The organism is Mycobacterium sp. MS1601 (assembly GCF_001984215.1).
Lineage (GTDB): Bacteria > Actinomycetota > Actinomycetes > Mycobacteriales > Mycobacteriaceae > Mycobacterium.
On record NZ_CP019420.1, the window covers coordinates 2271546 to 2384373 of the forward strand.

Below are 112828 nucleotides of genomic sequence, written 5' to 3' on the forward strand. Positions count from 1 at the left end.
ACACCGGGATCAGACAGACCGGCCAGCCGCTCCTCGATCTCGGCAGCCGTGGTGGCGCCACCCAGCAGCTCGGCCTGCGCGGCGGCTACTTCCTCTTCGCTTGCGGTGCTCTGGAATTCGTGCAGCTGGGCCACCTCGTCGCGGTGCTCGATCGCGTAGGCGATCAGCTTCTCGACGTTGTAGAGATTGGCGTCGCGCACCGCGGTCAGCTGGATGGGCGGCAGATCGAAGTCGTACTCGACACGGTTCTTGATACGCACCGCCATCAACGAATCGAGACCCAGTTCGATCAGCGGCACCTCCCAGGGCAGGTCCTCGGGTTCGTAGCCCATGGCGCCGCCGACGATGGCGCCCAGGCGATCACCGATGCTCTCCCCGGAGTCCGGTGACCACTTGGCGAAGCTCGCAGCCAGACCGGCACCCGCGGTCAGGTTGTCGGAAAGGATCTCGGCGTCGTCCTCCACCACTTCGGTTTCGGTCACGATCTCGGTGGTGGCGACACCGACGGCAGAGGCCACGGGCAAGGCGCCGCCCTGCCCCGCGCGGGTGACGATGGCGTCGTACACCAGGGTGAACGACTCTTCCATGCGGGCATGCACCTGCACCGACGCCCCACCGGGATGGCGAGTCAGGGTGGTCACCAACCGGGCGCCCTCACCGGCGATGGCCCGCTGCTCGGATGCGGTGAGCGTGGCGTCCGGAAGTACCTGCTTGGCAGCCGCTTTCACCAGCGCACCCAGATCGGTGTTGCCGCGCGGCGCGTACTCCCAGACGTGCTTGCCGTCCGGCAGCGACACGTGGGCGCCGGGCATGATGCCGGAGTTGTCGCCGGAGAAGTGGACGTCGAGCCAGTACGGCTTGCGCCGGAACCGGGTGGGCGGGATGTGGGCGTAGCCGCCCTCGAAGTCGTCGGTCGGTTCGAACAGCGTCCGGATGTCGAGATCGTGGCCGTGGACGAAGAGATGCGCCATGGCGGTGGTCATCGAGTCGACCTCGTCCTGCTTGCGCGCGAGCGTCGGGATCAGCTGGCCATCATGCAGACCTGCGCTGGCCGTCGTCAGCCCGACCTGCATCAGCGCCACCGGATTGGGCGCCAGTTCCAGGAACGTGGTGTGGCCGTTGTCGACCGCGTTGCGGATGCCCTGGGTGAAGTAGACGCTGTGGCGCAGCCCCTTCTTCCAGTACTCCACGTCGTGGATGGGCTCGGCTCCGGCGCGGATCAGCCGGCCTTCGTGCACCGTGGAGAAGTACGCCGTCTCCAGCGGACGCGCCTGGATGCCCTGGATCTCCGCGGCCAGTTCACCGAGCAGCGGGTCCATCTGCTGAGTGTGGCTGGCGCCCTTGGTCTGGAACTTACGGGCGAAACGGCCCTCGGCCTCGGCACGAGCGATGATCGCATCGACCTGCTCCGGCGGTCCGCCGATCACCGTCTGCGTCGGCGCGGCGTACACGCACACCTCGAGATCGGGGAAGTCGGAGAACACCGTTTTGATCTCGTCGACGGAGTATTCGACCAACGCCATCAACCGGATGTACTCGCCGAACAGCATGGCCTCGCCCTCACCCATCAGGTGCGAGCGCGAGCAGATGGTGCGGGTGGCGTCCTCGAGCGACAGCCCACCGGAGAAGTAGGCCGCAGCGGCCTCGCCGAGCGACTGCCCCACCACCGCACCGGGTTTGGCGCCGTGATGCTTGAGCAGCTCACCGAGGGCCACCTGGATGGCGAAGATGACCACCTGGGTGGTCTCGATGCCGTAGTCCTGCGAATCGTCGAGGATCAGTTCGACGATCGAATACCCGAGCTCGTCCTGGATCAGGGCGTCGACGGTGTTGATCCACTGCGCGAACACCTCGTTGCGCAGGTACAGGCTCTTGCCCATCTTGCGGTGCTGGGCGCCGAAGCCGGCGAGCACCCACACCGGTCCGTTGGTGACCGGTCCGTCGGTGGACAGCACCAGTGGGCTCTGCTTGCCCTCGGCCACCGCACGCAGGCCCTTGACGGCCTCGTCATGGTCGTGGGCCAGGATCACCGCACGCGAGCGGCCGTGGTTTCGCTTGGACAGGGAGCGCCCGATGGCCTCCAGGGAGGTGGCCCGGCCTTCCTCGCTGTCGATCCAGTCGGCGAGCTCGGCGGCGGCCAGCTTCTTGCGGGAAGTCAGGAACGCCGAAATAGCCAGCGGCACAATGGGTGTCACCGGTTCGGAAGCATCCAGTTCTTCGCGTGCGACCGCGAGCAGGCGCAGCGCCTCGTCGGTGAGGCCCGGCAACTCGTGCTCGTCCTCGACACGAGAGGATTCATTGCCGTAGAAGTCGAGGGTTTCCTCGGGCTCGTCGATGAACTCGCCGTACTCGTCCATCCGCACGCCACCGACGTAGACCGCGTTCGCCTCGGACTTCTCAGGTGCCACAACAGGTTTCGGCGCGACCTCGGGCTCCACCAGATCACTGGGCAGCACCTGGCGCACCACCACGTGGGCGTTGGCGCCACCGAAACCGAAGCCCGAGACACCGGCGATGGCGTGGCCGCTGTAGCGGGGCCAGTCGGTGACCGTGTCGTTGACCTTGAGGTGCTCGCGGTCGAAGTCGATGTATGGGTTGGGTCCGGCGTAGTTGATCGACGGCGGGATCTTGTCGTGGTGCAGCGCCAGGGTCACCTTCGCCAGGCTGGCGGCGCCGGCAGCCGACTCCAGGTGTCCCACGTTGGATTTCACCGCACCCAGCAGAGCCGGCTGATCGCTGGCGCGGCCCTTGCCGACCACGCGGCCCAGCGCGTCGGCCTCGATGGGGTCACCGAGGATGGTGCCGGTGCCGTGCGCCTCGATGTAGTCGACGGTGCGCGGGTTGATCCCGGCGTTCTTGTACGCCTTGCGCAGCACCTCGGCCTGAGCGTCCGGGTTGGGGGCCAACATGCCGTTGGAGCGGCCGTCGTGGTTGACGGCGCTGCCCGCGATCACCGCCAGGATCTGGTCACCGTCGCGGCGTGCGTCGGCGACCCGCTTGAGCACCAGCATGCCCGCGCCCTCCGCGCGGGAGTAGCCGTCGGCGTCCGAGGAGAAGGACTTGATCCGCCCGTCCGGCGCCAACACGCCGCCCACCTCGTCGAAACCGATGGTGACCAGCGGGGTGATCATGGCGTTGACACCGCCGGCAACCACCACGTCGGCCTCACCGGAACGCAGCGCCTGCACACCCTCGTGCACGGCCACCAGCGACGACGAACACGCGGTGTCGATGGCCATCGATGGGCCGCGGAAGTCGTAGAAGTACGACACCCGGTTGGCGATGATCGAACTGCTGGTGCCGGTGATGGCGTACGGGTGCGCCGTCGCCGGGTCCGCGACCGCCATGAAGCTGTAGTCGTTGTTGGAGGCGCCGATGAAAACACCCACCGCGCCACCGCGCAGCGAAGACGCCGGGATGCGCGCGTGTTCCAGTGCCTCCCAGGTCAATTCGAGCGCCATCCGCTGCTGCGGATCGATGTTGTCGGCTTCCATCTTCGACAGCGCGAAGAACTCGGCGTCGAATCCCTTGATATCGGAGAGGTAGCCGCCGCGGGTATGGGCCTTGGCGACCCGCTCCGCGATGCGCGGTTCGGCCAGGAACTCCTCCCAGCGGCCCTCGGGCAGATCGGTGATGGCGTCGCGGCCCTCCAGCAGCGCCTGCCACGTCTCGCCCGGGGTGTTCATGTCGCCGGGGAAGCGGGTCCCCAGACCGACAATCGCGATGTCGGCCAGATCTTCAGAGCGGGACCAGTCCTCACCCTCGAGATCGCTGAGGTCCTCTTCGGGTTCACCCTCGACGATCACCTGGGCCAGCAGCTCGATCGTCGGATGCTTGAACGCCGTGGTGGCGCTGACGGTGACGCCGGTGAAGTCCTCGATGTCCGAGGCCATGGCGACGGCGTCGCGCGACGACAGACCGAGCTCGACCATGGGCGCGGACTCGTTGACCGAATCCGGTGACTGACCGGTGGCATTGGCCACCCAGTCGCGCAGCCACGTCCGCATCTCCGGGACGCTCAAGTCAGGCTTGCCGGGAGTGTTTTCGCTCATATCGCTAGGCCTCACTCAGCTTGTGAAGAAAAGAATGTCAGTCCGTCTCGTCGGGGAAGGCATTGGCCACCTTCCCGCTGCGCAGACTGCCGTCCAGGTACGCCGCCCGGCACGCTCGCCGGCCGATCTTGCCGCTCGACGTGCGTGGGATGGCTCCCGCGGCGGTCAACACCACGTCGCGCACCGTGACACCGTGGCGCACCGCGATGGCGGCACGGATGTCGTCGTGAATGGGCGCCTGGTCGAGCTTGTGGGCACCCGGTGCGCGCTCTGCGACGATCACCAACTGCTCGGACGTGTCGTCCGGGTCTCGCTTGAGGCCGGCATGGGCATTGGCGAAGACCTCATCGGGCAGCTGGTTGGCCGGCACCGAGAACGCCGCCACATAACCGGTGCGCAGCGCCTTGTTGGACTCCTGCGCCGAGTACTCCAGGTCCTGCGGGTAGTGGTTGCGGCCGTCGACGATGACCAGGTCCTTCACGCGGCCCGTGATGTACAGATCGCCGTCGTAGAACGCGCCGTAGTCGCCGGTGCGCACCCAGAAGCTGTCGTCGTCGGCGCCGTCGGCATGCGAAGGGGTGGTGCGTGACTTCAGCAGGTTCCGGAAGGTCTCCTGGGTCTCTGCCTCCTTGCCCCAGTAGCCGGTACCCATGTTCTGGCCGCTGATCCAGATCTCGCCGATCTGGCCGTCAGGGAGTTCGGTGGCGGTGTCCGCGTCGACGATGACCGCCCACTCCGCGACACCGACCTTGCCCGCAGAGGCCTGCGCGACCGCCTTCGGGAATCGGCGGACACCTCGACGAACCGGTGGTTGTTCAGTTCGTCGCGATCGACGTTGACGATCTTCGGGTGCTCACCGGACGGGGTGGTGGACACGAACAGCGTCGCCTCGGCCAGACCGTAGGACGGCTTGATGGCCTGGGGCGGGAAACCGTACGGGCCGAACGCCTCGTTGAAGCGGCGCACCGTGGCCGCGGAGATGGGCTCGCTGCCGTTGAGCACGGCTTTGCACAACGACAGATCGAGCTCCGGGTCGCCCTCCTTCGGGACACCGCGAGCCGCGGCGTGGTCGAAGGCGAAGTTGGGGGCCACCGAGATGATGCCGCCGGTATCGTCCGGCTTGCGCGACATCTCGTTGATCCAGCGCTGCGGCCTGCGGACGAACGCCGCCGGGGTCATGAAGGTGAAGTAGTGGCCGATCATCGGCGCGATCAGCGCGGTGATGAGGCCCATGTCGTGGAAGAAGGGCAGCCAGGAGACACCGCGGTCACCCTCCTCGCCCTCGAGTGCCTCGATCACCTGAACGACGTTGGTCGCCAGGTTGACGTGGGTGATCTGCACGCCGGTGGGGATCCGCGTCGAACCCGAGGTGTACTGCAGGTAGGCGATGGTCTCGCGGTCGATCTCCACCGGCTCCCAGGTGGATCCGACCTCGTTGGGAATGGCATCGACGGCGATCACCCGGGGACGATCCTTGGCCGGCCTGCTGCGGAAGAACTTGCGCACCCCCTCTGCTGACTCCGTGGTGGTCAGAATCGCCGTGGGCGAGCAGTTGTCCAGCACCGCGTGCAACCGTCCGACGTGGCCGGGCTCGGACGGGTCGAACAGTGGCACCGCGATGCGCCCGGAGTACAGCGTGCCGAAGAAGGCCACCACGTAGTCGAGGTTCTGCGGGCAGAGGATGGCGACACGATCACCGGGCTGGGTGACCTGCTGCAGTCGGGCGCCGAGCGCCTTGTTGCGGGCACTGAACTCGGCCCAGTTCAGGTCACGGGCGATGCCGTCGCGCTCGGTGGAGTAGTCGAGGAATCGATAGGCGAGTTTGTCGCCGCGCACCTTCGCCCAGCGCTCGACGTGACGGACCAAGTTGCCGTTGTCCGGAAAGGTGATGCGCCCGTTCTTGATGAATGGGTTGTGGAACGGCATACAGCTCTCCTTATAGAACGTCTCAGGCCGGGGTTGGCGGCGGCTTTCACAGCCGGTCTCGGCCCCACCCTCAAACCTCACAGATCGTACAGATCCGCGAATGCAAGTCGACGGACCGCAACGCATGCAGGTCTTATTTTTTCCTTAATGTTACGGTCCGCCGTCGCGAGCCGCCAAATCTGAGTGCGCCCGGCCTTCCGTCGCCTTCGGGCTCCTCAGCCGTGAGGTGGCTGCGGAGCGTTCTCGATCAGACCACGCGCCCAGTTCTGCGTCCACACCGTGGCGGGCTGACCGTCGAGCTGCCAGAACTGCGTCGTGGCATACAGCGCGTGCACGGGCTGGCCCGCCCCGCCCAGCAGCACGTCGATGGTGGCAGGCAGATTGACGATGCTGAAGGCCTGTTCCGGAGCTGCGCAGATCAAGTCACCGGCCGCGCAGATCTGATTGGTGCGGTCGTTGAGCGCACCAAAACCACCCGGGCGCGGGCCCGTCATGGCCAACCCGAGCGTCGACAGCGTCGGCACCTCCTGCAACGTGATCTCCGCGCCCTGCCCCGGCGGGTTGGGTCCGATGTCCTTGCCGACACCGGTCTGCCTACGACCGTCGGCGATCAACGTCACACCCAGCACCAGGTCCTCGTCCACCGGACCGCGCCCGTTGCCGATGTCACTGGCAATGTCACCGGCGATCACCGCGCCCTGAGAGAACCCCGCGATCACGTAACTGGTCAGCGGGCACCTGGTGTTCATGTCCGTGATCGCCTTGATGGCTGTCCGGGTGCCCTCGGCACGGCTGTCGTTGTAGGACATCTGCCCGTCGGCGGAGAACGGATTGTGGAACTGCGCGGTGTACGGGACGGTGTACACCTGCACCCGTTGGCCGGGGAACGAGCCGGCGATGGGACCGCTGACGCCCAGCATCAACGATCGCGGGAACTGCGTCGGATTCAGCGGGTCATCGGTGGGTGAAGACTCCCAGGTACCCGGGATGGAGATCATCTGCACGTCCGGGCAGCTGGCGTCCTGGAACTCCGGGCGCGGCTTCTTGCCGGGGGTGGTCGACGTCGGCGGCACCGCCGTCGGGGGAACGGCCGTGGGCGGGGATTCGGGCTGCCGCACCACGATCACCACGATGGCGACCACGAGCGCGACGGCAATGGTGACCGCTATGGCAGCCACGACCGCCAGGACGCGATGACGCCGTTGCCGGGACCGACGGGGGCTACGGGACTTCTTGGCCATGTATGGAGAGGGGTTCTTCCGTTAGCAGAGGCGGGCGGTCGCGATGCGGATGTACTGCGCGGTGGTCTCGTCCACCTGCGCAGCGATCGCGGTCACCGCGGTGTTGGGGTTCATGTCGTGGATCTCGCCTCGCACCAGCGGGAAGACGAAGTCCCAGACACCCTGGTCACTCTGGCCCGCATTGCGGGCCTGGCAGACGTAGCTGCCGATCGACAGCGCCATCAGGTCGCTGGACCGCCGTACCCCGGAGGCGTTCAGCGTGTCCAGGTACTCGCGCTGCGCAGGTGTGATGGACAGGTCGCGGGTGTCCGGCGCGCTGGGCAGCGTGGCATCGGATCCGTTGTGACCGGCTGCGGGCGCATTCGATCGAGGCGGAGCGACGCTGGTCATCAGGTCCTCACCCGACGCGCATCCGGCCACGAGAACCGCGGCAATCGCACCCATCAACGCTGCCGACAGGACCGCTACGGGCACACCCCGTCGACACGATCCGGCGCTCGGTTGCATGTCTCCAAGGTACCGGCTCGATCAGGCGATAGCTGCGGCGATGTCTCCTGACATGGCACCCAGCTGCGGCGCCCAGGAACCCCACCCGTGATCGCCGCTGGTGGGGAAGTCGAAGTGACCGTTGGCACCACCGATGCTGCGGTAATGCGCGTAGAACGTGCGGTTGCTGCCTTGGGCCTGATCGCAGTAGCCGATCATCGCCGCCGGATCGACACACGTCAACGTCTGCGGGCTGAACACCCACAACCGGGTGTTGTTGTCCACCAGCAGCTGCGCGTGCACGTCCGGGTCATGCCACTTCCACCGGCCGAACTGCGCAGGGCCCCACATCAGGTTGGTGTCCGCACCACCGAAACGCATCATGCCGTCGTGCAGCGCACCGTTGAGGAACGTGTTCGACGGGGTCAGGAAACCCGACAGCGAGCCCGCGTACCGAAAGCGGTTCGGGTAGAACTCCGCCAGCGTCACCGCCGCCGTGCCCCCCTGGGCCGCGCCGACGATGGCGTGACCGTCCGGCGACAGACCCTTGTTGGCCGCCAGCCAGTTGGGCAGCTCGGTGGCCAGGAATGTCTCCCACTGCTTGCCGCCGTCCTGCTCCCAGTTGGTGTACAGGCTCCAGGCACCACCGGCCGGCGCCACCACCGACACCCCCTTGCCCGCGAAGGTGTTCATGGCATTGCCCGCGGTCACCCAGTTGCTGACCTCGGGAGCGGCGTTGAACGCGTCCAGCAGGATCACCGCGTGCGGGCCACCACCTTGGAACGCCACCGGAATGGACCGCCCCATCGCAGCCGAGGGCACCTGCAGGTACTCCACCGTGTCGGCCTGCGCCGCCGATGTGCCCGCCCCCCACATCGTGGCCGTCAGAATCAACACGCCCAGCAACCGCAGCAGGTTCGACACGTTAGGAAGTGTTGCACATCACCCCGGCGCCGGAGACGACAACGGCGGCGACCCCGTGGGGTCACCGCCGTTGCTGAGTGTGTGCTCTAGCCGCCCGCGCTCACGGAAGCGGCCTCGGCAGGAACTGCAGCCGGGTCGAACGGAACCGCACCCAGGACCCGCTCGATGTCGGGCTTCATCTGCTGCAGCTGCTGTCCCCAGTAGGGCCAGTCGTGCGTGCCACCGTCGGGAAGTTGAAGACGCCGTTGTTGCCGCCGGCAGCGATGTACTCGTCGCGGAACGTCTTGTTGGTGCGCAGAGTCAGGCTCTCCAGGAACTTGGCGGGCAGGTTGTTGCCCGCGACGTTGCCGTTGACCTCGGCGGGCACACCGTCACCGCAGTACACCCAGATGCGGGTGTTGTTGGCAACCAGCTTGCCGATGTTGACCATCGGGTCGTTGCGCTTCCATGCGCTGCTCTCGTCCTCGGTGCGACCCCACATGTCGTTGGCGTCGTAACCGCCGGCGTCACCCATCGAGATGTTGATCAGGAAGGGCCACCAGCCCTCGGACGGGTTCAGGTAACCCGACAGCGAGGCGGCGTACTGGAACTGCTGCGGGTGCCAGATGGCCAGCGTCAGCGCCGACGATCCGGCCATCGACAGGCCGACGGCCGCGGTGCGGCTGGCGTCGACACCCTTCTGCGACGCGAGGTAGGCGGGGAGCTCCTGGGTCAGGAAGGTCTCCCACTTGTAGGTCTGGCAGCCGTTCTTGCCGCACGCCGGGGAGTACCAGTCCGAGTAGAAGCTGGACTGGCCGCCGACGGGCATGACGACCGACAGACCCGAGCCGTAGTACCACTCGAACGCCGCGGTGTTGATGTCCCAGCCGTTGAAGTCGTCCTGCGCACGCAGACCGTCGAGCAGGTACACCGCGGGCGAGTTCGGGCCGCCACTTTGGAACTGCACCTTGATATCGCGGCCCATCCCGGCCGACGGCACCATCAGGTACTCCACGGGCAGTCCCGGCCGGGAGAACGCACCGGCGGTGGCCGTACCTCCGACTGCACTGACCAACCCGGGCAACACTGCCGCGGCGGCGACAGCCGCCATCAGCTTCCGGCCCCAGGTGCCGCGCACCTTTTCGACCAACTTCATAGACACGTTCCGTCCCATCGCATTTCCATCTTCTGTTCTGCCGCACGCCATCGGTGGCTTCACGACTGGGCGACATTGCCCGGTCAGTCAACCACACCTTCGGTGATGCTTCTGCTTTCAGTTGTGGTCAAACCGTGTTCCAACAGCGCATTTCAGCTGTTCAGAGTGGCCAGCAAGTCCGGTTTCATGGCCTGGAGCTGCCCGCCCCAATAGCCCCACGAGTGGTTGCCCGCGGGTGGGAAGTCGAAAGTGGCGTTGCGTCCGCCTGCCTCGGTGTAGACCCGCTGGAAGCGCAGATTGCTCGGCATCGCCAGCGCCTCCAAGCCGGTGGCGCTCAGCGCCTGTCCGGGGTCGCCGTTCACGTCGTCGATGGGGGTGGACCCGCCGGGTGCGCAGTAGATCCAGAGCCTGGTGTTGTTGGCCACCAGCCGCTGCACCTGCGCCGTGGGATCGTTGCGCTTCCACGCCGGGTCCCACGGCGCGCCCCACATGTTGTCGACGTTGTAGCCACCGGCGTCGAGCATGGCGACGCGGATGGCCTGCTGCATGAACGGCGTCGACGGGTTCAGGAATCCCGACAGCGACGCCGCGTACCGGAACTGGCCGGGGTGGAAAGCGGCCAGGATCAGCGCCGAGCCGCCGGACATCGACAGCCCCACCACGGCGTTGCCGGTTCGTGAGACGCCTCTGGTCTCCAGGAAGGCGGGTAGTTCCTGGGTCAGGAACGTCTCCCACTTGTAGGTGTAGGGCTGGTTGTTGAACGTCGACCGCCCGTACCAGTCGGTGTAGAAGCTGGACTGCCCACCGACGGGCATGACGGTGGCGACGCCGGTGTCGAGGAACCACTCGAAGGCGGCGGTGTTGATGTCCCAGCCGTTGTAGTCGTCCTGCGCACGCAGACCGTCGAGCAGGTACACCGCCTTCGCGTTGGCAACATTGCCCGGCTGGAACTGCACCCGGACGTTGCGGCTCATCGCGGCGGAGTAGACGTCGAGGTATTCCACCGGCAGGCCGGGGCGGGAAAAGGCCTGAGCCCCAGGGACCCCGAAGGGGGACAAGCCGGCGGCCATCAGCGCCGCCAGAAGGGCAACGGCAAGGCGCACAAAAGCCTTCACGAGTTCACACCAATCCGTTCGTTGTTCAGGTGGCACGGCTCGCGGTGATCACCACACATGACTTAGGTATCGCTGCGACAACACGTCTGCGTTACCCAGGTGCATCAGCGACCGGACGGCAAACAGCTCACGCGCTTGCGGTTCGGCGCTGCCCCCGGGCTCCTTCGTCGCGCATAGGCGACCGAACTACGGACCAGTTGCCGGTAGCCCAGTGTAGGGGGTCTCGTCCAGAGGGGGCTCCTCCAGGCCGCACCGCACCAGCTCGTACTCGGGCACACGATCGATGCGGTACTGCGTGTACCAGTAGGAATTGAGCACGTTGGAGGCGAACCTGCGCGGCCCCAGCGGGCCCCGGATCGACGACATCACCGACTCCGTGGCCGGGCACTTCAGGGCCGCCTCCGCCAGCACGATCCAGTTCTCGTCGAAGTTCCGCGGAATCCACTCCTCGGTTTTGAGGAACGGCCCCTCCGCGATGGCCCAGTCCGCGTACAGATTCTTGTCATGCCCGATCCGGCCGTTCTCCAGACGCTGGGTGTGCGCAGCCAGCGGATTGGCCAGCCCGATCTGGTCGATGACACGGACATCGAGACCGACGTTCATCGACGTCATCCCCATGTTGGTGAAGAACACGGTGTGCGGCCCGACGTACTGGCGCCGCTGCTCGGGGGTGAGGTCCGCAGGAGGTGGCACCGCGGGCACCACATCCCACATGTCGTAGTTGCCCGCGGGCAGCAGCAGCGCCCCGTCGGGAGTGTTGTTGATGGCCTCCAGCATCGCCCGCATCCGCGGGTAGTCCAGATAGTCGGCGGCGGTCAACGGATGCGCGTGGCCGGTGGCCTGGGCATAGAACCGCCGTTCGTCGACGATTCCGGAGTAGGTGACCTTGGTGGCGTCCTTGCCCATTCCCGGCGAGGTCGCCGCCCAGACCGACCAGCCGACGAGTCCCACCCAGAGCACCGTGGTGGCTCCGGCCAGCACGTACCCGGCCTGACGTAACACCACCGGGATGACGGCGACCGGCGCCAGCAGGCAGAAGACGGGCGTCAACAGCACTCGGCCATGCATGAAGTCACCGCCCTGGCGCACCCAGTAGACGCCCTGCAGCAGGCCGCTGACCACGAAGAAGACGACGATCATCGTCGGGCTCTGGACGGTGCGGGCCAGCCTTGTGTACCCCTGGGGCGCCGTCCGGTCCTGCGGGGTGCGTCCGGCCACCAGCACCGCCGCCAGGATCAGTAGCACCACCGCGGGAATCCACAGCAGATACGGCGCATTGAAGTTCGTCAGGTAGGTCCACCCCTGACCCCATTTGGCACCGGAGGCATCCTTGGCCACAGCGGTTCCTGGCACGATCAACGCGTAGTAGCCCATTCGGAAAATCTGGTAGCCCACCGGCAACAGGCCGCCCGCCACCAAGATCAGCACGCGGGTGCGCCAGCTGCGGGCGGCGATGAGCATCAGCACCAGTGCCAGCCCACCGATCAGGGCCAGCTCCGGGCGCACCAGGACCGACAGTCCGGCGACGACTGCCAGGGCGGCGGTGAACCAACTGCCGGTGGCGTCACCGCTGACCCGGCCGCGGGCCGCGGCACAACGCGGCGCCTGCGCCCAACAGACCAGCATCCACCACAGCAGGCCGAGATAGCTGATCACCAGCCCGTTCTCCAGCCCCGAGGTGGCAAAATCACGGGCCGGCGGGATCGCGATGTACACCAGCACTCCGGCGGGCAGCAACAGCGCGTGCCTGCCTCGCAGGCCGGGGGCATACAGGCGCGCCGTGCCGAGCATCACCAGCACGACACCGATGATGCTGAGACCGTAAGCCAACGTGAGAGCGACGTACTCCAGCCGCACCGGACCGCCCACCAGGGCACCCAGATAGTTCACATACGTCCACAGCGTGGACGTGTTGGACTCGACCCGTTCCCCGGCATTGAACACCGGGCCGTTGCCCGCCAACAGGTTCCGTACGGTGCGCAACACGATCAGGCCGTCGTCGGCGATCCAGCGTCGCTGCCAGCCCCCCCAGGCGAACAGGCCGGCGGCGGTGAGGACGCTCAGAGCCAGGCTGATCCGCACCGTCCAGGTCAGCCGAGACGGCTCACCCGAGAACGACGGCCGCACTGATGGTTCCGATCCATGCCACCGCCAGGAGTTGCAGGACGCGGTCGCGCAGTGCGATCTCCTCGGGTTCACCCGCCATCCCGCCGTCGACGTCCACGGCGTACCGCAGCACCGCGACCGTCAACGGGACGATGGTGACGGCAAACCACCCTGCATTGGAACCGTCGCGTTCGAACGCCCACAGGCTGTAACACACCACCATCGCGGTGGCCGACAGCGTCCACACGAACCGCAGGTAGCTGGTGGTGTAGCTCTCCAACGACTTACGGATCTTGGCGCCGGTGCGCTCGGCCAATTGTAGTTCGGCATAACGCTTTCCCGCGGCCATGAACAATGAACCGAACGCCATCACCAACAGGAACCACTGGGACAGGTCCACACCCGCGGCGACGCCGCCCGCGATGGCGCGGATCAAAAAGCCCGACGACACGATGCAGATGTCGAGCACGGCCTGGTGTTTGAGACCGAAGCAGTACGCCAGCTGGATCGCGATGTACACCGCCATCACCAATGCCAGGTCCGGGGTGATCAACAATGAAACCCCAAGCGAGACAACGATCAGAACCGAAGCCAACGCGTAGGCCACGCCTTCTGGCACCACCCCGGCGGCGATGGGCCGAAACCGCTTGGTGGGGTGCTGGCGGTCGGCCTCGACGTCGCGGGCGTCGTTGATCAGATAGATCGACGACGCCGCAAGACAGAAGACCACGAAGGCCACCAGCACGTTGACCAGCACGGTCCGGTAGTCGTAGCTGACCCGCTCGTCACCGAGAGCCAACACCACCGGCAGGAACACCAGGACGTTCTTGACCCACTGCCGGGGGCGCAACGCCTTGACGATGCCGGCGGGCAGATTCTTCGGCGGGGCCCCAACCGGTGCAGCTTCTTCACTCACGACCGCGACTCCTTGAGAACGTGATCAACACCTGTTGCCACCAGGGCGCCCACCACCGCGCCGGTGGCCACGTCACTGGGATAGTGCACGCCGAGAACCATGCGGGACAGGGCCATCGGCGTTACCAGTACCGCTGTCAGCGGCAGGCCGGTGACCCGGCTGAGCAGGATCGCCGCGGCTGTTGTGGAAGTCGCGTGTGCCGAGGGGAAGCTCAGCTTGCTCGGGGTACCGACGTTGATCGCCACCGCCGGGTGGTGCGGTCGCGGTCTGCGCACCACGCGCTTGATGACGACGGCCGCCGCGTGGGCGGTGAAGGCTCCCGCGCCAACGGCCAGCCACTGTCGCCGGCGCTGCGGTTGCGCCAACGCACCGGCTGCGGAGACGGCCAGCCAGCCCAGGCTGTGTTCACCGAAATGCGACATGGCCCTGGCCACCGGCAGCACGCCGGGTTTGTCGGCCAGGGCGGCCTGAATTGTCACCAGCACGGCGTCCTCGCCGCGTGGCGTCTCAGCCATTGGCGGGATCCAGCAGCACCGTTTCCCACTTCTGGGTGCTGGTCAGCGTCGGCACCGCCTCGCGGTACACGCGGCGCATGCGGTTGAACTTGCGGGCCAACAACACCTGACGCTTCAGGGATTCCCGTAGCAGCGCGAACATCTTCTCGCGGTCGCGCTGCCGAAAGACCACGCCGCGGCCGTCGGCGGTGGTGACCGTCACGCCGTCGACGTTGCACAGCGAGAACCACCGGGCGTCCTGGGTGGCGACGTTGATCTGCGGACGCTGATGATGTTGCGGGTCATGGGCTTTGAGCTGGTGCAGCAGACCGCGACCCAGCCGCCACCCGATGGCCACCGGACCCGCCGGGATGGTGACCTTCTTACGCCAGCGCTTGTCCGACGGGGTGGGCAGCGCGGTGGCACTCGGCAACACCACCGCGTCCGGGAACTCCTGGCGCATGGCGCGCACCTCGGGCAGCGCCGACTCCAGGATGGAGAAGATGTGCTCGGGCCCGGCCAGGAAGTCGTCCATGGCCTTGTTCTGGATGGCCACCGTCGAATACTCAAGGCACAGAAGGTGTTTGCACGTCGCCTTGAAGTGGCTGGCGATCAGGCCCTTGATGTTGCCGTCCCAGTGGATGGCCGCGACCACCAGGCGATTGCGCAGGTGGAAGTACGCCTGCCAGTCGATGGCATCGTCCTTGTCGCTCCACGCCATGTGCCAGATGGCCGCCCCCGGAAGTGTGACGGTCGGGTAGCCGTGCTCGCCGGCGCGCAGGCCGTAGTCGGCGTCGTCCCACTTGATGAACAGCGGCAGCGGCTGGCCCAACTCTTCGGCAACCCGGCGCGGGATCATGCACATCCACCAACCGTTGTAGTCGACGTCGACGCGGCGGTGCAGCAGTCGGCTGCGTTCGGATTCCTCGTCATTGAGCGGGTATTTGGCGAAGTTGTGGTCGTACTCGGTGTTGACGGCGTTGGTCCACATGAAGTTCTGCGCGGCCACCATCTCGCCCATCACGTGCAGGTGGCTCGGCTCCTGCAGGTTGAGCATCTGCCCGCCGATCAGCGTCGGGGTCTTGGCGAACCGGCTCAGCGCCAGCGCTCGCAGGATGGAATCGGGCTCGACGCGGATGTCGTCGTCCATGAACAGGATCTGTTCGCAGTCGGTGTTCTTCAGAGCCTCGTACATCACCCGGCTGTATCCGCCGGACCCGCCCAGGTTCGGTTGGTTGTGGATGCTCAACCGATCTCCCAGACCGGCTGCGGCTGCCGCGAAATCGGGATGGTCCTTGGCTTTCCTGGTGCCCTGGTCGGAGACGATGACCGCACTGATCACCTTGTCCACCAACGGATCCAATGTCAGCGCCGCCAGGGCGCCCACACAGTCCTCGGGCCGGTTGAAGGTCGGGATGCCCACCGCCACGCGAGCGCGGCCCGGCGCTTCGACCGGGGCGTACCAGCCGGCGTGGTGCAATGTCGAGGTGGCATCGGTGGTGATGTCGAACCAGATCCAGCCGCCGTCCTCGAACGGCGTCAGGTCCACGTCGAACTCCACCACCGCGGGTGCGTCCGCAGTGCCGCCGGAGATGGGCGCGCCACCGACGGTGATGCGGGCACCGGTGGCCTTGGAGCGGTAGACGTCGACGCGGGCACTGCCGGTCAGTTCGACGCGCAGCACCACCGAGTCCAGCGTCGACCAGCGCCGCCAGTAGCTGGCCGGGAAGGCGTTGAAGTAGGTCGCGAACGAGACCTCGGATTCGGCGCCGATCTCCAGGGTGGTGCGGCTGGGCGCATGCGCACGCCTGGCATTGGTGTCGGACTCTTCGATGTAGAGCTTGCGGACGTCCAATGGCTCGCCGGGGCGCGGCAGGATGACGCGCGAGAGCAGGCTCACGGCGCGCGACTCGTCGGCGGCCAGTGCGCCGGATGGGATGTCACTCATGAGTTTCCTGTGCCTGTCTCACGCAGCGGCGCACCGTCGACCAGGTGCGGCGCCAAGGTGTTGTCGTACATGTTGAGCGCACTGGCGATCGCCATGTGCATGTCGAGATACTGGTAGGTGCCCAACCGGCCACCGAAGAGCACCTTGGCCTGCGACGTCTCCGCCCTGGCCCGGTCGCGGTAAGCCGCCAGCAGCGTCCGGTCGGCTTCGGTGTTGATCGGGTAGTAGGGCTCGTCGTCGTTCTCGGCGAACCGGGAGAACTCCCGCATGATCACCGTCTTGTCGCTGGGGTAGGCCCGTTCCGGGTGGAAGTGCCGGAACTCGTGGATGCGCGTGTAGGGCACGTCGGCGTCGTTGTAGTTCATCACGGGAGTGCCTTGGAAATCCCCGCAGTCGCCCAGTACCTCGACCTCGAAATCCAGTGTGCGCCAACCGAGTCGGCCATCGGCGTAGTCGAAGTACCGGTCCAGCGGACCGGTGTAGACCACCGGCGCGTCCGGGTTGTCGGCACGCAGCTGGTCCCGCACGTCGAACCAGTCGGTGTCCAGGCGGACCTCGATGCGCTCGTCGGCGGCCATGTTCTGCAGCCAGGCGGTGTAGCCGTCGACCGGCAGGCCCTCGTAAGTGTCGTTGAAGTAGCGGTTGTCGAAGTTGTAGCGCACCGGCAGCCGCGCGATGTTGGCTGCGGGCAGGTCTTTCGGGTCGGTCTGCCACTGCTTGGCCGTATAGGCCTTGACGAAGGCTTCGTAGAGTGGGCGGCCGATCAGTGAGATGGCCTTTTCTTCGAGGTTCTGCGCCTCGGCGGTGTCGATCTCGCTGGCCTGCTCCTTGATCAGGGCGCGGGCCTCATCGGGGGTGAAGTAGCGGCCGAAGAACTGGCTCACCAAGCCCAGCCCCATCGGGAACTGGTAGGCCTGCCCGTTGTGCATGGCGAAGACGCGGTGCTGGTAGCCGGTGAATTCGGTGAACTGCCGGACGTAATCCCAGACCCTCTTGTTGGAGGTGTGGAAGAGATGTGCTCCGTAGCGGTGGATCTCGATTCCGGTCTGCGGTTCGGCTTCGGAGTAGGCATTGCCGCCGATGTGCGGACGTCGCTCGACAACGAGGACACGCTTGTCCAGCTGCGTCGCGACACGCTCGGCGATGGTCAGGCCGAAGAATCCGGACCCGACTACATACAGGTCGTAGGTCATCGGCAGTCAGGGTATCCGACCGGGGCGCGGGCGCCGATCGGGCGCGGCGGGAGCTCCGGCCGGCAAACCCGTCGTTACCGGACCGTTAGGTCCCAGTGGTGCGCCGTTGGGGTGTGCGGCGCCATGACCAGCCCGGGGCGTGTGTTGCGCGTGTGCAACGGCATGACCGCGCCAGGTCGCGATTCGTTCACAGTTCGGTCTCGCCACTCTGGTCACGCCAGTCACGCCCCTACCATCGAAACCGTTGCTTATCCGCAAGCACTCGTAGTCCAGATATTGAGGAGACTTCCGTGCCGAACCGACGTCGACGCAAGCTCTCGACAGCCATGAGCGCAGTCGCCGCCCTGGCAGTCGCGAGTCCATTTGCCGTTGTTGCCGTTACCGAGCTTTCGACACCCGAGGGGCCCCAGACGCGTGAGTTCACGCAGGCCGCCTTGATCACCGACCTGCCGAACGAACTGATCTCTGCACTGTCGCAGGGGCTGTCCCAGTTCGGCGTCACGCTGCCGACCAGCCTGAGCCCCACCGGCGCTGGCCTGACCAGCCCGGCTCTGGCTTCACCCGGGCTCACCACGCCGGGCCTCACCACCCCCGGTCTCACCACGCCCGGCCTCACCACCCCCGGTCTCACCACGCCGGCTCTGAGCACTCCCGGCCTGACCACTCCCGCGCTCAGCACTCCGGGCCTCGACGTCCCCGGCCTGAGCACCCCGGGCCTGACGGCACCGAGCGCCACCGTCCCTGGGGTGAGCGTGCCCGGCGCGTCACTGACCGACGCCAGTCTGACCAACCCGGCACTGACCAACCCGTCGCTGAGCACCCCCGGTCTCGGACTGCCGGATCCCAGCCTGACGGCGCCCGGCGCACTGCCGGTCTCGTCACCCGGACTGGGCCTCGGCGTGCCCGGCGAGGTGCCGATCAGCGCCCCGATCGGCCTGGACCCGATGGCTGGCACGTACCCGATCCTCGGCGATCCGTCGCTGGGCCTGGGCGTGCCCGCCGCCTCCACCGGCGGCGGCGGCCTCATCAGCGACCTGAGCAGCGCCGCCAACTCGCTGGGCGCGGGCCAGGCCATCGATCTGCTCAAAGGCGTGGTGATGCCCGGCATCATGGGCGCCATCAAGTCGGCTCAGCCGGCAGCCGCGGCGGCACCACTGCCGGTTCCGCCACCGCCGGCATAACTGAACAGGCCTGATACCAAACGGCACCGCTGGGGTGGGCTCACCCCGTCCCCCTCCCCGAGCCCACAACACCCAGCGGTGCCGTTGCGGGTACGTCCGGAAAGAAAGTCACACAGTTCCCACTAGTGCCGTGTCGAAACACTGGTAACAGGGGACACATACGTAACATCGGGCCGTGCCGCGTCGCCGTCCCGCACCATTGCTGCTCCTGTCCGCAATAGCGGCCTCGGTGGTTCTCGTCCCGTGGGCCATCGACGGCGTGCCCCCCGGCGCCGACGTGCCGCAAGCCGCCGACACCAAACTCGTCGAAGAACCGCTGGCCGGGCTCGGCGGCGGCGAAACCATCCGCGAGCTCACCCAAGCCACCCCGTTCTCGATGGTCGCGCTCACCGGCGACGACCTCAGCGGCACCGAGGTGAAGGTCCGCGCCAAACACGGTGACGGCCAGTGGGGACCCTGGTACGACGCCGAGGCCCTGCAGACCAATCCGGACGACACCGGCATCCGTGGAACCGATCCCGTATTCGTCGGCCTGACCAACGCCGTACAGATCTCGGTGACCCGCCCACCCGGCGCACCCGTCACCACCGCCCCGCCCGCCGACACCAGTGGCGAGCTCGGCTACCGGCCCGCCAGCACCGAACGCTCGCTGGCCCAGAACATGTCGGCCATCCTGATCACTCCGCCGCAGGCACCCGTGGACCTGCAGTTCACCCCGCCGACCGGTGTGCTGGCCCCAGGGCAGCCGCCCAGTGTCATCAGCCGCGCGCAGTGGGGCGCCGACGAGTCGATGAAGTGCGGAGACCCCCGCTACGACAAGGGCGTGCGCGCTGCCATCGTCCACCACACCGCAGGTTCCAACGACTACGCGCCGCAGGACTCGGCAGCCATCGTGCGGGCCGCCTACGCGTACCACACCCGCACACTCGGCTGGTGCGACATCGCCTACAACGCCCTGGTGGACAAGTACGGCCAGGTGTTCGAAGGCCGGGCGGGCGGCATGGACCGACCCGTCGAAGGCGGCCACACCGGCGGCTTCAACACCGACACCTGGGGTGTGGCCATGATCGGCGACTTCCAGGTGACTCCGCCCACCGACATCCAGCTGCGCACCACCGGCCGGTTGCTGGGCTGGCGCCTGGGCCTCGACCACGTGGACCCCAAGGGCTTCGTGCAACTGACCTCGGCGGGCGGGCGCTACACCCACTTCCCGCGCGGCTCCACCCCCACGCTGCCGACCATCTTCACCCACCGCGACGTCGGCAACACCGAATGCCCGGGTGACGCCGCCTACGCCGCGATGGACCTGATCCGCGACATCGCCGCCCGATTCAACGAGCCCGTCGGTCCCATCACGCTCGAGGACCGGCTGCGCGGCGGCGCCATCCACACCAAGTGGAAGAACATGGGCGGCGAGACCAGCCTGCTGGGCGCACCCCGGGGTCCCGAGGCCACTGCCACCGGCAATGCCCGCTACGTGGCCTTCACCCGCGGCGCCATCTACTGGTCCCCGAGAGCGGCGCACAGCCGATCGGCGGCGCCATCTACGACGCCTGGGCCAGCCTCGGCTACGAGCGCGGTCTGCTCGGACTACCCACCAGCGGCGAGATCCAGGAACCGCAGTGGATCAAGCAGAACTTCCAGCACGGCACGCTCAACTTCGACCGGGAGACCGGCCTGGTGACCCGTGTGGTGGACGGGGTGGCGCAGGAACTGCCGCCGCTGGGCCCGGACGGCCCGCCGATCCAGCTGGAGCGGTTCACACCGATCCTGCTGGACAGCTGAGGGACCAGGCGGTCAGGGCCGGGCTGAATTCAGCCCCAAAAGCGTTCGAGCACCCGTGCCAGACCGTCCTCGGAGTTGCGCGCGGTCACCTCGTCGGCAGCGGCTACCGCCTCTGGATGCGCATTGCCCATCGCCACACCGAGTCCGGACCAGCGCAGCATCGGCACGTCGTTGGGCATGTCGCCGAACGCCACGATCCCGTCCGCGCCGATCCCCAGCGGCTTGGCCACCTCTTCGACACCGGTGGCCTTGCTGATACCCAACGGCACCACTTCGATGAGCCCGTTGTTGGTGCTGTAGGTGATGTCGCCCTCGGTGCCGATGTGCTTTTCCAGCTCGGCCGCCATGTCGGCACTGCTGGCACCGGCCTTACGGATCAGCAGCTTGACCGCCGGCGCCGACAACAGGTCCTCGATCGACACCTCGGTGTTGTCCGGGTTCAGCCAAGCGTGCTCGTAACCAGGGGAGCTGACGAACTGAGGGGTGGCGGCATCGTGTGCGCTGCGACCCACCCGCTCGACAGCCAGGCCGGCCCCGGGAATCACGTGTGTGGCGATATCGGCAAGAGCGGCAAGCGCATCCGCGGACAGTGTGCGCGCCGACAGTATCCGGTCCGTCGCGGAATCGTACACCACGGCGCCGTTGGCACAGACCGCGATCGGGGCGAACCCCAGACCCTCCACCACCGGCGGTATCCAGCGTGGCGGCCGCCCGGTGGCAAGGATGAACGTCGTCCCCGCGTCGACGGCGGCGCGGACCGCCGCTCGGGTCCGCGGGGTGACCAACTCGTCGTCGTCGAGCAGGGTGCCGTCGACATCGGTGGCGATCAGAGCGGGTGGTCTGATGTCGGTCAACCTCGTTCCGCCTGCCTGCGTGCGCGCTCGGCGAGCTCGGCTTGGTCGAGCAACATCGCTTCCTCCAGTGTCGGGGCTGTTCCGCCGAGTCGTCTCGGCAGCCAGTAGGCGCCCTCGGGGTGTGGGTAGTGCTGCTGCACGTCGGTCAGCACGGCAGTCATGGCGGCCCGGATGGCGCCGTCGAACTCCTCCGGGGTTCCGGCCGGGGCCAGTGCCGGCCCCGCCTTGACCGTGACCGGGAACTTGTTGCGGCCCACATGTTTCGGATGATCCTTGGTCCAGATGCGCTGGGCGCCCCAGACGATCAGCGGAACCACGGGGACGCCGGCCTCCAGCGCCATGCGCGCGGCACCGGATTTGAAACCCTTCAGCTCGAAGCTGCGGCTGATCGTCGCCTCCGGGTACACCCCCACCAGCTCACCGTCTCTGAGCCGCTGCACCGCCACGCTGTAGGCCCCGGCGCCGTGGGTGCGGTCCACCGGGATGGTCTTGGTGTGGTGGATCAGGAAGTTCACCACTTTCACCTGCTGCATCTCGGCTTTGATCATGAACCGCATGCGACGGCCGCGACGCCTGGCGGCCAGAGCGGCAGGCAGGAAGTCGATGTAACTCGTGTGGTTGATGGCCATCACCGCCCCACCCGAGGCCGGAATGTGCTCGAGCTCAAGGAAGGTGATCGCGGTTCCGGTAACGCTGACGACAGTCTCGGCCGCGATCTCCAGGGCTCGGAAAACCGGCTCCATTCGCGGCTATCCAGAGCCCGGCCGCTGCGCTTTGGCCTGCGCCCGCCGTGCGGCTTCCTCAGCGTCGAGGCGAGCGGCATCGGCCAACGAGGGCGCTCCCCCACCGAGGCGATGCGGTACCCAGAACGCGCCCGGCGGGTGGGGACCGTAGTGCTCCTGCACCCGTTCGAGCAGATGCTGCATCCGATGCCGCAGCAACTCGGTGAGTTCCTGGGCGGGCAGGGTGGGCATGATCGGTTCACCGACGGCGATGCTGATCGGCACCTTGGGCCGCAGCATCTTCTTCGGATGATCCTTGGTCCAGATGCGCTGAGCACCCCACACGATGTGCGGGATGATCGGCACATCGGCCGCGATCGCCATCCGGGCGGCCCCGGACTTGAAGTCCTTGATCTCGAAGCTGCGGCTGATGGTGGCCTCGGGGTACACCCCGACCAGCTCGCCGTCCTTGAGCCGCTGGCAGGCCTCGTCGAAGGATTCCGCACCCGCTGACCGATCAACCGCGATGTGGCGCAGGCTGCGCATGATCGGGCCGGTGATCGTGTGGTCGAAGACTTCCTTCTTCGCCATGAACCTGACCTTGCGACCGAGGCCCTGCTGGTAGGCGGGCAGGCCTGCGAAGGTGAAGTCGAAGTAGCTGGTGTGGTTGACGGCCACCACGGCACCGCCGGTGCGCGGCAGATTCTCGACACCCGTCACGGTGAACTTCAGCCCCTGCAGCTTCCAGGTCAGCCTGGCGAGCTGGATGACCGTGCCGTATACCGGTTCCACAACTGTGGAGCCTAACGCTCTGCGGCGTTTGCGCGCGGCCGCGGGCCGCTGCGGCCGCTAAGCTCGAACCGGCGCCTCACTGCTGCTCGAGCGGGGCCCGAGTTCCACGAGAGGTGTTTGTGCAGGTCACCAGCGTCGGCCACGCCGGCTTTCTGATCGAAACGAGTGCGGGCGACATTCTGTGCGACCCGTGGGTGAACCCGGCGTACTTCGGGTCGTGGTTTCCCTTCCCTGACAACAGTCAGTTGGACTGGGACCGGCTCGGCGATTGCGACTACCTCTACGTCTCACATCTGCACAAGGATCATTTCGACCCCGAGAACCTGCGCCGCCACGTCAACAAGGACGCCGTGGTGCTGCTGCCGGACTACCCGGTGCCCGATCTGCGCCGGGAGCTCGAAGCCCTGGGGTTCCACCGCTTCGTCGAGACAACCGATTCGGTCAAGCACCGCGTCAGCGGGCCCAAGGGCGACCTCGACGTCATGATCATCGCGCTGCGCGCCCCCGCCGACGGACCCATCGGTGACTCCGGGCTGGTGGTCTCCGACGGCGAGACCGTCGCGTTCAACATGAACGACGCCCGCCCGGTGGACCTCGACGTGCTGGCGACGGAGTTCGGCCACGTCGACGTCCACATGCTGCAGTTCTCGGGTGCCATCTGGTACCCGATGGTCTACGACATGCCCGAGCGCGCCAAAGCGGCTTTCGGCACCCAGAAGCGGCAGCGCCAGATGGACCGCTGCCGCCAGTACATCGCCCAGGTCGGCGCGACCTGGGTCATTCCCTCGGCGGGGCCACCGTGCTTCCTCGACGACGACCTTCGGTTCCTCAACGACGACCACGGCGATCCGGCGAACATCTTCCCCGACCAGATGGTGTTCCTGGAGCAGATGCGCGCGGCAGGCCACGACCGCGGGTTGTTGATGATGCCCGGCACCCGTGCGGATTTCACCGGCTCTGAGTTGAACTCGCTGGAACATCCCCTGCCGGTCGAGGAGGTGGAAGCCATCTTCACCACCGGCAAAGCGGCCTACATCGCCGATTACGCCGAGCGGATGGCGCCCGTGCTGGCTGACCTGAAGGCCGGTTGGGCACCCGCTGCGGGAGAATCGCTGCTCGAGCCGCTACGCGAGCTGTTCGAACCGATCATGATCCAGTCCGATCAGATCTGCGACGGCATCGGCTATCCGGTGCAACTACTGCTGGGCGCCGAGACCGTGGTTCTGGATTTCCCGAAACGGGCTGTACGCGAGCCGATTTCCGATGAGAAGTTCCGCTACGGATTCGAGATCGCACCGGAGTTGGTGCGCACGGTGCTACGCGACCGCGAGCCCGACTGGGTGAACACCATCTTCCTGTCCACCCGGTTCAAGGCGTGGCGGGTCGGCGGCTACAACGAGTACCTGTACACCTTCTTCAAATGCCTGACCAATGAGCGCATCGCCTACGCAGACGGCTGGTTCGCCGAAGCACACGACGACTCAGCCTCCATCACCGTCGACGGTTGGGAGATCCAGCGCCGGTGCCCGCACCTGAAAGCCGATCTGTCGAAATTCGGTGTGGTGGAAGGTGAGACGCTGACCTGCAATCTGCACGGTTGGCAGTGGAACCTCACCAACGGCCGATGCCTGACCACCAAGGGACACCAACTGCGGAGCCGCGCATTGTGAGTGCACCCCCGAGGCAGTACTACGACGACGGCATGGTCGCGCTGGACCGGTCGGCGATCACGCTGCGGCGCTACCACTTTCCGTCGGGAACCTCGAAAGTGATTCCGCTGCACGATATCCGGAGCTACCAGGTCGACGAGCTGGGCATGTTCATGCAGCGCTTCCGGATCTGGGGTAGCTCGGACCTGCGCCGGTGGCTGCCGCTGGACATCCGGCGACCGCTGAAGTCCACCCTGGTCACCCTCGACGTGCCGGGACTGAAACTGCGCCCTGCCTTCACACCGGCGCGGCCCAAGGAGTTCGTGGCCGTGCTGAAAGAGCTGTTGAACTGAGCGGGCTCAGCTCTCGCGCAGAACCGTCTTTTCCAGCACCCACTGCGCGCGCCGCAGCACCGATTTTCCCGCGGCGGCGGCCGCGGCCCGCAGCGCGCCCGGTGGTTCCGGTCGCCGGACGCGCACGGTGTCGCCCACTCGGATCAGCCCGGGCCCGCTCACGTCGGCGTACACCCCGAGGAAGCGGTTGGTGCGTTCGGCGAGCCTGCGGGTGATGGCTTTGTCCAACTCGACGCCCGGCTGCGGGCGGGTGGGCACCACACACCGGATGGTGGGCACCGTGACATACATACGTGCCGTGCCGATCTCGAGATCAGCTCCCACCCAGGCAGATTCGGGGAACTCGGCCTCCTGGTCGTCGACGGTCACCAGCACATTGGGACGGAACCTGCGCACGTCGTACCCGACGCCGTCCGGCGACAGTGACGCCAGGCTGGTCTCGCTCATCAGGTGAAGCGCACTCAGATCCACAAAAGTTCCGGGCGGCGTGGAGTACCGGGCCAATGTCAGGATCTGTCTGGTGGTGAACACCGACGTGTCCGGCAGGGCCTCGGAGTCGCTCAGCCCGAAATCGCGGCGCACCTCGGCTGCGGCGAAGTTGGCTTTGCTCTGCTTGACCGACAGCCGGTGCTGGCTGGTGTCGGCCGTCGGCGGCAGCGATGTCAGGCGCACCTCACGGCCCACCAGTTCCGATAGTCGTTCGTGGACAAGGGGATCGCTGCTGGACACCACCTGCTGGTCGGGGAACGTGATGAGCACCTCGGGAACGTTGCCCGGACCGGCGTCGGCACCCGGTTCAGCGGCATAGGCGGCCGTGCACCCCAGTAGGGCAGGCACCCGCCTCGCGGAGGCGGTGACGTCGTTCTCCAGGTCCCGCACCGCCCACAACCGGTCGGCGTGGCCACCTCGTCTGTCCACGCGCAGTTGCGGCACCTGATGGCCGCCCATCGACTTCACCGGGAAGCGCCACAGCTGCGACACGGTCGTCATGGGAGCAGTCTAGAGACGGCACCGGGGCAGCCGGTGGCGGTTGCGCATCACCTTCTCGTCAGCAACATCCGTCTTGTGAAGCTGCCGATTGCCGGCCGCGCCACGTTGGCCTCAATTTCGTTTGGCTAAGCAACGGTTGACCTGCTATTCATCAGCTCATAGATTCATTGCGCCACCCAGCACGTGGCATCTCAGCGCCGTCTCCGCACCCGAGGAAAACTCTGCTATGGCAAACGCCCGTACGTTCCCGATTCCCGCCGTCACCACGGGCATTGCCGGCGCCGCACTGGTTGGCATGGGCGCATTCGCCCTTGCCGCCACGGCCGAGTCACCCCAGCACACCGCCGACATCCGGCTGACCACCACGGAGTCGACACTGAACTACCTGCTGGACGGCCACAGCCCGGCGATCGGCACCGCGGCCTACACTCTGCGCCCGGCGATCGGCGACGGCGGCTGGTTGATCGGCAACGGCCTCAGCGCTGCGACCGACTGCACCGGCTCTGCCTGCAACGGCGGCAACGGTGGCCTGCTGTGGGGTAACGGCGGCAACGGCGCCAATGGCGGAGACGGCGGCCACGGTGGCTTCCTGTTCGGCAATGGCGGCGACGGCGGAGCGGGTGTCGCGGCGGTGGTCGACGCCGACGGCATCGTGGTGTCCGCGGCCACCGCCGGTGGCCGCGGTGGCAACGGCGGCTGGGTGATCGGCAACGGCGGTGACGGCGGGGTGGGCGCGGAGTCCTGGTACGACGTCACCCATGAGGCCCGGTTCTCCCGGGCCACCAATGGCGGCGACGGCGGCCGCGGCGGTCTGCTGTCCGGTGACGGCGGCAACGGCGGCGACGGCGGCCTCGACGTGAATTCGCCCACGGATGCCCTCGGCGGCAAGGGCGGTAACGGCGGCCGCGGCGGCTGGGTGTTCGGCGACGGCGGGGCCGGTGGCACCGGTGGTCGCGCAGTGGCAGAGGACGGCAACGGCACCGGCGGCGCGGGCGGAGACGGCGGCGACACGACCTTCGGCGAAGCCGGTGCGGGCGGCAAGGGCGGCTTCGGTGCCGCCAACAACCCGGGCGTGGTCGCCACCGGCGGTGCGGGGGGTAGCGGTGGCTACGCCGTCGTCGGCGACGGCGGTCGCGGGGGTGACGGCGGCAACTCCAACAACTGGGACGGCGTGGACGGTGACGGTTCCGCCTCGATCGGCGGTGCAGGTGGCCGCGGCGGTAACTCCGCATTCGGCGGCACCGGCGGTAAGGGTGGCCGCGGCGGGGACACGGTCACCAACAATGCGCCCAGCATCGGCGGCGAAGGCGGCGGCGGTGGACGCGGCGGTGCCCTGGCCGGCAATGGCGGACAGGGTGGCAACGGCGGTGACGCAACCAGTCTCGCCGGCGGTCCGGCCTCGGGCGGTCAGGGCGGCACCGGCGGAACAGGTGGCGCAGTCGGTGGTGACGCCGGCGGCAACGGAACCAACGGCACCGCCAACGGCGGTGCCGGCTGAGCAATCAGCTGGACGAAACCGTTTGGCGCAGTTCGGAACAGGCGTCGGACTCGGTGTCGTACACGCGCACGATGGCCTGGTCGCCCACCTTCAGGAACGTCGACTCGCCGAGTTCGGTGTATCGGGTGGCGCCGATGCCGATCAGCACGTTCTCGGGATGACCGGCGGCCACCATCAGCGCACCGACGTCCTCCAACGGCGTCTCCGGTGAGCCCTTCTGGTTCGCCAGCCGCTCGACGATCCAGTCCAGCAGCACTTCGCCGTAGTAGGAGTAGCCCAGCAGCGGGCTGTCCACCCCGTAGGCGTGCTCCTCACCGGCGCCGTCACGCAGGTGACACATCAGCCGCAGAGTCGACGTCGGCCCGTCCGGGGTCAGATCGCTGATGTCGAAGAACGTCGCGGCAACACCTTTTGATGCCGGACCCCAGTTCTTCTTGTGGCTGATCTTGGGAGCACCGGGTCGCCGGATGGAGCAGTCGTTGAAGGCGCCCAGCGCGAACGGCTGCAGCGTCACCACGGTGTCGCCGTCCCAGACCACCCGGCAGGCCAACCCGACCTCGGGCTCGATCTGCAGGTTCAGCGGCTCGTCGCTGGCGGGCAGCACAATCGCGTCGTTGGACAGTGGGAACTCCGACAGGAAGCCGTCGACCCCGGGTGCGTACCAGGGGAAGATGCCCTTGGGCGCTTCACCGGATTCGCCCGTCGTGGGCCTGACATTCACGAAATCCGCTGCCTCACCGGCCTGTTCGAGATGACCGGCGAAGTTACCCGCCACTCCGAAACCGAACCAGGAACGCAGGTCGTCGAGAGCCAGATCGATCATGGTGTCAGTACCTCCGTGCCGACGTAGGGGACCAAGGCCGCCGGCACCCGCACACTGCCGTCGGGCTGTTGGTGGTTCTCCAGGATCGCCACCAGCCAGCGGGTGGTGGCCAGAGTGCCGTTGAGGGTGGCCGCGATCTGCGGCTTGCCGTTCTGGTCGCGGTAGCGGGTCGACAGCCGGCGCGCCTGAAATGTCGAGCAGTTCGACGTGGACGTCAGCTCACGGTAGGTCTGCTGGGTGGGCACCCATGCTTCACAGTCGAACTTGCGTGCTGCCGACGAACCGAGATCGCCTGCGGCCACGTCGATCACGCGGTAGGGCACCTCGATCAGCGCAAGCATCTCGCGCTGCCATCCGAGCAGGCGCTGGTGCTCGGCCTCGGCCTCGGCCGGTTCGCAGTAGACGAAGGCCTCCACCTTGTCGAACTGGTGCACCCGGATGATGCCGCGGGTGTCCTTGCCGTAGCTGCCCGCCTCGCGGCGGAAGCACGAGGACCACCCGGCGTAGCGCAGCGGTCCGTTGGACAGGTCCAGGATCTCGTCGGAGTGGTAACCCGCCAGCGGCACCTCCGAGGTCCCCACGAGGTAGAGGTCGTCGTCCGGGAGGTGGTAGATCTCGTCGGCGTGGGCGCCCAGGAAACCGGTGCCGCGCATCACCTCGGGCCGTACGAGCACCGGAGGGATCATCAGGGTGAACCCGGCGTTGGTGGCCAGTCGCACGGCCAACTGCAACAGCCCCAACTGCAGAAGAGCGCCCTGGCCGGTCAGGAAGTAGAACCGCGAGCCCGAGACCTTCGCGCCGCGCTCCATGTCGAGCAACCCGAGAGTTTCGCCGAGTTCCAGATGATCCTTCGGGTTCTCGATGCTCGGCGGTGTGCCGACGGTGTCGAGCACCACGAAGTCGTCCTCGCCGCCGGCGGGCACCCCGTCGATCACGACATTGGAGATGGCCATGTGGGCGGCAACAAAAGCCTTTTCGGCCTCGCCCTGCTCCGCTTCGGCCGATTTCACCTGCGCCGCCAGTTCCTTGGCACGCGCCAGCACGGCCGGCCGATCCTCGGGCGAGGCAGCGCCGACCTGTTTGCTCACGGACTTCTGCTCGGCTCGCAGACTGTCGGCGGCAGAGATGGCGGAGCGCCGCGAGGCATCCGCGGCCAGTAGCGCATCGACCAGCGCGGGATCCTCACCGCGGCTGGTCTGGGAACGGCGAACGCGATCCGGGTCGTCGCGCAGCAGCTTCAGGTCGATCACGCCCGCCAACCCTACTTTTGTCTCGGAGGCGCAGTCATGGCGAGGGGGGCCTACGGTCCCGTTCGCTGCGACACAACCACATAACGTTACATTCGCATCACTTGTCACAGCACCCGACACGCCTGTCACAATGGAGCGGATGTCCGAACTCCCCGAGGCGCAGGAAACGGCGCCTGAGCAGCCCAAAGGCAAGCGGTTCGACTGGTTGCGCACGTTCCAGGCCAGAGCCACCCGGCGTGCCCTGCTGCTGACCGCGCTCGGTGGGCTGCTCATCGCCGGCCTGATCACCGTGCTGCCCCTGACCGGGTCCAACAACGGCCTGGTGGGCTACCTGAACACCGACATCATCCCGATCGCCGGCTCCAAGGGGTCCGAGACGTTCAGCGAGGCCACCCCGGGTAACTGCCTGAACTGGCCGAACGCCACTCCCGACGACGCGGAGGTGGTCGACTGCGCCGACGAGCACCGCTTCGAGGTTGCCGAGTCGGTGGACATGAGCACCTTCCCCGGCACCGAGTACGGCCCGGATGCCGCCCCGCCGTCACCCGCCCGCATCCAGCAGATCAGCCAGGAACAGTGCCAGGTCGCGGTGCGCCGCTACCTCGGTCCGCGGTTCGATCCCAACAGCCGGTTCACCATCGGCATGCTGTGGTCCGGCGACAAGGCCTGGCGCCAGTCCGGCGAGCGGCGGATGCTGTGCGGTCTGCAGTTGCCGGGCCCCGACAACCAGCAGCTGGCCTTCCAGGGCAAGGTCGCCGAAGTGGACCAGTCCAAGGTGTGGCCGGCGGGCACGTGCCTTGGCATCGACCCGGCCAGCAACCAGCCCACCGACATCCCGGTGGATTGCGCGGCACCGCATGCCATGGAGATCACCGGATCGGTGAACCTGGCCGAGAGGTTCCCGGGGCCCGAACTACCGCCGGAAGCCGATCAGGACGCGTTCATCAAGGAAACGTGCACGGCCTTGACCGACGCCTACCTGGCGCCGATCGAGCTGCGCACCACCACGCTGACGCTGATCTACAGCACCATCTCGCTGCCGAGCTGGACCGCGGGCAGCCACCAGGTGTCCTGCAGCGTCGGGGCCACCCTGGGCAACGGCGGCTGGGCCACCTTGCTCAACAGCGCCAAGGGTCCGTTGATGATCAACGGACAGCCGCCGGTGCCCCCGCCGGACATTCCGGCGGAGCGGCTGAACCTGCCGCCCATCGAATACAGCGAGCCGACGCAGGAGTACTACCCGGACACCTCCGGCTCCTACTCGGGTTCCGATTCGAGCACGACGACCACCGAACGTGACCCCAACCAGCACATGCCGGGTCAGACCACCGAGACCGTCGCCCCGCCGCCCACGACGGGCAACGTGTTCAACCCGCCTCCGCCGGATGCCCCCGCACCCGCACCGGAAGCGGTGCCGCCTCCGGCCGCCCCGGTGCCCGCGCCCGCGCCCGCGCCGGATCCGTTCGCACCGCCGCCCCCGGCTGCTCCGGTGGAACCCGTTCCGGCTCCGGTACTGCCGCCCCCGGCCTGACCCGTGCCAGTCCGGATGAGCCGGAAGAGGTTCGAAGAGTTGGTCTCCGACGCACTCGACCTCATTCCGGCGGAACTGGCCGCAGCCTTCGACAACGTCGTGGTGCTGGTGGAGGACCGCAACCTGGAGGAGCCCGACCTGCTGGGCCTCTACGAAGGCGTCGCGCTGACCGAGCGGGACTCGTTCTACGCCGGGTCGCTGCCCGACACCATCACCATCTACCGGGGTGCCCTGCTGCAGATGTGCGACAGCGAGCAGCAGGTGGTCGACGAGGTGGCCATCACCGTGATTCACGAAATCGCGCACCACTTCGGCATCGACGACGAGCGGTTGCACCAACTCGGCTGGGCCTGAAGGCGCGCCGCACCCGCAATGTCGGGCCACGGTGGTAGGAACGGGGGATGGAAGCAGACTGCACCGGCACGTTGATCGTGCACGCACTGCTTCGCGCGGACTGCACCGACGAGCACTGCACCACACCCGAACTGATGGCCCACGTGTTCGTCGTCGACTGCGAAGCGGTGGGGTGTGAGTGCGCTCAGCCCATCGGGTCGACGGACGTGCGCGCTTCCTGAACCGCATCCACCTCTGGTTCGGGATAGAACGGCGGGGTCAACGCTCCCCACTGCAAGCAGCTCCACCGGCCGTCGGTGATGGGGGCCAGTACCACTGATTCGGTATTGGCCAGGTGGTTGTCCAGGGCGAAGCCGCCGTCGACGCCGGACAGCACGGCACCCACCAGCCGGATCGCGGCACCGTGGCTGACCACCACGATGTCGTCGGTCCAGTCATGGTCATCGAGGTAACGCAATCGCAGATCCGTCACCACCGGCAAGTATCGGGCCAGGACGTCGTTGCCGCTCTCGCCGCCCGGCATCGCGGCGTCCAAATCACCTTCATGCCAGCGCTGGTAGATCTGGCCGAACTCCTTGATGGCCTCGTCATCGTTGCGGTTCTCCAGCTCACCCACCTGCACCTCGTGCAGGCCGTCGAACTCCTGCGGTGCCACGCGCAACAGCTCGCCGGCCTCCCCCGCGGTCTGGCGTGCCCGGATGGCAACGGAGTGGGCCAGCAGGCCCGGCGGGTCCTGCCTGCCTCGGGCGAAAGCCCGCGCCTGGTCGCGCCCCAGCGGGGTCAGTTCAGCTCCGGGAGGCCGGGTGTCCAGGCGCTTCTCGACGTTGCCGTAGGTCTGGCCGTGCCGAAGCAGGATCAGCCGTCCACTCATGACTTTCCCTCCCGGAGCTGTTCGAGCCAGGTGCTGGCTTCGTCGAGTTGGGGCGGAAGGGCTCCTGCAGCCGAGCCGGTCGGCCAAGATCCGAGATATCGCACATCGGCACAACGTCGGTGCAGCGCTGTGAGTGCCTCGGCGACGGCGGAATCTTCGATGTGCCCCACACAGTCGAGGAAGAAGACGTAGGTCCCGAGTTCGACGCGGGTGGGCCGAGACTCGATCCGGGTGAGGTCGATATCGCGGATGCCGAACTCCAACAGCGCGCTCACCAGCGCTCCTGGCACGTTCTCCAGTCTCAGCACCACCGAGGTGCGGTCGGCGCCGGTGCGAGCCGGCGGGCGCCCGGGTCTACCGACGAGCACAAATCGGGTGCGGGCGTTGGCCTCGTCCACCACTGCGTCGGCCAGGGTGTGCAATTCGTAGAGCTCGGCCGCCAGCGCGGTGCTGACACCCGCATCCACCCGACCCTGCGAAACATCTTCTGCGGCACCGGCATTGGAGATTGCGGGCACCACTGTGGCCTGCGGGAGATGTTCGGCAAGCCAGCGTCGCACCTGGGCGGCCGCCACCGGGAACGCGGCCACGGTGCGCACCGCCGCGGCGTCCGTGCCGGGGGGCACGACAATGCTGAACGCCACGTCGAGGGTGAGTTCGGCGTACACCTGCAGCGGTGAGCCGATGGCCAGTGCGTCGAGGGTGGGCAACACCGAGCCCTCGATGGAGTTCTCGATGGGAACGCAGGCGTAGGTCGCATCCCCGCGGCGCACCGCCTCGAGGGCGGCGGGAGTGCTGTCTGTGGGCAGAGCCGCGACCGCGTGACCTTCGGGGACCAGCCCCGAGGCTGTCATCTGGTTGAGCGCCGCCTGGGAGAACGTCCCCTGCGGACCCAGGTAAGCGATGCCGACCACCCCGCAACCCTAACCGGAGTCCGAGGCCGCCAGAGCCGAGCACGCGAAGGACCTCCGGTACGCGTGGGCAGTCGGGTAGGACTTGCGACGCTCCCAGATCGCTAGTTAAGTTAGGCTTACCTCAGTTCGAGATCAGCACCGAAAGGCGCCCGATGACCGCAGCAACAATTCCTGGCCCCAGCACCGCCGAACGCATCAGAAGCGCTTGCGTGCGGGCCGGAAGTGCGCTGCTGGCCCTCGAAGGCATCGAGCCCGAGTCCACCCCGGTGCACCACCTGATGGCCGACGGCTCGTTCGCCACCATCGTTCCCACCACGAGCATGGCCGCTGCCAAGATCCTCAACGCCGGCATCGGCGGGGTGCAAGCAGTCCTGGAACTCACCGACTACGCCCCGCTGCCGCTGCGCGAACCCGTCCGGTCACTGGTGTGGATCCGTGGGCGTCTGGTGCGCGTCCCCGACGTGGCCGTGCGCGCGACCCTCGATCTGATCGCCTCCGAGGATCCCAATCCGGTGCTGCTGCAGGTGGGCACCGATTTCACCCTGCTACGCCTCGAAGTCGAGTCCGTGGTGGTCGCCGATTCCACGGGCGCCGAGTCCGTCGGGGTGGGCACCCTGCTCGAGGCCGAGCCCGACCCGTTCTGCGTCATGGAGACATGCTGGCTGCGCCACATCGACAACGATCACCGTGACGTGGTGGCACGGCTGGCCACCAGGCTGCCCGGACCGATGCGCCGCGGCCGGGTCCGCCCCCTAGGACTGGACCGCTACGGCGTCCGTCTGCGGGTCGAGGGCGACGACGGCGACCACGACGTGCGCTTGCCGTTCCCCAAGCCGGTCGACGACGTGAACGCACTCAGCCAGGCCATCCGGGTGCTGATGGGCTGCCCCTTCGTCAACGGCCTGCGCGCCCGCCAGTTCTGACATAACCGCGGTTACCGTGACGGGGTGACCGAACCCGGCCAACTGCCCGCGCCTGAACGGCGGGCCATCAAGATCGAGATCGTCGTCGTCCTGGCCGTCACATTCGGTCTCAGCGCCATCACCGCGACCCTGCGACTCACCGATTTTGTGCTGCGCGGCCTGGCCGACCAGTCCGTGGCCCTCAACCCCCGGCGCTCATACTTCGACCTGATCGACCTGGCCTTGAACCTGGCGTCGGTCACCCAGCTGGTGGCCTGGGGCGCGTTGGCGGTGTACCTGTTGTGGCGCAGTGGTTTCACCCTGACCCGCATCGGCATCGGCCGGTTCCGGCTGCGCCCCGACCTGCTGGGCGGCCTCGGACTGGCGGCCCTGATCGGCATCCCCGGCCTGGGGCTGTACGTCGCTGCCCGCGCCCTGGGGTTCAGCGCCGAGGTGGTGCCGACGGAACTGTCGGACACCTGGTGGCGGATTCCGGTGTTGATCGCCGCCGCCTTCGCCAATGGCTGGGCCGAAGAGGTGATCGTGGTCGGATACCTGCTCAACCGCTTCGATCAGCTGGGCATCAACCCCGTCAAGGCCGTGGTCGCCACGAGTCTGCTCCGCGGCGCCTACCACCTCTACCAGGGGTTCGGCGCAGGCGTCGGCAACTTCATCATGGGCCTGGTGTTCGGGACGGCGTACCGTCGCTGGGGCCGGCTGTGGCCGCTGATCATCGCGCACGGCGTGATCGACGTCGTCGCGTTCGTCGGCTACGCGCTGCTGGCTCAGCATCTGGGATGGCTGGCCCCCGAGCGCGTAAATTGATCGAGTGAACGACGACCGGCGGCCGCCACCCCCGATGCCGCCGCGCCGGCCGCATCCACAGCAGTTGCCGCCAGTGCGGGAGCCGTCGCAGGTGATCCGCCGTGACCCGGCCTACCGACCGGCTGCCCAACCTCCACCGCCGCAGCGGCGACGACCTCCGCCGCCCCCACCACCCCGGCGCCCGCCTCCCCCACCGCCGAGGGTCGCCGCCCCGCCGCCGCAACCACCCCCGACCAAGAAGAAGCGCAGACGCATCCCGGTGCTGCGGCTGCTGCTCGCCCTGATCCTGGTGGCTGTCGTCGCGGTGGTGGGTATCGGCTTCTGGGCGGAGACCTCGTTGCACCGCATCACAGCGCTGACCGACTACCCGGAACGACCCGCCTCCGGTCGCGGCACCAATTGGCTGCTCGTGGGCTCCGACAGCCGCGCCGATCTGTCACCGGAACAGCAGGCCACCCTCGCCACCGGCGGCGACGTCGGCAACGGCCGCACGGACACCATCATGCTGGTGCACATTCCCGGCCTGGGATCCAGCGCGCCGACCACCATGGTGTCCCTTCCCCGCGACTCCTACGTCGACATTCCTGGGTACGGCAGCGACAAGATCAACGCGGCGTTCGCGGTCGGCGGTCCCCAGTTGCTGGCGCAGACCGTCGAGCAGGCCACCGGTCTGCACGTCGACCACTACGCCGAGGTGGGGTTCAACGGTTTCGCCGACGTGGTGGACGCACTCGGCGACGTGACGGTGTGCCCCACGGATCCGATCAACGACCCGCTGGCCGGCATCGACCTCCCCGCGGGTTGTCAGTCTCTCGACGGCGCCCAGGCGCTGGGGTACGTCCGCAGCCGCGCCACACCACGCGCGGACCTGGACCGGATGACCAATCAGCGGGAGTTCATGTCCGCCCTGCTCCACCGGGCCGCCGCACCCGCGGTGTGGCTCAACCCGTGGCGTTGGTACGCCGTGCCCAACGCCGCGGTGGACGCGTTGACCGTCGACGACGGGGACCACGTGTGGGACCTGGCCCGGCTCGGGTGGGCGCTGCGCGGTCAGACCACCGCCTTGACGGTGCCCATCGGCGAGTACACCTCCAACGGCTCGGGCGACGTGGTGATCTGGGACCAGACGGCTGCTCCCGAACTGTTCGATGCGTTGGCCTCCGATGCTGCGCTACCACAGTCCGCACTGGACGCACAGCCTTGACACACGTCTTGGAGCAAACATTTCTGGAGAGTGAAACCCGTCACGGACTTAGGTCCGGATAACTTAGGAAAGCCTTGCATCGGTAAGGTGAACCTTGGATGAATATCGCGCTGACCTGCACTATTGTGGGCGCCATGACTTCAACTGACGCGCAGCACACGAAATTCAACGGACTGCTTTCCGACCAGATCCGTAACGAATTCACCGCTTCGCAGCAATACATCGCCGTGGCGGTGTACTTCGATGACTCCGACCTCCCGCAGCTGGCCAAGCACTTCTACCGCCAGGCCGTCGAGGAGCGCAACCACGCCATGATGCTGGTGCGCTACCTGCTGGACCGCGGTATCCACGCCGAGATCCCCGGCATCGACGCCGTCCGCAATGACTTCGCCACTCCCCGCGCCGCGCTGGAGATGGCGCTGGGTCAGGAGCGCACAGTCACCGAGCAGATCACCACTCTGGCGGCCGTCGCGCGTGATGAAGGCGACTACCTGGGAGAGCAGTTCATGCAGTGGTTCCTCAAAGAGCAGGTCGAAGAGGTGGCGTCCATGTCGACGTTGCTGCGGATCGCCGACCGCGCCGGTGACAACCTGTTCCACCTCGAGGACTTCGTGGCCCGGGAGATGTCCGTCGAGGGCGCCGACGCCACCGCTCCCGCCGCAGCCGGCGGATCTCTCTAACTAGCTGTCGCGACCCGCCCCGGTCAGCCCGTCCTGCAGCCAGGACTTGGTGCGGCCGGGGTGGTTGGTCGCAACCCAGGCCACCCCGACGTCGCGGCAGAATTCCACGTCCTCGTAGTGGTCAACGGTCCAGCAGTACAGCGCCCGCCCCTGCGCGGCCGCCCGGTCCACCAGTTCGGGATGCTCACGCAAGGTGGTGATGGACGGCCCCACGGCGGTCGCACCCACCGTCGTGGCCGCGCTGCCACCCAGATACCTCGACGTCTCGCCCAGCAGGACTGTGGGCAACAGGGGCGCGGCGCGTCGGATCCGCCACACCGCGGCCGCCGAGAACGACATCACCACCGCGCGTGACCGGTCAGCGGAGGCCGGCGACGCGATGCCGTAGCGGTGCAACAACGCCAGCACCTTGCTCTCCACCAGCGCCCCGTACCGCACCGGGTGTTTGGTCTCGATGAAGAGCTTCACCGGCCGGTTCCAGTCGAGCACCAACGAGACCAGATCGTCGAGCGTCAACAGCCCGGTGTCGCCGAGGCTGCCGTCAGGACGCCAACTGCCGTGCCACGCGCCGTAGTCGAGGTCGCGCAGCTGGGCCAACGTCATCTCGCTGACCAACCCGGTGCCACTGGAGGTGCGGTCGATCCGGCGGTCGTGCACACACACCAGATGCCCGTCCTGGGTCAGGCGGACGTCACACTCGACGCCGTCGGCCCCTTCCTGCAGAGCCAGCTCGTATGCAGCCAACGTGTGCTCCGGCCGGTCGGCGGATGCCCCTCGGTGAGCCACGACGAACGGGTGCCCCTCATGGCCTTCCCGGTGCGCATCGTCGCCCGACCTCATATCGCTATGCTGCAGGCTCCTGCCCGCTCGGCTCAACCGCAGTGTCCGATTCGTCGCGACGGCCCTGGTCAGCGGGTTGCGATTCGGCGGCGACCATCACCCAGCGATGCGCGGGGCGCTCCACCGGCTTGCGTTCGAACCCGAAGTACACCCGCGCCAGTGCGGCCACGGTGGCCGCGCCCAGCAGATAGGCGATGGTGGCTGTCACCGTGTTGTCCGCGATCCCCTGCGCATCGCTGGTGAAGCTGGTGGCGATGGCGAACGTCGACACCCCGGTGGACAACACCCACAGCACCCACCAGACCAGGATGGGCTTGCGCATCCTGGGATAGACGTCCTCGGCAGTGGCCATTTCGATCACGAACACCGGAGCCCACACCAGGTTCACCACCGGCGTCAGGCAGCCCAACCACAGCGCCCTGGACGAGCGCGGATCCTCGTGGCCGTGGTGGGCGTACACGGCGGCGCGCCGTCGGATCAACCATCCCGTCATCACGACGGCACTGCCGATCACGGCGAACAGCACAGCCGTGCTGAGCAACACACCCAGCCACACCGCCGTCCAGGCCACCGGAGGCGGGAGCAGGGCGGTGCGGTTGATAATCAGCAGAAGGTAACGAATGGCGTGCACCAATGCCGCGGCCAGCATCACGCCGACTGTGGTGTACAGGGTGACTCGGGCGAACCGGGCCGAGGGTCCGCTACGGGCAGTTTCGGTGGGGGCGCTCACCTGGGCGATCGGATCCAGCAGTCCCCACCGCGGGATCATCTCGTAACGCGGGGTGGGACCCAACTGCCTGCGCTGTCGCGGCGCCGTGGGCGCGGCCCCGGGGCGGACGGCGATCCAGCGGTATCCCGACGGCAGCCGATGCCCCGAATTGGGGGCATCGGGTGGTCGGTGCCAACCCGACTGCTGCGGTGCACCCGGTTGCGCCATGGCTGCCGGCGGCAGCAGCGCACCCTGGCATCTCGGGCACCACTGGCGTTGCTTGTCGCGCACGTTCCAGCGGGTGCCGCACATGGAACACACCTGGATCACCCGTCCAGCCTAACCGCGCTGATCGGCGACCGGCCGGGCTGATCGGCGACCAGCCGGGCCAGCAGGATCAGACGCTGCCGGGGCCACCGTCGTCGGTGACCACGGGTCGACCCGCTCCGGTCCACGCGAGCATGCCGCCGCTGACGTTCCTCGGCTCGTAGCCTTCGCGCAGCAGATACTGGGCCACCCGCTGTGATCGCCCACCGGCATGGCAGATGACGTAGAGCTCTTTGTCCACGTCGATCTCATGAATTCGAGCCGGGACGTCGCCCATCGGGATGTGTTGGGCACCGGGGGCGTGTCCGCGTTGCCACTCGTCGTCTTCGCGGACGTCGAGCAGGATCGCGTCAGCACCGAATTCGGCGGGAAGCCCGGGGACGTCCACCTGAGGAACCGAGTCGTCCATCCCGCCATCCTGTCATGCGTCGGACGTCCACAGCCATCTCCGGAACGGTGACGCTGAAACAGCAATCGCTGACTATCCACAGTTTCCACAGCTTTATCCACAGCCTGCCGACCGCTGTCCAAGCGGCTGTGCTCGGCATTCGGTGGCCACACCGTCACCGGCTGTGGATAGCGCCGGCTGCACCCGGAAGATGATCAACAGCCCGCGGCGAACACCCACCATTTGTGCGGACAAATATCGCGGCGGCTTGCGCATAAACGCACGTTTTCGCAGCGCACACATCAGGGGCTATGCTCAGTTTTCCTCGTGGTACGAGGCGAGCTATGATCGCCGTCACAGGAAGGTTTCTGTGATTCATCTCACTGGGGCAGTATCGATGGTGCAGGTCAGGTGTCTGTGATGGCGGCTCAACCTATCGGGTCCCAGTCGGCGGGTCAGCCGAAGCACTGGTACGCGCCGTCGTCGACCTGCAACCGCTCGTATCTTCTGGCCGCCATGCGCGCCGGCGTCATCGCCCTGGTTCTGCTCGCCGTCCTGGTCCTGGTTGTCCTGACCTGACCGTCCACACCACCCGGTAGGACCCGGCCACCTCAACCGGACCGAACTGCCTGGAATCGACCACTCCCGGTGCGCGGGCATTGTCCGACACCGCTTCGAATGCTGCCCGGCGCCCGGATCCGTAAACAGTCCCGACACGTTTGACCAACCAGCGCGACGGCACCCGGGGATCCGGGAAGACCCTCACCTGGCCCGTCCGCGCGGCCCCGCCCCGAAGCGCCAGTACACCGTCACCCGGCGCCAACGACGGCTGCATCGAGTTCTCGACGATGAGGAACCGGCGTACCGGCCAGCGCCGCTGCGCTTTCCGCCGGGTCACAGGGGACAGCCTAGGTTTTCGGGTCGGGGTGCCGGGGGTAGGTTTGAGTGCATGCTGCTTCGACTTTTCACCAACGCCACCCCTGCCCACGCTCACTGCGACCTGTACTGCGGTGTCTACGATCCCGCCCAGGCGAAGATCGAGGCGCTGTCGTGCCTCAAGACCCTGCAGAAGTACCACGATTCCGATGACGAGCACTTCAAGACCCGCGCCATCCTGATCAAGGAGCAGCGCGCCGAAGAGGTCAAGCATCACCTGATGGTGCTGTGGGCCGACTTCTTCACCAAGGACCACTTCGAGCAGTTCCCCAACCTGCACCAGCTGTTCTGGGACGGCGTGCACGGTGCAGGCGACGTCAAGAAGTCGCTCGACGTGGCCGTTGCCGAGAAGCTCCTGGCCACCATCGACGAGATCGCCGACATCTTCTGGCAGACCGAGAAGGCCAAGGGCATGGGCGTGTACCCGCCCGCCTGATCTCGTACTGCTGAGTTCACCCAACGGGGCGTCACGCACTGCGTGGCGCCCCGTTGTTCATCCGATGCTCGTTTGCCGTTAGCACTCGTGTCCTCTTGCCTGCCAACGGGTAAGTGGCTCATCCTGTTCGGACCGACCCGCAGTCGTGTCGCGCGGCACTGTCCGAACCGAGTAGTTGCGGAGGGCACATGGAACCAGGGTCCGGACGAGCCATCGAACTCGCCCCCTTTCATTCCGGTGGCGCCCTGAAGGGTTTTGTGGTCTCCGGCCGGTGGCCAGATTCCACAAAAGAATGGGCGCAACTGCTGATGGTCGCCGTCCGCGTTGCCTCCTGGCCCGGATTACTCTCCACCACAACCATTTTCGGCGTGCGCGAAGAGCTTCCCGACGCACCCGCCCCCGGCACGGTCGGCCTGGTGTTGGCCGAGGGCACCGTGGTGGGCGAGTCCGCCATTGCCCCTGGGTACTTCGCGGACCAGAATCCGCCGGCCCTGATGATGCTGCACCCCCCGTCGGAGACCACGCCGTCGCTGCCGGAGTGCAGTGGGGCCGCCTCGGGCTGCGTCCTCCTGCCCGGCCTGCCCCACCTCGGCCTCGAGCATCGTGCCGCCTGGGTGGAGGCCGAGTCCGACGGCACTGTCACCTCCATGGTGAGTCGAGTGGGCGTCGACCCGATCAGTCATCCCGACACTGCGATTCTGGCAATGCTGCTCGCCGCCTGAATCAGCAGCACGCATCGAGACTCAGTCTTGTGGCAATGATCACGTTGCCGACCCGGGGGAGTGTCCCACGCACCTCTGGCTATCTCGCCCCGGCGGCTGCGCAACCACCCTGCGCCTCACGCTGAGAACTGTCGACGGCCGGGGGTGTCGGCCACTCGCCGATGACGGAATCCGGGGTGGCGACTGGAGATCATTACCGCCGGTAAACGACATGCCAGAGCCCCAAAGCGAACGCCAACATGCCAGGATGATGCGGATCGCGTAGTGGCTTTTCGCGGCAGCAAATCTGCATTCAGCTCAGCTCACGCTCAGGAACGGTTGCCCAGTAACGCACAGGTTTCATCTGCCACCCTCCGATGGCAGCGTTTCCGCGGTGGGCGAACCCAGCTGGGATTTTTCGGCCGCTGCACTATTGTCCTGCGCTTCAAATCACTAACGATGCCCTGATCAGCGCTTCGGAAGCCCTCCTACCGCGCTAACCTGTCAGTACACGCGTTAATTTGTCAGGCGTTTGCACTTGGTTGTTGTCAGAACTCTCGCTACGATGATCAGCAAATACGGCCACGGATATAACGCGATGTCCACCTGTGGAGGTCCTAAAGATGAGCACGACGTTCGCTGCGCGATTGAATCGCCTGTTTGACACGGTGTACCCGCCGGGTCGCGGACCGCATACGTCGGCGGAAGTGATCGGCGCGCTCAAGGCGGAGGGTGTCACCATGTCGGCGCCCTACCTGTCTCAGCTGCGCTCCGGCAACCGCACCAACCCTTCCGCCGCAACGATGACGGCCCTTGCCAATTTCTTCCGCATCAAGCCCGCCTACTTCACCGACGACGAGTACTACGAGAAGCTCGACAAGGAGCTCACGTGGTTGGCGAACATGCGTGACGAGGGCGTCCGCCGGATCGCCGCTCGCACGGTGGGCCTGTCGGCGGAAGCCCAGCAGGATCTCGTCCTCAAGGCCGAGGAACTGCGCCGCAAAGAGCACCTGGACGACTAGCTCCAGGTCGCCGATGCGGCGACGAAGGAGTCGGCTTAGGAGCTAGGCGCGCACTTCCGTCTGACGCTTCATGTCGCGGTACTGGCGTGCGATCTCGATGATCCACTCACGGTCGGAGTAACTCTCCGGCTGCCGGAGCGTGCCCAGGCCGGGAAATGCGTCGGGACCTCCGTGGATCCACCGTGCAATGGCCTGTGCCTGCTGCGTCGGCGACATGTCTTCGGGTGCCGTCGCGTGGTCGTTCCGGTCACCACGACGGGCGAGCTGTGCGGCCGTCGCTTCGAGGAACAGCGCGTCGGAGATCAACGACAGCTGCTCGGCCACCCGGAACACCAGTGGCCCACGCGGTCGCTCCCCGATGCCGACGTCGGGTTGCCTGTGCTCCAACTCAGCCAGCAGCGGCCCGATCAGCCTCAGCTCACGTCGGCTCGCGACCCAGTCCTCGACGGTGGGAAGCAGCGAACCCGCCGCCACCACCGCCATGGCGGTGGCCAGCAGCGTCACCGCGGAGCCGATGCCGACCAGCTGCGTGTTGCCGAATGCCTGCATCATGAAGAACGCGCTGGCCAGCAGGATCAGCACGATTCCGACGGTGAAGACGAACAAGGCCCGGCCCCTGCGGCTGCGGCTGGAGTTGCGCATCCCCGCCCACGACACCAGCGTCAGCGCCAACAGTATGTACAGCAGGGGCAGCAGCCACGAGGTCGACAGGTTCGGTGTGCCGAGGTTACGTGCCAGGTACTCCTCGGGAGACATCTCCGGCTGCTGACCACGGGTGAAGAACAGCACCAGTGTCACCACCGCGATGACGCCGGCCACCCCGTACTGGACCATCGCGATGCGCCGCGTCACCGCCGGATGCCTGGTGGACGCGGCCGTGGTGATCATCACGCAACTACCCGCCGCGCACCCGATCAGAGCCACCTGGCTCAGGCCCATAGAGACGTTGGGCCAGTGCAGAACAGTGTCCAGAAGGAGCGTCAGTGGCGACCAATTGAGGGCAGCCACCAACGCAAGGCTGCCCAGCGCGACGATCATGGCTGTGCTGACCAGAGACTGTTTGTTGACCAGGGCCCAACCGATGCGCACTCCGGTCGCGAGGCTGAGCAGGCCGGCGATCACCCAGACGGTCAACCAAACGCCTCTCCGAGCCGCACCTGGACAATCGAGGACCTGTCCGAGGGCATCCGGCCCAACCGGTAGATCAGCAACGCTGCGAAGTCCTCGGCCTCCTGTTCGGCGTCGGCGCCGTTGGGGCCCATGCAGCCGGTGCGCTGGTTCAGCATGTAGCCGATGAGGTCATCGCTGGCCGCTTCGGTGACCTGGCGGGCCGCTTCCGCCACGGGCATGCCTTGATGGCCGAGTACAAGGTGACCGAGTTCGTGGGCCAAGGTGCGCTGCCATGTCGGTAGCCCGTGCTGGATGAGGAAGACATCGTGATCGACGTATTGCCGCCACTGCCCGCAGACGCCCGCCGGCAGGTCGGCCAGTTCGATTTCGATGGGGCGGCCACGGTCGCTGCTCACCGCGGCGATCAGCCTGGCCAATGACACCTCCCCACGCCGAGGAGCCAGCGCAAGCACGTCATTGACCGCTTTGGTCACGCGTCTGTCCGCCGACATGTCACCCCCTCCCCGACATGGTTATTGCAGGAAGCGCGCTGTCCCCGCCGCGCGGATGGTGTGGCCGGCTTTCGCCTGGCGATATCCGACCAATCCCCCTGCCGCCGTTAGGGCCACTATGCCCGCTACACCGGGAAGTGCAATGCCTGCTATCTCGGTGAGTTTGGCTGACCTCAGATATTGCGGGTAACCGGCGCGGAAGCCCTCCGGCAACGGGTTGCGCACCGGACCGGCGGCGGGCGCCGATACCGCCGGCCGAAGCTGCTCGGGCTGGACGGGCCGGGGTGCTGGAGGTTCAGTGTCCGGAGGTGGTGGTGTGGGGCGCGCCGGAACCGCGGCCGGAATCGGCGCCGGAATCGGAATCGGCACAACGAGGACGGGCGGGGCGATCGGTGCCGGAGCTGCGGTCAGGCCGGCCAGTCCCCCGAGGCCGGCATCGAGAGCTTCCGGGGCCGCTAATGGGTCGCTGACCTCAGGGAAGGACTCGCGCGGCACGTCCGGGAAGCCACCGTTACCGCCGCCGTTACCTCCCCAGTTGCCTCCCCCACCACTGGTGGGTGGATTCCCCGGCCACGGGTTGCCGGGTCCGGGGTTACCGCCTGGTTCTTCGGGTTCGTTGGGTTCCTCCGGCCCTTCTCCACACGGCTCGCCGGGTCCGTGGCCGTCACCTGGCCTGCCCGGTCCGTGGCCGTCACCGGGCCTACCGGGTCCGTGGCCGTCACCGGGCCTGCCCGGCCCATGGCCGTCACCGGGCCTGCCCGGCCCATGGCCATCACCGGGCTCGCCGGGTCCATGGCCATCACCGGGCTCGCCGGGTCCATGGCCATCACCGGGCCTGCCCGGCCCATGGCCATCACCTGGCCTGCCCGGCCCATGACCGTCACCTGGTCCCCCCGGCCCATGACCGCCACCCGGCTTGTCTGGTTTGTCGGGCTTGTCTGGCTTGTCGGGTTTCTCCGGCTTGCCGGGCCGGTCCGGCTTGTCGGGTTTCTCGGGTTTGTCCGGCTTGCCGGGTTTGTCCGGTCCGTCCGGCTTGCCGGGCCGGTCCGGCTTGCCACCTGGCCTTGCGGGTCCGTCCCCGGACCTACCCGGCCGGTCCGGGCCGCGGGAATCCGAGCCGGCGCCGTTGTCGTGATGACCCGGGCTGGCCAGGGCGGTCGAAGCACCCCAGCCACCTGCTCCGCCGATCAGCAAACCGCCTGCAAGCGCAGCGCCGATCGCAGCCATGCGCACTCGCGACCCGTCCACACTCATCCCGATTCGTCACGCCGACGCCTTGCGGCTGCGCTCGCCACCACTCGGCGTCCGCTCCGAACTTTGACCCATTCTCGCATATCCGCAGGTCGTAATTCGGGCCGCCGGGGTAGGCGATAGGGTTTATCCGGACTCGCGGCATCGACCGCGATATGCGACGACAGCACCGGGAGGCGACAGGTATGGGCCTGTTCACCAAGCGAAAGAGCCGTGCCACGCGCAAGGCCGAGGCCAAAGCGATCAAGGCGAAGGCAAAGCTCGAAGCCAAGCTCGACGCCAAAAACGAGAAGCGGCGCATCAAGTCGGCCCAGCGGGCCGAAACCCGCTCGTTGAAGGCACAACTGCGTTCTCAACGCGACAGCGAGCGTAACTCGCTGCGCATCGCGGAGGCCGAGCTGAAGGCGGCCCGCGAAGGCAAGCTGTTGTCGCCGGCCCGCATCCGTCGCACTCTCACCGTCACCAGGCTGCTGGCTCCGATTCTGGTGCCCATCGTTTACCGGGCGGCGACGTCGGCGCGTGGTCTGCTCGACGAGCGCCGCGCAGACCGTCTCGGGGTGCCGCTGAGCCAGCTCGGCCAGTTCTCCGGCCACGGTGGGCAACTGTCGGCACGTATCGCCGGGGCAGAGCGCTCACTGCGCAGCGTGGCGGAGAAAAAGCCCAAGGACGCCGAAACCAAGCAGTTCGTCACCGCTATCGGTGACCGGCTCGCCGACCTCGCTGCTGCGGTGACTGCCGCGGAGTCCATGCCGACGGCCCGCCGCCGCGCTGCCCATGCGGCCATTGCCGAGCAACTCGACGGCATCGATGCCGACCTGATGGCCCGCCTGGGCGTGTTGTAGACCCACACCCCTGCCGTGTCCCGTTTCAAGGCGTCGACCGCCGCCGCGTTCACCGCGGCGCTGGCCGTGGCGGCGCACGCACTGGCCGGTGGCGGCTGGCCCACCGGTGGGGCAGTTGCACTGCTGGCGGTGCTGGCCGTTGCGACGGGCTTGGTTGCGGGTGCGTCTGCTGACCGCCATCTGGCGGTGATCCTGGCCCTCGGCCAAGCGACTGGGCACCTGGCTCTGGCAGCCGTCGGCCATGTCCACCACACAGCAACCGCGCCTTGGCAATTGATGTTGTTCAGCCACGCTGTCGCAGTCACAGTCGGGGCCGCGCTGATGATTTTGGCGCAGCAGTTGGGCCGAGTCCTGTCCCGTGCGATTCGTCGGTGCACCACCGCGGTGCAAGTGCCGGCCGACGCGCCGCACATCTTGCAGCTGCGCGTCGATCATCAACCACTGCAACACGTTCGGTTACTGGCAGCGTCGTTGACGCATCGGGGTCCGCCGGCGCGCGCGTACTGACGCCGCCCCGACACCTCTGACCAGAAAGTTCAACCCCATGACAACCGCATCGCGGTCGGCGCTGCGCGCACTGTGCGCCGCGACCTCCGCTCTTCTTCTGGCGAGCGCCTTCGCCTTTCTCACCGCTGCCCCCGCTTCGGCGCACGCCGCGTTGGTGTCGTCCGACCCGGCCGCGGACACCACCGTGCCCACCCATCCACAGCGAGTCACCGCGACCTTCAACGAGGCGATGCAGCCTGCGTTCGCGGCCATGACGGTCGTCGGTCCAGACGGCGGCCAGTGGGGCAAGGGTGAGGTCGAGGTCCGTGGGGCCACCCTCGGGATCGCCGTCCTGCCCGGCGGTCCAGCCGGGTTGTACACCGTGAACTACCGTGCCACCTCGGCCGACGGGCACGTGGTGTCCGGTTCGTGGGGGTACACGGTCACCGAGCCCGCTTCGAGCGCCACCCCTGCGACCACACCGGCCGCGTCGACACCCACGCCCGCGGCCATTGAGGAGCCGGTGCCCACTCCGCCGGACAGCGCCGGTGGGTCACCGGTGTGGCCCTACGTTCTTGGTGCCTCGTTGATCGTCGCCGGCGGTGCACTGTGGGCGGTACGGCGCCGGTCGTGACCGTCGTCCGCACCGCGGTGGCTGTCGCGGGTGTGGTCGCAGTGACGCTGGCCGGAGCTTGGCTGCTGGCGCAGCCACTGCTGTCACCGTCGGCTGCCGCGGTCCGCGCGGTCGCCGATGGAGCGGCAGTGACGGCACTCGGCCTGGCTACGGTGCAGATGCTCGACGGGCACCGCTTCCGTGACGAGCTGATGGCCCGCGCTTCCACACCGCTGGTGGCGGCCGGGGCCATCTGGCTGATCGCCGAATTGGTGCGGTTGACACTCGGCGCCGCCGAGGCCGCCGACGTGGCCGTAGGCCAGCTGTCCGCGCAGACCACCTGGGATTTCGCGACGCTGACCTCCGCCGGCCGCTCCGGTGTGCTCAGTCTCCTGGCAGCGGCCGCGATCGCCGCCACCGCCATGCTGCTGCGTCCGTCACCGGCGGTCCGCCTGGCCGCCGCCGGTGCGGCGGCCACCGGTCTGGCGGCCCGCGCGGTGACGGGACATCTAGCCGAAGGGACTCTGAGCGCTACCGCCGTGGTGGTGCACGCACTGGCGGCGGCCGTCTGGTGCGGCGTGCTCACGGCATTGGCACTGACCGTGCGTTCACGTGGTCAGTGGGCCAGGGTGCTGCCGACGTTCTCCCAGCTGTCGCTGCTGTGCGTGTCCGTCCTGGTGGTCGGTGGCACCGTGAGCGCCCTGACGCGCATCGGGACGCTCTCGGAGCTGGTCACCACCGGTTATGGTCGGATCCTCGTGGCCAAGCTGATCGCCACGGCGGTGCTGGTGGCATTGGCCGCGCGGTACCGGGCCACCTGGGTGCCGTCGGCGACTTCGCATCGGATCAGCGCACAGGCATCACGTCGCAAGTCGCTGATCGAGCTGGCGGTGATGGCGGTGGCTCTGACCTTGGCCGCGGCGTTGACAGTGACCGGCTGACCCCGTTGTCGCCGCGGCCCCACCTGGCATGATGGGGCACTGCCGGTCGTGATGACACGCGTCTGGAGCAGATGACATTAAGGAGCAGTCCGATGGCCGACCCGCAGGAGCCACCCGAGAAGCACCCAGAAGGTGCACCGGAGCCCCCTGCCAAAAAGGCCCCGGCCAAGAAGACCCCGGCCAAAAAGGCTCCGGCGAAGAAGACCCCGGCCAAAAAGGCACCCGCCAAGGCACCGGCCAAAAAAGCACCCGCGAAGAAAGCTCCCGCGAAGAAGGCCGTTCCTCCGCCGCCGCCACCGGCTGCGCCCGCCGAGGCGGTGACCGTCGGCGCCAAAGAGGTGGCGGCACAGGCCAAGTCCACAGTTGAAGAGGCCTCCGACAGCGTGGCGGCACCCGCGCAACGGGATCGTTCGCCGCTGCCCATCGTGGTGGCGGTCCTGGTCAGCCTGCTGGCGGTGCTGGTGGTGCGTCAGCTGCGCCGTAATTCGCACTGACCGGGCGGCGCTAGCATTCACCCGTGACTGTGACTTTCCGCGCCACCGCTGATCTGGTCGACGAAATCGGTTCCGACGTGCGTAGCTGCGACCTGCAGCTGCGCCAGTTCGGGGGTCGCGACACCTTCGCCGGTCCCGTGGTGACGGTGCGCTGTTTTCAGGACAACGCGCTGCTGAAGTCCGTGCTCTCCGAGCCGGGTGACGGGTCGGTGCTGGTGGTCGACGGGGACGCGTCGCTACACACCGCGCTGGTCGGTGACCTGATCGCCGAGCTGGGCCGTTCCAACGGCTGGGCGGGACTGATCGTCAACGGCGCCGTCCGCGACGCCTCCACCCTGCGCACCCTCGACATCGGCATCAAGGCGTTGGGCACCAATCCGCGCAAGAGCACCAAGACCGGTGCGGGTGAGCGCGACGTCGCCGTCAGCTTCGGCGGCGTCACGTTCAACCCTGGCGATATCGCCTACAGCGATGACGACGGGATCGTCGTCACCACGCCGTGATCAGGAAACTTCCACCGGCACACGGTGTTTGGTGAAGTGCAGGGCGGGGTCGTCGACCTTGCCCTGCCGGATCACCCGAAGGTCCACGAAGTAGTTCTGCTTGAGCCGCCACGGCGTCTCGGAACCCGACTTCGGGAGCCGGTCGATGGCGCGCAAGATGTAGCCCGACGACAGATCGACGAACGGCCTGCGCTCCACCCCCTCACCCGGCTCTTCGGGAACCACGGTGTCGTACCCGTGGGCGTCCATGTAGTTCAGCAGTTTGGCCACGTACTCCGAGGTGAGGTCGGCCTTGAGGGTCCACGAGGCATTGGTGTAGCCGAAGGTGAACACCACGTTCGGCAGACCCGAGAGCATCATCCCCTTGAAGGCCACCGACTGCGCGAGGTCCACCGGCACGCCGTTGCGTAGCACCTGGGCCCCGCCGAAGAACTGGATGTTCAATCCTGTTGCGGTGACGATGATGTCGGCATCGAGATGTTCACCGGAGGTGAGCTGGATGCCCTGTGCGGTGAACCGCTCGATGGTGTCGGTCACCACGTCGGCGTTGCCCTTGCGGATGGCCTTGAACAGATCACCGTTGGGCGCCAGGCACAGACGCTGATCCCATGGTTTGTAGTCGGGGCCGAAGTGCTTCTCGACATCGAAGCCCTCGGGGAGCCTGCGCTGAGCCATGGTGAGCAGGGTCTTGCGCATGTACGACGGAAAGCGTTGCGACAGTTGGTATTGCGTGGTGCTGAAGATGATGGCTTTCCATCGGTTGATGATGTGCGCCACCTTGGCAGGCAGGTACCTGTTGGCTTTCTCCGCCACCGGATCGATGTCAGGCAGCGACCCGATGTAGGTGGGGGTGCGCTGTAGCATGGTCACGTGGCCGGCGCCCGAATTGACCAGTGCCGGAATGAGTGTCACCGCGGTGGCGCCGCTGCCGATGACCACGACCTTCTTGCCGGTGTAATCCAGGTTCTCGGGCCAGTGCTGCGGATGCACGATGGTGCCCGCGAAGTCCTCGGCGCCGGGGAACTCCGGCGAGTAACCCTGGTCGTAGTTGTAGTAGCCGCTGCAGGCCAGCAGGAAGCCACAGGAGAGCGTCTTCTGCTGCCCGTCGGTCTCGACCGTCAGGTTCCAGCGGTTCTCGGTGTCGGACCAGTCGGCGGCCACCACTTTGTGGTTGAACCGCACGTGCTTGTCGATACCGTTTTCGGTGGCCGCCTCTTTGAGGTAGGCCAGGATCGATGCGCCGTCGGCAATGGACTTGGCCGACGTCCACGGCTTGAAGCGGAAGCCGAGGGTGAACATGTCCGAGTCCGACCGGATGCCCGGGTATTTGAACAGGTCCCAGGTGCCCCCCATGTCCGCGCGGGCCTCCAGGATGGTGAAGCTCTTGCCTGGGCAGCGCTGCTGCAGGTGCCAGGCGGCGCTGATTCCGGAAATTCCGGCCCCGACGATGACAACATCGACAAATTCGGTCATATGTCAAAAGGTATCAACGGGGTGTCGAGGCAGTCAACACCCTGTCGAAAGTTTCGACACCCTGTAAAGTCCGAGTATGTGACCACTGTCAGCAAGCCGCGCGGCCGCCGCTCCTCCCGCCCCACCGGTGAGGACCGCGAGCAGGCCATCCTGGCTACCGCCACCCGCCTGCTGACGGAGAAGTCCTACGCCGACATCTCCGTCGATGACCTGGCCAGAGGTGCCGGGCTGTCCCGGCCGACGTTCTACTTCTACTTCCCGTCCAAAGAAGCCGTACTGCTCACGCTCCTGGACCCGATGATCCAGCGCGCCGACACCGGCTTCCCCGCGATGAAGACCCTGCCCGGCGACCCCCGTCGGGCACTACGTGCCGGCATCAACACCTTCTTCGAGGCGTTCGCCTCCGATCCGGTGCTCGGCAAGGCGGCCGCCGAAGCCGTTGGTACATCCCCGGAAGTGAGGGCACTGTGGTCCCGCTTCATGGAGAAATGGATCGGCCAGACCGCGGCCATCATCGAAGCCGAACGCGCCCGGGGAGCCGCACCGGACACCATCGGTGCCCGCGACCTGGCCACCGCGCTCAACGAGATGAACGAACGTGTGATGGTCGCCGCGCTGGCCGATGAAGAGCTGGCCGTGTCCCGGGATCGACTGGTCGACACCCTCACCCACATCTGGTTGAACAGCATCTACGGCCAGATCCCGTAAACATCTACGGCCAGATCCCGTAAACCTGTCGGCCTCTGATGCGAACATGTGTTCGTGTTGGAGGCCGCCACGATCATGCATGCCGATCTGGACTCCTTCTATGCATCCGTCGAGCAGCGCGATGACCCGACCCTGCGCGGGCGGCCGGTGATCGTCGGCGGCGGGGTGGTGCTGGCGGCCAGCTATGAGGCCAAGGCGTACGGCGTCAAGACCGCGATGGGCGGACGCCAGGCGCTGCAGCTCTGCCCGGGGGCAGTGGTGGTGCCACCGCGGATGTCGGCCTACTCCCAGGCCAGCGCCGCGGTGTTCGACGTCTTCCGGGACACCACCCCGCTGGTGGAGCCACTGTCGGTGGACGAGGCGTTCCTCGACGTCGGCGGGTTGCGACGCACCGCGGGCGACCCGGTACAGATCGCGGCCGTGCTCCGGCGACGGGTGCGCGAGGAGGTGGGCCTGCCCATCACCGTCGGCATCGCCCGCACCAAGTTCCTCGCCAAGGTGGCCAGCCAGGAGGCAAAGCCGGACGGACTGCTGCTGGTCACGCCCGAGCACGAGCTGCAGTTCCTGCACCCGCTGCCGGTGCGCCGGTTGTGGGGTGTGGGTGCTAAAACCGAGGAGAAGCTGCGGGCCCACGGCATCCACACCGTGGCGCAGGTCGCCGAGCTCGGCGAGTCCACCCTGGCCGCGATGGTGGGCGCCGCCATGGGCCACCAGTTGTTCTGCCTGTCACGCAACATCGACCGGCGCCGCGTCGTCACCGGCGTTCGCCGGCGCTCCGTCGGTGCGCAGCGTGCGCTGGGTCGACGAGGAAACACCATGTCCGACAGCGAGATCGACGCTGTGGTGGTCAACCTTGTCGACCGCATCACCCGTCGAATGCGTGGCGCCCAACGCACCGGCCGCACCGTCACGCTGCGGCTGCGGTTCGATGATTTCGGCCGTGTCACCCGCTCGCACACCCTGCCGCGGGCGACCGGTAGTACGGAGCCCATTCTTGCTGCCGCCCGTGAACTGGTGTCCGGCGCGGCGCCGCTGATCCGTCAGCGTGGGCTCACCCTTGTGGGTTTCGCCGTCTCCAACATCGACACCGAAGGGGCCCAGCAGCTCGAGCTGAACTTCGACAGCACGCCGGATCTGCTGGCGGTGGACTCGGCCGTGGACCGGGTGCGGCAGAAGTTCGGAAACTCCTCCCTGACCCGCGGGGTGCTGGTGGGCCGGGACCCGGGACTGGAGATGCCTACCCTGCCGTGAACTCCAGCAGCTTCTCCGCCGGCCACGTGTTGATGATCCGTTCCACCGGCACCTCGTTGTCCAGAGCCCGCTGGGCGCCATAGCCCAGGAAGTCCAGCTGACCCGGCGCATGCGCATCGGTGTCGATCGAAAAGTGGCACCCGATGTCCAGTGCCAGCCGCAGCAGCCGCGTCGGCGGATCGCGTCGCTCCGGGCGCGAATTGATCTCGACGGCGGTGCCGTGGTCCCGGCACGCCGTGAACACCTTCTCGGCGTCGAACTGCGATTCCGGACGGGTACCGCGACCGCCGGTGACCAGCCGCCCAGTGCAGTGCCCCAGCACGTCGGCATACCCTTCGGACACCGCGCGCACCATCCGGCGGGTCATCGCCGCGGCATCCATCTTCAGCTTCGAGTGCACGCTCGCCACCACGATGTCGAGGCGTTCGAGCAATTCGGGTTCTTGATCCAGGGAGCCGTCGTCGAGGATGTCAACCTCGATGCCGGTCAGGATCCGCATGGGCGCGAACCGCTCGCGCAGCTCGTCGATGACGTCTAACTGGTGGCGCAACCGTTCGGGCGACAGCCCGTTGGCCACCGTCAGCCGCGGTGAGTGGTCGGTCAGGGCGCAGTACTCGTGGCCCAGCCGCTGAGCGGTAGCCATCATCTCCTCTATCGGTGCCGACCCGTCCGACCAATTCGAATGCACATGCAGGTCGCCCCGCAGAGCCGCACGTATCTCGCCTCCGCCCAGATCGCCTGCAGCAGCGCGTAATTCCACCAAGGTGTCTGGCTCCCGGCCGGCCCACGCCTGGGCGATCACCACCGCTGTCTTGGGTCCGATACCCGGTAGCGACTGCCAGGTGTTGGCCGCGCCGTGCCTTTCGCGCTGAGCTTCGGAGAGGTTCTCCACCACGTCGGCGGCGTTGCGGTAGGCCATTACCCGCCGTGACTCCTCGCGGGCCCGGTCCTTGTAGAACGCGATCTCCCGCAGCGCAGTCACAGGGTCCATGGCTCCAGTCTGCCCCGGGTCAGGGACACCACTGAGGGTCGCGCCCGCTGCGTCCGACGATCCGGTCCAGCGCCGGGGCCGCCTCGTCGACGGCCACCGCGGGCCCGAACAGTCCTTGGGTGCCGGCGTCGTCGAACGCCGCGAGGTGCTGCAGGCACGCCCGGGCGGTCGCATCGTCCACGTCGTAGTGGCGGCCGATGCTGCGCGCGATGTCCCAGCCGTGGATCACCACCTCGGCCAGCGCCACCGACCCGGCCACGTCCCCCGGCAGGTCCACGCCACCGGCTCGAGTCATCCCCTCCCACGCGGACGGGTTCTGCCACGCCCGCGCCAGTTCCGCGAGGTGCTCGGGGTACGTCAGCCGCCAGCCGGGGGTCAGCTGCGCCGGCTGGTCGTCAGGGGACGTGTCGGTCAACGGACCCAGGTCCTTGCGCGCGGCGGCCGCGAAGGCCACCGAGAGCATGCCGACGTGGGCCACCACGTCGCCCACGGTCATGAGTGCACACGGCGTCGGCCCGTCGAGGTGCTGGTCTGCGACATCTGCCAGCACGTCGGCGGTGCGGCGGCAGGCATGACTGAGATCGATCATGGAAGTACCGACCGCGGCAGGGCGGCGATCTCATCGCGCACTGCCAGAAAACAGGACTAGCGTCGGTGGACGTGCGATATGCGTTCAAGACTTCCCCACAGAACACCACCTGGGCCGAGATGCTGTCCGTCTGGCAGGCCGCCGACGGTATCGACGTCTTCGAGTCCGGGTGGACCTTCGACCACTTCTATCCGATCTTCTCCGATCCCACCGGCCCCTGCCTCGAGGGCTGGGTGACGCTGACCGCGCTGGCGCAGGCCACCGAACGGCTGCGGGTCGGGGTGCTGGTCACCGGCATCCACTACCGGCATCCCGCGGTGCTGGCCAACATGGCCTCGGCGCTGGACATCGTCTCCGGCGGCCGCCTGGACCTCGGGATCGGGGCCGGCTGGAACGAGGAGGAATCGGGCGCCTACGGGATCGAGCTCGGCTCCATCAAGGAACGCTTCGACCGCTTCGAAGAGGCCTGCGAGGTGCTCACCAGCCTGCTCAGCAAGGAGACCACCGATTTCGACGGCACGTTCTACCAGCTGCGCAATGCCCGCAACGAGCCCAAGGGCCCGCAGCAGCCGCATCCGCCGATCTGCATCGGCGGCAGCGGTGAGAAGCGCACGCTGAAGATCACCGCCAAGTACGCCCAGCACTGGAACTTCGTCGGCGGAACGCCCGCGGAGTTCGCCCGCAAACGCGATGTGCTGGCGTCACACTGCGCTGACATCGGTCGCGACCCGGCGGAGATCATGCTCTCGGCCCACGTGCGCCTCGGCGAGGACCGGGATTACCAGCGGGTGGTCGACGAGGCTGCCGCCCTGGGCGCCGAGGGACTGGATCTGGCGATCATCTATCTGCCACAGCACGACCCGGCGATCCTGGAACCGCTCGCCGAGGCCCTCCGCGGATAACAATCCGATAACAACGAGCAAAGAAGAACTGACCACCGCCCACGGACGGCGCGCGCCCGGGGTCAGACGCCGTAGCGCAGCAGTTCGTCGGCGGTCACCAGACGCTCCTGCTTGGCGGGGAATTCTCGGCTCTTCACGGGATGGCGGAACAATGACCAGGCGATTCGCCCCACCCGCGACCGGGTTATCGGGTTGACGTGCATCGCTATCACTCCTGCGATCGGAAATAGCTGAACCGGGGGCTCATGCTACCGCAGCGCCCACGGGAAAACATTACATACCGAGTTTTCGGCAAACACCGACAGGCGCGCCGCCCGAAACATCAGATGTTTCTGCCGGTGCGCCTGTGGCTTGTGTGCCGGATGCTCTGCGGGTTACCGCTGGGGCGCCGCCGTCGGTTTGATCGGAGCGGGCAGAGCCGTCTCGCCGACGAGGAACCTGTCCACAGCCGCCGCGGCGGCTCGGCCCTCGGCGATGGCCCACACGATCAGCGACTGTCCGCGACCCATGTCGCCGGCAACGAAGACGCCGGGCACCGTGGTCTGGAAGTCGTCATCGCGGGTGACGTTTCCGCGGGCGTTGAACTCGACGCCCAGGTCGGTCAGCAGACCCTCCTTCTGCGGTCCGACGAAGCCCATGGCCAGGAAGACGATGTCGGCCTCGAGCTCGAAGTCGCTGCCCTCGACCTTCTCGAACTTGCCGCTGACCATCTTCACTTCGTGCACTTTGAGGGCCCGGACGTTGCCCGAGTCGTCACCCAGGAACTCCTCGGTGTTGACGGAGAACACCCGCTCGCCGCCTTCTTCGTGCGCAGAGGACACCCGGAACATCAACGGGTAGGTGGGCCACGGTGTCGAGTCGGCCCGCTCCTGCGGAGGTCGCGGCATGATCTCGAACTGGTGGATGCTGGCCGCGCCCTGGCGGTGGGAGGTGCCCAGGCAGTCGGCGCCAGTGTCACCGCCGCCGATGATCACGACCTTCTTGCCCTTGGCGGTGATGGGCGGCTCGCCGTCCTCGCCGACGACAGGATCGCCGTTCTGCACCCTGTTGGCCCACGGCAGGAATTCCATCGCCTGGTGGATGCCGCCCAGTTCGCGGCCGGGGATCGGCAAATCCCGCCATGCGGTTGCACCACCGGCCAGTAAGACCGCGTCGAAGTCGTCGTGAAGTTGCTCGACAGTGACGTCGACGCCGACGTTCACGCCCGCGCGGAACTCGGTGCCTTCGGCTTCCATCTGCTCGAGTCGCCGGTCGATGTGGCGCTTCTCCATCTTGAACTCGGGGATGCCGTAGCGCAGCAGACCGCCGATGCGGTCGGCACGCTCGAACACCGTGACCTGATGGCCCGCCCTGGTCAGCTGCTGCGCAGCGGCCAGTCCTGCCGGTCCCGAACCCACGACGGCAACCCTCTTGCCGGTCAGCGTTTCCGGCGGCAGGGGCACCACCCAGCCCTCATCGAAGGCGTTGTCGATGATCTCGACCTCGACCTGCTTGATGGTCACCGCGTCCTGGTTGATGCCAAGGACACAGGAGGCCTCACACGGAGCCGGGCACAGCCTGCCGGTGAACTCCGGGAAGTTGTTGGTGGCGTGCAGTCGTTCGATGGCGTCGCGCCAGCGACCCCGGAACACCAGGTCATTCCACTCGGGAATCAGGTTGCCCAACGGGCATCCGTTGTGGCAGAACGGGATGCCGCAGTCCATGCACCGCGATGCCTGCACCTGCAGGGCATCGTGGCTGAACTCCTCGTAGACCTCTTTCCAGTCCTTGAGGCGCAGCGGTACCGGCCGCCGCGCCGGGGTCTCGCGAACGGTGTGCTTGAGGAAGCCGCTGGGGTCACCCACGAGCTGCCGCCATGATCGCCTCGGAAATCTGATCCCGATTCAAACCTTGGTCTTCGGCCTCGGCCATCGCCTGCAGTACCCGCTTGTAGTCGCGGGGCATCACCTTCACGAAGTTCTCCTGCTCTGCCTGCCAGTCCGCCAGGACCTGCTTGCCGATCGCCGAGTCGGTGGCATCGACGTGCGCGACGATGGTGTCCTGCAACCATGTCAGGTCGGAGTCGTCGAAAGCGTCGAGTTCCACCATCTCGGTGTTGAGGTTGTCGGCCAGTTCCCCGGCCGGGTCATACACATAGGCCACGCCGCCGGACATGCCCGCGGCGAAGTTGCGTCCGGTCTTACCCAGGATCACCACCCGGCCGCCGGTCATGTACTCACAGCCGTGGTCGCCGACACCCTCCACCACGGCGTGGGCGCCGGAGTTGCGCACCGCGAACCGCTCGCCGACCACGCCGCGCAGGTAGGCCTGCCCACTGGTGGCGCCGAACAGGATCACGTTGCCGCCGATGATGTTCTCCTCGGCCACGTAGTCCGCCGGCACGTCGTCCGACGGCCGCACCACGATGCGACCACCCGAGAGTCCCTTGCCCACATAATCATTGGCGTCGCCGCAGACGCGCAGCGTGATGCCCTGGGGTAGGAACGCGCCGAAGCTGTTACCCGCCGAGCCGTTGAACGTGATGTCGATGGTGCCGTCGGGCAGGCCACCCGCGCCGTAGGCCTTGGTGACCTCGTGTCCCAGCATGGTGCCCACGGTGCGGTTCACGTTGGCGATGGTCGTGGAAAAGCGCACGGGCGTCTGCGAGTCCAGTGCCTCGCGGCACTGCACGATCAGTTGCTGGTCCAGCGCCTTGTCCAGCCCGTGGTCCTGTCGCGAGCTGCAGTACAGGTCCTGGTTCATGAACGCCGACTCCGGCTCGTGCAGCACCGGCGACAAGTCCAGCTTGTGGGCCTTCCAGTGCTCGGCGGCCCGGGTGGTGTCCAGTGCGTTCACCTGACCCACTGCCTCGTTCAGCGTGCGGAAACCGAGCTGCGCCATCAGTTCCCGGACTTCTTCGGCGATGAACATCATGAAGTTCTCGACAAACTCCGGCTTGCCGTTGAAGCGCTGCCGCAGCACCGGGTTCTGGGTGGCGACACCCACGGGGCAGGTGTCGAGGTGGCAGACCCGCATCATGATGCAGCCGGACACCACCAGGGGTGCGGTGGCGAAGCCGAATTCCTCGGCACCCAGCAGGGCGGCGATCATGACGTCGCGACCGGTCTTGAGCTGGCCGTCCACCTGCACCACGATGCGGTCGCGAAGACCGTTGAGCAGCAGGGTCTGCTGCGTCTCGGCCAGGCCCAGCTCCCAGGGCGCGCCCGCGTGCTTCTGCGACGTCAACGGCGTGGCACCGGTGCCACCGTCATGCCCGGAGATCAGCACAACGTCGGCATGGGCCTTCGAAACACCGGCGGCAACCGTGCCGACACCGTTCTCCGACACCAGTTTCACGTGAATCCGGGCCTGCGGGTTGGCATTCTTCAGGTCGTGGATCAGCTGCGCCAGATCCTCGATGGAGTAGATGTCGTGATGCGGCGGGGGCGAGATCAAACCCACACCCGGCGTCGAATGCCGCACCTCGGCCACCCACGGGTACACCTTGTGGCCCGGAAGCTGGCCGCCCTCACCAGGTTTGGCGCCCTGGGCCATCTTGATCTGGATGTCGGTGCAGTTGGACAGGTAGTGCGACGTCACGCCGAAGCGACCCGAGGCCACCTGCTTGATGGCGCTGCGTCGCCAGTCGCCTCCTTCGTCGGCGTCGAAGCGGTCGACGGACTCGCCGCCCTCGCCGGAGTTGGACCGTCCACCGAGGCGATTCATCGCGATGGCCAGCGTCTCGTGCGCCTCGGCCGAGATCGAGCCGTAACTCATGGCACCGGTGGAGAATCGCTTCACGATCTCGCTGGCGGGTTCCACCTCGTCAATCGGAACCGGTTGGCGCACACCTTCTTTGAACTTCAACAGGCCACGCAGTGACGCCATGCGCTCACTCTGGTCGTCCACCAGCGCGGTGTACTCCTTGAACACCGAGTACTGCCCGGTGCGGGTGGAGTGCTGCAGCTTGAACACCGTGTCCGGGTTGAACAGGTGGTATTCGCCCTCGCGGCGCCACTGGTACTCGCCGCCGACCTCGAGTTCGCGGTGGGCACGCTCATCGGGCCGCTCCAGGTAGGCCAGCTCGTGGCGGGTGGCCACGTCGGCGGCGATGTCGTCGAGGTCGATTCCGCCGGTGGCGCAGTGCAATCCGCTGAAGTACTCGTCGAGCACCCGCTGGTTGATACCGACGGCCTGGAACAGCTGGGCGCCGGTGTAGGAGGCCAGGGTCGAAATGCCCATCTTGGACATCACCTTCAGCACACCCTTGCCCGCCGCCTTGACGTAGTTCGCCTTGGCCTGATCGCTGGTCAGTCCGGTGATGACGCCGCGGTCGATCATGTCCTCGATGGACTCGAACGCCATGTAGGGGTTGATGGCGGCAGCACCGAACCCACACAACATCGCCATGTGGTGCACCTCGCGCGCATCGCCGCTCTCGACGACGAGCCCCACCTGGGTACGGGTGCGCTCCCGCACCAGATGGTGGTGCACAGCGGCCACCGAGAGCAGCGACGGGATGGGGGCCAGCCACTCGTTGGACTCGCGGTCACTGAGCACGATGATGCGGGCGCCGTTGCGGATGGCTTGCGACACCTTCTTGCGGACGTCTTCGAGGGCCCGACGCAGCCCGACACCACCGTCGGCCACCGGATACAGGCAGCTGACCACCGCCGCGCGCATACCGTGCTTGCGACCGCGGATCTCGTGATCGGGGTCGACGTTGATCAGCTTGGCCAGGTCTGCGTTGCGCAGGATCGGCTGGGGCAGCACGATCTGGCGGCACGAGTTCTCGTCGGGGTTGAGCAGGTCACCCTCGGGTCCGATGACACCCTGCAGGCTGGTCACCACCTCTTCCCGGATGGCGTCCAGCGGCGGGTTGGTGACCTGGGCGAACAGCTGCTGGAAGTAATCGTAGAGCATCCGCGGCCGCTGCGACAACACGGCGATCGGAGTGTCGGTGCCCATCGAGCCCAGCGCCTCGGCCCCGGTGCGCGCCATGGGCGCCACCAGCAGGTTCAGCTCTTCATAGGTGTAGCCGAACACCTGCTGGCGCAGCACCACGCGGTGGTGCGGCATCCGCACGTAGTTACCCTGCGGCAGGTCATCGACGTGGAACAGACCGGCGTCCAGCCACTCCTGGTACGGGTGTTCGGCGGCCAGCTCGGCCTTGACCTCTTCGTCGGAGACGATGCGCCCTTGGGCGGTGTCCACCAGGAACATCCGGCCCGGCTGCAGTCGCATCCGACGGACCACCTTGGACGGCTCCAGGTCCAGCACACCGGCTTCGGAGGCCAGCACCACCAGGCCGTCCTCGGTGACCCAGATGCGTGACGGCCGCAGACCGTTGCGGTCCAGCACCGCGCCGATGACGGTGCCGTCGGTGAAGCACACCGAGGCCGGGCCGTCCCAGGGCTCCATCAGCGAGCCGTGGTACCGGTAGAACGCCCGGCGCGCCGGGTCCATCGCCTCGTTGCGTTCCCAGGCCTCGGGGATCATCATCAGCATCGCGTGGGCGACGCTGCGTCCGCCCAGGTAGAGCAGCTCGAGCACCTCGTCGAAGCGGGCGGTGTCCGAGGCTCCGGGGGTGCAGACGGGGAAGATCTTGTTGAGGTCGTTGTGGTAGCCGAAGACGTCGGTGTGGATCAGCGCTTCACGTGCGCGCATCCAGTTCTCGTTGCCGGTGACGGTGTTGATCTCACCGTTGTGGGCGACCATCCGGAAGGGGTGGGCCAACGGCCAGGACGGGAAGGTGTTGGTGGAGAAGCGCGAATGCACGATGCCCAGCGCGCTGGTCATCCGCTGGTCCTGCAGGTCCAGGTAGAACGCCCGCAACTGCGGGGTGGTGAGCATGCCCTTGTACACCAGGGTGTTGCCGGAAAGGCTTGGGAAGTACACGGTTTCACGGCCGGGGCCGTCCTGGCCCGGGCCGCGGGTGCCGAGTTCGTGTTCGGCGCGCTTGCGGATGACGTAGGCGCGACGCTCCAGCTCCATCCCGGACTCGCCGGCGATGAAGAGCTGGCGGAAGGTGGGCATGGCGTCGCGGGCCAGCGCTCCCAGCGACGACTCGTCCGTGGGGACGCCACGCCAGCCCAGCACACGAAGACCTTCGGCCTCGACGATCTTCTCGACGGCCTCGCAGGCGCGGGCGGCGTCCTTGGACGACTGGGGCAGGAACGCGATACCGGTGGCGTACTCGCCGAGCGGCGGAAGCTCGAATGCCCCCTCCTCCTGCAACACCGCGCGCAGGAATGCGTCGGGGACCTGGATGAGGATGCCCGCGCCGTCACCGGTGTTGGGCTCAGCTCCCTGGGCGCCACGGTGTTCGAGGTTGAGCAGGGCGGTGATCGCCTTGTCCACGATGTCGCGGCTGCGACGACCGTGCATGTCGGCGACCATCGCCACACCACAGGAATCGTGTTCGTAGGCGGGGTTGTACATCCCCTGGGGTCCCAATGCCATCGGCGGTTCCCACCTGACCCTTCGTGAAGAGAATTAGGACTGTTTGTGCTGCTTGCGGTGGTTGTCCAGGCTCACCGCAACTCCGCAGGGCAATAGGCTGCGCCCCTGAAGCTTGCTCGTCTGCACTGTCGGTGACCCGCGGCATCCGTGCAGCGCTGAACGGCGGCCCATCACGGGGTCATGACAAAGTCGTAAAACGATATGTCAAACAGGGGCTGACATGCCAACTTAGTGCACCCTAACTTTTGTTTGCGGGGTGCGGGCGGTGATTCGGCGCCCGTGAGGCCTTCAGACTCGAAATCCCGTGCGTGGCAGCGCCATTGGCAGGACAGGTACCTGAATCGGACGTGACCGCGGTCACCGGATTCGCCACATCAATCGTTTAGGTAATTAGCTGGCCGCCCCGCCGTGACGGCTGAGCTACGGATTTCGCCCAGGTGCGGCGCCCTGACCGGCGGCGAATCAGCACACCCCAGCGTAAGCGGGCTTATTGTCTCCGGCCGCGAGTTTGCGCAAGATCTGACGCAATTCTTAGACAGGGTGACCGGAACCATGGCCACCCCTCGTCGGCACTCGTGTCCCGCCGCAAGCCATGGTCCCGGCTACACCCGCGGCCCGCAGGCCGTGCGTCTCTGTGTGTCCGGTCGTCGACCACCACTCTGGGCGGCGGTGTCAAGCTGCGCACGAGTAGTTGACTACCTGTCCGCCCGGTCTCCCGGTATCGAAATTCTGGCGCCTCGGCCCGCGGTAGCCTGGCAAAGAGATCAGCGGGAGTTGGCAGGCCAGAAATCGGGATCAGTCCGATCGAGCTCTCCGACATCAGTTGGCAGTGGCGCGACGGTGGACGCTCCATCGCGGCATTGACGTGGACGGCTTTCGGCGAAGCAACCGGCTCCGGCAATGACGTGCTGGCCGCCATCCGGAACTGTGCCGATCCGGCGGAAGCAGCAACTACCTCCGTTTCCTGGCGGCTCATCACCCTGGCCGGCAAAGTCACCCGGTTCGGCGCCAACACCGTCGAACTCGACGGTTCCACGGCAGCGGCCATCCTCGAGTTGCCGCCGCGCTGATGCGGCCGTCGATCAGCGAGCTGCGCGGCTGGAACCTTGACGCACTCGCCCGTGCGGCGACGACGGCCCGCGACAACGCTCGCGTCATCGACGAGGAACTCGACAAAGCCGAGCGTGTGATAGCCAGCTCCCGAACTGGTTCGGCCAGACCCACGATGCGGCGACGGCACGCATCGACCAGGAGGTCGACCACGGCCGCGAGTTGCCCAATGTCTTCAACGAGATCGCCGACAACGCCGAGGACGCCGTCCGCGACCTGGGCAATGTCCGCTCATTCGTCCTGGGAAAAGTCGATGAGGCGGTGTCGGCCGGATTCACCGTGTCCGATGCCGGGTGGCGTCACCCACCCGGACGCCGAGCGGGCTGACGACGCCGCCGACTACCAGCAGTCCATCGGGTCCGGGTTGGACGAGATCGACCGGTTGGACACCACGTTCGGTCTGGCGTTGCGCACCACCGCCAAGGATCTGACGACCATGGTGGTTGGCCAGCAGGACGTGACGCTGCCCTCGAGCGAACGGATCGATCCCGACGCGCTGGTGGACCGGCTGAGCGCCATGAGTCCCGACGAGCGCGCCGCCCTGCTGGCCACCCTCGATCCGGAGACGTTGCACGCCTTGGTGATCGCCGACCCCGAACGGCTGGGAAACCTGAACGGGGTGCCGTTCGACGTCCGCGTTGCCGCCAATGAGATCAACGTCCGCAACGCACTCACCGACGAACTGCAGAAGATCCCGCCCGATCAAGCCCGGGTGGACCAGTTGAACGCGATGCTCGGCACCATCGATGACCCCCTCACCCCGGTGTCGGAGACCATCGACCGCCAGTTCGTGATGTTCTCCACCGACGGCAACGGCCGCATGATCGAGATGATCGGCACCATCGCCCCTGGCATCAACGGCGTCGGTGTGGTGGGCACCAACACCAAAAGCATTGGCTAGAACCACAATTCGGCCCTGGCCCTGGCCCGTCAGAGCAACTCGCCGATCTTCCTGCACCTGGACGGTGAAAAACCACCACCACAACGGGTTTGGGTTCTGCGCTGGCAATCGTGCGGCCTGACCGGGTGATCGCGGTGGATGCGAACCCCGACCGCGGGACACTCGCCGAGCGGGTGCGTGACACCTCGACAGCCTCAACCGTCCGGGACCTGTTGCGTGATACCAACATCCGTCGCTACGCCGACGTCCACCAGCACATCCGGATGGCCGGCAGCCGCCTGGAAGTGCTTGCCAGCGTGGCGGATCCCGCCCTGGCAGAGACCTTCGGCGAAACCGACTACCGGCGCACCATCGACATCTTGCGGCACTACTACAACATCATCCTGACCGACTGCGGCACCGGCATCATGCACTCCGCCATGTCCGGTGTGCTGGACCTCGCGCATTCTGTGGTGCTGGTCAGTTCGCTGGCCATGGACGCCGCCCGCAGCGCGTCAGCCACGCTGGATTGGCTTACCCAGCATGCCATTCGGGTCTGGTGCGGGATGAACACGTGGTGTTGAGCGCCTCGCCGCCCGGGTCGCATCAATGCGGTTGGAGAAGGTGTTCGAGCATCTCTAGGCGCGCTGCCGCTCCATTCACCTGATTCCCTTCGACGAGCACCTGGCCGAAGGAGCCCACATCGACTGGAACCGCTTGAAGCCGCCGACCACTCAGGCCTATCTGGAACTGGCGGGCGCCGTGGCCGAGAAGTTCTCGTTGCTGCGCGGGCCTCGCGACGGCCAGGTTTAGCTGCCCGGACCGCATTTCGTCGCACCACCGATCCCATGTCGGGGGAGGATGCGCTGGCACAGCGCGGCGGATGGTTGCGGCAGTTCCTGGTCTACGCGTCGGCGGTGGCCGCCGGCTTCGCGGTGGCAGCGGGCCAGGGGATGTTCCGCTTCTACAGCTGGATGACCTACTTTCCGGACACCACACAACTCCCCGCACTGATCGCGGCCTGGTTGATGTCCAGTGTTGCCGCCGGTGCGCTGCTGTTCGCCGGTCCGGGTGCGCGGATCTCAGGCGCCGGCCGGTGGCGGTCAACCTGGCATCGGAGCCGTGATCGGTGTTGCCACCGTCGCAGCGACCGTAGCCACGGTCACCTACCTCGGGGATAACGACCGTCGGGTGGACGCCAGCACAGCGCAGGGCATCCCTGCCGCTGACCAACAACCACCACCGGCCCGCCAGCCCGGCTGGCCAGACCCACCCGCACCATGAACCCGCGGGCTCAGCTGCTCTGCTCCAGAGCCCGGGCCCGAATCAACGCGGCTTCGGTGCCGAGCTCGTCTCGAGCTGCCGCACTTTCGACGTAGGTCTGCAGATAGCGCAGCAGCGCGTCGGGGTCGATGTCGAACTTTCGGCAGTCCAGTTCGATCATCGGGACCGGCGGGAGGCGGTCGATGCGCCAGATCCGCGTGATCTGGCGGCGCGTCCACTCAGCGTTGGTGTAGCCGATGACGAGTATCACCGGATAGCCGTTGTGGCCCGGGTTGATTCCGGCCACCGCCGACCAGTCCAACCGCGACTCGAAGCTCCAGCCCCGCTGCGAGATTCCCGCACCCGACAGCGCCACGGCACCACGACGCAGCCGTCCGGTGGCAGCTGCGATACCGAACGACGCCAGGAACACGCCGGCACCACCCAGCAACACTGACAGTCCCGGAAAGCCACTCGAATCGGAGCGCAAATAGGCCTCCGCTGCACCAAGCAGGCACAAAAGCGCCAGGCAAGTCATCAACGCCACAAGTATCCCGAATTGTGTCGCCGAGTAGCGAACTTCTGTTGCCCGGACGCCCGCCGCGTCAACTGTCCGCACAGCCGAGGACAAGCCGTGTCGGTGGCGTCGCATCGTCACACCCAGCGCCGCTACCAGAGCCATAGCCACCGCGAAAAGGACGCAGTACTTGGGTGCCACCGTGTTCCCAGAGACGGCAAGCACTGCACCGGACAGCAACGCTGCCAATGCAATTGCGCCCGTCAGCGCGATCGAGGCCAGATCGCGGGCACCGAACCCGGTGCTGGCCCAACCTTCGGGTGTATTCGAATACTCAGAAGATGGCATCCCGCGCTTCTTTGGCTAGATCTCCGATGGCTTCTCCGGTGTCGGCTACGGCATCGACACCGTCACTCATGACATCACCGATGCTTCCGATGCCTTTCTGGTAGAGGGAATCCACCGCGCCGGAGGCGAAGATCCCGACAATGGCTCCGCCGACCGCCCCCACGGCGGCCGATGCGTCGTCGCGGACATGGGACATGTCGCGCTGAGCGCGCTGAATCTCGGGGCGAACGTGTCGATGGCGCCAGCGCAGTCCACAACCGCCGTTTCCAGACCATCGGCCTGTGTGGCTCCGCTTGCCATCCGCGCCGTGAATGCCTCATATGCCTCACCTTCCCAGCCACCGCCCGCGGTGTTCCGCGCGCTGGTGATTTGATCCACCGTCGCGGAGATACCGCCGGCTAAGGTGCCGCGCAGCCCGTCTGCCGACCCCCGGATGTTCTCGGGGCTGCCTTCGACCCTGGTGTCTATCGGCACGTGCTCACTCCGTCCACGCGGTAGCGCTCTGAGAGTCAGCAGCAGGGTCATCGAGGTTTCGGTAGTTGGTGTTCGCCGTGCCGACCGCATCGCCGGCGGCCTTCACCGCGACGACGAGTTGGCCGGCGTTGTCCACCATTCGTGCCAGACTTTCCAGGATTGCGGGCGTGCCGACCCCGCCGTCGACGGAGGCCGGAGCCGAGGCTCCGGTTTCATCCAGACTGGCGCCCACATCGAACAACCCTCGGGCGATCTTTTCAAGTGCATCGTGGTCGACGTGAAGTGTCATCGTGGTCCTCGCCGGAGGTCGTCGGGGATGGCTACACCCAGCATCAGCAGCTCGAACGGGCGCTTGAGCTGCAATTGGTCGAGGACGTCCAGGCTTGGTGCTCTCCGCAGCAATGCCGTAGCTGGTCGAGGTTCGAGTAGGCCAACAGCGCCGTCCTGCCGTCTTGGACCCGGCGCATGTCCACCCGTGCGGCGTGCGGATCGTCGACCTTCTCCGCGCACGGAAGGTAGACGACGGGTGGAAAGTCGTTGCCTTCGTCTACGTCTCGGGGTGAGGCGTTTCGGCCTACGTGATCCTTCTCAGCCTGGCGCACCGCCGCCCATTCAGCGAGGACTTCCGGAGGCGGGCTGGTGGCCCATCCGTGCACTTCGTGCCACTCGTCGCGCATGTCGTCCGCGGTCTGATAACCGGGTTGCCATGAGGGGGCCGTCGGCGGCCTTCCCTCACTACCGTTGACGGGGTGGTGGAACTCCATCCGCGCCCACCTCCCTGCACGCGTGCACACTTCTGCCATCGGACAGTAGCAGCGACTGCAGCAAAGCCTGTCTTGCGCGATGCACATGCGCGGCTGCGTATCCTCAGGAAGCGTGGCCCAGGAGATTCCGGTTGGCGACCGCCACCTGATCGAGGACGCGCTGAACCGGCTGCGCGCCGGGGCACCACCGGCGTGGACGGCGCTGCACGCCGAGTTCGGGCCGGCCGTCCCGCACGGCTGGGCCGTCACGGCAGCGTCGGAACCCATTGCCGTCAACGCCGACGTAGCGGGCCTGATGGCCGAGCATTTTCGACGTGCCACGGCCGCCGGCGCGCCATATTCGCGGATCATCCTGGACTGCCGCGCCGACGGCACACTGCTGGTTCGCGCCGAGCCACCCGCGACCAATCCCGACGGGGGAGGTAAACGCCACGCGGTGCGACTGATCTTGGCCGGGGTTACGTTGGCCTGCCTGGCGGTCAGTGGTGTGCTGTTCGTCAAGGATTGGCGGTGGTCGCCGTTACCGGAGGCCGATCTCGTCACCGTGCCTGCGACACCGCCCCGCCAGGCTGAGGCACTAAAACTGGTCACGCGATGGCATGAGGCTGAACGTCGGGGTGACATCGCGGCGATGCGCACACTGGTCTGTGCCCGGCCCGGCAACGGGCTGTCGAGGTGGATGAGGCATCTCGACGGCGGCGGCGAGCAGGAAAGGCTGGCGTTTCCAGAGGGAATCGTGGATTTCTCTGACACAGCCTCGGGCTACCGGGCTCGAGTGGTCTACGCGGCCCGCCCTCTCAACGAGGAGTGGTCGCGCGCGGTGGACGATGTTCAGGGGACCGGCGGGTTGTTCATCGAGGACATGACACTCACGGACGAGAACGGACTGAAGCTCTGCGACATCGAAGTTGAGGTGCGACCGCGATGAAGCAGATACGGCTGTGGCCGTGGGCTATTGGTGTAGTTGCGGCGAGTCTGATTCTGACTCTGGCCGTGATCGGTGGACACGACGGCGCTACCCTGAAAGCCATGTCGGCCAGCGAGTCGATGAACGACGAGCAAGCCCGAGCCACCGCCGAAAACACTGTGCGCGTGTGGGTCCGCGAACGCAACGCTCTACACCTGGCGAACGTCAATGCCCTGTCATGTGCTGACACCGACAACGGTGCGTTGTACCGAGAAATCGAGAAGGTCGCTGCCGGACAACAGACGGGCGCGCTTGAAAGAATCGTCGGGACCGGAACATTCACCCGGAACGGATCAGACTGGAGGCTGGTCACCATGTTCGGCGACGGCGCCGCACAGTTCCAGATGCGGGTTGTCGACGGCGAATTAAGAGTGTGCCAGATCGACTCCGTTCCGGTGCCATGAGTGAACCTTCGCCGCCGTTGGGTGGTTACCACTGGATCGACCCACCCCCGGCACCTCCACCCCGCAAACGCCGCCGGCTGTTGCTGTTCATCGCGGTGCCCGTGGTGATCGCGGTCGCGGTCTCCCTGGTCTGGTGGCCCTGGGGATCCGATCGCAGAACGGCAGCCATCGACGCCCCCATCGGCACCCCCGCCGATATGCTGATCCCCTACTCCCTTGCCCGCCAACCCATTCCCACCTGGCACACCACCCCCACCCAACTCGGCCTCCCCCCAGACCGAAGAGTCGGAGAATTGATCGCCAGCATCGCAGACCGCGCCTACTTCCTGTCCACGTCCGAAAACGAAGCCCTGCTCACCGGGGTGAACCTCACCACCGGCGCACCCCTGTACCCCCCGGTCAACATCCCCGCCTTCACCCTCATCGGTCGCTGTTTCCTCAACGGACCCACCACCGCACTGTGCATCTCCGAACCCTTCGAACCCGCCGACGCCCTCAACCATCTCTGGATCATCGACCTCACCACCGGCACCATCACCTTCGACGGCCCCACTGAACTCGAACCCGGAGGCGGTCGCACCCCCGGCCGTCCCGTCCTGCAAGCCGTCGGAAACTACCGCGACGACACCCGCCTGGTCGCCACAGTCGAGGACCAAGGTGTTCACGGCGTCGGCGAACGCGGCCAACTGACCTGGTTCGTCCCCGGCAGCGGCATCCTGCACATCCCCGACTATCTCGGCGTTTCCGACGCACCGCCGCAGTACCTGGTGACGCAAAGCCCGCCACCCAACGATTTCAGCGCCCCGTCACCGGTGTTCTCCGTGCTCGACGGCACCATCCTGACCCCCACCCCACCCGAAGGCCTCACCCTCGACCAAGCCGTCGTCTACAACGGCGGATTCGCCTACCAATTCGAACAACCCGCAGAAAACGCCGGCATCCTCTTCTACGACACCGACGGCACCCTGCTCAACCGCGTCCAACCCGACGACTCCATGCTCCTGGCCCTCGACAGCGCCGACATGCCCGTCATGTACCACCTCGCCAGCAACCAATGGCAGGTCTACACCGCCGCCGGAGAACTCCTGCTCTCCATCCCCGCCACGGCACCCACCACCGACTTCCGCACCATCGGCAACCACATCTACGCCCGCGTCGCCGGCTTCGTCCACGAAGCCGACTGGCAACAATGGAACCTCGACACCGGCCAACCCGGCCCCACCTGCCGAATACAACTCGACAACATGGGATACGTCGCCTCCGACGGCACCATCGCCATCACTGACAGCTTCGCAAATACCACCGGTGCCGGATTTGTCTACGCCGCAACTGATCTCAACACCTGCCAGTCAGCTTGGACCACTCCTGAGCAACGCGACCTGAAAATCTGGAAAGTCAACAACAACAGCCTTATTCAAGTCACCGACCCAGAGATCACCTTGCTGGGACCCGGCTAGAACCCGCGCCGGAGGTACCGCACTGCAGAGGCGTCGTCGGAAATCAGCTGATCAATCCGTTGGTGCAGGGCAGCGCGCGTCGTCGGGAGTGCCCGCATCGAAAGCCGGCTGCCGGGGCTGGCCGACGAGCTCGCCGGCGCTGGTCGCCTTGCGGGCACCGCCGGACGCCTAGACAACCTTCCCCAGCTACCCGAGCCCGGCGAGCTACCCAAGCCACCCGAAGCTACGAACTGGTCGAGTGGCAACCGGGAGACCCTCGGAACGGCAAGTGGGATATGGGCCATGTCGCATGGCCAGGAGTACCGTACTTTGCGCGAGCAGTACTTGAGCGGGGACATCAGCGTGGAGGATTTCCTCTCCGAGTATCGAGAACCCGACAATTACCGGGCGCAAGACCCTGGCCGAAATCGATCACACGTGGACGAAGGGCCGTGAGGCCACACCGAAAGGAGTCCGCTGATGTCCAGCCCCATCATTTTGGCCAAACGTGCTTCCTACGAAGAGTTCCTGAAGAGTTACGACCCTGCCATGGCCGCCACGTGCCGCTCCGCGGGACAGACCCTGCTCTTCAGTTCGGTGGCCAACAGGGATATCGATGCCCGAGTCGCCATCACCACCCGGTTGCTCGACGACGGGGCCGACCCAACGGTGGTGGCCAAGGGCCTCAATGTCCTTCACGTGTTGTTCGGACGCCCGGGTCACGATGCAGAACAAGAGGCCCCAATGCTGCGACGCCTCATTGAGGGTGGTGCTGATGTCAATCTGGTGTCGAAGCGCTACGGCCCGCCTCTGGTCGGTTTGATCGAACACGGGCCGACACCGGAGAGTGCCCGTGTGCCGTTTTACAACGTCCTCTTCGAACGCCCCGGCCTCGACTTGTCCGCTCCGTACGGTCAAGGTACGTTGCGGGACTTCATCTTCAACTCGGCATACCACCTGCCCCTACTCCGTAAGCGGGTCGAGGATTACGAGAAGGCCGCCTGATGCAATCCATCGAGTTCAACCCCAAAGCGGGCGCATGTCTGGCGACCGCCAACGTCATGCAGCGCCGCGGCTTGGTCCGCTGGATGTGGCGTAGACCGTCGCAGGGCCCGGCAGACAATGGCTGGAGGATCATGAGCCATATCGACACCAGCGAATACTTGAACACGCCAGGCAATTGGCAGATGGTGTCCTACAACGAGGTCTGCGCCATCGAACCTGCGTTGATCGGAATATGGGACTTCCCAGTTGGATCGGATCTGCAGATCGTCAGGGATGACAGGGGCATTCGGGTCGTCGACACCCCTACCGGGCGCGAGATCCCCCGCGAGAACCTTTATGTGCCGCCGCAGGACCGTGCATGAGGGTCTACACGGGTGCCATCTGTCAACCCTGAATACGCACGGCCCGCATGGGCAGCGGATGCGTCGCTGCGCACCATCTGGGTCGCCGCCGACGAGCCACCGGAATGGATCTCTGGCCGCGTCGACGCGTTGTTGACCACTTTGCAGTCCTCGTTCGGTATCGGCGGTTGATCGACGTCGAAGGGCCAGCAGTGGAAAGGTTCGCCAGATGCGTTGACCGACATCGTCAGGAGCCATGTCACCATCGGGACGGTCGGTGACCCCGAGCTCGAAAGTGGTTATGTCTCCACGGTTTCGGGGTCGAGTTCGCAACTGGGTCTGCGTGTACAGGTTTCTGCGGGTTCACAATCCGCCGGCCGGCGAATTCCCGTGCACAACCTAGGGATCGACCTGCGTGAGCTCGTCGACGGCGCCGTCACCAGCGCGGTGCGAGACACGATCTGTGCCCATGTTGCCGGCACTTTCGCACCGGCTATGCTCACGCTGTCCGACGCGGCAGTGAACCGCCTGGCTCGGCGGGGCGGCTGGAAGATCGGGGTCGGTTACCGCACTTGGATCAGCAACGAAGTGGGGTCTGTCGACCACGCCGCCGACGGGTTGACCTTCACCTCTGTCGCGGGTGGGAACATGCTCTCCACGCCCGATGACTGTTCTGCCGAACAGGTCGTGGCCGCGATGACCGAGACCCTCACACGCAACAGTCTGGACGAGATTCCGCACTAGGTGCAGGCCCGTAACCTGTCACAACATGCGGAGGAGGTATCGATGGCCAGCGTGAGTTTCGCCGCAGGGTCTGCTACTTACGAGCAGTTTCTCGAGGCACGCCACCCTGTCGATGCTGTCAGCTTCCGCAAGTCCGGTGGCCGCACGCTATTGTTCGATTCCGTTGCCAACAAAGCCATTTCCGCTCGTATCGCCATCACCCACCGCCTGCTGGACGATGGCGCTGACCCCTCGGTCGAATCCGCTGGGATCAACGTCCTACATGTTCTCTTCGGACGACGCGGCCATGATGCACAGCGGGAAGCCCCCATGGTGCAGCGCCTACTGGACGGCGGCGCCGACATCAATCTGGTGTCACCGAGATTCGGCCCGCCGCTGATCGGACTGGCGAAGAACGGCCCACGACCAGAGACTGCGCGAGTCCCCCTCTACGACTTGATCTTTGACCGCCCCGACCTTGACCTGTCACTTCCTTCGGGGACGGCAGGGAAGTCGTTGCGGGAGTTTGTGCTCGCGCATTCGGGGATGCCGCTGCTGCATGAGAAGATCCAACAGTTCGACAGGCGCCGCCGATCACCGGAACGAGAGCACTGTAATGGGCTTTGAAGAACTCAGTGCCGACCAGCTGATTCACTGGCTGAGCAGCTGGATCGGAAAGGTCTCCGGAACAGCGGGCTTCACGGCACAGGGCTCGGCCGAGCAGACGGGCTCTCTCACCGTGTCCGTGCATGGCGATCTCCAGCGGGTACATCTGAAACCGTCGGCCGCAGGGATCCGGCCCGAACTACTGAGCCGCGCGATCGAACAGGGTTACGTCGAGACCTATCGGGAGGCGCTGCGCCAGGTCGGGCTGATCTTCGACCGGGTGGAAAGTCACGCCGCGGGATCCGGAGTTGGTGGCACGTATCAGGCGAGTTCGTGGTGAGCACGAAGACCGTGAGGGGTTGCGCCGGATGCTGCGGCACCGGGAGACGGTCGCCGAGGAGGCGGACTGGGATCCCGTCGCCGATCCTCTGCGGCGGCAGGTGTAACCGCGCGTCACCGAGGGCTGGCTGCTGCGCTGGGCCCAGAACGACTCTTCAACGGCCTCTGGCGTCAGCCTGATCCGGTGGTGGCCGATACTGGTGTCGCGACACGCACCTCGAGGAGGCCGACAGTGACACAGCATGACGGTTTCGTGCCAAGGCAGCCGGACCACGGACGGCAACCAGCACCCCCGCGTGCCGGAGATCCCCGCCTGGCGCCACCACCGTTTCCCGGCCCCCAGGCGCCACCTCCGCCACCTGGCTGGTCCCCCCAGCCGGCCCCTGTGCCCAGGTCAGCCAAGCCGCGCCCCGACGCGGGCTGGCGTCTCGCGCTGTACCGACTCACCTTCGGACTGGTCAATCCTGGTCCGACGGCGGCGCAACGGCGCCAGGCCGAGCTAGCCGCCGTGGTCCGCGCACCACTGCGCGGCCGCCTCAAGATCGGTGTGCTCGGCAAGGGGGGTGTCGGCAAGACGTCCGTGGCGGCCAGTGTGGGCTCGATCTTCGCCGAGCAGAGACCGTCGGACCGCGTGGTTGCCCTCGACGCCGACACCGCCTTCGGGCGGTTGGCCAGTCGCATCGATCCGACGGTGCAGGGGTCCTACTGGGAGCTGGCCAACGACAGGAACCTGCAGTCGTTCGCCGACCTGCAACGCCGGTTGGGACACAATCCCACCGGGTTGTACGTGCTGGCCGGTGAGCACCCGACAACCCGACGCCGGGTGCTCGATCCAGCCGTCTACCGAGAGACCGCCCACCGGCTCGATCGGCACTTCACCATCTCGGTGATCGACTGCGGCTCCACCATGGACGCTCCTGTCACCCAGGAGGCACTGCGCGACCTCGACGCCCTGATCGTGGTGTCCTCGCCGTGGGCAGACGGGGCCGCGGCCGCCGCGCAGACCATGGAGTGGCTGGCCAACCACGGCCGCACCGAACTGCTGCGCCGAACCGTGGTGGTGCTCAACGACTCCGACGGTCATTCCGACAAGAGAACCCGCGCGTCGCTGGCCTACCAGTTCACCAGCCGCGGACAGGTGGTGGTCGAGGTGCCGTTCGACCCGCATCTGCGGCCCGGCGGCGTCATCGACGTCACCGGTGAGATGTCGCCGATGGTGAAGCTGCGGTTCATGGAGATAGCCGCGGCCATCGCCCGGCACTTCGCGCGTTAGCTATTGCTCCGGCATGGATTTTGGCGGTTGATACCCGTTCGGCCATCGGGTATCTGGGTCGTACGACACTCCGTTGACGCTGGTATCGACCAGATCGGCATGCGATAGATTTGCACCGTGCAGCTTCGCCCAATCCAGACTTGCGTTGGACAGGTCGGCAAACGTTAGAGATGCGTACTTGAGATTTACGTTGTACAAGCGCGCCCGATTCAACTTGGCGAAGTCGAAAAGCATACCGTCTGGGATGGCGCAGCCTATGAACTGCGCGTCTTGCAATTGCGACCCACTGAACGAAATTACATTGTTCAGGCTGCCTTGAAATTCGACAGCCCTGAGATCCGCATACTTGAGAAGTGCGAAATCGCCGGGCTCGCTGCCGAATTCGGGAACTACATCTTGGCATATCAGTGAGACGATCAACGCACGAATAGGGCCATCCGAACCAGCATCTGCGCGTGTACCGTCAGCCGTGTACGTCGGATTGGGACTGGTGACGTAGGCCGCCAGAACACTGAGACACACCTTGGCCTCTTCGGAAATTCCAAGCTCGCGCCAGTCTTTGACCAACGCAGCCATCGCGTAGGCTCCGGACCGCCGAATGGCGGGTCGGTCGTGGGCAAGCTGCTCAGTCGCTTCTGCGAATCGTGACCGAAGATCCTTGATGTCGTCGCGCCGCCGTTGGTCGGTCCACCGGGTTTGTTCGTCTTGGCGTTGAGCTTCCCAACGATCTTGGTCATTCTTCGTCTGGGTCACCCAGCGTTGGTGATCGAGTTCTCGCTGTGTCCGAAGCTCCCCTAGCTGGGTGTGGCTGTTGTGGAGGGCAATTGCTGCGGCGGTGACTGCGGCAAGCGCGGCCAGAACAGTCGCGTATGGCTGGCCAGCACCGCGCCAGAACCCCTCCCACTTCCAGACCCAAGACGCGATGGCAAGCCCCGCCAACGACAAGAGACCGACTACCACCGCCCACGCTGCCACCTTCATCAGCGGCGGGTTTGGCCTGTCAGGTATGTCGTCACTCGTCGGCTCTGGAAGCACGCTGCTCAACCTAGATCGCGATTTGTGCAAACGCCCATAATGTGAGCGCGCGTTAGAGATCGATCGGGACGTGCTTTTCGGCGCAGGCATCACGCATCGCCGCGACGATGTCCGGGGTTCGGATGGTCTCGAGATCCTCGACGGTGACCGACCCGCGGTCCGTCCGGTGCTGTGCAGCCACGCGTGAATCCCGCAGTCGTTCAGCACGTTCCACCACATTGCGGGAGAATCGCCCGTTCTGCATGACGTCGATGCCGTGGGCGCCGTCCGGGGCCCGGTAGGCACGCAGAATCCGGCACCCGGCGTTGAAGGCTTCCTGGGCCGCCGGCTCGATGACGGTGGCGCGAGGCCGTCCGTAGCGCAGCGCGATCTCCACCAACTCGTCCGGGTTGTAGGACTCGAACCTCAGCTTGCGGTTGAACCGGCCCGCCAGACCCGGGTTCACCGTGAGGAACTCGTCGACCTCCTTCTCGTAACCCGCACCGATGAAACAGAAGTCGAAACGGTGCACTTCCAGGGCTACCAGAAGCTGGTTGACGGCCTCCATCCCGATCATGTCGGGTCTGCCGTCGTGGTGTCGCTCCACCAGTGAGTAGAACTCGTGCTTCATCCGGACGGAGAACCGGGTGATGGCAGCTTTCAGTCTGCGGTTGTAGAACAGGTGACCCGAATTCTGGTCGCGATTTGAAAGGTTCAGTGGCACGCCCGGTGTCCCTTCACCGCTCTATCTGTAATACGCCGCACTTTGTCACCATAACGGCGCCGCTGACTGCTCGACGACACCAAACTCGAGGCGCTACGAGACTGGCGTGCCGGGAGTGGCGGGTGTTCCGCAGGAGCCCTCTCATCGCAGACCGCCTCCGTATCGTGCCTCGTTGTCGGCCCGGGCTTCCTCCCGCAGGGCGTCGAATGCGGCGTTGAGGCGGCGGGCGAGATCCGTGTGGGTGTATTCGACGGTGACGCTTGGATGCAGAGTCAATTCGAGCAACTTTCCATCAGAATTGACCACGGCTTGGATGTCACCGAGATCAACGCTATAGGTGATCTTCTCTGCCTCGGCGACCAATTTTTCCCATCGGTCCGCCGCGGCGTTCAATTCCCGGAGAACTTCGTCGACCAGGGCGCGGTCATCCATCGATACCCGCTCTCCGGTGGCGGCAACCGCCCCGGCCCGACCCCGACATTCCGCCAGTATGTCCAGGCCCGGCGAGTCTCGTCAATTCATCTCAGCACGCAGCGCCAGCCATCTTCAGCAACGTCGCCTCAGGAAGTGTGCGCAGCGTTGCCAGAGGGCGATCGGTTGCACTCGATGAACCAGGCGAAGTGGTAGTTGGCCGCATCTCGGTCACCTGCGACCAACGCGGTGGTGGCGGCCAGCAGCAGACAGTTCAGCAGAAGTGCGGAATCCGTTGCGGGATAGCGCGACAACAGCTGATATCGCGCGGTGTCGAGGTGAACACGCAGGACATCGAGTTCTGCATCCACAACTCCGGTGCCCGCCGCGGCCGCCCTGGCGAGCGTATGGGTGATCCGCGGCAACCCCTCACGCCATCGGGTGGCCTCGGACAGCAGCCAGCCCAGGTCGTCGATCTCCGGCGCGGACATTGCGCCCGGCGCCTCACCAGAATCGATTGCGCGACCTCCGGTGAAGGGATCACCGGGGTTGTAGCGCACCGCCGTCTCGGTGACGCCGAGCAGTGCGCGCAGACTTCCTGCACGTTTCTCCGGTGCCGGCACCTCGGTGCCGGGCGGCAACACGATGCCAGGTGGCACCCAGCCGTAAGCCAGGTCTGTCACCACCACGGTGGTGCCGTCCGGCCTGAGACCCGCCGCCCAGCGCAGGCCCGGCTCCTGCCGAGCGAGCATGTCGACCATGCGGCGCAAGCGTTGTTCGGGTGTCTCCGGCTGGGCTTGTTCGGCCGGCTCCTGCTCGCCAGGCTCCTGCACCGTCGGCTCGGCGGGCTCTTCGGCTGGAGGTGTCGGCAGCCGGGGCATGGCGCGGGTGGGTTCATCGGTGTGCGGGCCCAGACTGGGCAGCACCTGGGTGGCCTCGACTGCCTGGTTGTGGAGTTGACGCATCGTCGACTCCACCCGCTGTACCGCGAATGCGCGCGCGGAATCCACAACACGGTTCTGCTCGGTGGCACGCACCGCGTCCGGCATCGGAGTCTCGTGCAGAATTCGCAGCTTGTGGTTGGCGGAGTCGGCGATCCGCTGCAGATCCCTCTTGAGGTAGTCGGCGATGGGTGCCGTCTCGGGAGTCACGTTGTCCAGTACGGCCGGCCACAGCCCACCGAGCACCCAGGGCGTGCAGTCGTCAGGCATGCGGAACGTCGGCACCGAGAGGGCTTGTTCGGTAGCCCTCTTCAAGCGCTGACGTGCAGATCGCCGCCCGAAAACCGCCACCGGCCAAGCGTACCGGCGCCTGCTCACGGCGCTATTCAGCTGAATTGTGGGCCGACGGCGGCGGCGGTAGCGTCGCGTTCATGACGGACTCGACTCTGCAGGCCCAGCTCGACGAGGTGCGTGCGCTGCTGGCTCGGGCCAGGGAGCTGTTCGGAGAGGCTCCGCTGCCGCCGCCTGCAGATATCGCCCCGGCTGCTGACGCAGTGCAGAACTGGGTGCGCTGAGCGATTCTCAGGCAGCCGCCCGGCGCGTCAGCGCCGACCGAATGACGTCGAAATCGTGGTTGTTGACGCGGAACAGCCCGAACCTGAAGCGAAAGCCCCAATGCTGCTTGTCCTCGATGAACTCGAGGTGCTCGATCAGCGGGCGGATGGGCACCGGCGTGCATTCGACGAACTCCACCCGGCGCCGAAACGGCGTGGCGCCCGATGCCAGCTCTACTTGGTACGGCTGGTCGTCGACGACCTGCCCGAGCGCGGTGAACATCCGCAGCGGCTCACCGTCGGGGTAATCGGTTTTCGGTGAATAGAAGGCGATCCAGTCGCCTTGCGCCAGCCGCTGGAGCCGGTCCGGCTTGCCATGGTCGGCCTGCGTGAAGCCTCCCGCGACGCCGCGTGCGACGTGCTGGGCGCTGATGGTGTTGATCCATGCGGTCATGACGCCACGGTAGAAGCGGGGTCCGACAACACGACATTTCTGGAACGTGTTCTAATTCACCGGGAGGAGGGCTCCGATGGCCACTGTTGCCGTGATTCCTGCAGGTCCCGCTGAGGTGACCAGCAAGTGGCTGACCTCGGTGCTGGGAGTCGAGGTCCGTGCTGCGACGGTGAGTCCGGTCGGCACCGGACAGACCGGCGCCACTTATCGAGTGGCACTGGACTACGCGAGGCCGACGGACCTTCCTTCGACTCTGATCGTGAAACTGCCGTCCCAGGATGAGGCGGTCCGCGAACGGGTGGCGCTTGGCTACCGATCGGAGCACTCGTTCTACACCGAGGTGGCCCATACGCTGGACTTGCCCCTGCCGCACTGTTACCACTGCGAAATCGACCGTGATGGAGCCGATTTCGTGATGCTGCTGGCCGATCTCGCCCCCGCTGTACAGGGTGATCAACTGCAGGGATGCAGCGCGACGGAAGCCCGCCTGGCCGCTCGCGCCCTGGCCGGGCTCCACGGTCCGCGTTGGTGTGATCCGGCGTGGTTGACGTTCACCGGGGCCACCATGCCGCGTCCTGACGCGGACTTCGCCCGCGGTCTCGGTGACCTCGCCGTAATGGCAGCCGAGACCACGCTGAGCAGGCTGGGGCACAGGATGTCGGCACCGGATCGCGAAACCCTCACCACCACAGCCGCTCTGGTGGGTCAGTGGCTGCTCCTGGAGCCCGAGCGGTTCAGCTTGCTGCACGGAGATTACCGGCTGGACAACCTGCTGTTCGATCCTGATCGGACCCGCGTCACCGTCGTGGACTGGCAGACGTTGACGGTGGGCCTGCCCGCGCGGGATCTGGCGTACTTCGTGGGGACCAGCCTGTTGCCCGACGAGCGGGCCGCAGCTGAGCGTGGCCTGGTCGCCGACTACCACCGTGAGCTCCTGAGGCACGGCGTGGTGGACTACGACGCCGAAACCTGTTGGCGCGACTACCGCCTCGGTACGCCACAGATCCCGCTGATCACCACGTTCGGATTTGCGTTCTCCGCTGCCACCGAACGTGGGGACGACATGGTGCTGACCATGCTGGAACGCGGTTGCCGAGCCATCCGGGAACTCGGAACGCTGGAGTTGATCGTCACGCCCCCAACGCGTCGGCGAAAGCCCTGATCCGACTCACCGTTCCGGGCGGTATCACACCGTGGTTGCGAAGAGACCAGATCTGTTCGGCAGTGATGTCGAGCAGTTCGGAGATGACATGTTCGGGCAACCCCGACAGCCCACAAGCACGGTCGAAGCGCGCACCCAGGCTGTCCGGGAGTTTGGCCATCAACGCGGCCCGCGTGTTCTCCAATGCCTTGATGAGCTCCATGAGCTGGCCGTGCGGATCGGCTCCGCTGTTGACAGCCACCCGCCAGGAGTTGGCGGCCAGCAACTCGGCCTTGACACACTGATCGATCACCGAGCGCACTACGTTTTCGTATTCACTTGAGGTCCGCGGCGGCAGCCGGTCGATCACCGAATTGATCGACTCGAGTTGAGCGGCGGCGAAACCCTCGAACACCTCGGTGTCCGCGCGTCGAGTGACGACAACCGGTGACTCCGGATCGCCGGCTTGCCGGCGGATCTCCCCGGCGCCCAGCAATGCGGCCAGTTCGGCGTCGGGATCGTCGGCGATGACCAGTCGCGCGTAGGTGCCCGGAGGTAGTCCCAGCCCGTTCTCAAGCTTGCGAACTGTGCCTTTGTGCGCCTTCCTGGTTCCGCGCTCGAGGTAGCTCAGGCCCATGATGCTCACACCCGTGGCATCGGCCAAGTCCGCCAGCGACCAGTCGCGCGACTCCCGCAGTGCGCGGAGTGCGGCGCCGGCTGCTTCCCGGCTCACGCCTGCGTTCCGGACATGCGGGAATGGTACACAGCCCGCTTCGTCTCCTTTTGTGTATATGTTTTTGTCTTCGTTTCTTGCGTTGCCATCGATTCGCATATACGCTTTCGTCATCGCTTCAACCCGAGGAGACGCTCACATGGACCGACCTTGCGCCTCGAACCCCGACCTGTGGTTCGGCTACTCCGACGACGACGGTGCAGACGGTGCCGCCAAGGCCCGCGCCTACGAAACGGCGTCTCTCGAGGCCCGCACCATGTGTCTGCGTCGGTGTCCGTTGGCTCAGCAGCGGCTGTGCGCGAAGCGCGCCGTCGACCACGGTGAGGAGTACGGCGTCTGGGCCGGAGTGAAGCTTCCCGGCGGTCAGTACCGCAAGCGCCACCAGCTTGCCGCCGCACACCAGACGTTGCGTCGGATTGCCGCCGGCGAGATCAGTGCGCGCCAACTTCCGGAGAACGCGGCGCTGCTGGAGCGGCGGCAGTCCGAGGCGCTCCCCATCGCCGCGGCGGTCATCCACTTGCCGCTGCTGCACTGCAATCCCCGTAACGCGGCCTGAGGCAATCCGACATGAGTGAGCTGGAGATCCTGAGCCGGGCTCACCACCTGTTCGCCGACGAGGCTCGACAGCTTCCACTTCAGGCTGACGTCGACCACCTCCAGGCCGCACTGCGCCGAGCCGCCGACCTGAACACCGGTGGCGGACATGATCGTTACCGACACGCGGTGGACACCGCCCGCGAGCTGCTGCGCCGAACCGCGGCCACCGACGCCGACTTCGCCGCACTCGTGGCGCGCGCGCAGCGTGACCATCTGCTGGCTCGACAGCTCACGCGGGCAGTGCTGGAAGCAGCACGAGCCGACGTGGGTGCGGCGGCGGATTCCCCAGTTGCACAACGCGAGGCGATGCGGCGCACCGCCCAACGACTGCGGGCTCAACAGCAGCACGTGTTATCGGCCCGTCGACGTGCCCGTCGCCGTCTTGCCCTGCTGCTCCTGCTCCGGTACCGCGGACGTCGGGGGTTTCGCGGACTGGGGCCCGGCGTCGTGCCGAATGCAGGAGGACGGGCAGGAGTCGCGGTTCGTGCGGCATTGTCGCGACTGGGGATGCCATACGTGTGGGGAGCCACCGGTCCCGATCGCTTCGACTGTTCAGGTTTGGTGCAGTGGGCCTACCGACAAGCTGGCGTCAGCTTGGACCGCACCACCTATGACCAGATTCATCAGGGTATTGCCGTGCCGCGCAGCCACATCCAGCCGGGCGATCTCGTCTTCCCCAACACCGGACACGTGCAGATGGCCATAGGCAACGGGATGGTGGTGGAGGCACCGCACGCAGGAGCGAATGTGCGGATCAGCCGGCTGGGCTCCGATGTGGTGATTCGCCGGGTCTGGTGATGTAGCCATGAATTGTCAGCGGTCCCTTGCCGGGAGTACCGTCCCACCATGTCAGACGGCACCGACGCGTCCGCCATCACCATGAGGCAGAACGCTCTGTCGGCCCGCCATCAGGAACTTTCCGCCGCAGACGCGGTGCTGGCAGCGGCGGTGATCGGCGCCCACGCCATCACCGTGCAATCGCGTGAGCGCCTTGATGCCATCGGCGCCGAGATCGAGAACGCCGTCGCACAGCAACATACGTGGGCCTTGGACACCGCCGCGGGCGCGCGCGAATTCCAACGTTTCCTGCTGGCCAAGCATCGTGACATCACCGCGGTGGTCACCGATGCGGTGGCGGACGCCGACGCGCGGGCAGCCGAGATTGCGCAGTTGGCCGACCGGTACCGGTAGTCAGTCGGTAGCGGCCAGCGCCGTCACAGCGGGCTCCGGTGCCGGCAGCGGATCCGCGTCGGCACTGAAGCAGAAGATCGCGACCACAAAGCTGAGCGCCGAGACCACCCCGGCGGCGATGGCAAAACCGCCGTCACCGTCGCCCAAGCCGCTGGCCAGAGCGATGGCCGCGGCGATCACCGCAGTCAGGGTGAGAAAGAGTGCCGTGGCGCTGCGCGCCTCGGCAAAGGTGCCGTTGGCTGGTGTCTGCCCCTGTGTGCGGTCGGACATTCTGTGCTCAACCCCTCGGTCTGAGAGCGCGAAGCTCGGAGAAACTGGATGGTTTTTACCCCGATTGCCGGTTGCCAAACAGGCTGGCCGAAGGTGAATTGTTGGGGTGAGCAGCCCTCGGTAGTGTCCGGCCCATGGTGGAGTTCGGGTGACGACGCACAGGGAACTGCTCGACGCCGTGACGCACGTCGGCAGCGTCACCGGTGACCCCGCGGCCTGGAAACGGGGTCTCACGTCGTCGGATGTCGCGCTCCTGGGAGTCGTGGTGGCGCCGGAGAACGAGGTCGCGGCGGTGCTGGCCAAGATCAAGGCCAATCACCCCACTCTGTTCGATCCACGCACCGGAGCTCCGGTGGTTCCCACCGCTGCGGCGGCCATCCCGGCTGAAGAACAGCAGGGTGTCGGCGTGGCCGCCATCAAGAAAGCCGAAACGGATCTGGCGCACCAGAACTCGGCTGTCGCCCAGCTGGACCTGCTGGTCATCGCGGCCGTCCTCAACGCACACAGCACCTCCACCCAGGGTGGCGCCGAACTGCGTCGCTTGCAGCAGGAGATCGAGAACGCGGTGCGCGTGCGCACCGATCTCGACACCCCGGCCGGGGCGCGGGACTTCCAGCGGTACCTGATCGGCAAACTCCGCGAAATCGGCGCTCTGGTGCACAGCGCCGGCCTGGATGACAACTCCAAAGCGGTGCTGGCCAGTGCCTGGACCGCGCTGTACGAGTCGTCGAGACGCACCACGGCTGCCGAGACTTCTCCCGCTGCGGCGGCTGCCGGCACGGCCCCCGGCCCCGTCGGCCTCGGCGAGCTGCCCGCCTACGGCGCCGACCTGGGGTCCGACCCGCTGCTCGAGCAGCTCCTCGCACAAGAGTCGCCGGCCCCCGCGCCGCCGGCTCCTCTCCCGCCACCACCGAGCGCCCCGGCGGCGGCGTCCATACCGCAGACAGGTATCCCCAGCCCGTCGATGCTGGGTGGGCCAGGCGGAGCCTTGCCCTCGGCACTTCCGGGAATGCCACGCGCAGAAGAGGATTCGTCGGTGCCCCAACGCACCGCAGTCGCGAGTCCCGATTCCCTGGACAGCCTACTTTCCGAAGCGGAATCGGTTCTGGCAGAGGATATTCCGCCCGGCGAGGAGCCTCCCGAGGACAAGCAACCAGCCGACGCCGAGCCTGACGAAGAACCCACCGTCGAGTCGTCGGAGATCCGGCTGCCCGACGGCGATGTCATCACCGCCCCCAATCCGCAACTGGCCAAGGTGATCAACAGTGCGCTGGCCGGCACCCCCATCGCAGAGGCGTTTCACCGCAACGGACTCGGCGTTCCGCCGCCGGGGACCCCGGTCGCCCACCCCGTGGACCCAGCCGATGTCGACACCGGCGACGTCGGGATGTTCACCGACCGTCTGGCGGTGGCTCTGGACCGCACGAGAGCCCTGCAGGATGGCCAGATCGGTCCACTCGCCGGCGTCAGTGGACCCAGCTTCCTAGGATGGATACACCCGCCGTCACCCACCGACACTGCACCCGCCGGAACCGATACCCCAGCACCAACTCGACCGGCGACCACGCCGGCCAGCTAGGAGATCCTCATGGACAACCGCATTGTCATCGATCCGGCGAATCTGCGCGACGCCGCCCGCCGGCATGCCGAGACCGCGGACTATCTGCGCACCGTGCCGAGCACACACGACGCCATTCAGGACAGCCTCGACTCGTTGGGCCCCATCTTCGGCGAGCTCCGCGAAGCCGCCCGTGAACTGCTGGAACAGCGGCGGCTGTGTTACGACCAGCAGGCCGACGAGCACGCGCAGATGGCGGACAACCTGCACCGATCGGCCACGATGTGGGAAGAGCACGAAGCCCAGAGCGCTCGACGCCTGCACGCGGTGACCGACGAGGACTGAGGATGGAACCGGACCCGGCCTTCGACGTACAGCATCCCAGCGGTCAGCTGCTGTTCCGCAGTTGCCGTGGGGGGTATCTGCACAGCGTCGTGCTCACCGAGTCGGCGATGCAGGCCGATGCGCAGAGCCTCTCCAGGGCAATCCTGTTGACGGCCGACGTGTCCCACCTTCGTGCACTGATGGAGGTGCGATCGGAGATTCTCGCCGCCGGTCACACCCCGTCTGAGGAGGTGCCCGGCGAATCCGAACTACGGGCGGCGTCGGCCGCCTTGGCCGAGCATCAACTGCATCCATAAGCAGCCTCGGACGGGCGTCTAGTAGATGTTGGACGGCCGGATCATGCCCTCGGCCAGATCGCCGAAACCGGGGGCCATGATCGCACCGGGATGTCCCACCACCTGTTCGACGATCGCCGTTTCGGTGGTGATCAGCAGGGCGGCGATGGAGGCTGCGCTCTCCAGCGCCGCGCGGGTCACCTTCAGCGGGTCGATCACACCTTCGTCGAACATGTCGCCGTATTCGCCGGACAGCGCGTTGAAGCCGTGGCCCAGAGGCAGGTCCTCGACGATCTGCACCACGTCGTCGCCCTCGAAGCCGGCGTTGGTGGCGATCCAGCGCAGCGGTTCGGCCAGCGCACGGCGCACCACCTGGACGCCGATGCCCTCGTCACCGGGCAGATCGAGGTCGGCCAGCGCGCGGTGCGCCTGGGCCAGTGCCGTGCCACCGCCGGCCACGATGCCCGCCTCGGCGGCGGCTCGGGTGGCCGCCAGGGCGTCTTCGACGCGCAGCATGCGCTCCTTGAGTTCGACGCTGGTGGCGCCGCCGACGCGGATGACCGCCACCCGTCCGGTCAGCCTGGCCACCCGCAGTTCCAGGCTGTCGCGGTCGGCGTCGATGCGAGCCCGTTCGTGTTGGGCTTCCAGCTGCGCCACCCGGGCACTGACCCGCGCGGGGTCACCGTGCGCGCCCACGATCGTGGTGTCGTTCTCGGTGACGGTGACCCGGTCACACGAACCCAGGTGTTCCCCCTTGACCTCACCGAGTTCCAGGCCGGTGTCCTTGGCGATCACGTGTCCGCCGAGCGCCACCGCCAGGTCCTCGAGTTCGGCGACTCGGCGGTGCCCGAAGCCGGGCGCGCGCACCACCACCGACTGCATGGTCTTGTGCATGTTGCCGCCGACCAGGAGTTGCAGAGCGGGTCCGTCGACGTCCTCGGCGAGCACCAGAAGCGGCCGGTCGGCCCGCTTGGCCGCCTCGATGGTGGGCATGATGTCCTGCACCGCGGTGATCTTCTTGTTGGTCAGCAGGATCACCGGGTTGTCCAGCACGGCCTCCATACGGTCCTGGTCGGTCACCATGTAGGCAGAGATGTAGCCGTGGCCGAACTCGATGCCGTCCACCACGTCGACGCTCAGTCCCAGGACGTCGCTCTCCTCGGTGGTGATGACGCCGGGCTCCCCGACGTGCTCGACGGCGGTGGCGATCACCTCGCCGATGGACTCGTCGTCACTGGCGGCCAGCGTGGCGATGCGTAGCAGGTCGCTGCGCCCGCCGAGGGCCACGGACTGTTCGGTGAGGCTTCGTAGCACCACCGGCACGGTCCTTTCGATACCACGACGCAGCCGCATCGGGTTGGCTCCGGCGTCCACCGCACGCAGTCCCTCACGAACCATCGCCTGTGCCAGCACGGTGGCGGTGGTGGTGCCGTCACCCACCATGCCATTGGTCTGCATGGCGACCTCCTTGACCAGCTGGGCACCCATGTTGGCGAACGGGTCAGCGAGCTGGATCTCTCGGGCGATGGTGACGCCGTCATTGGTGATGGTGGGCGGCCCCGTCAGTTTCTCCAGCACCGCATTCCGGCCCTTCGGGCCCAGCGTCACCTTGACGGCGTCGGCCAGCGCGTTGACGCCGTACTCCAGGCGCGCGCGGGCGTCGCTGTTGTACCGCAGCTCCTTTGCCATGGTCTGTGTCCTCTCGTGAAACTGGTTGTCAGGGAATGAGAATCGCGCGGCCGCGTACCTGGCCGGCGTCGAGATCGTCGAGCGCGTTCTGGAAATCGTCGAGCGCGTACTTACTGGTGTGCAGCGTGACCTTGCCCTGGGCGGCCAGCGCCATCAGATCCTGCAGGTCGTTGTAGGAGCCGACGAGGTTGCCGATGAAATTGATCTCGGTGGAGATGATGTCGATGGTGGGAACGTTGATGTTCTCGCCATAGCCCACGACGTAGTAGTTGCCGGCGCGGCGCAGCATCGCCACGCCCTCTGCGGTGGCGCCACCCTCACCCACGAAGTCGAGCACCGCTTCGGCCCCGTGCCCACCGGTGAGATCGCGGATGTGCTCCAGCTGGGTGCCGTCAGCCACGATGCCGTGGTCGGCACCGATGTCGACGGCCAGTGCCACTGCGGCGGGATTGCGGTCCACCACCACCACGGTGGCACCCGAAATGGCTTTCAGCACTTGGATTCCGATATGACCCAGACCACCGGCACCGATGACGACGCAGACGTCGCGCGGGCCGACGATCCGGGCGATCTTTGCCGCGGCGTGATACGCCGTCAATCCGGCGTCGGCCAATGCCGCGACATCAGCGGGTTCCAGTGTGTCGTCGATCTTGACCACGCTGCGCGCCGTGGTCTTCAGGTACTCCGCGTAGCCGCCATTGGTGTCGATGCCGGGAAAGGCGCTGCTCTCGCAGTGCACATCGTCGCCGGAACGGCAGGCCCGGCACAGTCCACAGGTGATCAGGGGATGCAGGATCACCTTGTCGCCGGGCACCACATTCGTCACCGCGTCACCGATGTCGGACACCCAGCCGGCGTTCTCGTGTCCGATCGTATATGGCAGTGCGACACCGGATTTCTGCTCCCACTGCCCTTCCAGGATGTGCAGGTCGGTACGGCAGACACCGGCTCCGCCGATCCGGACGATGACGTCCAGCGGGCCGGTGACGGTCGGTTTGGCGACATCGGTCAGCTGGAGTTTGGTGTGGTAGCCCACCACCTGGACGGCTTTCATGGCAGTCTCCTGAGGTCTGTGAATTCCGGTGTTGTACTGCCGCCGTCGGCGTATCGGGTGGCCAGCAGACCACGGCAGAAGTGGCCGTTGCCTTCCATGGAGATCCGCACCGACCGGGCGAACCGCAGCCGCATCGGCACCTGCTCCGGCGTCAGCGCCCTACCGTCCTCGCCCACCATGACCCGGCTGTTGGGGCAGGTACTCAACCCGATGCTCACCCTCCGACGCATCAACGCCGCCTTCTCTCTGCCGGGCGGCAGATCACGCAACGTCAGGTGGAAGAGCTCACTGTCCTGCACCCCTTCTCGACGGATCATGTCCGTGACACAGCGTTCCATCGCGGCGGTGTGCGCCTTGTGCGCAAAGGTGCGCCGCAATTCGTCCAGGCTGTCGAGCGCCTCGACGCCGAACGTGCCGCGGTATCCGGCATCGGCAGCCAGTCCGGCATTGATCTTGTCGCTGTCGTGGTGATCGTCGAGCAACACCCGCACCTCGCCGAACTCCAGGTACCGCAACGCGTCCAGCGCGTCGGAGGCCATCAGGTAGGCGAAGTTCGGTGAGCAGAACGCCGTGGGCAACCGCAGGTGCACCTCGACACCGTCGTCGTCCACCAGGATCGAGCGGACAAACCCGAGATCGGTTATGGGTTCGTCCAACTCGGGGTCGATGACAGTGTGCAGCGCTGCCATCACCTCGGCGCGCACATCGACAAGGGCCAGAGTCACAGTGAAACCTTCTCTTTGGCGCCCGCCGCCACCTCCACCTGGTCTTGGCCGGGGGTGGACAGCTGCAGGTGCTCGGGTACCTGCAGGTCATAGAGCGAGGCGGCGTTGAGGCCGAGGATCTTGCGCTTCTGCTCGACAGTGATGGGCGCGTACTCGGCCATGTCCTCCGGAATCTGGAAGTCGACGAACTTCTCGATCAGCCAGCGTGGTGTCCACAGTGCGTAATCACTGCTGAACAGGATCTTGTCCTCGCCGATCCAGTACAACAGCTCACCCATGATCTGGGCGAAGTAGCGGGGCCGGGTGTGGATGAACGGGATCGCCACGGCCAGACCGCCGTACACATTGGACTCCTGGGTCGCGATCCAGCAGAAATCTTCCAGCCTGGGCAACCCGACGTGCTCGACGACGAAGTTGAGCTCCAGGTAGTCGGTGGCCACCTTGTCGATGTCGGCGACGTCGAACGCATCGCGGTCCAGCGGCCGGATGGTGGGACCCTTGTGCACGTGGATGTTCTTGATCCCGAGGTTGATGCACTCCTCGAGATAGCGGCGCGACCAGGGGTCGTCGAGCTTGTAGCCGCGCGAATCACCGTGCCACTCGGCGGTGTACAGCTTCACGCCTTTGAGGTTCATCCGCTCGGCGTCGCGGCGGAGCTGCTCTAGCCCCGGTTCACCGAAGCGCGGGTCATAGGCATGGTTGTAGGTGAGCTTGTCCGGGTGGCGCTGGGTCAGGCCGAACGCCTGCTCGGTCTGCCCGAACCCGTTGACGTAGAAGTCACTCAGCAGCGTCGCCTGGAAGATGGCGTGGTCGACATAGCCGTCGACGAACAGGTCACGCATCAGCCGGTCTTCGCCGTAGTAGGTGTAGAGGTCGTAGTCCCAGACCTCTGATTCGGGGCTGAGGTTGCGGTGGTAGTCGTAGAAGCAGTCGATGAACTGCTTGCCGTGAATGTTCTTCAGGTTGGTGGCGCGGCCGTCCCACAGGTGAATGTGGGCGTCGACGATGAAGTAGTCGTTTCCGTCTTTGGAGTACATGGAATTCCTCTGGGCTGTAGGAGAATTAACGGGAGATGACGACTTTCAGGGCGTCATGGGTGTCGGCGTTGGCGAAGACGTCGTAGGCGTCGGTCATCTGGTCGAGGTGGAACGAGTGTGTGCCGAATGCGCCGGCGTCGATCTTCCCGTGCGCCACCAGATCCAGCAGCGTCCGCACCGTGGTGCCGTTGACCAGACCGGTGCTCACAGTGATGTTGCTGATCCACAGTTCTTCGAGGTGCAGCGTGACCGGCTTGCCGTGCACACCGACGTTGGCCACCCGTCCACCGGGACGGACCACCGTGGTGCACAGGTCGAAGGTCTCGGGAATCCCGACCGCTTCGATCGCGACGTTGGCGCCTCGGCCTTCGGTGAGCTCCAGGATGCGTGCGCGGACGTCTTCACGGCCGCTGTTGATGGTCTCGTCGGCGCCGAACGCGATTGAGCGTTTGAGGCGCGACTCCGACAGATCCACCGCGATAACCGTTGCGGCGCCGTGTAATGCGGCCGTCCTGATCGCCGACAACCCGACAGGTCCGGCACCCACCACCACTACGGAGTCACCGGGGCGAACTGCCCCGTTCTGGACACCGATCTCGAAGCCTGTGGGCAGGATATCGGCCAGGAAGATCGCCTCTTCGTTCGTGACGGCCTCCGGCAGTTTGTGCACACTGGTCTCGGCGAACGGGACTCGCACATACTCGGCCTGCGTGCCGTCGATCAGGTGGCCGAAGATCCAGCCGATCCCTCCCACCGACGCGCAGTGCGAGGGCATCCCGACCTTGCAGGGCTCACATTTGCCGCACGAGGTGATGGCCGGCACCAGCACCCGGTCGCCCACCTCGAGATCCGTCACCGCTGTTCCGATTTCGGTGACGGTGCCGACCGCCTCATGACCGAGCACGCGCCCCGCGGTGACCGCCGGGACGTCACCCTTGAGGATGTGCAGATCGGTACCGCAGATGGTGGTCGTGTCGACGCGGACCACGACGTCGGTGGGATCCCGTAGCTCCGGGTCCGGTACCTCCGTCCACGACATCGAGCCGGGCTTGTTGAACACCAGCGCCTTCATGATTGGGCAGTCAGATCGAAGCCGATGTACTCGGCCGCGTCCTCGGGGCTGGCGAACAGCATGGTCTTGTCGTCGAGGTGCACCATGCGGCCATAGTGGGTGGAACTGATCTCCTCGAAGATCGACCCGTCGAAGTCCTGACCCAGTGCGTCGGTCAGCTCGGCGTAGTCGAATTCGATGAGCTTGGTGCCGTCCACCCGGATCATCGACGGGTACTCGGTGAGTTCCACCCCGTCCTTGGCGCCCATCACGTCGGCGACCACGCGCCCGATGGGAGTGTTCATCAGGGTGACGCCGCACTTGTTGGAGAACTCGGTGGCTGATCCGAATTGCATGGTCACTTGGCCTGCTCCTTGAGCTCGATGGATTCCAGTAGGGAGGCGAACTTGTCTTCGGCGGCAGCCAGGCTGTCGGCGAAAGTGACGGCCTTCTCGGCCGGCTGGCTCCACAGCGGCTGCAGGGCTCGGGCCGCGTCCAGGCAGCGCGGCACCCAGACGTCCAGCCACTGACCGAACAGCGCCTTGTTGGATTCGCCGTGCTGCTCGTCGCGAGACAGGATGCGGAACAGGTTGCGGGTGTAGGCCAGGTCCCGGTCATAGTCGTGCTCGCCGGTGCCGACGATGGTGGGGGTGATGTAATCGCCGTTGCGCGCGGCGATCTGCATCACGAGTTCGCTGCGGAACAGCGAACCCACCAGTTGCTCGAAGACGATGTTGGTGGCGAACAACAGCTCACACCAGTCACCCACCGCCGTCAGGCGTTCCACCACTTCACGGGTGGGCTGCCATTCCGGTGCGGACTGCCAGACCTGCTTGTGGGCGGCTCCGTCGAACCCCTCGCCGACCTCCTCGGACAGGTCGAGGTTGAACAGCGCCAGGTCCTGGGCGAAGCGCATCTTGTGGGCGGCGTTGACGGCCACGGCGGTGTTGATCATGTTGGTGGGCCCCGAGCGCTGGATGGAGGTGAACACATGCAGCGCCAGCCCGTTTTCGGCGTGCATCCAGGCACCCAGGTTGTTGGCCAGGAAGCGCAGCCACGCCGAGTTCCAGCTGTCGTAGGCCCGGGCGCGTTTGGCGTTCTTCAGGCACAGCTCGACTTGGCGCACCACCGCGGAGTTGTTGCGGTAGATGGTCTGGTCCCACTCCTCGTTCGGGTCCAGGAAGGCGTGCCAGTTCGACGACTTGGCCGCCGTCCACTCCTGTGGGTAGCCGCCGGGGCCGTCGCCGAAGCCGTAGATCCAGCCTTGGGACAGGTGGCGCTCGGGGTCGGGCTGGACGTCGACGGTGACGTCTTCGTACATGGTGGCCCGCAGCTTGGCTGGCTTGTAGTACGAGTAGGCACGGCTCTTGGAGCTGGGGAACTCGCTTGCGCCGGCTTCGGAGTCGGTGAACTCGATCTTGGGGAAGGATCTGTGCTTCGCTGGAGCTGACATCGTTGGCCTTTCAGTCGAATGCTGGGCTGGTGAATTTGTCGTAGAACACTTGGTCGTTGGGCACGGATTCGGATTCGAGCAGCGCCAGGGCGGCGTCCACCATGGGCGGCGGGCCGCACAGGTACACCTCGGTTTTCACCAGGCCGGGTTCCTGGGCGGACACCACGTCGGTGACGTTGCCGGGCTGCACCCGGACACCTTCGGGGACACCGTCCACCGATTCCGACAGGCACGCTGTGAAGGTGAAGTCGGCCAGCGTGGCACCCAGGCGTTCGATCTCGTCGAGATAGAACAGATCCGCGAAAGTTCGTGCTCCGTAATAGAATCGGACCGGTCGGGTGGATTGGGTCTCGCTCATGTGCCGCAGCAGTGACAGGATGGGCGCCATCCCCGCCCCACCGCCGACACACACCACCGGCAGCACGTGGCCGTCTTTCAACGTGAACGAACCGTAGGGCCCGGTCAGGTTGATCTCGTCCCCCACCGCCAGACTGTTCTCCAGCAGACCCGCGAACTTGCCGCCCGGGTACTTCTTGATCAGGAACTCCACGCGTCCCGGGGTGGACCCGGTGGTGGCCATCGAGAACGACCGGTGTTCATCGGTGCCCGGGATGTGGACGTCGGCGTACTGCCCGGGTTTGAACTCGAACCCGACCGGCTCCACCACTTCCAGTTGCAGCGACACGATGTCGCGAGTCATCGTGTCCAGAGCCGTGATCCGCGTGCGGACATCCTGGATGGGCACCCCGCCGAGTAGTTCGTCCTCGTCGAAATTCAGCAGTTCGATGGTGGCGTCGCTGTAGGCGTGGGTGCGGCACAGCAACACGTAGCCTTCGTCCACCTCGGCGTCGTTGCAGGCGAATGTCGAGTGCCCGGCCATCTGCACCTCGCCGTCGAGCACGAACGACTTGCAGGCCGAGCAACGGCCCTCCCGGCAGCCGTGCATCAGGTGGATGCCCTGGCGGAAGGCCGCGTCGAGGATGTTCTCGTCTTCGCGTACCTCCATCTCGATGTCGACGGGTTCGAAGTTGATGCGGTGAACGTCAGCCATGTCTCTCCTTTTGGGGATTTCGGCGTGATTCCGACCGCTGAGCGGTTGGAATCACGCCGAAATCGCAACTAGCCGGCTCGGTAGGCGGCGACGTGGGCGACCCGGTCGGCGTCGCTCATCTCGTTGAGCAACACATTGGGGCTGTTGAACACGTTGCCGCGCACGTCGTCGAGCGTCCACATCTTCTTCGGATCGAGATCCAGGTGCGGCTGTGGGATCAGGGTCTTACCGTCATCACGGACGTAACCGAGATCAGAGACGATGTCGGCGAGGTCCTTGCCGTGGTGCAGCGTCTCCCACTCGCGGAAACCGGTGAGCCGTCCCATGTTCGGCGTCGGCCGGCCCTCGTACTCACCGCGGAAGGCCACCGCATCGGTCCAGTAGCAGGTCTCCGAGCAGTAGGTGCGCCACTGGTCGTCGACCTTCTCGACCACCATGTCCTCGCGGACCAGCGCCGGCACCATGCAGGTCCAGCAGCGGTGCGGATACTGGTAGCCCACCTCCTCGAAGGCGATCGGCTTGTTACGCCCCGGGTAGGCCAGCCGGTTGTAGTCCTCCCACCAGCGGCCGAACTTGCTGTACCAGCCGGGGTACTTCTCCTCGAACCACTCGAAGTCCTTGTCGGTCATGGCATCGATGCGCCAGTAGTTGACCGGCCAGCCGGTGGCGAAGAAGCGCGCAACCTCGTGGACGTAGTGCTTGTCGACGATGCGCTTCCACGCTTCCTCGACCAGGTCGTGCGGGATGGTCAAGCCGTACTTCTCCAGCGGCAGAAGATAACTGCGGTAGTAGTCGTCGTAGATCCAGCGCCGCCACATCTCGGCGTAGCTCTCGCGGTCCTTGCGACGGTCTTTGGTGCCGTACTCGATGAAGGTGCCGATGGCGGCGTCGACGACGCAGTGGTTGTTCCACCACGCGTAGCGCAGGTCGCGCTCCAGCAGGGGCCGGTTGCGCTCGTCGGCCAGCGCCATCAACAGGATCGAGTAGCCGTTGGAGATGTGCCGGGACTCATCGGACTGCACCGAGTGGAACACCGTGGGCAGCAGGTAGTCGCCGTTGGCGGCGGCTTCGTCGGGCATCGCGACAAAAAGGGTGTTGGTGAAGGCGGTTTCGGCAACCACCGTCAGGTAGATGTTGGCAGCGGTGATGGCGTCGCCGGTGATGAAACCTTCGCCGAACTGGCGGCCGATGGTGCCGGCGTAGTTGTTGGCGAACGCCTTCTCGGTGATGTCGAACCCAGCCGGGTCGATGTAGTTGTTCATGTAGAGCTTTTTGAGGTTCATCTGGATGGTCGAGTGCCGAACCTCGTCGATCATCTGGACGGCCAGTCCGTTGTGGATCTCCGGATTGGGCACGGCGTCGATGGCCATGGGCATGGCGCGGGCCGCCGAGATCTCGGGAAACGGGATGATGGACAGGAACAGCTTCTGCCATTCCAGCCAGCGCTGCTGCACCTGCCGGAACATGTTGCCGCGGATTGCGCCGTCCATGGCGCCGTAGACGCGGTTGTCCTTCTCCTCCTCCATCGGGAAGTAAGAGCGCATGATCTGCTTGAGCGGATCCTTCTTCGGGGCTTTCTCGAAGGTGTAGTCGGTGCCGAAGCGGGTGGCCGGCGTCGCGAATGTCGGTTCCCACGACAGCTCGGTGATCTTTGCGTGCGCCTTGGTCAGGCTTTGCCTACTCAACGTGTGCCTCCTGGGCTGCAAGCCGGCTGGGTGCCGGCGACGGGACCGATACAACCCTGTGGCGCACCACACAGCCGTCTCACTCTGAGACACAGCTCACACCGACCGCGCCGGTCCGGTTATTCTCAAATTGAGACGCCGAGACCAGTCCGCCCCCCTAGGGTCGGCGTTGCAGCCCTTCAGGACCGAGGTACAGCCACCATGGTCAACAACGTCGACGTCGCGGTCGGCACCCGGCGGGCCCGGGAACAGTTCCTGACCGCGGGCGCACTCAACACCGACGCCGTCGCGCCCGGTGTGCTCAACTCCTGGCGTCGCTCCCGTGACCTGCAGATCCATCCCGACCGGGTGGAACTCCCCTATGTCTGCGACCCCGACACCGACACTCCCCTGACCCACGCCGCCGCGCCGGTGCTCCGTCGCATCGCCGAGGACCTGTCCTCCCAGGCTGTCAGTGTGGTGCTGACGTCGGCCGACGGTCTGGTGCTCGACCGGATCGCCGCTGATCCACGGATCGAGCAGACGTTGGACGACGTGCGGCTGGCGCGCGGTTACAGCTACGCCGAGGAGTTCGCGGGAACCAACGGCATCGGCACGACGCTGGAGACCGGGCAGCCCGTGTTCATCCGCGGCAGCGAACACTACGTCGGGACGCTGGGCCGGCTGGCATGCGCGGGATCGCCGATCCGCGATCCCCTCACCCGTCGCATCCTGGGCGTGGTGGATCTGACGTGTTGGGCGCGCAATGCCGACCCACTGCTGTTCGTGCTCGCCAAGAGCGCGGGAAGTCAGATCGAGGACCGCATCAGCGCGATGAACAACGAGACCGAGACCGCTCTGCTGGATGCCTACCTGAAGCAGACCCGCCGGTATCCGGCCGGCGTGCTGGCCATCGGCGGTGACGTGGTGCTGATGAACCCGTATTTGCGACAGGCGCTGGACTCCGCTGATCAGACGGCGCTGCTCGATCACGCCGCTGAGATGGCCCGCACGTCGTTGAAGACCACCGCCGTGGCGACACTGCCCAGTGGCACCACCATGAAACTGTCGGCAGCAGAACGGATTTCCGCGCGCATCCGCAGTGACAGCGTGGTCTTCCACGTCGCGCTGCACATGGCAGAGCGGTTCCCGACGCACGGCTCGGTGCAGCACATCCCGCGATTGGCCGGTCGCAGCAGTTCCTGGCGCCGCAGCTGCCAGCAGGTCGAACGCTGTTACCGCGACCGAGACTGGGTGGTCATCGAGGGCGAGACCGGAACCGGGCGCACCCGGTTGGGCCAGTCGGTTGCCCAGTTCGTCACCCCGGAGCGGACGGTGCGGATCCTGCGCCCCGAGTCCTTCGGCAGCGGTGAGCAGCTGGTCACCGAATTCGAGGCGGAGACCGACTCCGACGATTTTGCGGTGGTGCTCGCCAATGTCGACGAGTTGCCCGATACCGCGCTCGAGCCGCTGGCGGCGGCCATGCAGTCCTGCGCCGGCCGCGGTTGGATCGCGGCCACCATGGGCACCGAGCGACGCTCCCCGCTGGTGGACCTGCTGGTGCTGCCGTTTTTCACCCACACCGTCACCGTCCCCGCGTTGCGACACCGCATCGAGGACCTCGACGAACTGGTGCCGATGCTGCTGAGTGAACTGACCCGCGGCGCCGACGTGCGGATGGACAGCGCGGCCATGCGCCAGCTCAGCAAGCTGGCATGGCCCGGGAACGTGGCCCAGCTGCGCAGCGTGCTCGCGGCGACCGTCGCCAGGCAGCGCTCCGGCATCATCGGTGTGGACAAGCTGCCCGCCGCCTGCCGTTCGCTGACCCGGCGCAAGCTCACGCAGTTGGAATCGCTGGAGCGTGACGCCATCGTGCGCAGCTTGAGTGAAAACGGCGGCAGCAAGGCCGAGGCCGCCGAGGCGCTGGGGATGTCTCGGGCCACCATCTACCGCAAGATCAAGGACTTCGGCATCGCCTGACTATGGTGGCGGTGGTGAGCACCGAAACTCCGATCACGATGTCGCGGCGTCACACCGTCGACGGCGTACTGCGCCGCTCTGCCGCACGGACCCCGACCCGCACCGCACTGCGGTTCTCCGACCGCGCCTGGACCTACCGCGACCTCGATGACAGCGTGACCCGCGCCGCCGGCCACCTGCTTGCGCTCGGCTTGCGGCCCGGTGACCGGGTGGCGGCCTACGGCCAGAACTCCGACGCCTACGTCATCGGGTTCCTGGCCTGTGCGCGTGCGGGTTTGATTCACGTGCCCATCAACTACGCGCTCAAGAACGACGAGCTGGCCTATCCTCTGTCACAGTCCGGTGCGCGCGCCGTCCTGGTGGATCCCGCGCTGCGCCAGGATGTCTCGGCTGCGTCGGATGTCGAACACATGATCACCCTGCGCGATCAGCCGGATTCACTGGTGGAGGTCGCAGCTTCCGGTGCCCTACCCGAGATCGCGGCCATCGCCGATGGCCAGGACCTGGTGCAATTGCTGTACACCTCGGGCACCACGTCACGACCCAAGGGCGCCATGATGACGCACGAGGCACTGGTCTATGAGTACATGTCCTGTTTGCACGCACTCGATTTCGCCTCCGATGACAACCCGCTGATCGCGATGCCGCTGTACCACTCGGCGGGTATGCACGTCTTCATGCTGCCGTATCTGGCGGTGGGCGCCACCGTGCATCTGATCGAGAAGCCCGATATCCCGGAGATTCTGCGCTGCGTCGAAGCCGAGCGCATCGGTTCACTGTTCCTGGCGCCGACAGTGTGGGTGCCGCTGGCCAATCGCGACGACCTGGACCGCTACGACCTGTCGTCTTTGACCAAGGCACAGTACGGGGCATCCACCATGCCGGTCACGGTGCTCGAGCGGTTGCGCTCCCGCTACCCGGACATCGGGTTCTACAACTGCTTCGGCCAATCCGAGATCGGTCCGCTGGCTACCGTGCTACGGCCCGAGGAGCACGAGGACCGACCAGCGTCGTGCGGTACACCCGTGTTGTTCGTCGAGGCGCGGGTGGTCGACGAACACGGCGCCGACGTACCCCCGGGGCAACCCGGCGAGGTGCTGTACCGATCGCCGCAGCTGTGCCGCGGATACTGGGACAACCCCGACGCGACGGCCGAGGCGTTCCGCGACGGCTGGTTTCACTCAGGAGATCTGGCCACCCGCGACGAGCAGGGCTACCTCACGATCGTCGACCGCATCAAGGACGTCATCAACACGGGCGGAATCCTGGTGGCGTCCCGGGAGATCGAGGATGCGGTGTACACCCACGCCGGAGTCGCCGAGGTGGCGGTGATCGGCACCCCACACGACAAGTGGATCGAAGCGGTCACCGCTGTGGTGGTGCTGCGTGAGGACGCCGGCGAGGTCGAGCCCGAATCGATCATCGAGCACGTGCGGCCCGCTCTGGCGTCGTTCAAGGTGCCCAAGCGGGTGGTTTTCATGGATTCGCTGCCCCGCAACCAGAGCGGCAAGCTGCTCAAACGGGAGCTGCGGGGCCAGGTCTGACAGGACGTGTCCTATCGTGTCGATGGTGACTGACGCCTTCTTCACCACCGACGGTGACGTGTTCGTCCCGACCGCGGCAGCTCAGGGCCCCTGGGGTCCCACCATCGGAGGCCAACTGGTCAGTGGCCTGCTGGGCTGGGCGGTGGAGCGCGACGCGGGTGACCCCGACTTCCTGCCGGCCCGGCTGACGGTGGACCTGTTGCGGCCGACGTTCATGGAGCCGGTGCGGGTGCAGACGACGGTGCAGCGTGAGGGCAAGCGGATCAAGGTCGCCGACGTGGCGCTGATCCAACGCGACACCGTGGTCTCCCGCGCCAGCGCGGTGTTCCTGCGACGCACCGAGGAACCGGACGCGCAGGTGTGGTCGGCACCGTTGGCGATGCCGCCACCGCCTGTGGAACCCGACCAGCTGCCGCCGGGGTCCCCGATGTTCCTGTGGGCCTACGGCACCAACCCCGAGACCGGCGAACCCGGCCTCGGGGTCGAAGAGTGGCAGCAGGCCGATCGCCAGAAACGCGCCTGGATCCGGCAAGTCCGGCCGCTTGTCGCCGATCACGACATCACCCCGTTCACCCACGCGGTGATGTGCGGTGAGGTCACCAGCGCCCTGACGCACTGGGGCACAGCCGGACTGCGGCACATCAATGCCGATTACACGCTGACCCTGAGTCGGCTCCCCGAGGGCAAGTACATCGGACTGGCCGCCATGAGCCAGCACAGCACCGCGGGTATCGCGACGGGCACCGCCACCGTGTTCGACGTGAACGGACCCATCGGCACGGCTGTCGCGGTCGCGCTGGCACAGCCACCGGAGGCCTTCTCACCCCGCACCGGCACCGCCTAGGAGGCAACCATGCCGATCCTGATCTCGGTAACCGAACTAGCCGAACGTCTTTCGGACGTCCGCGTACTCGACGTCCGTTGGAAGGTGATGGCGCCCGACGGCCACGACGACTACCTGGCCGGGCACATCCCCGGTGCGGTGTTCGTGAACCTGGACACCGAACTGTCCGATCACTCGGTGACCGGCCGTGGCCGCCATCCGCTGCCCACCCCCTGCGCACTGCAGGACGCCGCCCGCCGCTGGGGGTGAACACCGGTGACACCGTGGTGGTCTACGACGACTGGGGCGGGCAGGCGGCCGCGCGGGCCTGGTGGCTGCTGCGCGCCGGTGGTATCTCCGATGTGCTGCTGCTCGACGGCGGCTGGGCGTCCTGGCAACGTGCTGGATTGCCCACGGCCACCGGCGAAGTGAGTGCCACGCCGGGCAACGTGCTGATCGCCGACCTGGACGGGTTGCCCACTGTCACCGCCGACCAGGTGGCCGCCGGCGATCAGATGCTGCTCGATGCGCGCGCCGCCGCCCGCTACCGCGGGGACGAAGAGCCTCTGGATCCGAAAGCCGGCCACATCCCGGGTGCGCTCTCGCTGCCCACCACCGAGAACCTCACTGCCGACGGCACTTTCCAGTCCGCCGCCGACCTGCGGGCCCGCTTCACTTCTGTCGGTGCCGCGCCGGTGGTCTACTGCGGGTCCGGGGTGACTGCCACGCATCAGATCGCCGCGCTGGCCATTGCCGGTATCGATGCGACGCTGTTTCCTGGCTCGTGGTCGGAGTGGTCGAATGATCCTTCGCGGCCGGTGGCCACCGGGCCTGAACCGGGCTGACCCCACAGTCACGAGCCAATGTTGGTCGCGACCACCAGACGTACGTTCTCACCACGAAAGTGATCGACGGAGTATTCGACAGGCACTCCATGATGATCGCGCGCCAGGCGGGTGATCCGCAGCAGCGGTTGCCCCGCTGAAATCTCCAGCCGGCGCGCGTAGTCCCGATCGGCGAGTCTGATGTCTATCTCCTCTGTGATCGGGCCGAAGCGGATGCCGTAACGTTCGACGAACAGGTCCCAGAGCGAGCCGTGTGCGTCCTGCACCGTTAGATCGGGGAACCGCTGCTGGTGTAGCCACATGGTTTCCGCGCTGACGGGCTGGCCGTCGGCCACCCGGATGCGATCTATACGCAGCACCGCAGCACCGCGGTCGATGCCGAGCCGCGAGGCGATCCCCGCGTTGGCCCGAACCGGCGTCAGCGCCACGTCGCGGGTGTCCACGGTGAAGCCTTGAGCCTTGAGCAGGGCGGGCAAGCTCAAGGTCGTCGTATCGATCCCACCGGAGGCGCGGTTGACCCGGCGGCCGTAGCGATGCTCGAACGCGTCCGCGACCATTGGCCAGTTGGTATTCGGTGTGGTGGCAAACGTGCCGCCGCCGCGGCCGGGTTCACGCCGGACCTGCCCACCGGCCACCAGTGCATCCAGTGCGGCGCGGACGGACCACCGCGACACCGCGAGTTGGCAGGCCAACTCACGTTCGCTGGGCAACCGCCCACCGTGCAGGACATGACCGCTTTCTATGAGCGCCAGAATGTGCGCCTGCACATCTGCCACCAGTTTCCCTCCGCGCCGCAGTTGGCCCGGTGCGCCAGGCTCAGATGACCGCTGGGCGCAGCCGCACTCCGGCGTCGGTGAGTGCGTACGTTCCACGGAGGAAGTCGGCCCCGATACGTTCGGTCTCTGGGACATACACCCCAACCATCTGCTCGTGTTCCGGAGTCCCCTGGCGGGTGTTCATCCACCCGACGAGTTGTAGGCGGCGCATGATGATCAGTGCGGGGATCGTTGCCAGATCATCAGCATCCACACCACCGTAGCCCCTCAGCCACGCTGCCACGAGGTGGGGCACCACCGGCTCGGCCTCGATGAACGACAATGCTCCAGCGAGGTCCCACATCGGGAAGCCGAAACCGCAGTCATCAAAGTCCAGGATCGTTGTATGGCCTTGATGCACAATCAAATTGGTTGTGCGCAGGTCGGTGTGGATCAGCCCGAAGCGGTCCGGATGACGCATCCGATAACGATGCAGGGTGACCAGCGCATGCGCCTCGACCTCCTCCAGGCGCTCAGCAGTCTGCCGGGTGACCTCCGGGTTCAGCCGCCACGGCTCCCACGAAGGGTTTTTGAGGCCCAGGATGTACTCCGGCGACCAGGTCACCCGGGTGAAATCCTGCGGTGCACTCCAGGTTCGGACGTGGTTGTGGAGTTGGCGGCTGATCGCCCCGATGTTCGCGAAGTTGTCGATGAGCGCCGCGTCGTCGTCGATCGTCGGCGAACTGCCCTCCACGAACTCGAACATCACCGCGTATCGGTCCTGCCCTTGCACGGTGAACTGGTGCAGGTTTTGGCCGACACCGTCGGGGATGATCGCCGGGGTCCGCACCACGTCCTCACACCTCAGCGCCGTGATCCAGGACAGCTCGCTGCGAATCTCCCGCGGTGACCGAAAGCCCGGCCGGTGCAGGCGAACCACTACGGTGCTGTCGTCGGCCAGATCCACGACGTAGGTGGCATTTTCACTCAACGACACCAGGCTGGTGGCGCGCACGGGCGCGCTCAACCGATAACCGGCCAGGGCTTCGTCGATACTTGCGGCCCACTCGTTCATCTCGATTCCTTTCACACCCGGACGGTGAGGTGCGCCAACGCCGTGTCCAGTGCCGCCAGAACCTGATCGGCGGTGGCCAGATCGAGCAGCAGCCCCGGTTTGAACTGCAGTACCCGTGGGTCGAGCGTGGAGAAAATGGCCCACACACCGTGTTTGTAGAGCTGGCGCATCACCGGTTGCGCGCGCAGGTCGTCGGCAAATTCCAGGCCGATGACAAGGCCCTTCTGCCGAATACCGACGAACTCGTGGGGATACTGCTTCTGCAGCCGCGTCAGGCCGGCCGCGAAGAACTCGCTGAGTTGTCGTACGTGCTCGACGGTTTCGGGGGCGGTGACGATGTCAAGCACCTCGAGCGCGACGACGCTGCCCAGTTCGGAACCACCGAAGGTCCCCATATGCGCAAAGCCGTCCTCGCTGAGCCATCCGGCCGCCGCCTCGCTCAGAAGCGCCGCACTTACCGGGTACACCCCACCGCCCAGACCTTTGCCGGTCACCAGAATATCCGGGGTGACGCCCTCCTGCTCGATGGCCCACAACGTCCCGGTCCGCCCCAGTCCGGTCTGTACCTCGTCGGCGATGTACAACGCCCCGTTCTTCCGGGCGGCTGCTGCCACGGCCGCCAGGTAGCCTGGTTCCGGCATCGGGAAACCGTAAGTCGCCGGGATGGTTTCCATGATGACGGCGGCGACATCGCCTGTCTCCAGGGCGGTACGCATGGCGGCAATGTCGTTGAAAGGAACCTGGACAAACTCGTCCGGCCGATCGGCATGGAAGCGTGCGGCAAAGCGCTGGTCGCCCGTCCCGACAGCCAGCCCCGTGTGCCCGTGGAACGCCTTGACAATGGACACGATCTTGCGGCGCCCAGTCGCCCAGCGGGCACTCTTGATGGCCACGTCGATGGTTTCGCCTCCGCTCGATCCGAAGACCACCTTCGCCGCCCCCGGTGTGCGCTGCACCAGTTCGCGTGCCAATGCCGTGCGCGCCACCGCCGGAAAGTGGTGATTGCCGACATCAGCAAAACTCATCGCCTCGGTCAGAGCGGCGATCACCCGCGGATTGCGGTGCCCGACGTTGTATGTCCCACCGTTGAGGTGAACGTCCACCAGTTGATGTCCGTCGATGTCGGTGAGGAGGTAGCCTTCTCGGTCGCCGATCACCAGCGGAATCTCCTCGTCGATCCAGAACTGGGTCTTGTGGGGATTCCAGTATTTCGCGGCATCGCGAAGCACTTCTGCCTTGCTGGAGTAGCCGAAGCGGGAAACGGGGTATTGCACGATGGGTTCCTTCGATGATGAGGTGAATTCGCGCCGGACAACCTTTGTCGCGGCACAACAGGGCCGCTGTGGAGCTAGTCCGACAGTGCCCGATAGGTTTCGGGCGATTTGGCTTTCAGTAACAGCGCGATGACGACGCCCGCGACGAAGCTCGCGCCCATGCCGATCCGCACGACGGTCGCCGCGGTTTCGGTGCCCACCAGCATCGGCAAATTGACCAGGACCAGTATCAGGACTGAGCCGAGCCCGACGAACGCCAGTGCCGGTGCGATGAGCGCATGCCACATCGTGGCCGAGGACGGCGTGCGGCGGAAGTAGACGATGACTGCCGCACTGGTCATGGTCATCAAGATGACGAGGCCGAAGGTTGCCATTCCGGAGAACCAGGTGTAAATCTCCGCGATGGGATCCAGCCGCGCGACCATGACGGCCAGCAGGATACCGCCGGTGACAACCGAGACCACGATCGAAGCCGTCGACGGCGATCCGTGCGTATTGTGCACACGGCCGAGACGGTGTGGCAGAACGCGCTTGCCGCCGAGGGTGAAGGCATAGCGCGAGATCACATTGTGGATGGTGAGCGCGCAAGCGAAGAAGCTAGTGGCCAGCAGCACCTGCATCACGTCGTGCAGAACCGGCGCCACGTAGGACGTGGCCAGGTTGAGCACCATGTTCTCGGGATCGGCGGTGGCGGCGTCGAGTGCCTGCGAAGTGCCCACCGCCGAGACGACCAGCCAGGCAGACACGCTGTAGAGCACACCGATCGAGATCACGGCAACGTAGGTGGCCCGGGGAATCGTCTTGTCGGGATCGCGTGCCTCGTTGCGGAACACCGCTGTCGCTTCGAATCCGATGAAGGAGAAGAACGCAAACATCAGGCCGAGAGAGGGCGTTCCGGCGCCGAGCTCGGCCACCGACCAGGACTGCATGGACAGGCCGTCGGCGCCTCCGCGGAACAGGATCCCGATATCAAGTGCCACGATTGTCACCGTCTCGAGAATCAGCACCACACCGAGAACCCGACTCGACAGTTCGATGTCGCGATAGCCGAGATAGCCGACGACAGCCAGTGAGACCAGCGACCACAACCACCATGGTGTGGCGGGTACACCGTAGCGCTGCAGCACATTTGACGTAGCCACGCCGACGTAGGTGTTGACTCCGACGAACAACAGGACGTAGGACACCAGCGCGATGGTCGCCGATCCGGTCCCGACGATCCGCCCCAGTCCGGCCTGTATATAGGCGTAGAACGCGCCGGCATTGCGCACGTGCCTGCTCATGCGGGTGAATCCCACCGAGAACAAACCCAGAATGACGGTGGCTGCAGCGAAATATAGTGGTGCCGAAGGTGTTTCGCTCACGCTGATGACAATGGGGACGTTGGCTGCGACAACGGCCAGCGGCGCGGCCATCGCGACGACCATGAACACGATCGCAGTGACACCGAGTCCACGATGGAGGTCGGTCGCATTTGACGTTGCGGAATCACCTGCCAGCGGCGAGGTGGAAGGGAGTGCCATGGGGCGTCGTGGCCTTTCCTGTTGCTCGATGGGGAGCCCGCGGGAGGTGATGGTCACGCGGCGGGCACTGCACAGTCAATTGGTGCGCTGTTTCCGACCGTCGACACATCCGTAACGCACCAGTAACAGTTATGGTCTGCTTTTGGTACGTTCCGGTCCGGGCTACTCTTGCCCCGGCAGTTCAGTTGATCGGCGTTCTGAATCCGACGCTTTCAGAATCGCCCACACCGGACTCAGTAGTCCGGCAGCCGGTTCACCCATTCGCGCAGCAGCGACTCCAGCTCGTCGGTGTCCAGCCGCTGAGTCTGGCGGTAACGGGCGATCTGCCGAATGATCTTGGCGTTCAGCTCTTCTCGCTCAGCGGACTCGGCATAGGTCTTGAAGAAGCGGACCCAGTGCCCGGCCTCGATGCCGGCCACCCGCTCGGAGAGGATCTCGGTGACGTAGCTGTCGATCAGGCCCTCGGCGCGCGCCACCCGCCCGAAGTTGCCGCCGGAATCCTGTTTGGCCTTGTCGGTGATGTTGGTCTTCGGCAGCGGGTACGGCCGCGGGTCAGGCGGTGGGTTGACGGCGTAGTAGTCGTCGCTCTTCTCGTGCCCGCTCAGCGCGTCCTTGGCGCGTCGGCCCACCGACCAGTAGTGGTTGCGCATATCGGCGGAGTACCGGGCGGACTCGACGAACGGTCGGTAGACCACCGGATGCCCGGAGAGCACATTCTTCAGATGCCAGGGCACCACCACCAGCAGGTCGTGCACATCGCACACCTCGCGGTTGACCGCGTAACGAAACGACGGTTCGGCCTCGCGGCTGAGCAGGTACCAGCCCTTGAGCTCGATACCCATCGCCACCCCGTGGCCCGCATCGATCAACGTGGCGTTGTTGGTGACCAAGCGGACGTCGGGGAACGTCTGCGCCGATCGGACGAACTTGTACTCCGCCCACGCCCCGTCGGGATCCCACACCGCCCGCAGCCGGTTCAGCGTCTCCACCACCTGGATCTCGATGCTGCCGCCCAGCATCGAGTTCAGGGAGAACAGATCGCCGGCCTCCAGTCCTTCGATGAAGGTCTGCGAGCTGAAGTGCACCGGCAGCGCCGCCAGCGCGTCACGGACATCGCCGACCAGCGCGCCGCGTGGTGTCGCCGGGTCCGGCTCCTCGCGTACCGGCGGGGTTGGTGCGACGTAGCCGCCGAAGAGCGTCATTCGCCGGTCTCGATGGTCTCGGTTTCGGCGGCGATGTGCCGGTTGGCCACCGCGTCGGACAGCCGCTCATAGGCGATCTCGGCGAAGTGCGGATCACGTTCGGCCACAAATGCTCTGCGTCCCAGCGCCACGGCTGCCACCGATCCCGACGCCAGACCGCCGAACGGTTCCCACACCACGTCGCCCTCACGGGTGACGGCATGCACCAGGCGTTCCATGAACTCCAGCGGCTTCTGGTTCAGATGCACCGACGACGCCTGGGTGGGTTTGTAGACCCGGGGCGCGGAGCGGCGCATGGACCCCTTGAGTCGCTCACCGTCGTGTAGGGGTCCGCGGCGCCACACATTGGTCAGACCGTGGGTGTGCGTCCACGGGTAGCGCATGGCGTCCCACTGCTCGGCCGTCACCGACGACACGCCGTCCAGGGAGAAGTAGGGCCGACCCGATTCGAAACCGTGCTGGTTGCAGTAGGCGGCCATCCGCTCGACCATCTGCCCCGGCGGGAAGTACCAGAGCCAGTCCCGGGTGAGGTACTTGCGGGTGGCGGCGTTGCGGACCCCGCAGGCTTCGTTGGACAGGTACAGCGGCAGGCCGGAGCGCACCCACTCGTGGCGCAGCCAGTCCTGCATTCCCAGCACCTCGCCGTCCTCCACAGGGACCTCGAACCGCCGCTGGTACAGCGCGCACACCTCGGTGACCACGGGGTACTGCCGGATGGTCTTGCCGTTGACGTTGCCCGCGATGTGCGACAGGCCCTTGTCCCAGACGATGGTCTGCACGTAGTCCCAGCCGCGGCGGTTGAGCTCGGCATGCACCGTGGCCCAGCCCACCTCGGTACCCCAGAACCAGAGTGTGGTGCCCGGGTGCGACGCCTGCGTCCATGCCGTGATGTGCTCGTCGTACCAGCCGACCAGGCCATCGGAATCGATTGTGTCGCCGTGGAACCCACGGACACCGTAAGCCCCGTCACTGATGATGGTGTCCGGCGCGGGCCAGGTCGCGTAGGCGTCGCGCGCATCACCGTGGTGCAGGGCGAACGGGGCCTGGCTACCACCGACCACCACGCTCAGACCGCGCTTCGCCGGTGCAGCCAGGCGGGAGCGGGCGGCGCGGGGTGGCATCGGTGGTTCTCCTGTCGTGGAATCGGTCTAGTGATCCTAGGCAGTCAAGACCCTCGCACACGGCACCGACAGCCATTGCGCACGGCGATCCGGGCGGGCGGATCGAACGTGGGGGACGTCACGCAAGTCATCATTCCGTGAGGCCCTCGCTACCCTGCAGGGAGGAGGAAACCGATGCACACCGTGACCACGGGTTTGCTGGGGGCTCGTCGATGCCGCTGACCGGCGGTGAGCAGTTTGCCGGGTACCGAATTCTTCGGATGATCGGCTCCGGCGGCATGGGCGAGATCTACCTGGCCCAACATCCGCGTCTGCCCCGGCAGGACGCGCTGAAAGTGCTGCCCGCACACATGTCGGCCGACAGCGACTTCCGGGACCGGTTCAGCCGGGAAGCCGACCTGGCGTCCTCCCTGTTCCACCCACACATCGTCGGTGTGCACGACCGCGGGGAGTACCGCGGTCAGCTGTGGATCGCGATGGACTACATCGACGGTACCGACGCCGGTCGGCTGGTCCACGAGTATCACCCGGCCGGACTGCCGGTGGGGGACGTCATCGAGATCGCCACCGGTATCGCCGAGGCCCTGGATTACGCGCACGCCCGCGGCCTGCTGCACCGCGACGTCAAACCCGGCAACATCCTGCTGGGCAACCCCGTGGCCGGTCGCCGACGAATCCTGCTGGCAGACTTCGGCATTGCCCGCTCCATGACGGACACCACGCAGCTGACCCGCACCAACATGGCATTGGGCACCGTGCACTACGCCTCCCCCGAGCAGCTACGCAACCAGCCGCTGGATGGCCGCACCGACCAATACTCCTTGGCGGCAACCACATTCGAGTTGCTTACCGGGCGCGCCCCGTTCGACGACCCCAGTCCCGCGGTGGTGATGAGCCAGCACCTCACCGCGCCGCCGCCGTCGTTGGCGGCCACCCGGCCGGACCTGGCCGCGCTCGACGTCCCATTCGCCATAGCGCTGTCGAAATACCCCGGCGACCGCTATCCACGCTGCGAGGACTTCGTGCACGCACTGCGCGCACACTTGCAGCATGGTCACCGAGGCACCCGGGCGCTGGTCACCCCACCGGCGGTCACCCCGGCAGCGGCGCACAGGAGGCCGGCGTTGCTGTGGCCGCTGGCAATCGCCGCGGTTGTGGCAGTGGTAGTGCTCGCCGCCCTGCTGATCGACGCGCAGTCCGGGCCAGAGCAGACCGCCGCCCCGACCACGATCCCGCCGATACCCGCCGTCACGACAACCACTGCGACGACGCAAGCCTCGTCGTTCGACACCATGAGCGAGCTGGTCACCGAGTACTACTCGCTTCTGCCGGAAGACACCGACAGCGCGTGGCAAATGCTGTCTGCCGGCTATCAGGACCAGACCGGCGGCCAGCGGGAGTACGAGAAGTTCTGGCGCTCTGTCGATTCGGTAAGCGTCGACTCCATCTCGGCCCGCGATGACAGCAGCGTCTCGGCGCAACTGACCTACGTGATGCGCAATGGCAGATCCAGCTCCGAAACCCGATGGTTGGAGGTCGAACCGGTGAACGGCACGATGATGATCGCCGACTCCGGGCTGGGCTCCTAGGGCTTGTGGTTAGCTCGGGGGGTGTCCGAGAGCAGCCGCACCACCGCCGAGTTGATCGTCGAATGCCTCGAGAACGAAGGCGTCACGCATGTCTTCGGCATCCCGGGGGAAGAGAACATCCGGCTGGTCGACGCCCTGTCACGGTCGACGATCCAGTACGTCCTGACCCGCCATGAGCAGGGTGCTTCGTTCATGGCAGAGGTGTACGGCCGCCTGACCGGCAACGCCGGGGTGTGCTCGGCGACGCTGGGCCCCGGCGCCATCAACCTGCTGCTCGGCGTCGCCGATGCCACCACCAATTCCACTCCGGTGCTAGCGCTTTCGGCCCAGGTGGGGATGAATCGCAACTACAAGGAATCTCACCAGAGCGTGGATCTGGTGTCGATGTTCGCACCGGTCACCAAATGGTCGGCGCTGGTGGCAACACCAGGTGCAGTGCCGGAGATGGTGCGCAAGGCGTTCAAACTCGCCCAGACCGAACGCCCCGGCGCTGTGTACCTCGCCGTCCCCGAGGACGTCGAGGAGGCGGACGCACCAGCGGCGGCCGCGCCGCTGCCGCTGAACGTGCCACGCCCCGATGATCCCTCGGCAGAACAGATTGCCCGAGCAGTCGAGATCCTGCGCGAAGCGCGCAATCCCGTACTGCTGGCCGGGCACGGCGCCGCCCGCAGTGACGCGGCCGCAGCCGTACGCCGCTTCGCCGAGAGGCTGGGCATGCCGGTGGCCACCACCTTCCACGGCAAGGGTGTGATGCCCGACGACCATCCGCTGGCGCTGGGCGCCGTGGGTTTCATGCGCCACGACTACGTGAACTTCGGCTTCGACCAGGCCGACGTGATCGTCGCTGCCGGCTACGAACTCCAGGAGTTCGACCCGATCCGGATCAATCCCAGCGGTGCCACCAAGATCATCCACATCCACCGGTTCCCGGCCGAGGTCGATGTGCACTACGACGTCGCGGTGGGGCTTCAGGCCGATATCGGCCGGTGCCTCGACGAACTGGCCGGGGCGGTGGGCCTGGATCAGCCGTATTCGTCAGGCCAGGAACGAATTCGGGGTCTGCTGGCCGAGGAACTCGACCGTGGCCTGGCCGACGACAGTTTCCCGCTGACACCGGCACGCGTTGTCGCCGACACCCGGGCTGCGCTGGGCCGCGACGACATCGTGCTGGTGGACACCGGTGCGCTGAAGATGTGGATGGCGCGGCTGTACCCCACCTACCAACCGAACACCTGCCTGATCTCCAACGGGCTGTCCACCATGGGGTGGACCGTGCCCGGCGGTATCGCCGCCAAGATCGCCCGGCCGTCGGCCAAGGTCCTGGTGTCCACCGGCGACGGGTCTTTCCTGATGAACTCGCAGGAGATCGAGACCGCGCTGCGGATCGGCACGCCGATGGTGATCCTGGTCTGGGTGGACGACGCCTACGGACTGATCAGCTGGAAGATGGACCTGGAGATCGGCCACAACGTCGACACCCGGTTCGCCAATCCTGATTTTGTGGCGTACGCGCAGAGCTTCGGCGCCAAGGGGTACCGCATCAACACGGCCGGCGAGCTGCTGCCCACCCTGCGCGCAGCCCTGGACGACGACACCGTGAGCGTGATCGCCTGCCCGGTGGACTACAGCGCCAACAGCGCGCTGATCGCCTCACTCGGCGAGCTCGACGAATCCTGGTCCTGAAGCGAGTTGTGTCGAATACCGTTTGTACATAGCCTGTTTTCGAGCACGGTCGCGTAGCGTCGGGGCCACCCCGTTTTCGCGCAGCGCCCGTAACAGCACCAGATCGAGCTCCGCGGTGAGCACCGCCTCCGTATCTTCCGGACCCAGCGCGATCACCCCGTCATCGGGTAGTCCCGGTTCACACGGGCCCAGTACCGAGGCACAACCTCGGCCGGGAGCTATCGGTCCTGCCCCTGGACCGACGACAGGGCAGTGCACCGCATACATCTGATTCTCGATACATCTGGCGGCCAAGGTCTTTCGGACGCGGTGATAGCCGGCGGGCGTGAAGGTGTAGCTGGGGCACAACAGCACCTCGGCTCCCAGACGGCCGTAGATGGTGGCCACCTCCGGCACCTCCGCTTCGTAGCAGACGAGAACACCGCAGGTGACGCCGGCGACCTCGATGCACGTGACCTCGTCACCCTCACCTGAGAGGTAGTCCCACTCCGCCGGAAACAGATGGGACTTGATGTGGCGCTGCACGTCTGCGTCGGGGCTGAAGACATGCGCGACGTTGAGAAGCCCGCCGGGTCCGTGGACGAGGTGGCTTCCGGCGAGAATCGTCTGCCGCCTGGCCACGGCTTGTGCGGTGAAGAAGGCTTCGTATTCCGCGGTGAAGTCCGCGACGCGGGCGAACACCTCCCGGGTGGGCCGCTGTTGCCACCCGGGCACCGTCGCGGCCAACCCGATCGTCATGCATTCACCGAACATCACCACATCGGCTTCGGCTGCCTCGTCGAGGTACGTCGCGGCGCGGTCGGCGATCTCCGTCCACCCGGCCACCGGCCGCAGGTCGAACTGCACTGCGGCAACGCGTAAACCGTTCATCACTGCAATAGTGGCATCACTTGGGTGCCGAAGCGGTCCAGGTCGGTCAGATAGTCCTGGAACGTGAACATCACCCCGCCCACCCCGTCGACACCGGCGACTGCCCGGATCTGTTCGGCGACGCTCTTCGGATCACCCTTGATGACCTCCCACAACATGAAGTTGTCGGTTCCCTTGAGGGTGGCGTGCAGGGAGTTCTTGTCCGCGGAGCTGTCCATCGATGCGTGCCCGGTCATGGTGGCAACGGTCTCCAGATCCTGCTTCTCCCGCCATCTGCCAATGACGTCCTCACATTCTTCGACGCTGTCGCGCACCACGCACTGATACAACGGATAGGCCTCGGCAGGTCGTCCGGCGACCTCACCGGCGGTACGGACTCGGCCCATCTGCTCCTCCAGTTCGACCGGATCGAGCTTGCCGCCCATGAACTGGTAGTCGGCGAACTCGGCGGTGAACGCCATCCCCTTGTCCGACTGGCCCGCACACACGATCTTGACGTCGACCTGGTCCCCGAAGTGCGGCTCGAGCTTGGCATCGTTCATCTGGAAGAACTGGCCCTTGAAGTCCGACTCCCCCGTGGTCCACAGCTCACGCATGATGGTCAGGTATTCAGCGGCGTAGTCGTAGCGGTACTGGAAATACTCGTCACCGGGCCACAGCCCCATCGACTCCCATTCCGGCTTCTCCCAACCCGTGATGATGTTCACGCCGAAGCGGCCGGGTCCGGCCATGCTCGCAACTGTCACAACTTGTTTCGCCGCGTACACCGGCGGTACGGACAGCAGCGAGATGGACGGGATCAGCTGGATACGCCGGGTCAACGCGGCGAGGCCGGCCATCGTGGTGAACGAGTCCAGAGCGTAGTCCCAGAACCGCGTCACTCCACCCATACCTTTGTACTTGTTGGGGGCGAGCAGAAATTCGAAGCCGTAGTGTTCGGCCTTGAGCGCAGTCTCCTGCAGCAAGAACCAACTGGGCCGGTACTGCGGTGATGCGGTCGAGATGACCCAGCCGGTGCTGAGTGTGGGAGCGAAAACACCGAGTTTCATGACCGTGCCCTTTCTCGTGAAGCACCGAGAGTAGGCAGCGTCATGGCACCCGTAATCAGCAAAACTACGTATCGGGGGTAACCGTCAGATTGCGTGGGCGCTACCGGGGTATCACCCCGTGCGCGCCATTGGAACCGGCGTTATCGTGGGGAAACACCTCCCTTCCGCCTTCAGGAATGCCCATGGCCCACCGGACGCTGCCCCCGCCGTGCGCGGATGTGTGGGACGGCAGGTCCTTCAGCGTTCAGGTTCTTCCGGGTGGAATTGCGGGTCTTGCCGAGTTCGGCCGGTGGACCAGCGTGCCCGACGACTTGCGCAAGATCGCCGCCGCGGCACTGGCCGAGAACCTCCGATTCAGCCAGTTCTATTGGCAAGCCGGATATTCGGGCCCGATGTGTGCGGTCCGAATCGACGTCGGTCCTGAGTTCGCCTTGTTGACAGGCGAACTGACCGGCTCACTGCCCCATGACATCAGCCGTCGGGAACTCGACGTCCTCACCCTCCTGACCACGGGCGCGGGCAACAACGAGATCGCCCAGGCGCTGCGGCTCTCGCCGCGGACGGTGACCACCCACGTCGACAGCGTGCTGCGCAAGCTCGCAGCGCCGTCCCGGACCGCCGCAGCCGCCCAGGCCATCGACGAGGGGTTGCTGGCGGTGCCGGTGCCTGCCGTGTGTGAGGGTCTGCGCCGCACCCGCCTCGGGCGGGTGCTCTCCGCAGATCCCACCGCGGCGGCCCCGGCGAAGGTACTGCGTCGACGACCTCTCGTCATCGGCGCCGCACTGCCCTCGTCGGGGTTGGGCGCCAGCGACGGTCAGGAGATGTTGCGGGGTCTGCGGTTGGCGCAGGCCGAGATCAACTCCGCGGGCGGCGTCCGGGGCAGGACCGTGCAAATCGAGGTGGCCGACCTGGACCTCGACGACCGGGAGTCGACCCGGCGGGCCATCGCGCATCTCGCCGACCTGGAGGTCGACGTCCTGACATCTGGGTACGTCGCGCATCAGGACGTCGCCCACGACGAGGCGGCGACGACGGGCATCCCCTACCTGCACGCGGCCACCTCCGGTGTGATGGAACACCGGGTCGGCGCCGACCCCGGCCGTTACGCACGGGTGCTGCAGGTCTGTCCCAGCGATATTCACTACGCGCCGGGATTCGTCCGTTTCGTCGATGGCCTGAGTCGGCGGAAGCAGCTGCCACGGCACTCGGGCACATTGGTGTGCATACAACAGAGCTCCTGGCAGCTCATCGATTTCGGTACCGTTGCCGCGCAGGAACTGGCCGACGCGCGGGGCTTGCGCCTGGAGGTCATCACCGTTGCCGGTCAGCAGGACTGGCTGCGCGCAACCGAGCGGGCCCTGGCCCTCTCGCCTGCGGCGGTGTTCATCGGCTCCTATTTCCTGGACCACCACATCACTGTCGTGCGCTCCGTGCGGCAGGCGGCCGCCGACTGCCTGCTCTATTCGATCTACGCGCCGTCGGTCCCCGCGTTCCGTGAGCGCCTCGGAGCCGACGCCGACGGTGTGGTCTGGGCGACCACGACCGGGACCTACTCCGACCCCATCGGGTCCGGATTCGCTGCCCGCTACCACCGGGCGTTCGGCAGCACGCCCGGTCGCTCGCACGCCGGGCTGGCCTACGACCGTGCCCACCTGATCGCCCAAGCCTGGTCACGCGCCGAGAACGTCCGCGATTTCGCTCGGGTGGCTGGGCATCTTCGCAGCGCCACCTACCGGGGAGTCAACGGCGCGTACACGTTTCACCCGGTGACGGGAGTGGCTGCCGGGTTCGACGACACCGGCGGTGATCCGTCCCTGGCACAGGCGCACGTGGTGTATCAGATCCAGAAAGGCGAGCACCAGATCATCGCCCCGAACCCCTACACCACCGCCAAGTTCCAGGTTCCCGACTGGATGGCCGCCTAGCGCAGCTT

At 66.4% G+C, this 112828-nt stretch carries 109 protein-coding genes and 8 pseudogenes (2 of these 117 only partly in view); 55 read left to right on the forward strand and 62 right to left on the reverse strand.

Going from position 1 to position 112828, the window contains the following annotated elements; all coding sequences use genetic code 11:
• The 12 genes and pseudogenes from pks13 to glf all read right to left on the reverse strand — a co-directional run.
• Positions 1-4052, reverse strand: the 5' portion of a protein-coding gene (gene pks13, locus BVC93_RS11095) for a polyketide synthase Pks13 (RefSeq protein WP_083737209.1). Its footprint begins 1282 nt before the window's first position; only the first 4052 of its 5334 coding nucleotides appear in the window; its start codon is at positions 4050-4052; its stop codon lies off the left edge, out of view.
• A 37-nt stretch (positions 4053-4089) separates the two neighbouring features.
• Positions 4090-5978: pseudogene (gene fadD32, locus BVC93_RS11100) on the reverse strand (long-chain-fatty-acid--AMP ligase FadD32).
• A gap of 215 nt (positions 5979-6193) precedes the next feature.
• A complete protein-coding gene (culp6, locus tag BVC93_RS11105) occupies positions 6194-7219 on the reverse strand; it encodes a carboxylesterase Culp6 (RefSeq protein ID WP_083737210.1) in 1026 nt (341 codons plus the stop codon).
• A 21-nt stretch (positions 7220-7240) separates the two neighbouring features.
• Positions 7241-7726, reverse strand: coding sequence for a hypothetical protein (locus BVC93_RS11110; RefSeq protein ID WP_083737211.1), 486 nt, complete (start codon positions 7724-7726; stop codon positions 7241-7243).
• Positions 7727-7747: 21 nt separating this feature from the next.
• Positions 7748-8581 carry an alpha/beta hydrolase-fold protein gene (locus tag BVC93_RS11115; RefSeq protein ID WP_083740967.1) on the reverse strand — a complete coding sequence of 278 codons (834 nt, stop codon included), beginning with the start codon at positions 8579-8581 and terminating at the stop codon, positions 7748-7750.
• Between the two features lie 134 nt (positions 8582-8715).
• Positions 8716-9764 (reverse strand): annotated as a pseudogene (locus BVC93_RS11120) (esterase family protein).
• A 152-nt stretch (positions 9765-9916) separates the two neighbouring features.
• On the reverse strand, positions 9917-10834 hold the full coding sequence (locus BVC93_RS11125; protein WP_083740968.1) for an alpha/beta hydrolase: 918 nt from the start codon (positions 10832-10834) through the stop codon (positions 9917-9919).
• Between the two features lie 231 nt (positions 10835-11065).
• Entirely contained in the window at positions 11066-13006 is a 1941-nt protein-coding gene (gene zomB, locus BVC93_RS11130; RefSeq protein ID WP_236950323.1) for a flagellar motor control protein ZomB, read from the reverse strand.
• A complete protein-coding gene (locus BVC93_RS11135; protein ID WP_083737212.1) occupies positions 12984-13901 on the reverse strand; it encodes a decaprenyl-phosphate phosphoribosyltransferase in 918 nt (305 codons plus the stop codon). The genes zomB and BVC93_RS11135 overlap by 23 nt, the downstream gene beginning before the upstream one ends.
• On the reverse strand, positions 13898-14416 hold the full coding sequence (locus BVC93_RS11140; RefSeq protein ID WP_083737213.1) for a phosphatase PAP2 family protein: 519 nt from the start codon (positions 14414-14416) through the stop codon (positions 13898-13900). Before BVC93_RS11140 ends, BVC93_RS11135 begins: the two co-directional genes overlap by 4 nt.
• Positions 14409-16343: a glycosyltransferase gene (locus BVC93_RS11145; RefSeq protein WP_083737214.1), complete on the reverse strand. Its 1935-nt coding sequence runs from the start codon at positions 16341-16343 to the stop codon at positions 14409-14411. The genes BVC93_RS11140 and BVC93_RS11145 overlap by 8 nt, the downstream gene beginning before the upstream one ends.
• Positions 16340-17536, reverse strand: a complete 1197-nt coding sequence (glf, locus tag BVC93_RS11150) for a UDP-galactopyranose mutase (protein WP_083737215.1) — start codon at positions 17534-17536, stop codon at positions 16340-16342. The genes BVC93_RS11145 and glf overlap by 4 nt, the downstream gene beginning before the upstream one ends.
• A gap of 290 nt (positions 17537-17826) precedes the next feature.
• Between glf and BVC93_RS11155 the strand changes: the two genes are divergently transcribed.
• Both BVC93_RS11155 and BVC93_RS11160 read left to right on the forward strand, forming a co-directional pair.
• Positions 17827-18717 (forward strand): hypothetical protein, encoded by an 891-nt coding sequence (locus tag BVC93_RS11155; protein ID WP_083737216.1) that lies wholly within the window; start codon positions 17827-17829, stop codon positions 18715-18717.
• Between the two features lie 175 nt (positions 18718-18892).
• Positions 18893-20502: pseudogene (locus tag BVC93_RS11160) on the forward strand (N-acetylmuramoyl-L-alanine amidase).
• Between the two features lie 29 nt (positions 20503-20531).
• Here BVC93_RS11160 and BVC93_RS11165 read toward each other — a convergent pair.
• The 3 genes from BVC93_RS11165 to BVC93_RS11175 are packed head-to-tail and all read right to left on the reverse strand — an operon-like array spanning position 20532 to position 22870.
• Positions 20532-21347 carry an HAD family hydrolase gene (locus tag BVC93_RS11165; protein ID WP_192860375.1) on the reverse strand — a complete coding sequence of 272 codons (816 nt, stop codon included), beginning with the start codon at positions 21345-21347 and terminating at the stop codon, positions 20532-20534.
• Positions 21348-21352: 5 nt separating this feature from the next.
• On the reverse strand, positions 21353-22099 hold the full coding sequence (locus BVC93_RS11170) for a lysophospholipid acyltransferase family protein (RefSeq protein ID WP_083737218.1): 747 nt from the start codon (positions 22097-22099) through the stop codon (positions 21353-21355).
• A 6-nt stretch (positions 22100-22105) separates the two neighbouring features.
• Complete coding sequence (locus tag BVC93_RS11175; protein ID WP_083737219.1) at positions 22106-22870, reverse strand: lysophospholipid acyltransferase family protein; 765 nt, start codon at positions 22868-22870, stop codon at positions 22106-22108.
• A gap of 119 nt (positions 22871-22989) precedes the next feature.
• Between BVC93_RS11175 and BVC93_RS11180 the strand changes: the two genes are divergently transcribed.
• Both BVC93_RS11180 and BVC93_RS11185 read left to right on the forward strand, forming a co-directional pair.
• On the forward strand, positions 22990-24540 hold the full coding sequence (locus BVC93_RS11180) for a Rieske 2Fe-2S domain-containing protein (protein ID WP_083740970.1): 1551 nt from the start codon (positions 22990-22992) through the stop codon (positions 24538-24540).
• Between the two features lie 32 nt (positions 24541-24572).
• Complete coding sequence (locus tag BVC93_RS11185; protein WP_157517209.1) at positions 24573-24872, forward strand: hypothetical protein; 300 nt, start codon at positions 24573-24575, stop codon at positions 24870-24872.
• A gap of 6 nt (positions 24873-24878) precedes the next feature.
• Here BVC93_RS11185 and BVC93_RS11190 read toward each other — a convergent pair whose 3' ends face one another.
• A complete protein-coding gene (locus BVC93_RS11190) occupies positions 24879-25862 on the reverse strand; it encodes an MOSC domain-containing protein (protein WP_083737221.1) in 984 nt (327 codons plus the stop codon).
• A gap of 226 nt (positions 25863-26088) precedes the next feature.
• Between BVC93_RS11190 and BVC93_RS34530 the strand changes: the two genes are divergently transcribed.
• Positions 26089-27360 carry a hypothetical protein gene (locus BVC93_RS34530; RefSeq protein ID WP_083737222.1) on the forward strand — a complete coding sequence of 424 codons (1272 nt, stop codon included), beginning with the start codon at positions 26089-26091 and terminating at the stop codon, positions 27358-27360.
• A gap of 4 nt (positions 27361-27364) precedes the next feature.
• Here the strand turns inward: BVC93_RS34530 and BVC93_RS11200 are convergent, their stop codons facing one another.
• Together BVC93_RS11200 and serS are read right to left on the reverse strand one after the other, a co-directional pair.
• A complete protein-coding gene (locus BVC93_RS11200; protein WP_083737223.1) occupies positions 27365-28183 on the reverse strand; it encodes a DUF5718 family protein in 819 nt (272 codons plus the stop codon).
• Positions 28180-29433: a serine--tRNA ligase gene (gene serS / locus BVC93_RS11205; RefSeq protein WP_083737224.1), complete on the reverse strand. Its 1254-nt coding sequence runs from the start codon at positions 29431-29433 to the stop codon at positions 28180-28182. The genes BVC93_RS11200 and serS overlap by 4 nt, the downstream gene beginning before the upstream one ends.
• Before the next feature lie 130 nt (positions 29434-29563).
• Here serS and BVC93_RS11210 point away from each other — a divergent pair, with 130 nt between their 5' ends.
• Genes BVC93_RS11210 through BVC93_RS33535 form a run of 3 tightly spaced genes read left to right on the forward strand, consistent with a single transcriptional unit; the run spans position 29564 to position 31539 of the window.
• Positions 29564-30964 carry a septum formation family protein gene (locus BVC93_RS11210; RefSeq protein ID WP_083737225.1) on the forward strand — a complete coding sequence of 467 codons (1401 nt, stop codon included), beginning with the start codon at positions 29564-29566 and terminating at the stop codon, positions 30962-30964.
• Between the two features lie 3 nt (positions 30965-30967).
• A complete protein-coding gene (locus BVC93_RS11215; RefSeq protein ID WP_083737226.1) occupies positions 30968-31318 on the forward strand; it encodes a metallopeptidase family protein in 351 nt (116 codons plus the stop codon).
• Between the two features lie 47 nt (positions 31319-31365).
• Positions 31366-31539 (forward strand): hypothetical protein, encoded by a 174-nt coding sequence (locus BVC93_RS33535; protein WP_192860259.1) that lies wholly within the window; start codon positions 31366-31368, stop codon positions 31537-31539.
• Here the strand turns inward: BVC93_RS33535 and BVC93_RS11220 are convergent.
• On the reverse strand, positions 31503-32189 hold the full coding sequence (locus BVC93_RS11220; protein ID WP_083737227.1) for a histidine phosphatase family protein: 687 nt from the start codon (positions 32187-32189) through the stop codon (positions 31503-31505). The genes BVC93_RS33535 and BVC93_RS11220 overlap by 37 nt on opposite strands.
• On the reverse strand, positions 32186-33043 hold the full coding sequence (gene pheA / locus BVC93_RS11225) for a prephenate dehydratase (protein WP_442929078.1): 858 nt from the start codon (positions 33041-33043) through the stop codon (positions 32186-32188). The genes BVC93_RS11220 and pheA overlap by 4 nt, the downstream gene beginning before the upstream one ends.
• Before the next feature lie 212 nt (positions 33044-33255).
• Between pheA and BVC93_RS11230 the strand changes: the two genes are divergently transcribed.
• The 4 genes from BVC93_RS11230 to BVC93_RS11245 all read left to right on the forward strand — a co-directional run bounded on the left by BVC93_RS11230 (position 33256) and on the right by BVC93_RS11245 (position 36714).
• On the forward strand, positions 33256-34026 hold the full coding sequence (locus BVC93_RS11230) for a DUF2470 domain-containing protein (protein ID WP_083737229.1): 771 nt from the start codon (positions 33256-33258) through the stop codon (positions 34024-34026).
• Between the two features lie 24 nt (positions 34027-34050).
• Positions 34051-34830 carry a CPBP family intramembrane glutamic endopeptidase gene (locus tag BVC93_RS11235; RefSeq protein WP_083737230.1) on the forward strand — a complete coding sequence of 260 codons (780 nt, stop codon included), beginning with the start codon at positions 34051-34053 and terminating at the stop codon, positions 34828-34830.
• Between the two features lie 4 nt (positions 34831-34834).
• The gene (locus BVC93_RS11240) at positions 34835-36034 is read left to right on the forward strand and encodes an LCP family protein (protein WP_442929042.1); all 1200 of its coding nucleotides are present in this window, start codon (positions 34835-34837) and stop codon (positions 36032-36034) included.
• A 134-nt stretch (positions 36035-36168) separates the two neighbouring features.
• Positions 36169-36714, forward strand: coding sequence for a ferritin (locus tag BVC93_RS11245; RefSeq protein ID WP_083737232.1), 546 nt, complete (start codon positions 36169-36171; stop codon positions 36712-36714).
• On the opposite strand, the gene BVC93_RS11250 is transcribed toward BVC93_RS11245, so the two are convergent.
• The 3 genes from BVC93_RS11250 to BVC93_RS11260 form a co-directional block, all read right to left on the reverse strand.
• Entirely contained in the window at positions 36715-37554 is an 840-nt protein-coding gene (locus BVC93_RS11250; RefSeq protein WP_083737233.1) for a glycerophosphodiester phosphodiesterase, read from the reverse strand.
• Between the two features lie 4 nt (positions 37555-37558).
• On the reverse strand, positions 37559-38593 hold the full coding sequence (locus BVC93_RS11255) for a DUF4328 domain-containing protein (RefSeq protein WP_083737234.1): 1035 nt from the start codon (positions 38591-38593) through the stop codon (positions 37559-37561).
• Between the two features lie 67 nt (positions 38594-38660).
• Complete coding sequence (locus BVC93_RS11260) at positions 38661-38999, reverse strand: rhodanese-like domain-containing protein (RefSeq protein ID WP_083737235.1); 339 nt, start codon at positions 38997-38999, stop codon at positions 38661-38663.
• A gap of 399 nt (positions 39000-39398) precedes the next feature.
• Here BVC93_RS11260 and BVC93_RS33540 point away from each other — a divergent pair, with 399 nt between their 5' ends.
• The 4 genes from BVC93_RS33540 (at position 39399) to BVC93_RS11280 (ending at position 42073) form a co-directional block, all read left to right on the forward strand.
• Positions 39399-39557 carry a hypothetical protein gene (locus BVC93_RS33540; protein ID WP_192860260.1) on the forward strand — a complete coding sequence of 53 codons (159 nt, stop codon included), beginning with the start codon at positions 39399-39401 and terminating at the stop codon, positions 39555-39557.
• 370 nt (positions 39558-39927) lie between these two features.
• Positions 39928-40350, forward strand: coding sequence for a superoxide dismutase, Ni (gene sodN / locus BVC93_RS11270; RefSeq protein WP_083737236.1), 423 nt, complete (start codon positions 39928-39930; stop codon positions 40348-40350).
• 188 nt (positions 40351-40538) lie between these two features.
• Positions 40539-41072, forward strand: coding sequence for a peptidase (locus tag BVC93_RS11275; RefSeq protein ID WP_083737237.1), 534 nt, complete (start codon positions 40539-40541; stop codon positions 41070-41072).
• A 602-nt stretch (positions 41073-41674) separates the two neighbouring features.
• Positions 41675-42073 carry a helix-turn-helix transcriptional regulator gene (locus BVC93_RS11280; protein WP_083737238.1) on the forward strand — a complete coding sequence of 133 codons (399 nt, stop codon included), beginning with the start codon at positions 41675-41677 and terminating at the stop codon, positions 42071-42073.
• Positions 42074-42115: 42 nt separating this feature from the next.
• Here BVC93_RS11280 and BVC93_RS11285 read toward each other — a convergent pair whose 3' ends face one another.
• From BVC93_RS11285 to BVC93_RS33935, 3 genes are read right to left on the reverse strand one after another with little or no spacing between them, the layout of a single operon-like run.
• On the reverse strand, positions 42116-43207 hold the full coding sequence (locus BVC93_RS11285) for a hypothetical protein (protein WP_083737239.1): 1092 nt from the start codon (positions 43205-43207) through the stop codon (positions 42116-42118).
• On the reverse strand, positions 43204-43695 hold the full coding sequence (locus tag BVC93_RS11290; protein ID WP_083737240.1) for an ImmA/IrrE family metallo-endopeptidase: 492 nt from the start codon (positions 43693-43695) through the stop codon (positions 43204-43206). Before BVC93_RS11290 ends, BVC93_RS11285 begins: the two co-directional genes overlap by 4 nt.
• Before the next feature lie 21 nt (positions 43696-43716).
• Positions 43717-44922: a hypothetical protein gene (locus BVC93_RS33935; RefSeq protein WP_157516862.1), complete on the reverse strand. Its 1206-nt coding sequence runs from the start codon at positions 44920-44922 to the stop codon at positions 43717-43719.
• 209 nt (positions 44923-45131) lie between these two features.
• On the opposite strand from BVC93_RS33935, the gene BVC93_RS11305 reads away from it, so the two are divergent.
• From BVC93_RS11305 to rraA, 6 genes are all read left to right on the forward strand, one after another.
• Positions 45132-45788, forward strand: a complete 657-nt coding sequence (locus BVC93_RS11305) for a DUF6474 family protein (protein ID WP_083737243.1) — start codon at positions 45132-45134, stop codon at positions 45786-45788.
• Positions 45789-45803: 15 nt separating this feature from the next.
• Positions 45804-46295, forward strand: coding sequence for a hypothetical protein (locus BVC93_RS11310; protein ID WP_083737244.1), 492 nt, complete (start codon positions 45804-45806; stop codon positions 46293-46295).
• A gap of 37 nt (positions 46296-46332) precedes the next feature.
• Positions 46333-46908: a copper resistance CopC family protein gene (locus BVC93_RS11315; protein WP_083737245.1), complete on the forward strand. Its 576-nt coding sequence runs from the start codon at positions 46333-46335 to the stop codon at positions 46906-46908.
• Positions 46905-47828 carry a CopD family protein gene (locus tag BVC93_RS11320; RefSeq protein WP_236950324.1) on the forward strand — a complete coding sequence of 308 codons (924 nt, stop codon included), beginning with the start codon at positions 46905-46907 and terminating at the stop codon, positions 47826-47828. The genes BVC93_RS11315 and BVC93_RS11320 overlap by 4 nt, the downstream gene beginning before the upstream one ends.
• A 92-nt stretch (positions 47829-47920) precedes the next feature.
• The gene (locus BVC93_RS11325; RefSeq protein WP_083737247.1) at positions 47921-48322 is read left to right on the forward strand and encodes an Rv3852 family protein; all 402 of its coding nucleotides are present in this window, start codon (positions 47921-47923) and stop codon (positions 48320-48322) included.
• Positions 48323-48345: 23 nt separating this feature from the next.
• On the forward strand, positions 48346-48825 hold the full coding sequence (gene rraA, locus BVC93_RS11330) for a ribonuclease E activity regulator RraA (protein ID WP_083737248.1): 480 nt from the start codon (positions 48346-48348) through the stop codon (positions 48823-48825).
• On the opposite strand, the gene BVC93_RS11335 is transcribed toward rraA, so the two are convergent.
• Positions 48826-50298 (reverse strand): flavin-containing monooxygenase, encoded by a 1473-nt coding sequence (locus BVC93_RS11335; protein WP_083737249.1) that lies wholly within the window; start codon positions 50296-50298, stop codon positions 48826-48828. It lies immediately after the preceding gene.
• A 78-nt stretch (positions 50299-50376) separates the two neighbouring features.
• Here BVC93_RS11335 and BVC93_RS11340 point away from each other — a divergent pair, with 78 nt between their 5' ends.
• Together BVC93_RS11340 and dinB are read left to right on the forward strand one after the other, a co-directional pair.
• Positions 50377-51006, forward strand: a complete 630-nt coding sequence (locus tag BVC93_RS11340) for a TetR/AcrR family transcriptional regulator (protein WP_083737250.1) — start codon at positions 50377-50379, stop codon at positions 51004-51006.
• Between the two features lie 75 nt (positions 51007-51081).
• Positions 51082-52257, forward strand: a complete 1176-nt coding sequence (gene dinB, locus BVC93_RS11345; RefSeq protein WP_236950429.1) for a DNA polymerase IV — start codon at positions 51082-51084, stop codon at positions 52255-52257.
• Here dinB and BVC93_RS11350 read toward each other — a convergent pair.
• Positions 52244-53248 carry a PHP domain-containing protein gene (locus tag BVC93_RS11350; RefSeq protein ID WP_083737252.1) on the reverse strand — a complete coding sequence of 335 codons (1005 nt, stop codon included), beginning with the start codon at positions 53246-53248 and terminating at the stop codon, positions 52244-52246. The two genes, dinB and BVC93_RS11350, sit on opposite strands and share 14 nt — an antisense overlap.
• Positions 53249-53267: 19 nt before the next feature.
• Positions 53268-53837 carry a TIGR03086 family metal-binding protein gene (locus BVC93_RS11355; RefSeq protein ID WP_083737253.1) on the reverse strand — a complete coding sequence of 190 codons (570 nt, stop codon included), beginning with the start codon at positions 53835-53837 and terminating at the stop codon, positions 53268-53270.
• A 71-nt stretch (positions 53838-53908) separates the two neighbouring features.
• Here BVC93_RS11355 and BVC93_RS11360 point away from each other — a divergent pair, with 71 nt between their 5' ends.
• Positions 53909-54739, forward strand: coding sequence for an LLM class F420-dependent oxidoreductase (locus BVC93_RS11360; protein WP_083737254.1), 831 nt, complete (start codon positions 53909-53911; stop codon positions 54737-54739).
• A 62-nt stretch (positions 54740-54801) separates the two neighbouring features.
• On the opposite strand, the gene BVC93_RS33040 is transcribed toward BVC93_RS11360, so the two are convergent.
• The 3 genes from BVC93_RS33040 to gltB all read right to left on the reverse strand — a co-directional run bounded on the left by BVC93_RS33040 (position 54802) and on the right by gltB (position 61180).
• On the reverse strand, positions 54802-54942 hold the full coding sequence (locus BVC93_RS33040; protein ID WP_157516863.1) for a hypothetical protein: 141 nt from the start codon (positions 54940-54942) through the stop codon (positions 54802-54804).
• Positions 54943-55113: 171 nt separating this feature from the next.
• Positions 55114-56583 carry a glutamate synthase subunit beta gene (locus BVC93_RS11365; protein ID WP_083737255.1) on the reverse strand — a complete coding sequence of 490 codons (1470 nt, stop codon included), beginning with the start codon at positions 56581-56583 and terminating at the stop codon, positions 55114-55116.
• Positions 56576-61180, reverse strand: a complete 4605-nt coding sequence (gene gltB / locus BVC93_RS11370; RefSeq protein WP_083737256.1) for a glutamate synthase large subunit — start codon at positions 61178-61180, stop codon at positions 56576-56578. The genes BVC93_RS11365 and gltB overlap by 8 nt, the downstream gene beginning before the upstream one ends.
• A gap of 860 nt (positions 61181-62040) precedes the next feature.
• Between gltB and BVC93_RS11375 the strand changes: the two genes are divergently transcribed.
• The 4 genes and pseudogenes from BVC93_RS11375 (at position 62041) to BVC93_RS11390 (ending at position 64351) form a co-directional block, all read left to right on the forward strand.
• Positions 62041-62250, forward strand: a complete 210-nt coding sequence (locus BVC93_RS11375) for a hypothetical protein (protein WP_083737257.1) — start codon at positions 62041-62043, stop codon at positions 62248-62250.
• Positions 62250-63266 (forward strand): annotated as a pseudogene (locus BVC93_RS34610) (alpha/beta hydrolase); the annotation flags it as partial. The gene BVC93_RS11375 and the pseudogene BVC93_RS34610, both read left to right, overlap by 1 nt.
• Positions 63260-63983: pseudogene (locus BVC93_RS11385) on the forward strand (MinD/ParA family ATP-binding protein); the annotation flags it as partial. The pseudogenes BVC93_RS34610 and BVC93_RS11385, both read left to right, overlap by 7 nt.
• 35 nt (positions 63984-64018) lie before the next feature.
• On the forward strand, positions 64019-64351 hold the full coding sequence (locus BVC93_RS11390) for a hypothetical protein (protein ID WP_083737259.1): 333 nt from the start codon (positions 64019-64021) through the stop codon (positions 64349-64351).
• A gap of 113 nt (positions 64352-64464) precedes the next feature.
• Here BVC93_RS11390 and BVC93_RS33050 read toward each other — a convergent pair whose 3' ends face one another.
• The 4 genes from BVC93_RS33050 to BVC93_RS33750 form a co-directional block, all read right to left on the reverse strand.
• Positions 64465-65298, reverse strand: coding sequence for a hypothetical protein (locus BVC93_RS33050; protein ID WP_157516865.1), 834 nt, complete (start codon positions 65296-65298; stop codon positions 64465-64467).
• A complete protein-coding gene (locus BVC93_RS11400) occupies positions 65285-65494 on the reverse strand; it encodes a hypothetical protein (RefSeq protein ID WP_083737261.1) in 210 nt (69 codons plus the stop codon). The genes BVC93_RS33050 and BVC93_RS11400 overlap by 14 nt, the downstream gene beginning before the upstream one ends.
• A 282-nt stretch (positions 65495-65776) precedes the next feature.
• Positions 65777-66061, reverse strand: a complete 285-nt coding sequence (locus BVC93_RS11405) for a hypothetical protein (RefSeq protein ID WP_083737262.1) — start codon at positions 66059-66061, stop codon at positions 65777-65779.
• Between the two features lie 43 nt (positions 66062-66104).
• Positions 66105-66536, reverse strand: a complete 432-nt coding sequence (locus BVC93_RS33750) for an SAV_915 family protein (RefSeq protein WP_197687538.1) — start codon at positions 66534-66536, stop codon at positions 66105-66107.
• A gap of 112 nt (positions 66537-66648) precedes the next feature.
• On the opposite strand from BVC93_RS33750, the gene BVC93_RS11415 reads away from it, so the two are divergent.
• From BVC93_RS11415 to BVC93_RS11460, 11 genes are all read left to right on the forward strand, one after another.
• A complete protein-coding gene (locus tag BVC93_RS11415) occupies positions 66649-67464 on the forward strand; it encodes a hypothetical protein (RefSeq protein WP_083737263.1) in 816 nt (271 codons plus the stop codon).
• On the forward strand, positions 67461-67907 hold the full coding sequence (locus BVC93_RS11420; protein ID WP_083737264.1) for a hypothetical protein: 447 nt from the start codon (positions 67461-67463) through the stop codon (positions 67905-67907). The genes BVC93_RS11415 and BVC93_RS11420 overlap by 4 nt, the downstream gene beginning before the upstream one ends.
• Positions 67904-69364, forward strand: a complete 1461-nt coding sequence (locus BVC93_RS11425) for a hypothetical protein (RefSeq protein WP_083737265.1) — start codon at positions 67904-67906, stop codon at positions 69362-69364. The genes BVC93_RS11420 and BVC93_RS11425 overlap by 4 nt, the downstream gene beginning before the upstream one ends.
• A 282-nt stretch (positions 69365-69646) precedes the next feature.
• A complete protein-coding gene (locus BVC93_RS34735; RefSeq protein ID WP_083737266.1) occupies positions 69647-69799 on the forward strand; it encodes a GH-E family nuclease in 153 nt (50 codons plus the stop codon).
• 24 nt (positions 69800-69823) lie between these two features.
• Positions 69824-70348 carry a hypothetical protein gene (locus tag BVC93_RS11435; protein ID WP_083737267.1) on the forward strand — a complete coding sequence of 175 codons (525 nt, stop codon included), beginning with the start codon at positions 69824-69826 and terminating at the stop codon, positions 70346-70348.
• Positions 70348-70710: a DUF2185 domain-containing protein gene (locus tag BVC93_RS11440; RefSeq protein ID WP_083737269.1), complete on the forward strand. Its 363-nt coding sequence runs from the start codon at positions 70348-70350 to the stop codon at positions 70708-70710. The genes BVC93_RS11435 and BVC93_RS11440 overlap by 1 nt, the downstream gene beginning before the upstream one ends.
• Positions 70711-70722: 12 nt before the next feature.
• Entirely contained in the window at positions 70723-70881 is a 159-nt protein-coding gene (locus BVC93_RS33055; RefSeq protein ID WP_157516866.1) for a hypothetical protein, read from the forward strand.
• A gap of 42 nt (positions 70882-70923) precedes the next feature.
• Positions 70924-71433 carry a hypothetical protein gene (locus tag BVC93_RS11445; protein WP_236950325.1) on the forward strand — a complete coding sequence of 170 codons (510 nt, stop codon included), beginning with the start codon at positions 70924-70926 and terminating at the stop codon, positions 71431-71433.
• A 42-nt stretch (positions 71434-71475) separates the two neighbouring features.
• Positions 71476-72039, forward strand: a complete 564-nt coding sequence (locus BVC93_RS11450) for a hypothetical protein (protein WP_157516867.1) — start codon at positions 71476-71478, stop codon at positions 72037-72039.
• Complete coding sequence (locus BVC93_RS11455) at positions 72029-72358, forward strand: hypothetical protein (protein WP_083737273.1); 330 nt, start codon at positions 72029-72031, stop codon at positions 72356-72358. The genes BVC93_RS11450 and BVC93_RS11455 overlap by 11 nt, the downstream gene beginning before the upstream one ends.
• Positions 72359-72589: 231 nt before the next feature.
• Complete coding sequence (locus tag BVC93_RS11460) at positions 72590-73630, forward strand: MinD/ParA family ATP-binding protein (RefSeq protein WP_236950326.1); 1041 nt, start codon at positions 72590-72592, stop codon at positions 73628-73630.
• Here the strand turns inward: BVC93_RS11460 and BVC93_RS11465 are convergent, their stop codons facing one another.
• From BVC93_RS11465 to BVC93_RS11480, 5 genes and pseudogenes are all read right to left on the reverse strand, one after another.
• Complete coding sequence (locus tag BVC93_RS11465; protein ID WP_192860265.1) at positions 73631-74665, reverse strand: pentapeptide repeat-containing protein; 1035 nt, start codon at positions 74663-74665, stop codon at positions 73631-73633.
• Positions 74666-74717: 52 nt separating this feature from the next.
• A pseudogene (locus BVC93_RS11470) lies at positions 74718-75266 on the reverse strand (type VII secretion AAA-ATPase EccA); the annotation flags it as partial.
• Positions 75264-75368 (reverse strand): annotated as a pseudogene (locus tag BVC93_RS33560) (hypothetical protein); the annotation flags it as partial. The pseudogenes BVC93_RS33560 and BVC93_RS11470, both read right to left, overlap by 3 nt.
• Positions 75369-75509: 141 nt before the next feature.
• Complete coding sequence (locus BVC93_RS11475) at positions 75510-75800, reverse strand: DUF2710 family protein (protein ID WP_083737279.1); 291 nt, start codon at positions 75798-75800, stop codon at positions 75510-75512.
• 128 nt (positions 75801-75928) lie between these two features.
• Positions 75929-76990 (reverse strand): DUF5631 domain-containing protein, encoded by a 1062-nt coding sequence (locus BVC93_RS11480; RefSeq protein ID WP_236950327.1) that lies wholly within the window; start codon positions 76988-76990, stop codon positions 75929-75931.
• Between the two features lie 161 nt (positions 76991-77151).
• On the opposite strand from BVC93_RS11480, the gene BVC93_RS33565 reads away from it, so the two are divergent.
• Positions 77152-77295, forward strand: coding sequence for a hypothetical protein (locus tag BVC93_RS33565; RefSeq protein ID WP_192860266.1), 144 nt, complete (start codon positions 77152-77154; stop codon positions 77293-77295).
• A 7-nt stretch (positions 77296-77302) separates the two neighbouring features.
• Here BVC93_RS33565 and BVC93_RS11490 read toward each other — a convergent pair whose 3' ends face one another.
• On the reverse strand, positions 77303-77728 hold the full coding sequence (locus BVC93_RS11490) for an EVE domain-containing protein (RefSeq protein ID WP_083737285.1): 426 nt from the start codon (positions 77726-77728) through the stop codon (positions 77303-77305).
• Positions 77729-77804: 76 nt separating this feature from the next.
• On the opposite strand from BVC93_RS11490, the gene BVC93_RS11495 reads away from it, so the two are divergent.
• On the forward strand, positions 77805-78890 hold the full coding sequence (locus tag BVC93_RS11495) for a phosphotransferase family protein (RefSeq protein WP_083737287.1): 1086 nt from the start codon (positions 77805-77807) through the stop codon (positions 78888-78890).
• Here the strand turns inward: BVC93_RS11495 and BVC93_RS11500 are convergent.
• Entirely contained in the window at positions 78859-79602 is a 744-nt protein-coding gene (locus BVC93_RS11500) for a helix-turn-helix domain-containing protein (protein ID WP_083737289.1), read from the reverse strand. The genes BVC93_RS11495 and BVC93_RS11500 overlap by 32 nt on opposite strands.
• Positions 79603-79741: 139 nt before the next feature.
• Here BVC93_RS11500 and BVC93_RS11505 point away from each other — a divergent pair, with 139 nt between their 5' ends.
• The 3 genes from BVC93_RS11505 to BVC93_RS11515 are packed head-to-tail and all read left to right on the forward strand — an operon-like array spanning position 79742 to position 81390.
• Complete coding sequence (locus BVC93_RS11505) at positions 79742-80158, forward strand: WhiB family transcriptional regulator (RefSeq protein ID WP_083737291.1); 417 nt, start codon at positions 79742-79744, stop codon at positions 80156-80158.
• An 11-nt stretch (positions 80159-80169) separates the two neighbouring features.
• On the forward strand, positions 80170-80997 hold the full coding sequence (locus BVC93_RS11510) for a C40 family peptidase (protein ID WP_083737293.1): 828 nt from the start codon (positions 80170-80172) through the stop codon (positions 80995-80997).
• Positions 80998-81045: 48 nt separating this feature from the next.
• Entirely contained in the window at positions 81046-81390 is a 345-nt protein-coding gene (locus BVC93_RS11515; protein WP_083737295.1) for a DUF4226 domain-containing protein, read from the forward strand.
• Here BVC93_RS11515 and BVC93_RS11520 read toward each other — a convergent pair whose 3' ends face one another.
• On the reverse strand, positions 81391-81660 hold the full coding sequence (locus tag BVC93_RS11520) for a hypothetical protein (RefSeq protein ID WP_083737297.1): 270 nt from the start codon (positions 81658-81660) through the stop codon (positions 81391-81393).
• Positions 81661-81808: 148 nt separating this feature from the next.
• Between BVC93_RS11520 and BVC93_RS11525 the strand changes: the two genes are divergently transcribed.
• The 3 genes from BVC93_RS11525 to BVC93_RS11535 are packed head-to-tail and all read left to right on the forward strand — an operon-like array spanning position 81809 to position 83859.
• Positions 81809-83239 carry a DUF4226 domain-containing protein gene (locus tag BVC93_RS11525; RefSeq protein ID WP_236950328.1) on the forward strand — a complete coding sequence of 477 codons (1431 nt, stop codon included), beginning with the start codon at positions 81809-81811 and terminating at the stop codon, positions 83237-83239.
• 9 nt (positions 83240-83248) lie between these two features.
• Positions 83249-83563 carry a type VII secretion target gene (locus BVC93_RS11530; RefSeq protein ID WP_083737299.1) on the forward strand — a complete coding sequence of 105 codons (315 nt, stop codon included), beginning with the start codon at positions 83249-83251 and terminating at the stop codon, positions 83561-83563.
• A 2-nt stretch (positions 83564-83565) separates the two neighbouring features.
• A complete protein-coding gene (locus BVC93_RS11535; protein WP_083737301.1) occupies positions 83566-83859 on the forward strand; it encodes a DUF2694 family protein in 294 nt (97 codons plus the stop codon).
• 18 nt (positions 83860-83877) lie between these two features.
• Here the strand turns inward: BVC93_RS11535 and groL are convergent, their stop codons facing one another.
• The 9 genes from groL to BVC93_RS11580 form a co-directional block, all read right to left on the reverse strand.
• Complete coding sequence (gene groL / locus BVC93_RS11540; protein WP_083737302.1) at positions 83878-85527, reverse strand: chaperonin GroEL; 1650 nt, start codon at positions 85525-85527, stop codon at positions 83878-83880.
• Positions 85528-85555: 28 nt separating this feature from the next.
• Positions 85556-86581: an NAD(P)-dependent alcohol dehydrogenase gene (locus BVC93_RS11545; RefSeq protein WP_083737303.1), complete on the reverse strand. Its 1026-nt coding sequence runs from the start codon at positions 86579-86581 to the stop codon at positions 85556-85558.
• The gene (locus tag BVC93_RS11550) at positions 86578-87270 is read right to left on the reverse strand and encodes an iron-sulfur cluster assembly protein (protein WP_157517210.1); all 693 of its coding nucleotides are present in this window, start codon (positions 87268-87270) and stop codon (positions 86578-86580) included. The genes BVC93_RS11545 and BVC93_RS11550 overlap by 4 nt, the downstream gene beginning before the upstream one ends.
• 32 nt (positions 87271-87302) lie before the next feature.
• Positions 87303-88343, reverse strand: coding sequence for an amidohydrolase family protein (locus BVC93_RS11555; protein ID WP_083737305.1), 1041 nt, complete (start codon positions 88341-88343; stop codon positions 87303-87305).
• Positions 88344-88368: 25 nt separating this feature from the next.
• Positions 88369-89415: a zinc-binding dehydrogenase gene (locus BVC93_RS11560; RefSeq protein ID WP_083737306.1), complete on the reverse strand. Its 1047-nt coding sequence runs from the start codon at positions 89413-89415 to the stop codon at positions 88369-88371.
• Entirely contained in the window at positions 89412-89756 is a 345-nt protein-coding gene (gene mimD, locus BVC93_RS11565) for a propane 2-monooxygenase effector subunit MimD (protein WP_083737307.1), read from the reverse strand. Before mimD ends, BVC93_RS11560 begins: the two co-directional genes overlap by 4 nt.
• Positions 89753-90847, reverse strand: coding sequence for an aromatic/alkene monooxygenase hydroxylase subunit beta (locus BVC93_RS11570; RefSeq protein ID WP_083737308.1), 1095 nt, complete (start codon positions 90845-90847; stop codon positions 89753-89755). Before BVC93_RS11570 ends, mimD begins: the two co-directional genes overlap by 4 nt.
• Positions 90848-90857: 10 nt before the next feature.
• Positions 90858-91898 (reverse strand): 2Fe-2S iron-sulfur cluster-binding protein, encoded by a 1041-nt coding sequence (locus tag BVC93_RS11575; protein WP_083737309.1) that lies wholly within the window; start codon positions 91896-91898, stop codon positions 90858-90860.
• A gap of 68 nt (positions 91899-91966) precedes the next feature.
• Positions 91967-93583 carry a methane monooxygenase gene (locus BVC93_RS11580; RefSeq protein ID WP_083737310.1) on the reverse strand — a complete coding sequence of 539 codons (1617 nt, stop codon included), beginning with the start codon at positions 93581-93583 and terminating at the stop codon, positions 91967-91969.
• 201 nt (positions 93584-93784) lie between these two features.
• Here BVC93_RS11580 and BVC93_RS11585 point away from each other — a divergent pair, with 201 nt between their 5' ends.
• The 4 genes and pseudogenes from BVC93_RS11585 to BVC93_RS34420 all read left to right on the forward strand — a co-directional run bounded on the left by BVC93_RS11585 (position 93785) and on the right by BVC93_RS34420 (position 98754).
• A complete protein-coding gene (locus BVC93_RS11585) occupies positions 93785-95542 on the forward strand; it encodes a sigma-54-dependent Fis family transcriptional regulator (RefSeq protein ID WP_083737311.1) in 1758 nt (585 codons plus the stop codon).
• A 38-nt stretch (positions 95543-95580) separates the two neighbouring features.
• Positions 95581-97086: a fatty acyl-CoA synthetase gene (locus BVC93_RS11590; protein WP_083740975.1), complete on the forward strand. Its 1506-nt coding sequence runs from the start codon at positions 95581-95583 to the stop codon at positions 97084-97086.
• A gap of 22 nt (positions 97087-97108) precedes the next feature.
• Positions 97109-97930: a thioesterase family protein gene (locus tag BVC93_RS11595; protein WP_083737312.1), complete on the forward strand. Its 822-nt coding sequence runs from the start codon at positions 97109-97111 to the stop codon at positions 97928-97930.
• A 9-nt stretch (positions 97931-97939) separates the two neighbouring features.
• A pseudogene (locus BVC93_RS34420) lies at positions 97940-98754 on the forward strand (sulfurtransferase).
• An 8-nt stretch (positions 98755-98762) separates the two neighbouring features.
• On the opposite strand, the gene BVC93_RS11605 reads toward BVC93_RS34420, so the two are convergent.
• The 6 genes from BVC93_RS11605 to BVC93_RS11630 form a co-directional block, all read right to left on the reverse strand.
• Positions 98763-99530 (reverse strand): GntR family transcriptional regulator, encoded by a 768-nt coding sequence (locus tag BVC93_RS11605; protein ID WP_192860267.1) that lies wholly within the window; start codon positions 99528-99530, stop codon positions 98763-98765.
• 40 nt (positions 99531-99570) lie between these two features.
• Positions 99571-100584: a phosphotransferase enzyme family protein gene (locus tag BVC93_RS11610; protein WP_157516869.1), complete on the reverse strand. Its 1014-nt coding sequence runs from the start codon at positions 100582-100584 to the stop codon at positions 99571-99573.
• Between the two features lie 11 nt (positions 100585-100595).
• Positions 100596-101858 carry a class-III pyridoxal-phosphate-dependent aminotransferase gene (locus tag BVC93_RS11615; protein WP_083737317.1) on the reverse strand — a complete coding sequence of 421 codons (1263 nt, stop codon included), beginning with the start codon at positions 101856-101858 and terminating at the stop codon, positions 100596-100598.
• A gap of 74 nt (positions 101859-101932) precedes the next feature.
• Positions 101933-103381: an APC family permease gene (locus BVC93_RS11620; RefSeq protein ID WP_083737318.1), complete on the reverse strand. Its 1449-nt coding sequence runs from the start codon at positions 103379-103381 to the stop codon at positions 101933-101935.
• Positions 103382-103614: 233 nt separating this feature from the next.
• Positions 103615-104583 (reverse strand): hypothetical protein, encoded by a 969-nt coding sequence (locus BVC93_RS11625; RefSeq protein ID WP_083737320.1) that lies wholly within the window; start codon positions 104581-104583, stop codon positions 103615-103617.
• Complete coding sequence (locus BVC93_RS11630; protein ID WP_083737322.1) at positions 104580-105704, reverse strand: DNA methyltransferase; 1125 nt, start codon at positions 105702-105704, stop codon at positions 104580-104582. The genes BVC93_RS11625 and BVC93_RS11630 overlap by 4 nt, the downstream gene beginning before the upstream one ends.
• A 212-nt stretch (positions 105705-105916) precedes the next feature.
• Here BVC93_RS11630 and BVC93_RS11635 point away from each other — a divergent pair, with 212 nt between their 5' ends.
• Positions 105917-107293 carry a serine/threonine-protein kinase gene (locus tag BVC93_RS11635; protein WP_157516870.1) on the forward strand — a complete coding sequence of 459 codons (1377 nt, stop codon included), beginning with the start codon at positions 105917-105919 and terminating at the stop codon, positions 107291-107293.
• Between the two features lie 54 nt (positions 107294-107347).
• A complete protein-coding gene (locus tag BVC93_RS11645) occupies positions 107348-108976 on the forward strand; it encodes an acetolactate synthase large subunit (protein WP_197687564.1) in 1629 nt (542 codons plus the stop codon).
• On the opposite strand, the gene BVC93_RS11650 is transcribed toward BVC93_RS11645, so the two are convergent.
• Positions 108944-109846, reverse strand: a complete 903-nt coding sequence (locus tag BVC93_RS11650) for a nitrilase-related carbon-nitrogen hydrolase (protein WP_083737327.1) — start codon at positions 109844-109846, stop codon at positions 108944-108946. The two genes, BVC93_RS11645 and BVC93_RS11650, sit on opposite strands and share 33 nt — an antisense overlap.
• On the reverse strand, positions 109846-110895 hold the full coding sequence (locus BVC93_RS11655) for an LLM class flavin-dependent oxidoreductase (RefSeq protein WP_083737329.1): 1050 nt from the start codon (positions 110893-110895) through the stop codon (positions 109846-109848). The genes BVC93_RS11650 and BVC93_RS11655 overlap by 1 nt, the downstream gene beginning before the upstream one ends.
• A 182-nt stretch (positions 110896-111077) precedes the next feature.
• Between BVC93_RS11655 and BVC93_RS11660 the strand changes: the two genes are divergently transcribed.
• Positions 111078-112820, forward strand: coding sequence for an ABC transporter substrate-binding protein (locus tag BVC93_RS11660; RefSeq protein WP_192860268.1), 1743 nt, complete (start codon positions 111078-111080; stop codon positions 112818-112820).
• Here BVC93_RS11660 and BVC93_RS11665 read toward each other — a convergent pair.
• Positions 112817-112828: the 3' end of an NADPH:quinone oxidoreductase family protein gene (locus BVC93_RS11665; protein ID WP_083737333.1), read on the reverse strand. 957 nt of this gene lie beyond the right edge of the window; the window shows 12 of its 969 coding nt (coding positions 958-969); its start codon lies off the right edge, out of view — the gene reads right to left on this strand; the stop codon is at positions 112817-112819. The two genes, BVC93_RS11660 and BVC93_RS11665, sit on opposite strands and share 4 nt — an antisense overlap.

What these genes read in the sequence shown, in the direction of transcription:
- BVC93_RS11315 (WP_083737245.1), top strand. Translation starts at nt 46,333, where the DNA reads ATGACAACCGCATCGCGGTCGGCGCTGCGCGCACTGTGCGCCGCGACC.
- BVC93_RS11420 (WP_083737264.1), top strand. Translation starts at nt 67,461, where the DNA reads ATGAAGCAGATACGGCTGTGGCCGTGGGCTATTGGTGTAGTTGCGGCG.
- BVC93_RS11200 (WP_083737223.1), bottom strand. Translation starts at nt 28,183, where the DNA reads ATGATCGATCTGGCTCTCGACGACCTGCGTTCCTGGTTCGGTTTCGGA.
- BVC93_RS11245 (WP_083737232.1), top strand. Translation starts at nt 36,169, where the DNA reads ATGACTTCAACTGACGCGCAGCACACGAAATTCAACGGACTGCTTTCC.
- BVC93_RS11560 (WP_083737306.1), bottom strand. Translation starts at nt 89,415, where the DNA reads ATGAAGGCGCTGGTGTTCAACAAGCCCGGCTCGATGTCGTGGACGGAG.
- BVC93_RS11145 (WP_083737214.1), bottom strand. Translation starts at nt 16,343, where the DNA reads ATGAGTGACATCCCATCCGGCGCACTGGCCGCCGACGAGTCGCGCGCC.
- BVC93_RS11190 (WP_083737221.1), bottom strand. Translation starts at nt 25,862, where the DNA reads ATGACGACCGTGTCGCAGCTGTGGCGCTTCCCGGTGAAGTCGATGGGC.
- BVC93_RS11400 (WP_083737261.1), bottom strand. Translation starts at nt 65,494, where the DNA reads ATGTCCCATGTCCGCGACGACGCATCGGCCGCCGTGGGGGCGGTCGGC.
- BVC93_RS11575 (WP_083737309.1), bottom strand. Translation starts at nt 91,898, where the DNA reads ATGGCTGACGTTCACCGCATCAACTTCGAACCCGTCGACATCGAGATG.
- gltB (WP_083737256.1), bottom strand. Translation starts at nt 61,180, where the DNA reads ATGGCATTGGGACCCCAGGGGATGTACAACCCCGCCTACGAACACGAT.
- BVC93_RS11660 (WP_192860268.1), top strand. Translation starts at nt 111,078, where the DNA reads ATGGCCCACCGGACGCTGCCCCCGCCGTGCGCGGATGTGTGGGACGGC.
- BVC93_RS11630 (WP_083737322.1), bottom strand. Translation starts at nt 105,704, where the DNA reads ATGCCACCCCGCGCCGCCCGCTCCCGCCTGGCTGCACCGGCGAAGCGC.
- BVC93_RS34735 (WP_083737266.1), top strand. Translation starts at nt 69,647, where the DNA reads ATGTCGCATGGCCAGGAGTACCGTACTTTGCGCGAGCAGTACTTGAGC.
- BVC93_RS11335 (WP_083737249.1), bottom strand. Translation starts at nt 50,298, where the DNA reads ATGACCGAATTTGTCGATGTTGTCATCGTCGGGGCCGGAATTTCCGGA.
- BVC93_RS33565 (WP_192860266.1), top strand. Translation starts at nt 77,152, where the DNA reads ATGACGGACTCGACTCTGCAGGCCCAGCTCGACGAGGTGCGTGCGCTG.
- BVC93_RS11390 (WP_083737259.1), top strand. Translation starts at nt 64,019, where the DNA reads ATGTCGGGGGAGGATGCGCTGGCACAGCGCGGCGGATGGTTGCGGCAG.
- BVC93_RS11585 (WP_083737311.1), top strand. Translation starts at nt 93,785, where the DNA reads ATGGTCAACAACGTCGACGTCGCGGTCGGCACCCGGCGGGCCCGGGAA.
- pheA (WP_442929078.1), bottom strand. Translation starts at nt 33,043, where the DNA reads ATGACAGCCTCGGGGCTGGTCCCCGAAGGTCACGCGGTCGCGGCTCTG.
- BVC93_RS11425 (WP_083737265.1), top strand. Translation starts at nt 67,904, where the DNA reads ATGAGTGAACCTTCGCCGCCGTTGGGTGGTTACCACTGGATCGACCCA.
- BVC93_RS11325 (WP_083737247.1), top strand. Translation starts at nt 47,921, where the DNA reads ATGGCCGACCCGCAGGAGCCACCCGAGAAGCACCCAGAAGGTGCACCG.
- BVC93_RS11290 (WP_083737240.1), bottom strand. Translation starts at nt 43,695, where the DNA reads ATGTCGGCGGACAGACGCGTGACCAAAGCGGTCAATGACGTGCTTGCG.
- BVC93_RS11250 (WP_083737233.1), bottom strand. Translation starts at nt 37,554, where the DNA reads ATGAGGTCGGGCGACGATGCGCACCGGGAAGGCCATGAGGGGCACCCG.
- BVC93_RS11455 (WP_083737273.1), top strand. Translation starts at nt 72,029, where the DNA reads ATGGGCTTTGAAGAACTCAGTGCCGACCAGCTGATTCACTGGCTGAGC.
- BVC93_RS11570 (WP_083737308.1), bottom strand. Translation starts at nt 90,847, where the DNA reads ATGTCAGCTCCAGCGAAGCACAGATCCTTCCCCAAGATCGAGTTCACC.
- BVC93_RS11505 (WP_083737291.1), top strand. Translation starts at nt 79,742, where the DNA reads ATGGACCGACCTTGCGCCTCGAACCCCGACCTGTGGTTCGGCTACTCC.
- BVC93_RS11405 (WP_083737262.1), bottom strand. Translation starts at nt 66,061, where the DNA reads ATGACACTTCACGTCGACCACGATGCACTTGAAAAGATCGCCCGAGGG.
- BVC93_RS11650 (WP_083737327.1), bottom strand. Translation starts at nt 109,846, where the DNA reads ATGAACGGTTTACGCGTTGCCGCAGTGCAGTTCGACCTGCGGCCGGTG.
- BVC93_RS33050 (WP_157516865.1), bottom strand. Translation starts at nt 65,298, where the DNA reads ATGCCATCTTCTGAGTATTCGAATACACCCGAAGGTTGGGCCAGCACC.
- BVC93_RS11550 (WP_157517210.1), bottom strand. Translation starts at nt 87,270, where the DNA reads ATGGCAGCGCTGCACACTGTCATCGACCCCGAGTTGGACGAACCCATA.
- BVC93_RS11555 (WP_083737305.1), bottom strand. Translation starts at nt 88,343, where the DNA reads ATGTACTCCAAAGACGGAAACGACTACTTCATCGTCGACGCCCACATT.
- BVC93_RS11170 (WP_083737218.1), bottom strand. Translation starts at nt 22,099, where the DNA reads ATGGAGCCGGTTTTCCGAGCCCTGGAGATCGCGGCCGAGACTGTCGTC.
- BVC93_RS33040 (WP_157516863.1), bottom strand. Translation starts at nt 54,942, where the DNA reads ATGCACGTCAACCCGATAACCCGGTCGCGGGTGGGGCGAATCGCCTGG.
- dinB (WP_236950429.1), top strand. Translation starts at nt 51,082, where the DNA reads ATGCATGCCGATCTGGACTCCTTCTATGCATCCGTCGAGCAGCGCGAT.
- BVC93_RS33750 (WP_197687538.1), bottom strand. Translation starts at nt 66,536, where the DNA reads ATGGAGTTCCACCACCCCGTCAACGGTAGTGAGGGAAGGCCGCCGACG.
- BVC93_RS33935 (WP_157516862.1), bottom strand. Translation starts at nt 44,922, where the DNA reads ATGGCTGCGATCGGCGCTGCGCTTGCAGGCGGTTTGCTGATCGGCGGA.
- BVC93_RS11620 (WP_083737318.1), bottom strand. Translation starts at nt 103,381, where the DNA reads ATGGCACTCCCTTCCACCTCGCCGCTGGCAGGTGATTCCGCAACGTCA.
- BVC93_RS11220 (WP_083737227.1), bottom strand. Translation starts at nt 32,189, where the DNA reads ATGAGTGGACGGCTGATCCTGCTTCGGCACGGCCAGACCTACGGCAAC.
- BVC93_RS11535 (WP_083737301.1), top strand. Translation starts at nt 83,566, where the DNA reads ATGGAACCGGACCCGGCCTTCGACGTACAGCATCCCAGCGGTCAGCTG.
- BVC93_RS11280 (WP_083737238.1), top strand. Translation starts at nt 41,675, where the DNA reads ATGAGCACGACGTTCGCTGCGCGATTGAATCGCCTGTTTGACACGGTG.
- BVC93_RS11115 (WP_083740967.1), bottom strand. Translation starts at nt 8,581, where the DNA reads ATGTGGGGGGCGGGCACATCGGCGGCGCAGGCCGACACGGTGGAGTAC.
- BVC93_RS34530 (WP_083737222.1), top strand. Translation starts at nt 26,089, where the DNA reads ATGGCAAACGCCCGTACGTTCCCGATTCCCGCCGTCACCACGGGCATT.
- BVC93_RS11530 (WP_083737299.1), top strand. Translation starts at nt 83,249, where the DNA reads ATGGACAACCGCATTGTCATCGATCCGGCGAATCTGCGCGACGCCGCC.
- BVC93_RS11510 (WP_083737293.1), top strand. Translation starts at nt 80,170, where the DNA reads ATGAGTGAGCTGGAGATCCTGAGCCGGGCTCACCACCTGTTCGCCGAC.
- BVC93_RS11475 (WP_083737279.1), bottom strand. Translation starts at nt 75,800, where the DNA reads ATGGATGACCGCGCCCTGGTCGACGAAGTTCTCCGGGAATTGAACGCC.
- BVC93_RS11590 (WP_083740975.1), top strand. Translation starts at nt 95,581, where the DNA reads ATGTCGCGGCGTCACACCGTCGACGGCGTACTGCGCCGCTCTGCCGCA.
- BVC93_RS11350 (WP_083737252.1), bottom strand. Translation starts at nt 53,248, where the DNA reads ATGGACCCTGTGACTGCGCTGCGGGAGATCGCGTTCTACAAGGACCGG.
- BVC93_RS11515 (WP_083737295.1), top strand. Translation starts at nt 81,046, where the DNA reads ATGTCAGACGGCACCGACGCGTCCGCCATCACCATGAGGCAGAACGCT.
- BVC93_RS11495 (WP_083737287.1), top strand. Translation starts at nt 77,805, where the DNA reads ATGGCCACTGTTGCCGTGATTCCTGCAGGTCCCGCTGAGGTGACCAGC.
- BVC93_RS11435 (WP_083737267.1), top strand. Translation starts at nt 69,824, where the DNA reads ATGTCCAGCCCCATCATTTTGGCCAAACGTGCTTCCTACGAAGAGTTC.
- BVC93_RS11490 (WP_083737285.1), bottom strand. Translation starts at nt 77,728, where the DNA reads ATGACCGCATGGATCAACACCATCAGCGCCCAGCACGTCGCACGCGGC.
- BVC93_RS11635 (WP_157516870.1), top strand. Translation starts at nt 105,917, where the DNA reads ATGCCGCTGACCGGCGGTGAGCAGTTTGCCGGGTACCGAATTCTTCGG.
- BVC93_RS11140 (WP_083737213.1), bottom strand. Translation starts at nt 14,416, where the DNA reads ATGGCTGAGACGCCACGCGGCGAGGACGCCGTGCTGGTGACAATTCAG.
- culp6 (WP_083737210.1), bottom strand. Translation starts at nt 7,219, where the DNA reads ATGGCCAAGAAGTCCCGTAGCCCCCGTCGGTCCCGGCAACGGCGTCAT.
- BVC93_RS11185 (WP_157517209.1), top strand. Translation starts at nt 24,573, where the DNA reads ATGGTCGCGCTGGACCGGTCGGCGATCACGCTGCGGCGCTACCACTTT.
- BVC93_RS11480 (WP_236950327.1), bottom strand. Translation starts at nt 76,990, where the DNA reads ATGCCTGACGACTGCACGCCCTGGGTGCTCGGTGGGCTGTGGCCGGCC.
- BVC93_RS11450 (WP_157516867.1), top strand. Translation starts at nt 71,476, where the DNA reads ATGGCCAGCGTGAGTTTCGCCGCAGGGTCTGCTACTTACGAGCAGTTT.
- BVC93_RS11545 (WP_083737303.1), bottom strand. Translation starts at nt 86,581, where the DNA reads ATGAAAGCCGTCCAGGTGGTGGGCTACCACACCAAACTCCAGCTGACC.
- BVC93_RS11260 (WP_083737235.1), bottom strand. Translation starts at nt 38,999, where the DNA reads ATGGACGACTCGGTTCCTCAGGTGGACGTCCCCGGGCTTCCCGCCGAA.
- BVC93_RS11110 (WP_083737211.1), bottom strand. Translation starts at nt 7,726, where the DNA reads ATGCAACCGAGCGCCGGATCGTGTCGACGGGGTGTGCCCGTAGCGGTC.
- BVC93_RS11125 (WP_083740968.1), bottom strand. Translation starts at nt 10,834, where the DNA reads ATGGCCGCCGGCTTGTCCCCCTTCGGGGTCCCTGGGGCTCAGGCCTTT.
- BVC93_RS11610 (WP_157516869.1), bottom strand. Translation starts at nt 100,584, where the DNA reads ATGAACGAGTGGGCCGCAAGTATCGACGAAGCCCTGGCCGGTTATCGG.
- BVC93_RS11355 (WP_083737253.1), bottom strand. Translation starts at nt 53,837, where the DNA reads ATGATCGATCTCAGTCATGCCTGCCGCCGCACCGCCGACGTGCTGGCA.
- BVC93_RS11440 (WP_083737269.1), top strand. Translation starts at nt 70,348, where the DNA reads ATGCAATCCATCGAGTTCAACCCCAAAGCGGGCGCATGTCTGGCGACC.
- BVC93_RS11305 (WP_083737243.1), top strand. Translation starts at nt 45,132, where the DNA reads ATGGGCCTGTTCACCAAGCGAAAGAGCCGTGCCACGCGCAAGGCCGAG.
- BVC93_RS11275 (WP_083737237.1), top strand. Translation starts at nt 40,539, where the DNA reads ATGGAACCAGGGTCCGGACGAGCCATCGAACTCGCCCCCTTTCATTCC.
- BVC93_RS33535 (WP_192860259.1), top strand. Translation starts at nt 31,366, where the DNA reads ATGGAAGCAGACTGCACCGGCACGTTGATCGTGCACGCACTGCTTCGC.
- BVC93_RS11520 (WP_083737297.1), bottom strand. Translation starts at nt 81,660, where the DNA reads ATGTCCGACCGCACACAGGGGCAGACACCAGCCAACGGCACCTTTGCC.
- BVC93_RS11230 (WP_083737229.1), top strand. Translation starts at nt 33,256, where the DNA reads ATGACCGCAGCAACAATTCCTGGCCCCAGCACCGCCGAACGCATCAGA.
- groL (WP_083737302.1), bottom strand. Translation starts at nt 85,527, where the DNA reads ATGGCAAAGGAGCTGCGGTACAACAGCGACGCCCGCGCGCGCCTGGAG.
- sodN (WP_083737236.1), top strand. Translation starts at nt 39,928, where the DNA reads ATGCTGCTTCGACTTTTCACCAACGCCACCCCTGCCCACGCTCACTGC.
- glf (WP_083737215.1), bottom strand. Translation starts at nt 17,536, where the DNA reads ATGACCTACGACCTGTATGTAGTCGGGTCCGGATTCTTCGGCCTGACC.
- BVC93_RS11655 (WP_083737329.1), bottom strand. Translation starts at nt 110,895, where the DNA reads ATGAAACTCGGTGTTTTCGCTCCCACACTCAGCACCGGCTGGGTCATC.
- BVC93_RS11210 (WP_083737225.1), top strand. Translation starts at nt 29,564, where the DNA reads ATGGAGCGGATGTCCGAACTCCCCGAGGCGCAGGAAACGGCGCCTGAG.
- BVC93_RS11595 (WP_083737312.1), top strand. Translation starts at nt 97,109, where the DNA reads ATGGTGACTGACGCCTTCTTCACCACCGACGGTGACGTGTTCGTCCCG.
- BVC93_RS11625 (WP_083737320.1), bottom strand. Translation starts at nt 104,583, where the DNA reads ATGACGCTCTTCGGCGGCTACGTCGCACCAACCCCGCCGGTACGCGAG.
- BVC93_RS33540 (WP_192860260.1), top strand. Translation starts at nt 39,399, where the DNA reads ATGGCGGCTCAACCTATCGGGTCCCAGTCGGCGGGTCAGCCGAAGCAC.